This is a genomic window from Actinacidiphila acididurans, assembly GCF_016918855.1.
In the GTDB taxonomy this organism is placed as follows: domain Bacteria; phylum Actinomycetota; class Actinomycetes; order Streptomycetales; family Streptomycetaceae; genus Actinacidiphila; species Actinacidiphila acididurans.
This window is the reverse complement of the sequence record NZ_JADKYB010000016.1, coordinates 115,344-206,565: the sequence shown is the minus strand read 5'-3', so window position 1 is coordinate 206,565 and position 91,222 is coordinate 115,344. Positions and strand designations below refer to the sequence as shown.

Genomic DNA, 91,222 nt, shown 5'->3' with positions numbered 1-91,222 from the left:
CACACGCCCCCCGCACCCCCGGCGGACCGCGTCGCCCCGCCGCCGGTCCCGCGCGCCGCGACCTGCTGCTGTGGACCGGCGCGCTGACCGCCGCCGCGGCCACCGGCGGCCTGCTCGGCGCGGGCCCGGCTGCCGCCGCCCAGGCCGCCCAGGCCGGTGCGGCCGGCACCGCGACCCCGGCCGCGAGCACCTTCAGCCCGCTGCGCCCGCCCGCCGTACCGCTCGCGGTCCGCTCCCCGTACCTGTCGACCTGGGTGCCGGCCGACAACCTGGCCGGCACCTGGTCCACCTTCTGGACCGGACACGTCACCGCCCTGTGCGGGCTGGCCCGGATCGACGGCACGGCGTACGTCTTCGCCGGCGCCCCCTCGCTGCCCGGCGGCCCGGCGCTGACCACCATGCAGCAGATCTCGCTGCAACTCACCGCCACCCGATCGATCTACCGGCTCAGCGGCGGCGGGGTGACGCTCACCGTCACCTTCTTCTCGCCCGTGGACCTGGGCAACCTGCAGCGCCAGTCGGTGCCGCTCAGCTACGTCACCGTGCGGGCCGAGAGCAACGACGGCCGCTCCCACGCCGTGGACGTGCACGTGGACGTCTCCGGCGAGTGGGTGCACGGCGATTCGACCACGCCCGTCGCCTGGACCCAGCAGCAGGCCGGCACCATGAACGTGCTGAGCTGCCGCCCGGCCACTCCCGGCGTGCTCCAGGAGAACGGCGACCAGGCGTCCTGGGGCAGCCTGGTGCTCGCCGCGCCCGCCTCGACCCCGGGCCTGACCTGGCAGATCGGCCAGGACACGGTGGTGCGCGCCGCGTCCGCCGGCACCGGACGGCTGGCCGGCACCTCCGACTCCGCGCAGCCGCGGGCCATCAACGACCGCTGGCCGGTGCTCGGCTTCAACCGCGACTTCGGCACCGTGAACTCCGGCACTCCGTCGGCGGACTTCACCCTCACCCTCGGCCATGTCCGCACCCCCGCGGTCAGTTACCTCGGTACGCAGCTCCAGCCCTGGTGGGCGCACTACTGGGGCTCCTGGACCGACATGGTCGGCTGGTTCGACGCCGACCACGCCTCGGCCCTGTCCGCCGCGACCGCCCTGGACCAGAGGATCCACGACGACGCGGTGGCCGCGGTCGGCGGCGGCAGCACCGGCGAGAACTACGCGGCGCTGTGCGCGCTCGCGCTGCGCCAGGCCGTGGCCGGCACCGAACTGGTCGACCGCGGTGGCAGCCCGTGGGCGTTCCTCAAGGAGATCTCCTCCGACGGCAACATGTCCACCGTCGACGTCACCTACCCGGGCTTCCCCGCCTACCTCTACCTGTCGCCGGCCTACCTGCGGCTGCTGCTGGAACCGCTGCTGGACTACGCCGAACACGGCGGCTGGCCCAAGCAGTTCGCCGAGCACGACCTCGGTTCGTCCTACCCCAACGCGACCGGCCACAACGACGGCAACGAGGAGGACATGCCGGTCGAGGAGTCCGCCAACATGCTCATCATGGCGGCCGCCCTCGTCCAGCGCCTGCCCGCCGCCGACGCGAAGGCATTCGCCGCCGCCCACTACCCGATCCTGCGCCAGTGGGCCGAATACCTGGCGGCCAACGCCCTCGACCCCGGCTTCCAGAACCAGACCGACGACTTCACCGGCTTCATCGCGCACAGCGTCAACCTCGCGCTGAAGGGCATCGTCGGCATCGGGGCGATGGGCGCGATCGCCGCCGTGAACGGCAACAGCGCCGACGCCGGGCACTACGCGGCCCTCGCCCGCAGCTACGTCAGCCAGTGGACCACCCTGGCCGAGGACTCCTCCCACAGCCACCTCAAGCTCGCCTACGACCAGGACGGCACCTGGAGCCTGAAGTACAACGGCTTCCCCGACCGCCTGCTCGGCCTGGACCTGGTCCCCGACGGCACCCGGGAGCGCGAGGCGTCCTGGTACAGCGGGCACGCCGGCACGTACGGCATCGTCCTGGACCCGCGCAACGACTACACCAAGGGCGACTGGGAGGTGTGGACCGCGGCCTGGCTGGCCCAGCAGGGCGGCACCCGCGACATGCTGATCAACGGCGTGTACGGATTCGCCGCCGCCACGCCCCAGCGGGTTCCGTTCAGCGACTGGTACGTGGTCGCCAACGCCGCCCAGCGCGGCTTCCAGGACCGCCCTGTGGTCGGCGGGATGTTCGCGCCGCTGCTGGCGCCCGCGCCCTCGACCGTGCACTGGTTCCGGATCCAGAACCGCAACTCCGGCAAGGTGCTGGCCGTCTCCGGCATGTCGCTCCAGGACACTGCCGAGGTCACGCAGTACACCGACAACGGCACCGCCGACCATGTGTGGACGATGCTCGACAACGGCGACGGCACCGTCCGCTTCGCCAACCGCAACAGCGGCAAGGTGCTCGCCGTGCACGACCAGAGCCTGGACGACGGCGCGCACGTGCAGCAGTACCAGGACAACGGCACGCCCGACCACGTCTGGCGGGTCGTCGACAACGGCGACGGCTGGTCGAAGATCGTCAACGTCCGCTCCGGGAAGGTGCTCGCCGTGGACGGCATGTCGCAGGCCGACGGCGCCCAGGTCACCCAGTGGACCGACAACGGCACCGCCGATCACCTGTGGCGGTTCATCTGACCGCCGCGCAGGCACGGCGGTACGCCTGCCGCCGGTGAAGGCCCCGCACCCGGGGCGAGTGGGCGCGCGCCGGGTGCGGATCACGGCGCGTGGCGGCGGACCTCAACAGGGCCCCCCCCCCGCGCCGAGCTCGAGGTGTTTGACCATCGAGCTGAAGCCCAACGCGACGGTCCGCGCGCAGAACTGATCTGCCTTCAGCTCGTACTCCACGTGGAAGACCGGCTTGCCGGCCGCCACAAAGGGGGCGAGCCGCTCGCACTCGCCGTACTGCGCGCACTGTTCGTCCACCGAGAAGTCGAAGTCCGGCAGTAGCGCCGGGACCTGGTCCAGGTCGTTCTTCAGGCCCACTGCCAGGCCGCGTTCGTGGGCGAGTCCGGCGATCAGGCGGTTGTACGCGAGCTGCTGCGCGGCGGTCAGCGGGAAGCCGGTGGCGTTCGCGTAACCGTCCACGTTGTCCGGCTCCACAGCGTCGAAGCCCTTGGCCCGGCACATGTCGAACCGGGCCGCCATCAGCGGACGCAGCACATCGGTACGCCGCACGTCCAGCCACCGCTCGCCCTGCCAGCCGTTGCCCTTCCCGAGCACGGCCGCGGGGAACTTCGCCGCATCGGGCCGGAACGACTCCCACGCGCCCACGTTCACGTAGCAGATCACCTTGCGGCCGTCCTTGTGCAGGGCGCGCACCACCGCCGCACCGTTCTCGAAGCCGTCGATGTCGTAGACCGGCACGTCGACGGACGTGTCCACGGTGCCGCTGAGCTGCCACTGCCAGGGTGTGCGGGGGCGCGGGTGCCAGCGGGCGGGGGACGCGGCGGACATGCCGGCGGTGGGAGTACGGGCGGGCCGGGCGCCGCCGTCGTCGTCCGGTCCGGAGGAGTCGGGCGTCGAACAGGCGGCGAGGGCCAGTAGGAGCACGGCGGTCAGGGCGGCGCGGACCGCGGTCACAGGCGTCACACAGCACAGGGTGGCACGGCGGGCGGGCGGACGGGCGAGATGAAGGCCCGCGCTGACGGGCCTGTGCTAACCTGGGAATGTTGCAGTTGTGGTTCCCATGAGTTCTGTGTGCGCCTGACGGGATGTGACCCCTTGGGCGCATTTGTGTTCCGGCCTCCAGATGGGGTCATTCGCAGCGACACCCGTCCCGCAACCCGCGGGTCCGGAACCTGCACCTATCGGAGAATTCGAATTATGGCCAGTGGCACCGTGAAGTGGTTCAACGCGGAAAAGGGCTTCGGTTTCATCGAGCAGGACGGCGGCGGCGCCGACGTCTTCGCCCACTACTCGAACATCGCCGGCAACGGCTACCGCGAGCTCCACGAGGGCCAGAAGGTCACCTTCGATGTCGCGCAGGGCCAGAAGGGCCCGCAGGCGGAGAACATCGTGCCGGCCTGACCGGAGCACACCCCGGGCCGGGTCCGCGCCGTCCACGTGCGGGCCCGGCCCTTTCCGCTGTTCCGCCGGGCCGAGCACCCCGCGCTGTGCGGCGGCATCCGCCCTGCGCCGTAGTCACGCCCCCGGGTAGGGCCGTGATACAGCCCGCGGCCCCCGCACGGCCGTCCGTCACCGCTCCAGCCGCCGCCGGCGCTCACCGCTGCTTTCCGCTCGCCGCACTCTTCGCGCTCGCTCCGACTCGTATCGCGGGTCTCCGCCTGCCGTGCCCCTTTGCGGAGCCCTTCCGGCGCGCCACCTTCGAGGAAGGCTTTCCGTATGTCAGAGGACACGCCCCGGACCCGGTCCGCCCGATCCCGCCGAAGCGGCCGCTCCCGGCAGGGCACCGGCCGCGCTCCCGCCGCCCCGGCCCCTGCCGGCGGCCGACGCTCCAAGACGGCGGACGAGCCCGTACCTGCCCTGGCCGGCACCCCCGGACCGCCGCCGGTCGCTCACTTCGCCGAACTCGATCTGCCCGCGCCGCTGCAGGCGGAGTTGCAGCGGCAGGGGGTCACCGTGCCGTTCCCCATTCAGGCCGCGACGCTGCCGAGTTCGCTGAGCGGGCGGGACGTGCTCGGCCGGGGGCGTACGGGATCGGGCAAGACCCTCGCCTTCGGGCTGGCGGTGCTGGCCCGGACCGCGGGGCGCCGTGCCGAGCCCCGCCGGCCGCTCGCGCTGGTCCTGGTGCCCACCCGCGAACTGGCCCAGCAGGTCTCGGACGCGCTGGCGCCGTACGCCCGCGCGGTGGGGCTGCGGCTCGCCACCGTCGTCGGCGGGTTGTCGATCGGCCGCCAGGCCGCCGCGCTGCGGGACGGCGCCGAGATCGTCATCGCCACTCCGGGCCGGCTGCGCGACCTGGTCGGACGCGGCGACTGCCGATTGGACCAGGTGACCGTCAGCGTGTTGGACGAGGCCGACCAGATGGCCGACATGGGCTTCCTGCCGCAGGTCACCGCGCTGCTCGAGCAGGTGGTCCCGGGCGGTCAGCGGCTGCTGTTCTCCGCGACGCTGGACCGGAACGTGGACACGCTGGTGCGCCGCTTCCTGTCCGATCCGGTGGTCCATGCCGTGGACCCGTCGGCCGGGGCCGTGGTCACGATGGAGCACCACGTGCTCCAGGTCACCGACGAGGACAAGCACGAGACGGTGGTACGGATCGCCGCCCGCCAGGGCAGGGTGCTGCTCTTCCTGGACAGCAAGCGCCGAGCGGACCGCCTCGCCAAGAACCTGCTGGCCCAGGGGGTGCGCGCGGCGGCGCTGCACGGCGGGAAGAGCCAGCAGCAGCGCACCCGTATCCTCGCCCAGTTCAAGGACGGCGAGGTGACGGCCCTGGTCGCCACCAACGTCGCGGCCCGCGGCATCCACATCGACGGCCTGGACCTGGTGGTCAACGTCGATCCGCCCGCCGACCACAAGGACTACCTGCACCGCGGCGGGCGGACCGCCCGCGCGGGCGCCTCCGGCAGCGTCGTCACCCTCGTACTGCCCGACCAGCGGCGGGACATGGACCGGTTGACGGCCCAGGCGGGGATCGTCCCGCGTACGACGAGGGTGCACTCCTCGGACGCCGCGCTGGCCCGGATCACCGGGGCGAGGATGCCCTCCGGCACTCCGGTCACCCTGTCCCCGACCGTGCCCGCCCAGCCGGGCCCGGCGCCCGCCCGGTCCCGCCGTTCGGGCCGTTCGGGTCGTGCTTCCTCGGCCGGGGCTTCGTCCGCCGGGGCTTCGCGCGCGGGCGCACGCCGGGCCGGCGGCGCGGACGCCGGTGCGCGGGCGGGAACCACACGCTCGGCCGCGCGCCCTCGCCGACGGGCCGCGTAGTCCCGGTCGTTCGGGTCAGCTCGCGGTCGCGTGCTCGCGCAGCGGGCCGACCCGGAGGCCGCGCCGGTCGCAGGCGTCGAGGAGAAGGGGAACGGCGGCGAGCGTAGTGCGCCAGGAACCGGTGGCCGAGGTGCAGTCGGAGTCGTGCAGCAGGATGGTGCCGCCGCCGTGCAGGTCGGCGGTGACCGTGCGGTAGACGGACTTGGGCGTGGCGCGCCGGCGCCAGTCCTCTCCCCAGCAGGTCCACAGCACGGGCGTCAGGCCCAGCCGGCGGCAGGCAAGGTGCGCGCCCGCGCTCATCACGCCGTACGGGGGCCTGAACAGGCGCGGGGCCTCTCCGGTGAGTTCGGCGACCAGGTCGCGGGTACGGGCCAGGTCGTCGTACGTGTCCCGCGGACCGCGCAGCAGCAGCGGGCGGTGCTCCCAGCCGTGGACGGCGACCTCGTGCCCGGCCGCCGCCATGTCCTTGGCCAGGCCGGGGTTGCGGGTCAGCATGGACCCGAGCAGGAAGAACGTGGCGTGGACTCCGCGGGCCTCGAGCAGCCGCAGGAAGTGCGGCGTGGACAGGTGGTCGGGGCCGTCGTCGAAGGTGAGCGCGACGTGGTCGGGCCGGCCCTGCCCGGTCAGGTTCGGCATGAATCGCTTGCGCAGCGGGCCGAACGTGGAGATGGCCGGTCCGGCGTGGACCGCGAGCGCGGACACACCCGCCGCGCCGGCGGTCAGGGCGGTGCGGGACAGTCGGCCGAGGCTCATCGGGGACCTCCGTTCAGGACATGGGTAAGCGTGGACCGGCGTACGTGGGAGCCGTGGTGGGCGGCGACGAGGGGCGCGGCGGTGCTGAGCGAGGCCGTGACGGCGACGGCAGCGGCGGCTCCGGTGAGCGTGCGGCGCACCGGGCGGCGTACCGGCGCGGGCCGCGCGACCGCGCTGCCGTGCTGTCCTTGCGCGTGCTGTCCGGCCAGGGCGGCGATGGCCGCGACCGGTCCGGCCCCGCCGTACAGCGCCAGGCCCCGGGCCCGCTGACGTCGGCCGCTCGGGCCGTCGATGAGTTCGGACAGTACCGGTCCCAGCCGCTCCGGCTCACGGATCCATACGGCCAGGCCGGCTTCGTCCAGCGCGGCCGCGTTGGTTCGGCCATGGCCCGGTATGCAGCGGTAGCTGGCCACGGGCAGGCCGCCGGCGAAGGCTTCGAGGCTGGTCAGGCCGCCTGCGTTCTGCACCAGGACGTCGGTGGCGTGCATCAGGCCGGGCATGTCGTCCACCCAGCCGTAGACGTGACCGATCCCGTCCTGCCGAAGCCGGTCGGCCAGGGCCTGGTTGCGCCCGCAGACCACGACCGGTGCCGCCACCCCGCTGTCACGGATCTCGGCGGCCGCTTCCCGGACCTGTCCCACGCCCCACGAGCCGGCGACGAGCAGTGCCAGCCGGGCGTCCTCGGGCAGTCCGAACCGGGCGCGGGCGTCCCGCCGTTCCGCCGGCGCGGCGGGGACGAAGCGTGAGCCGACCACGGGTCCGGTCGTCATGACCGCGGCGGCGCCCTGGGCGCGGGCCTGGCCGGCGGGTACCGCGTGGGCCGCCAGGTGGGCGTCGACACCGGGGGCGACCCACAGCCCGTGGACGGAGAAGTCGGTCAGGTAGGTCAGCGCGGGCACCGTCAGGCGCCCGCGCTGCCGCAGGTGCCCGAGGACCTGGCTGGCCCCGGGGTAGGTGGACACGACCGCGCAGGTGCCGGGGAGCAGCGCCCGCATCGTACGGTGCTCCGCGGTGCGGAAGACCGTGCGCGCGCCGGGGCCGAGGCTCCGGGACTCCTCGGTGGTGGCGTATATGCGCTGGTAGCCGGAGGGCGCCAGGGTCAGCATCCCGCGGTACGCGCTGCACAGCAGCCTGCCCGCGCCGGCCGGCAGGAGGTCCAGGAAGTCGAGCCGGTCGACCCGGAAGCCCTGTGCCTCCAGGCCCCTTGCGAGTTCTCCGGCGGCGCCGTCGTGTCCGGCGCCCACGCTCGCCGAGATGATCGCGATGCGGCGGGTGCCCGCGGGCGCGGACGGCGGGTCGGCCGGCAGGCGCGGGTGCGGGTGCGCCTGGTCGTGCGCTCGGTTGTCACCATGGGACACGGTTGATCGAACTCCTGGTGCAAGGTCACTCGGGTCGGGCGGGCATCCGGTGAATGTGCGCCGGACGCGGGCGGACAGGCCCGAGCGTCACCGGGAGGACCAGTGAGGCGGCCGTGGCCGGCTCCGAAGCTACTACATGCTGTAGGAATTACATATCCGCGACCTGGCGTAACCTGCTCGCGCGAGGTGCGGGAAATGAATTACTACACTTCGTAGAAGCAAGGTGATGGCCGGCCTGCCGGACCCGCCCGGGTCCGCCGTGCCGGGGGCGGGGGAGGGGATCGATGGCGCCGCACGCAGTGCTGGCGGCGGGCTGGCTGGACGGGGGGTCACTGCTGTCCCGATTCGGCGCATGGGCCGTGCTCGTCGTGGTCTTCGCGGAGACCGGCGTCCCCGTCCTGGGAGCGCTCCTGCCCGGCGACACCTTGCTGCTGCCGGCCGGACTGCTGTGCGCGCCGCACGCCCTCGGCGGGGTGCGCCTGTCGCTGTCCGTGGTGCTGCTCTGCGCCGCGGCAGGGTCGGTCGCCGGCGCGCAGACCGGCTTCCTGCTGGGCCGCCGCGGAGCCCGTTCGACGGCTGGCCGTCGCCCCTGGGCGGGCCTGGAGCGGGCAGAGGCGTGGTTCGAGCGGTACGGCCCCCGCCGAGCCGTGGTGCTGGGCCGCTTCGTCCCCGTGGTCCGCACCCTGATCCACCCGGTGGCCGGCCTGCTGGGAATGCCGACGCGTTCCTTCACCCTCTGGCAGGCGGCAGCCGGCGTCCTCTGGTCGCAGTCCCTCGTCCTGGCCGGCTACGCCCTCGGCGCCACCGGCAGAAGCGGCTCCACCTACCTGGTCCCCGCAGTGGCCGTCGCCGTCGCCGCCGGCCTGGCCCCCCCTGCCTGGCAATGGCTCCGCACCCGCCGCGCGACCCGCCGGAAGCCCACCACGGACACCCCTCTCCCCCCGAGCGTGCCGCCGACTCCCGAATCCCGATGCTGCGCTCGTTGATGTCGTCGAGTGGTTCTGAGCGCTACCGGTCTCAATTCCGGATCTCGGCAACGGTTTCCTGATCCGGAGGCCCGGGCCTCGGGCATGGTCAGCGGTCGGCGGTGCCGGGTGGGACGACCCATTCGGCGGGCTGGTTGGTGAGGGAGGCGATCATGTCGAAGTCGCCGTCGTAGTGGAGGACTGTCCGGCGGTTCAGCTCTGCTGTGGCGGCGATCAGCAGGTCGGGGAGGGACAGGGCGCGATGGAAGCCGGCGTTGAGGGCATGGCGCTGGACCTCGAGCGCGCGGGCGAAGGTGTGGTGGTCGGTGTGCAGGTAGTCGAAGGCGTGCAGCCAGGTGCTGATCCGGGTGGCCTCTGAGCCGTCCCGGGCGGAGTGGATCATCTCGTACTCGGTGGGCTGGCACACGGCGAGCAGGTAGCGCTCGTGGAGTGGTTTGAGCACTTTTTTGACGCCCGGTTTCGTCCAGCGGGCGAGGGCGGACTTGTCGATGAGGTAGCGATCCTGCATCAGGCGGCTCGGCCCCCGTTGTGGCCTCCGTCGCGTTTGAGCGAGCCATCGGCGTTGCGGGGGCCCGTGCTCTCGACGATCTCGCTGAAGTCGACCTCGCCGGCGTCCATGGCGTCGAAGAACTCCTGCCGCAGGTGCCGCTTGACGGCGTCCTCCATGGCGAGGCGCACAGCCTTGGCCTTGGTCTTGGTGCCGAAGATGCGCATGGCCTCGGCAACCATGTCCTCGTCGAGGTCGATAACGGTTCTGGCCATGTGTGCAGCCCCCTCACGGTGATCCTTCCGCAAAACGATACCATGATTCAGCTCAGATCGATATCGTTTCGGAGGTGCGCGCCAATGGGACCCGTTCCCATCGAGGTGCCGACCGGCTCCGCGTGAGAACGAGAGGAGGCTCAGCGGTAGTTGCCCGTGTGGCCGAGGCTGTAGCGGCCCGGTTGGGGGAAGATCGCCAGGCCGTGGGGGTTCGCGCCGACGTGGATGCGGGCGAGCAGGCGGCCGTCGGTGGTCGAGAAGCAGTAGACCTCGTCGTCGTTTCGTCCGGACAGCCAGAACTGCTTGCCGTCCGCGCTGACTCCGCCCATGTCCGGGGAACCGCCGCCGGGGATTTTCCAGGTGGCGAGGACTGCGGCGGTCGTGGGGTCGACCACCGAGACGGATCCCGCCTGACGGTTGGAGACGTACAGCAGTTTGCCGTCCCGGCTCGGGTAGATGCCGTGCGTGCCGGCTCCCGTGGGGATGAGGGTGCCGCGGTGGAGGGTGGTGCCCTCGATGGGGATCAGACCGCCGTCATGGAAACCGGCCACGTAGAAGGTCCGCCCGTCGGGGCCGAGCCGGATGTCCTGGGGCATGGAGTCGGCGCCGAGATCGAGCGTGCCCGAAAGGTTCATCGTTTTGGTGTCGTACTTCAGCAACTGGCCGGAGAATTCGCACGTGGCGATGAAGTACCCGCCGTCCGCCGAGAAGTCGATGTGGTTGATTCCCCTGCACGGCACCTTGACCTGCCGGCGCAATGCGAAGCTGTGGGGGTCACGTACATCGATACGGTTGAGGTATTCCGCCACTACGAGAGCGGATGTGCCGTCCGGGGTGAAGTAGAGGTTGTACGGCTGGGAGACGTTCCGGACCGGCGTCCCTGGCTTGCCGGTGCGCGGGTCGATCGGCACGAGCTGATCCTCGCTGCTGGCGTCGACCCACAGGGTCTTCAGGTCCCAGCTCGGAGTGACGTGCTGCGGCATTCCGCCGACGTGGAAGTGGTCGACGATTTTGAATGTCTTCGGGTCGATCACCGTGACGGTGTCCCGGTCCTTACTGGTCGACCAGCGCGTGCCCCCCATGCCCGTCTCACCGCTGTTGGGCACGTAGACCAGTTCCCGGTCCCCGGCGACCGCCGGGCTGAGCATCCCCAGATGGGTGAATCCGTAGATGTCCGGCGGGGCCACCGCCCGCTGCCCGGTGTGCGGAGGCTGTACGACGCCGTGCGATGCCCGCCGCGAGCCGTGGCCGGAGGCGAGCAACGCGCCGGCGATCACGATGCACGACGTCAGCACGAAGCCGCACACCAAAGCGACGCCGGTTCGATTCGGGCGCATACGTAGCCTCCGCTCGCGAAATCCTTGACGACGGCAGGGTATGCAGGGGGAGCGCGGCGCGCGATTCGAGCCGGCGCCATTTCACTGATACGGGCCGGACGTTTCCGCCCCCGCTTCCGGCCTTTCCCGGACATCCGGGCCGTGCTGTCGACGAAGGACCGTCCGGGTCGGCTCTGCCCCATCGGAGTGACGGTCCGGCCTTTCCGTGACCATCGCCCCCGACATGCGGTCGCCGGGCCCCTCGCTTAGCGTCGAAGCAGTGCCGGAATCAACCGATTCCCGTGACCGGCCCGAGCCGGCTCCCTGCCGAAGATGCCGCAGACGTATCCCGGCATGCCGGACCCGGGTCGCTTTTTGGGTTTGTGAATTTGTTTTCCGCGTATCCCGTCGGCCCGATGGAGACGTGTGTATGACTGGCGACATAAGTCCTGCTCCAACGTGCTTTCCCTGGCCGGGCCGTTCGGGCGTGGCGCGCCCCCCTGCTCGCCTCGGTTCACCCCGCCACGTCCGTCTGTCGGAACTCGCGGCCGTCTGGACCGGGGCCGAGCGCAGCGGTGCGGACGTCGCCGTCGTGGACTGCACGCACGACAGCAGGCAGGTGCGTCCGGGCTGGCTGTTCTGTGCCCTGCCCGGAGCGCACTACGACGGGCACGACTTCGCGGACGCCGCCGTACGCGCGGGTGCCCGGGCCCTGCTGGTGCAGCGCTTTCTTGACCTCGACGTGCCGCAACTGCGGGTGCCGAGCGTCCGGTGGGCCATGGGCCCCGTGGCAGCGGCCGTGCACGGCCGGCCGGCCGAGCGGCTGTCCCTCGCGGGCGTGACGGGGACCAACGGCAAGACCACGACCAGCTATCTCCTGCAGGCCGCGTTCGAGGCGTACGGGTGGCGCGCGGGGCTGCTGGGCACGGTGGAGACGCGGATCGGCCGGCAGCGGTGGACCTCGCCGCTGACCACGCTCGAGGCGCCCGACCTGCAGCGGGTCTTCGCACGGATGCGCAAGGACGGGGTCCGGGCCGCCGCCATGGAGGTGTCCTCGCACGCCCTCGACCAGCACCGGGTGGGCGGCATCGTCTACGACGTCGCCGTGTTCACCAATCTGGCCGCCGAGCACTTGGACTACCACGGCACGATAGAGCAGTACTACTACAGCAAATCACGGCTGTTCACCCCGGAGCACTGCCGTCAGGCCCTGGTGTGCGTCGACGACGAGTGGGGCGTGCGGCTCGCGTCGCACACCACGGTTCCCACGGTCACGTTCGGGCGCAGCCCCCGGGCCCAGGCGCGGATCACCCGTGTGGTCAGCGATCGGCGCGGCGTACGCATAGTCCTGGACTGCGCCGACGGGGCGGTCGAACTGTCGACCAGGACCGTGGGCGCCATCAACGCCACCAACCTCGCCGCCGCGTACCTCGCCGCGCGGGCCCTGGGCGTCCCGCCCGAAGCGGCGGCCCACGGCATCGGGCACTGCCCGGCCATACCCGGCCGGTCCGAAGTCGTCGACCTGGGCCAGCCGTTCCTCGTCATCGTGGACTACGCGCACACCCCCGGCGCCCTGTCCGCCCAGATCGGCACCGCTCACGAACTGACCGGCCCGGGCGGCCGGGTGCTGGTCGTCGTCGGCTGCCGCGGCGGACGCGACCGCTACAAGCGTCCCGACGCCGGACGGGCCGCCGTCGACGCCGACATCGCCGTATTCACCAGCGACAGCCCCGGCCGGGAAGATCCTCGGGCCATCGTCTCCGCGATGCTGACCGGCGCCCTGGGACTGCCCGAGCGGACGGTCGTCGTCGAACTCGACCGGGCCGCGGCGATCCACCGGGCCATCGCGATGGCCGGCCCCGGAGACGTCGTGCTCATCGTCGGACGTGGCCACGAGACCACCCAGCACCTGGCGGGCCACGACATACCGCTGGACGACCGGAAGGAGGCTCGCGCCGCCCTCATGGCACACGGCTGGGCCGGATCCCACCCGCGGTTGCGACGGCAAAGCAGCGTGCCCAGGTGAGCCCCCTCGGCAGCGGTCGGCCCTGCCCGGCCCCGCCCCGCCCCCGTCGTCCCCGCCTGCGTGAAAGTTGAGGTCACCGGCGTGCAAGGCAACGCACCGGCATCGTCACCGCTGGAAGACTCCCCGGCACCGCGCCGCCCGATCGACGCGGGCCGGGAAAGCCGTGGTCCCGGGCGCGTCCTCGGCATCAGCGCCCTGGTGTGCTGCGCCGGCGCCACGCTCCTCATGATCACTTCGGGCGCCCTCGGCCCGTCCTCGACCGAGCCGGTCTTCGGCTCCACGGGCCTGCTCCCTCCGTGGTTCCGGCGGACCGACCCCCCGGACCTGCTGGTGTGCGCACTCGTCACCCTGGTGCTGGCGCTCGGCACCGCCACAGTGATCGCCGGACTCGCGGCCGTACGCCGTCAGTGGTCACCGCGCCCCCGGACTCTGCTGCTGTGCGGCGCGCTGGCCGTCGCGGGACTGCTGTGCGTACCGCCGGTGGGGACCACGGATCCGCTCAATTACGCCGTCTACGGCCGGATGGCCACCCTCGGCACGGACCCGTACCGGACCACCCCCTGGGAATTCGGCCAGGGCAGCGACCCGATCGGCCAACTGGCCCTGGCCGAGCCCTGGCTGCACTACCCCTCGGTGTACGGCCCGCTGGTCACGGCCACCGAGTGGGCCGCTTCGCTGGCCGGCGGCACGTCGATGCTGCGCACGGTGTGGCTGCTGTCCGTGCTCAACGGCGCCGCTTTCGTCGCCACCGGAGCACTGCTGCTCAAGCTCGCCGGGCCCGATCCGGCGCGGCGGGTGCGCTCGCAACTCCTGTGGACCCTCAACCCGGTGCTGATGTGGAACCTCGTCGCCGGACCGCACATCGACGCACTGGGCGCGCTGTGCGTGGTGGCCGCCTTCTGGGCCTTGCGCCGATCCGGCCTGACCACCGGCCTCTTGCTCGGCGCGGCGGCCGCGGTGAAGATCACCCTGGGGATTCTTGTGCTGCCGTTCGCGTGGAGCATGCGGCACGACCGGCGTCGCCTGGTCGCCGTCGCGGCGGGCGGCGTCCTCGTACTGGCGGTCGGCTACGGCCTCACCCCGCACGCGGTCCTCAACGCGGCACGCGTCAGCGGAGAGTCCGCCGTCGGCTCACCATGGCCGCTCATGCTGCGGAAATTGCTGGTGCCGGTGTTCGGCGCGGCCGGGGGGAAGGCCGTGATGGCCCTCCTGGAGATCGCGTTGGTGGCCGTGCTGGTCGTGCTGCTGCGGGCCACGCTCCCCCCGGCCGCCGACGGCGACATCGCCCAGCGGGCCGCCCGCCCCGCCCTTGTCCTGGTCGCCGCCTATCTGCTCGGCACCGCCTATGTCCGGCCGTGGTACGACGCCCTGGCCTGGGTGCTTGTGGCGCTCGTGCCCCGGTCCTGGTTCGATCCGGTGCTGCTCGCCCACACCACGCTGATGACCGTGCCGTTCATCCCCGGACTGCCCCAGCCCCTTCACCCGCACATCCTCAACGTGCTCGCGCTCCAGACCGGATACCGGATCGTGCCCGCCTTGCAGGTACTGCTGCTGTGCACCGTCCTGTACGTGTGCGCCCGCCGGATCCGCCGCGGCCGCGGCGCGGGACAGCCGCTGCGACCGCTGGCGGAGGTGAACGACGGATGATGGCCAAGGTGTTGCGCCGGCTGGCGCGGCGGGCGAACCGCCGCGGGCCGGAGCTGACGATGGGCGTGGGCACGGCGCTGTCCCGGCTGACCGGGCTGGCCCGGGTATTCGCCCTGTCGTACGCGCTCGGCGTCACCCCGCTGGCGGACGCGTACAACGTCGCGAACACCACTCCCAACATGATCTACGACCTCGTGCTGGGCGGCGTGCTGTCCGCGACGCTCATCCCGCTGTTCGTCTCACGCCTCCAGCAGGACCGGCACCCGGCGGGGACGGATCCCCGGGACGACGACGTGCGGGCCGGTCACCGGGACGACGACGCGCAGGCCGAGCACCGGGACGACGACGCGTGGGCGGCCATATCCGCGGTGCTGAGCGTGTCGGCGGTCGTCCTGGCCCTGGGCACGCTTCTCGTCGCGGCCACGGCCGGCCTCCTGGTCAGTGGCTACACCGTGGCCACCCCGCTGGCCACCGCGGGCGGCGAGCGCCCGGTCGCCGTGCTCCTGCTGCAGCTCTTCGCCCCGCAGGTGTTCCTCTACGGCGTGATCGCCATGGCCACTGCCGTACTCAATACGGTGCGCCGCTTCGCACTGGCGACGTTCGCCCCGATCGCCAGCAACCTGGTGCTCATCACCGTCCTGCTCCTGGTGGCCGGCGACCTGCGGCACATCTCGATCGACCGGGTACGCGACGAGCCGGCCATCCTTTTGATCCTCGGGCTGGGCACCACGGCCGGCGTCGCGGCCCAGGCCCTCATCCTGGCGGTCGGGCTGCGCCGCGCCAAGGTCCGGCTGCGCTGGCGGTGGGAACCGCGGCACCCCGCGATACGGCACGTGGTCCGGCTGTCCGGCTGGACCTTCGGCATGGTCGCCGCCAACCAGGCGGCGCTGTTCGCCGTGCTGCTGCTCGCCAACAGCCGGCCCGGCGGGGTCAGCGCCTACACCTACGCGTACGCGTTCTTCCAACTCCCCTTCGGGGTGGTGGCGGTGTCCATCACCACAGCCCGTCAGCCCGCCTGGTCGGCAGCCTGGGCGGCCGGAGAACTCGAGGACCTGCGCGAGCAGGTGGCGTCGGGTCTGCGCCTGGTCATCACGCTGATGGTGCCGATCGCCGTCGTTCTGGCGGCCCTGGCCCACCCGCTGGTGAGCCTCCTGCTCGGGCACGGCGCCACCGGCGCCGCAGGCGTCGCGAGCACGGCCCGGGTGCTGGCGGTGCTCGCTCTGGGCCTGCCCGGATTCTCGGCCTACCTGTACTTCATCCGCGTCTACCAGGCGCTGCAGGACCTGCGTTCGGCCTTCCTGCTCTACCTGCTGAACAACGGCCTCACCGTCGTCATGGCGCTGGCCCTGTACCGCCCGGCCGGCGTGCAGGGCATCGCCGCTGCCGTCTCCGTGAGCTACGCCCTCAGCGCTGTCGCGGCCGCCGCGATGCTGCGCCGACGGCTCGGCATGGCCCCCGACGAGCGGCTGATGATGCCCGCCCACGCACTGACCCGAACCGTCGCGACCAGCCTGCCCGCGGGCCTGCTGGCCTGGCTGACCGTACGGTGGACCGGTGCACCGACCGGCTTGGCGGCCTTGGTGCCGCTGCTCGGCGGCGCCGCCGTCGCGGCGGTCGCCCTTCCGCTGTGCTGGGGGGTCGCGGCGCGCTCTCCCGCCGGGCAGCCTCAGATGCCGCGCGGCCGGCGCAGCCGGCGTACGACGCGGCCGCCGAGGAAGGGCGCGAGGTAGGTCACCGTCGCCGCGGGCACGTAGCGGGTCAGGCCCGCCGACCGCAGTTCGCGCACCGCCCGCCGTGCCTGGTCGGGCTGCCGGGCCTGCGCGAAGGCGACGGCGAAACGCAGGTGATGCCAGGTCAGTACGCGGGCGAAGGCGGCCTTGGACAGCGGGGTGTCCCGCCGTTCCCGGTCCAGCATGACGAGCATCCGGTCGTAGAGGCGGACCAGGTTCTTGCTGTAACCGGTGGGCTCGTCCCGGTAGATCACCAGTGGGGTGTCGAGCTTGACGATGTCGCCCTGTGCGGCGCAGCGCAGCCACATGTCCCAGTCCTCGGCGCCGTCCAGCGCGGGGTCGAACCCGCCGCAGGTTCGTAGCACCTCGGTGCGGACCAGCACGGTGGACGTCTGGAAACGATTGAGCACCAGCACGTCGCCGTAGCCCATCAGCGTCTCGCCGGTCGCCGCCGTCCTCGTCGTGCTCTCCGCCGCCCGGCTCTCGTCGAAGGTGCGGACCCAGTCACCGGCGAGCAGCACCGCCGACGGGTGCCGGGCCGAAGCCGCCAACTGCCGCGTCATCTTGTCCGGCAGCCACACGTCATCGGCGTCGAGGAAGGCCACCCACGGCTGCGTCACGTTCGCGATCCCGGTGTTGCGTGCCGCGGAAGGTCCCTGGTTGTCCTGCTTGACCAGCAGCACCTCCGGGAACGACGCCGCCACGGAAGCGGTGCCGTCCTGCGACCCGTCGTCCACGACGATCACCTGGGCCGGCCGCACCCCCTGGCCGAGCGCGGATGCCACCGCCGCTCCCAGGGTCTTCTCCGCGTTGTAAGCGGCGATCACCACGCTCACGGGCGCAAGGTCGTCCGTCATCCCGCGTCTCTCCTCTTTTCCCGTCCCGTCTTTTCCCGGCGTTCGTTGTGTGCCCGATGCCCCGGCATCCGCATGCCGGCCGGATCCGTCCCCGCGTCAGGTGGTCATCACTACTGCATCAGGTCTGGCCAGGCGCGTGGCGGTTTCCTCCAGCCCGGCGCTGTGCGAGCCCTTCACCAGCACGAGATCGCCGGGTGCCAGGCAGCCGGAAAGGTATTCCAGGGCGGCGTCGCGGTCGGGCACGAGTGTGCTGCTGACGCCGTGCGCCTGCGCCTGGCCATGGACCAGCGCCGCCTCGAGCCCGCCGACCGCGACCAGAACGGCGACACCCGCCGCGGCCACGCGTCGGCCCAGCTCGGCGTGGTAGGCCGCGGATTCGGCACCGAGTTCCCGCATTTCCCCCAGCACGGCGATGGTGCGGCGCCGTCCCGCCGACATGGCGGCCAGGGCGTTCAGCGCGGCGTCCATGGAATCGGGGTTCGCGTTGAAGGCGTCGTTGACGACCGTCACCCCGTCCGGGCGCTCGACGACCTCCATCCTGCCGGGCGTCAACTGCCGTGCCGAGCCCAGCGTTTCCGCGACATCGTCGAGCGCGACTCCGAGGCTGAGCGCGACGGCAGCGGCGGCGGTGGCATTGGCCACGTGGTGCTCCCCGTACATGCCCAGCCGCACGGGCGCGCTCGATCCGTCGTGCGTCAGGGTGAACGACGGACGGCCGTCCCGGTCCAGCTCCACTCGGGTGGCGCGTACGTCGCCGGCGGCCCTGCCGAAGGTCAGCACGCGCGCGGTGGTCCTGGCCGACATCGCCATCACATACGGATCGTCGGCGTTCAGCACGGCCAGGCCGTCCGGGGGAAGCGCCTCGACCAGCTCGCCCTTCGCCGTGGCGATGGCCTCCTTGCTGCCGCCGAATTCACCCAGGTGGGCCGTGCCCACGTTGAGCACCAGGCCGACGGTCGGCGGGACGATGCCGGTCAGGTACGTGATGTGTCCCGCACGGCTGGCGCCCATCTCGAGCAGCAGGCACCGTGTGGCGGCGTCCGCCCGCAGGACGGTCAGTGGCAGACCGATCTGGTTGTTGTAGGACAGCGGGGTCGCCACGGTGGTGCCCGCTTTTGCCAGCAATTGACTGAGCAGATCCTTGGTGCCGGTCTTTCCGGCCGACCCGGTCAATGCGACGACCGTCGGGGAGTCCAGCCTCGTCATGACCGTACGCGCGAGCCGCGCCAGCGCGTCCAGCGGGTCCGGAACGACGATGGCGGGAACGTCCACCGGCCGCGCCGCGAGGACCGCGACCGCCCCGGAGGCGACGGCTGCGGCGGCGAAGCGGTGGCCGTCGGTGCGCTCTCCGGGCAGGGCGACGAACAGACAACCGGGCCCGGCGTGCCGGGAGTCGATGACGGCGGCCCGGTCCACCACCGCCCGCGGCTCGGGAACGTCGTACAGCACACCTCCGACGGCCGCCGCGATCTCGTCCAGGGTCATCGGCACCACGGCAGGTCTTCCTTTCACCGGCACCGGGCAGGGCCATGAAACCACGCATCATCCGCAATTCTGACGCAATGTGCCTCTTGGCTCCACTTCATCACATAACGGGAGGAAACGGTCGGACGAAGATCCGTCCTGCCGGTGGTCCGGCAGAACGGCGGCATGGTGCCGAAGCCACCGCGACCAGCGGCGGCGGCAGCCGGAGGCATGATGCGATCATCGTCACCCTGCGTCGCCGGGCCGGTTGTATGCTGCGCGGGGCGATCGGTTGCCGCCCCGCATGACGACCTGTCGGATCACTGTCCGGAACATGTCCCCCTTCCGAGCCACCGCTCGCCGACGTCCGTTGTGAGGCATCCGCATGTACGACGCCATTGTGGTGGGGGGACGCTGCGCCGGCGCGTCCACCGCCCTGTTACTGGCCCGCGCGGGGTACCGCGTGCTCCTGCTGGAGAAGTCGGCGTACGGCTCCGACACCCTTTCCACCCACCTGCTCCACCAGCCCGGGATCGCGGCACTCGCCCGCTGGGGGGTGCTGGAACAGGTCCGCGCCTCGGGCTGCCCGCCTCTGGAGCGGACGGTCTACGAGGTCGCCGACATCCACATCGAGGGGAACGCCCGGGGCGTGGCGGGGCAGCGGGCGAAGTTCGCCCCCCGGCGCTACGTCCTGGACGCGCTGCTGGTGGACGCGGCCGTCGCGGCCGGCGCCGAATATCGTGAGCGCACCCGGGTGACCGGTCTGCTGCGGGACGAGGCGGGGCGGGTCGTCGGCGTCGAGGGCCGAAGCGGGGACCGGACCTTCACCGAGCGCGCGAGTCTGGTGATCGGCGCGGACGGCATGCGCTCCAGCGTCGCCCAGCTGGTGGCGGCGCCGTACACCGTGCAGGACCCGCTGATGACCTGCGCGTACTACACGTACTGGCAGGACCTGCCCGCGGACGTGGAGCTGTACGAGCGGCCCGGCAGCTGGGTGGCCACCGTGCCCACCAACGACGCGGCCACCCTCGTCCTGGTCTACTTCCCGCAGTCCCGCTTCGAGGAGATCCGCACCGACGCGCTCCACGCCTACCAGGAGCAGATACGCACCACCGCGCCCGCACTGTACGAGCGGCTGCAGGACGGCAAGCAGGCGGAGCGCCTGCGCGGCAGCGGCGATCAGCAGAATTTCTTCCGGCAGGCGGCCGGCCCCGGCTGGGTGCTGGTGGGTGATGCCGGACACCACAAGGACTCCATCACGGCACGCGGTATCACCGATGCGTTCCAGCAGGTGGAAAGCCTGGTCGGCGGGGTTGGAAGCACCCTCGGCGGTGATCCCGCGCAACTCGACGCGGCCCTGGCCCGATTCGCCGAGGACCGGGACACCGCACTCGCCTCGGGCTACCAGGCCACCCTCGGCGTCGCCCGGCTGGCGCCCCCCAACGAGCAGCGCCTTTCCATGCTGCGGGTCGTGCAGTCCGATCCGGCACTTGTCGAGATCTACCTCGACGTGGTGGCCGGCATCGCGACACCCGATGCCCTCTACACCCCCGAGCTCCTCGACCGCCTCTGAGCCGCCCCACCGGCGGCAGCTTGGCGGCCGAGCGGCAGTTCGATTTGCCGCCGAGAACATGATCAGGGATCAGTACCCCGGCGGTAATATGCTCCGGGCATCGGACGCCTGACACATCACAATATTGACACTGCACACCATTGGCGCTGCACAACCTGACTGCGCGACCGGCCACGACCCGATAGAGCACGCCGGCCTGCTCGGCGATCCCGACCGTCTCCACCTGCGCGACGAGCCGACCCGATACCGGGTGGAGCGGGACCACCGCATCATCACTGCCCCCGAACCGCGATGCGGTATGAGCACGCCCTCTTCACCGAGGCCGGCGACGACATCCGCTGAACGCCTTCAGAAAGGGGACCTGTTCGATGAGGAATCCGGTGGAAGAGCGGTGGTTACGCCGCTTCCGTGATGACGACGAGTACGAGACGAACCTGGTCTGCTTCCCGCACGCCGGTGCCGTGGCGGGCTTCTACCGCACCTGGCCCGCGGGACTGCCGTCGGACATCGGCGTCATGGCCGTCCGGTACCCGGGCCGGGAGGACCGGTTCGACGATCCGTTCCCGCCCGCGCTGGAAGCCCTGGCGGACGACATCGCCGAGGCTCTCGGCGAACTGAAAGAGCAACGGCTGGTGCTGTTCGGCCACTGCATGGGGGCTTCGGTGGCCCACGAGGTGGCGCTGCGGCTGCAGGAACAGGGCCGTCCGCCGGCCGCGTTGTGCGTGTCCGCGAGGCTGCCCCCGCAGGCGATGGCCGGTCGCCGCATGGTCGCCGGCACGGACGACGAAATCATCGCGCACGTCGTGAGCCTGGAAGCCGGCCGCGCCACCGCCTTCGAGAACCCCGTCATGAGGGAGATCGCCCTCCCCGCGATCCGCGCGGACTACCGCTTGTCGGACGGCTATTCCGGTGGCGAACGGCCTGCGCTGCACTGCCCGGTCTACGGGTACGCCAGTGACGGTGATTCCGAAGTGAGCCCGGAGCAGATGCGCGACTGGGCGGACGTGACGGACGGCGACTTCCGGCTCCGAGTGCTGCCCGGCGGGCATTTCTACCTCAAGCCCGAGGGCGAGGAAGCCACGCTGCTCGCGGACCTGACCGACGTACTGGACTCGGTCACGTCAGCCAATTCATAACCCACACATAATCAATTGGAGAGGTGCAGACCATGGCAGACTCGATAAGCTCCGCACAGGCGGAAGAGCCGGTTCAGGACCAATCCGCTCTCATCCGTCTCGTTCGTTCCGCCTGGCACGATGCGCTCGGCTACGACACGTTCGACGACGACACCAGTTTTTTTGACGCCGGCGGGGATTCGTTCGTGCTCATCTCCCTCATCGAGAAGATCACAAAATCCTCCGGACTCACGATCAAGGCCGTCGATGTCCTCCGGGCCCCCACCATCCGACGGCAGGCCGCCTTACTCGGGCAGTTGAAGGGTGATGGCAGCGGAGCAGGGCAGTGATGGAGCACGACGGGCACGCGCTCGAATCGTGGTCGGACCGGCTGGCCGGGGCGCCGACGGTTCTGGAGATACCGTCGGACAATCCTCGTCCGCATCATCATGACGCACGCAGCGGCCGGCTCCCCCTTGAGTTGTCCACCGAAACCGCGATGTCGGTACGCGGGCAATCGCAGACATCGAATACGCCTTCGCGCGCCGTTCTCCTGGCCGCATTCGGCCTCACGCTGAGCAGGCTGACCGGTGCGAGCACTCTGCTCGTCGGCGTCGCCGGCCCCGGCAATCCTGTTCCGGTTCGTGTCGACGTCGACGACGATCTCGCGCCGCGGGAATTCGTCCGCGGTGTTCAGGAATCGCTGGCGTGGAGCCTGGACCGGGGAGAGGTTCCGTTCGGCGACATCGTGACCCGACTGGGTGTGGAACGGTCCGGTCGGTGTCATCCGCTCGTCCAGGCTTTCTTCGGAATGGATGACCGGCTCGACCCGGAGACGAGTGACGCCGAGCCCGTAGCGGCTCGTATCGAGGACGCCGATCCCGGTGGCAACGGGTTCGACATCGCTGTACGGCTGGACGGCTCCGGCCAATCCTTCGCGGGGCACATCGAGTACGCGACGGACCTGTGGAACACAGGTGAGGCGGAGAGGTTCGCCAAGGATTACGCGGCCGCCGTGGCACAGCTCGCGCAGGCGATGGCGGCAGGCAGCGTGGACGTGACGCTGGCGGACGTCCGGTGCATCTCCGTCGATTCGCAGAAGATCCTCGACACCGTCAACGACACAAGCCAGGACTTCCCGTCCTCGTCCGTCGACGAGCTCTTCCGTATCGCGGCGGATCGATGGCCCGATGTGCCGGCCGTGCGCGATGCGGAATCGGAGCTCACGTACGCCGAACTGGCCGTCGCCGCCGCCCAACAGGCGCATCTGCTGCGTGCCGCCGGTGTCCGCGAGGGCGACACCGTGCTGATCGGTGTTCCCCGATCGGTGGCGGAGACCGTGGCGGTGCTGGGCACCCTCTGGGCGGGCGCTGCCTACATCGGAGTCGACCTGGCCCAACCCGAGGCCCACACCGCGAGGATCATCGCAAAGGCGTCTCCCGCCGCCGCGATCGTGACCGAGGACGGGGCCGCCGGTCTCGCGCCGCACCGCATATCCACGGTCAGTTCCTGGCGCCGGGGATGGGAGGCCGGCGCAGAGAGCGCGCCCCCGGTCCGGCCCGATCCCGATCGACTGGCCTACATCGCCTTCACCTCGGGCTCGACGGGTGAGCCGAAGGGCGTGGCGATCCCGCACCGCGGGGTGATCCGGCTGGTCCACGACGGCAAATACCTGTCGCTGGGCCCGGGCGAACGCTTCCTCCGTATGGCGTCACTCGCGTTCGACGCCTCCACGCTGGAGCTCTGGGGGAGCCTGCTGACGGGCGCGACAATCGAGGTCTGCCCACCGGAATTGCTGTTGCCGAACGAAATCGGTGCTTTTCTCGCGGAGTGCCGGATCACCGTGGCCTGGCTCACGTCGGGCCTTTTCGGGCTCGTACAGGAATTCGCCCCGGAAACGCTGGGCGGCCTGCGGCATCTCATGACCGGCGGCGATGTGGTGCCCTACGAGCACATCAAGAACGCCCTCACCGAACACCCCGGTCTCGTCGTCACGAACGCCTACGGCCCGACCGAGAACACGACCTTCACAACATTCCACTCGGTGCGTGATCCCGCCGGCATCGACGGACCGCTTCCCATCGGTTCACCGGTCCCCGGAACCCGGATCCATGTCCTGGACAAGCGCGCGAGACTGCTGATGCCCGGGGCCGTCGGGGAACTGTATGCCGCCGGGGAGGGCCTGGCGGCGGGCTACCTCAATGACACGGCGGAAACCGATCGGACGTTCGGCTTTTTCTCGCCGGACGTCGACGAGCGGCTCTACCGCACCGGTGACCTGGTGCGTATCGACGGAGCCGGCCACATCCGCTTCGTGGGACGGGCGGACGACCAGGTCAAGGTCCGCGGCTTCCGCATCGAGCTGCAGGCGATCAGGGAGGCGCTGAACGCTCAGGAGGGAGTCGAGGAGTCGTACGTGACGGTCACGGACGGCACCAGCATGGACAAGCGGCTCGTCGCCGCGGTCCGGCTGACGCCGGGGACGGCGGTCACGCCCGCCGACCTGAGGGACCGCCTGGGCGACCTTCTGCCGTCGTACATGGTGCCGCCGCTCTGGGCGGTCGTGGACCGGATGCCCGTCACCGCGACCGGGAAGGTCGACCGGCGCCGGCTCGCGGCCGTCGCCGGACCGGCCGGCTCGTTCGCGCAGCGCGGCCGGGCCTGATCCCGGCGATCCCGTGGTCCGCCTCCGGGCGGGACCACGGGGCCTTTCCGTATTTGGGGGTCGCCCTGATCACCCGTGGTAGCCGTCCAGGCGGGACAGGGCGTACAGCATGACCTCGTCGGCGCCGCCGCCGATCGACCACATCGGGCTGTCCCGGAAGTACCGGGCGGTCCACATCTCCTCCATGTACCCGAGGCCGCCGTGGAATTGCAGGCAGGTCGCGGCGATCTCCCGGGCCAGCCGCCCCGCCTCGAGCTTCGCGACGGTCGCGAACCGGTTCACGTCCTCACCGCGGATGTACGCCTCCGCGGCCGTGTAGTTGTAGTGCCGCAGCATGTCCAGCCGACCGCTCAGCTCGGCCAGCGTGAAGCCTATGTACTGCTGGTCGATCAAGGGCTTGCCGAAGGCCTGGCGGGCCTTGAGGTAGTCCGCGGTCCGGGCCAGGGCCGTCTCCATGCCGCCGACCGCGGTGTAGCTGAGCGACAGGCGCTCGTTCTGGAATTGGCTCATCTGCTGGTAGAAGCCCAGGCCGATCTCGCCGATCGTGTTGCCGACCGGGACCCGCACGTCGGTGAACGTCAGCTCCGCGGTGTCGGAGGAGCGCATGCCGAGCTTGTCGAGCTTGCGGTGGACTTCGAAGCCGGGCGCGTCCGTCGGAACGACGATCTGCGAGAAGCTGCCGTAGCCGGGCTTGTCGGACGTACGGGCCAGCAGGCAGATCCAGTCGGCCTGGGCGCCATTGGTGATGTAGAGCTTCGAGCCGTTGATCACCCAGTCGTCGCCGTCGCGCACCGCGCGGGTACGCAAGGCCACCACGTCGGAGCCCACATCGGGCTCGGTCACCGCGACCGAGCAGACCGCCTCGCCCTTGATCGCCGGGACCAGGTACTTCTGCTTGAGTTCCTCGGTGCCGAAATTGTGCAGCGACGGGGTCGCCATGTCCGTCTGGACACCGATCCCCAGGGCCACGCCACCGGGGCCGACCCGGCCGAGTTCCTCGTGCAGGATCACCGTGAAGAGGTGGTCCGCGCCCTGTCCGCCGTATTTCTCGTCGTACTCCACGCCGAGCAGGCCGAGCCGGCCCAGCTTCGGAAACAGTTCGTGTGCGGGGAAGATCCCCTTCGCTTCCCATTCATCTGCGAACGGCCCGATTTCCTTCTCGGCGAAGTTCCGGACTAATTCACGAAACGCCTTGTGTTCAGCGGTGAAATTTACCATGATCACAACGATGGCTTTGTGTGACATAATTGTCAAGGGATTGACACGGCAGCCTCGGATCCTGCCGGGAAAGAATTCATGACTTCCGGTTCCCGGGAACGCTTTCGTGATATGGGGACCGGGCGGAGGGATGCCGATTCCCGTGAGTCATTGGCCCGGCTGTTTCCGGAAGCGTGGCACGCCGGTGCTGGGCCGCTGCCGTGCGACCTGGACGTCCAACCGCCCTACCGCCCAACTGGCCCCCCGGCGGCCCAAGTCGCCGCCCGCGGTGTGTGTTGCGGCACATTCCGGCATCTGACGGTGCGTCAGTTCGAGAGGTCAACGTCCCGCTTTCCACACAGGTCAGAGGGGGTGCGCCGCCAAGCGGGGAGGGAGTCGCGCGGGGTACCGGCGCACCCGCTCAGGAAGCGCCGCGCGCGCGAGGCACTTAGTATTGGTCGGCTTGGCTTGCTTTTGGTACGGATGCGGCGCCCGTGAGGGCATTTCATCACGCGCCCGGAGCTGGGTGCAGGACCCCCGAAAGGGGACGAGGGACGAGGAGCGCATGGATCTGAAGGTGCAGAGCGACCCGCTGCGGGACGCGGACCTGCTGATGAGCGAACTCGGCGCGACCGATGTGACCGACGCGACCCGCGCGACGGATACGGCCGGCGCCGCCGGTACGAGCCGCGCCACGGACACGGCCGACGCCGCCGATCCGATCGGCGCGGACGAGCGGCCCGCCGTTCCGCCCGCCCGGTTCGCCGGACGTCCGGCGGCCGGGCCCCGGACGCTGATGGACGTGCTCCACGCGACCGTTCTCGCCCACCCGCAGGAGCCGGCGCTGGACGACGGCCGCACCGCGCTGACGTACCGCGCGCTGGCCGCGGAGGTCGACGGGCTGCGGCGCAGGCTGGCCGCGGCCGGGATCGGCCCGGGCGACCGGGTGGGTGTCCGGGTGCCGTCGGGCAGCAACGACCTCTACGTGTGCATCCTGGCCGTGCTCGCGGCGGGCGCCGCGTACGTGCCGGTGGACGCCGAGGACCCGGACGAGCGGGCGGAGCTGGTCTTCGGTGAGGCGGGCGTGGCCGCCGTGCTGGGCGCCGACCGCACCCTGACCCCGGCCGGCGCAGCCCGTGGCTCCGCAGCCGGCGCCCGTGGCACCGAGCCCACCGCCCGTAGCGCCGGGCCGGATTCCCGTACCGCCGTGTCTGCCGCTCGCAGCACCGGCGCCCGCCGTCCCTCTCCCGACGACGACGCGTGGATCATCTTCACCTCGGGCTCCACCGGCCGCCCCAAGGGCGTCGCGGTCACCCACCGCAATGCCGCCGCCTTCGTCGACGCCGAGGCCGCGCTGTTCCTCCAGGAGGAACCGATCGGTCCGGGCGACCGCGTGATGGCGTCCCTGTCGGTCGCCTTCGACGCGTCCTGCGAGGAGATGTGGCTGGCCTGGCGCAACGGCGCCTGCCTGGTGCCGGTGCCGCGCTCGCAGGTGCGCGGCGGCAGCGACCTGGGCCCGTGGCTGGCCGAGCAGGAGATCACCGTGGTGTCCACGGTGCCCACGCTCGCCGCGCTGTGGCCCGCCGAGGCACTCAACGAGGTGCGGCTGCTGATCTTCGGCGGCGAGGCGTGCCCGCCCGAGCTGGTCGAGCGCCTGGTCACCGAGGGCCGCGAGGTCTGGAACACCTACGGCCCGACCGAGGCCACCGTCGTCGCCTGCGCGGCGCTGCTGACCGGCGAGGGGCCGGTACGGATCGGCCTGCCGTTGGACGGCTGGGAGCTGGCCGTGGTGGACGAGGCCGGCGAGCCCGTGCCCATGGGCGGCACCGGCCAGCTGATCATCGGCGGCGTCGGACTGGCGCGCTACCTGGACGCAGAAAAGGACGCGGAGAAGTACGCGCCCCTGGAGTCGCTCGGCTGGCGGCGCGCGTACCGCAGCGGCGACCTGGTGAAGGCCGAGCCGGAAGGGCTGCTGTTCCTCGGCCGGGCCGACGAGCAGATCAAGCTCGGCGGCCGGCGGATCGAGCTGGGCGAGGTGGACGCCGCCCTCCAGGCGCTGCCCGGCGTCGCCGGCGCCGCCGCGGCCGTACGCACGACCCGGCGCGGCAACCAGTTGCTGGTCGGCTACGTGGTGGCCGGCGACGGCTGGGACCGGGCCGCGGCCGTCGCCGAGCTGACCGCACGGCTGCCCGCCGCGCTGGTGCCGCTGCTGGCGACCGTGGAGACGCTGCCGACCAGGACCTCCGGCAAGGTGGACCGGGCCGCACTGCCCTGGCCGCTGCCCGAGTCCGCGGTACCCGCTTCCGCCGAGGAGTCCGCCGAGCCGCTGCGCGGCACCGAGGCGTGGGTGGCCGAGCAGTGGACCGAGGTCCTCGGCGTGCCGGTCCTCGAAGCCCGCGACGACTTCTTCGCGATGGGCGGCGGCAGCCTCGCCGCCGCCCAGCTCACCACGCTGCTGCGTACGCGCTTCCCGTCGGTGGCCGTCGTCGACATCTACCAGGCCTCCACCGTGCGCAAGCTGGCCCGGATGCTGGACCGCTCGGTGCGCGGCGACCGGCAGGCCAGGCAGATCGCGCCGGTCCCCGATCGCGCCAAGGCCGTGCAGCTGCTCGCGCTGCTGCCGCTGTACGCGCCGGCCGGGCTGCGCTGGACGACCGGACTGCTGGCGCTGGGCAACGTCCTGGCCAGGACCGGCCACTACCCGTGGGCGCCGACCGCCTCCTGGTGGCTGATCGCGGCCGCGGCCGCACTCCTGTTCAGCCCGCCCGGCCGGCTGGCGCTGGCCGCCGCCGGGGCCCGGCTGCTGCTGCTCGGGCTGAAGCCGGGCAGCTACCCGCGCGGCGGCAGCGTCCACCTGCGGCTGTGGGCCGCCGAGCGGCTGGCGGAGGCCACCGGGGCGACGGCGCTGTCCGGCGCGTGGCTGATCCGGTACGGCCGGGCGCTGGGCGCCCGCATCGCCCCGGACGTGGACCTGCACTCGCTGCCGCCCGTCACCGGCATGCTCAAGCTCGGCCGGGGCTGCGCGATCGAGGCCGAGGTCGACCTCAGCGGCTACTGGCTCGACGGCGACCGGCTGGAGGTCGGCCCGGTGAAGGTCGGCTCGGGCGCCGTGGTCGGCACCCGCAGCACCCTGCTGCCCGGCGCGCGGATCGGAAAGCGGGCGCAGATCGCGGCCGGCTCCAGCGTGACCGGTCAGGTCCCCACCGGTCAGCGCTGGGCGGGCGCCCCCGCGGTCAAGCTGGGCCGGGCCGAGCGGCGCTGGCCCAAGCAGCGCCCCGCCCGCCGGGCACACTGGGCCGCGGCGTACGGCGCAAGCGGGCTGGGCCTGACGCTGCTCCCGCTGGCCGCCGCCCTCGCGGCGCTGGCGGTCGCCGGCGCTCTGGTGCCCACCGACAGCGGCCTCGCGGACGCGCTCCGGGGCACGCTCATCGCCCTGGTGCCCGCCACCCTGGCGTTCGGCCTGACCTACGCGGCGCTGCTGCTGGCCGCCGTCCGGCTGCTGAGCCTGGGCCTGAGCCCCGGCTGGCACCCGCTGCACAGCCGCGTGGGCTGGCAGTCCTGGACGGTGATCCAGCTCATGGACACCGCCCGCGACCGGCTCTTCCCGCTGTACGCCGGGCTGATCACCCCGGTGTGGCTGCGCGCGCTGGGCATGAAGGTCGGCAGCGGGGCCGAGGTCTCCACGGTGCTGGCGATTCCCAGCCTCACCACCGTCGGCGACGGCGCCTTCCTCGCCGACGACGTCCTGGTCGCCCCGTACCAGCTGGGCGGCGGCTGGCTGCGGATCGGCCCGGCCGAGATCGGCGAGCGCGCGTTCCTCGGCAACTCCGGCATGACCGCACCCGGGCGCGCCGTCCCGGACCGCGGCCTGGTCGGGGTCCTGTCGGCCACGCCGAAGAAGGCCAAGGAGGGCCGCTCCTACCTCGGCATGCCGCCGGTGCGGCTGCCGCGTACCGCGGACGACGGCGACCAGAGCCTGACGTACGAGCCGCCCGCCCGCCTGATGTGGGCGCGCGGCCTCGTCGAGGTCTGCCGGCTGGTGCCGGTCGTGTTCTCGGCGGCGCTGACCGTCCTGGTCCTGGCGGCGCTGGCGCGCCTGGCGCAGAGCGGGATCCTGGCGATGGCGCTGCTGTCGGGGCCGCTGCTGCTGGCCGCGGGCGGCGTGGCCGCCGTGGTGTCGATCGCCGCGAAGTGGCTGCTCGTCGGCCGGTTCCGGGCGGTGGAACGCCCGCTGTGGAGCGGCTTCGTGTGGCGCAACGAACTGGCCGACACCTTCGTGGAGGTGCTCGCGGTGCCGTGGCTGGTCGGGGCGGTGCCCGGCACGCCGGTGATGAACCTGTGGCTGCGGGGGCTGGGCGCGCGGATCGGCCGGGGCGTGTGGTGCGAGAGCTACTGGCTGCCCGAGGCCGACCTGGTCACCCTCGAGGACGGGGTGAGCGTGAACCGCGGCTGCGTGCTGCAGACCCACCTCTTCCACGACCGGATCATGCGGATGGATACGGTGGTGCTCCGCGCCGGGTCCACGCTCGGTCCCGGTGGCATCGTGCTGCCCGGCAGCGAGGTCGGGGCCCGCAGCACGCTGGGTCCCGCGTCGCTGGTGATGCGGGCGGAGTCCATCCCCGCGGACAGCCGCTGGCTGGGCAATCCGGCCGAGGCGTGGCACGACGAGGAGCCGGAGCCGGACGAGGCGTGACGACAGGCCGGGGGCGACGCCGGGGCCGCCCCCGGCGCCCGCGCCCGGGCGTGGAGTGACGCAGGCCCGGCGCGCACCGTCCTGCGGACACAGGAGAACGAAGGACTGATGACCCCGAAGCGAGCAGCGGCGCCGCAGGCGGACCCGTACTTCCCCGCCCACGGCGACACCCGCTACCGGGTCCACCGCTACGAACTGGCGCTGGACTACCGGCCCGCTTCCAACCGGCTGCGCGGCACCGCGCGGCTCAGCGCGGTGGCCGACGGCGCGGAGCTGCGGGAGTTCACGCTCGACCTGGCCGACTTCCGGCTCCAGCGGGTCGTCGTCGACGGCCGGCCCGCGCACTACGCCCACCGCGCGGGGCGGCTGCGGGTCCGTCCCGCGAAGGCGGTCGAGGCGGGCGCGGCCTTCACCGTCGAGGTGCACTGGACCGGCAACCCGCAGCCGGTCACCAGCCAATGGGGCGGCCTGGGCTGGGAGGAGCTCACCGACGGCGCGCTGGTGGCCAGCCAGCCGGTCGGCGCGCCGTCGTGGTACCCGTGCAACGACCGGCCCGCGGACAAGGCGTCGTACCAGATCTCGGTCACCGCCCCGTCCGTGTACACGGTGGTCGTCAGCGGCAGGCTGCTGTCCAGGACCGCCGGGGCCAGCAGCACCACCTGGGTCTACGAGCAGCCGGCGCCCACCTCCTCCTATCTGGTGTCCGTCTCGATCGGCCGGTACGAGGCGGTGCAACTGGTGGGCGGCGGCTCGGTGTTCGCCCCGCGCCGCCCGGTGCGGCAGATCGGGTGGGTACCGGCGCGGCTCCGCCGCGAATTCGCCGTCGACTTCGGCCGGCAGACCCGCATGATGGACTTCTTCGAGGACGTCTTCGGGCCGTATCCGTTCGACGAGTACGCGGTGGTCGTGGCCGACGAGGAGCTGGACGTACCGGTCGAGGCGCAGGGGCTGGCCACCTTCGGCACCAACCACCTGGGCGGGCGGCGCGGGTCGGAGCGGCTGGTCGCCCACGAACTGGCCCACCAGTGGTTCGGCAACAGCCTCTCGATCGGCGACTGGCGGCACATCTGGCTCAACGAGGGCTTCGCCAAGTACGCGGAGTGGCTGTGGTCCGAGCACAGCGGCGGCCCGCGGGCCGCCGCGCACGCCGCCGACGCGTACCAGAACCTGGCCCGGCTCCCGCAGGACCTGATCCTCGGCGACCCGGGCCGCCGGCTGATGTTCGACGACCGGCTCTACCAGCGCGGCGGCCTCGCGGTCCACGCGCTGCGCAGCGCGATGGGCGAGGGCCCGTTCTTCCGCATGCTCAAGGGCTGGACGGCCGTGCACCGCCATGGCGTGGTGACCACGGCGGGGCTGGCCGCCCACGCCGCCCAGTACACCTCCCGCCCGCTGGCCCCGGTCCTCGACGCCTGGGTCCACCGGGCGGCGCTGCCACCGTTCGCCGAACAGGATGCCTGAACCGGCCGCCCGAGGTCGGTGCTGCGTTCGTACGCGTCAGGTGGCGTTGATGTCGAGCCTGCCGATCCTGTTCGGTGTGAGCAGGCCGAACCAGATGGCGCCGGGCTGGTGCGGGTTGATGTCGCAGGGGTACGAGGCCGACGAGGGGGTGGGCCACATCGTGACGTCGCCGGTGCGCGGGTCGAACCGGGCGATCTGGTTGCCGAGTCCGACGGCGGCGGGGAAGCTCACCGCGATGTAGATGTTGCCGTCGCTGCCTTCGGCCACCGGCCCGGGCGAGGGCAGCGGGTTGCCCACGCTGTGCCCGATGAGCCCGTCGAGGATGCCGGTCAGGATGCCCGCCGGGCCGGCCAGCGGATATTCCGTGATGTGGCCGGTGGCCGGGTCGATCCGGGCGATCTTCAGGCCCAGCGCCTCGCCGACCCAGATGGAGCCGTCCGACGCGCTGCGCACGCCCACCGGGAAGGACGCGGGCGTCGGCATGGTGTAGAGGGTGAAGTGCTTGGTGTCGACGTCGATCGTGCCGACCTGGTTCATCTGCGGGAGGCCGAACAGCACGGTCCGGCCGGGCCCCGGCTTGATGATGCCGAACAGCGCGTGCACCTGGCCCAGAATCTCCCCGGGCACCCGGTACTTGGTGAACTCCCCGGTGTGCGGGTCGTACCGCCCGACGGAGTTCAGGCCGCCGAGGGTGAACCACAGGGCGTGGTCCGGCCCCCAGGCGATGTCGTTGGCCAGGCCCAGCCCGGTGTGGAGGGGGATGCCCAGGACCGTGGTGGCGAACGCGTTGGCCCACGGCAGCGGGATCTCGGTCATGCTGCCGTCGCGGGTGTCGACGCGCAGCAGGCTGTTGCCGGTGACCTGCGGCATCCAGAGGTTGCCGTCCGCGTCCAGGTCCATGCCGCCCGGCATGGACAGCGGCATCGGCGTATCGAAGTTCGTGAACGTCCCTGTCGTGGTGTCGTACCGGGCGATCTGGCTGCTGAGGTACTGCTCCACCCACAGGTTGTCGTTGTGGTCGAACTCGACCTCGCACACGCCGCCGACCGGGAGCGACGAGGGAACCGGCCCGTATTCGGTGATGGGTGACTGCTGCGCCGCCGCCCCCGGTGCCGCCAGCAGCGCACCTGTGAGCGCACCCGCCGCGGCGAACGCGCCGAGCAGAGTGTGCCGGCGCCGACGTCCCCTCTTCCCCGCAGAAACCGATGTCTCCCGCACGCCGCTCTCCTTCGATCCGCACCCGTCCACTGACTGCCCGTCAGCTCTGCCCGCTCAGCCAGTGTCGCGGCGCCCGGCTTCGCCGGACAGGGAGTGCGCCGGGCGCACGGGAGCCAGGGGCGCGGCGGCCCGATTTACGCGGCGGGCAGTTTGGCCTCGACGATGTCGGCGAACTCGATGACAGGCGGTTCGGCGAACAGTTCCCCGGCCGCCTCGCGCAGCGCGCCGCCGTACGCGTCCAGGTGGGCCCGGCGGCCGGCCTCGTCGGCGAAGGCGTCGAAGATCGCGAACGTCGTCGGCCCCAGCCGCGAGGCCACCCAGACGGCCGTCGTGACCTCGTGCCGTACCTGCTCCACGGCCGACTTCAGCACGGCCTCGACGTCCGCCACCCGGTCCGGCTTCGCCTCGATGCGGATGAGCATGCCCACGGTGATCATCTGTGCGCTCCCTACTTTTAGAGCGATCGCTCAAGAAGTACGGTAGCCCACTTCCTGAACGATCGCTCTAGAATTGGGCCATGAAGACAGGGCGACCCCGGTCCTTCGACCGCGAGCAGGCACTCGAGCGTGCGGTGGACGTGTTCTGGGCGTACGGCTACGACGCGACCTCGGTGTCCGTACTCACCGCAGCCCTGGGGATCGGACCGGCCAGCATGTACGCGGCCTTCGGCGACAAGCGGGCCCTGTTCCTCGAAGCGCTCGGGCGCTACCTGCACACGTACGGCGCCTTCACCGCGTCCGCGCTGAGCGAGGAACCGCGCGCCGGTGATGCCGTCGAACGCCTGCTGTTCGAGGCCGCCGCGGCGTACACCAGGCCCGACCACCCGCCCGGCTGCCTGCTGATCACCGCGGCGACCAACTGCTCCCCGCAGTCCTCGGACATGTCGACCCGACTGCGCGAACTGCGTGCGGCAGGTCTGCGCGCCCTCCAGGACAAGATCGCCGCCGCCGTACGGTCGGGCGAACTGCCCCCCGACACCGACGCCCACGCCCTGGCGACCTTCTACTCGGCCGTCCTCCAGGGCATGTCCGCCCAGGCCCGCGACGGCGCGTCCCGTTCCGACCTGCGACACATCGCCGAAGCGGCCCTCCTTGCCTGGCCGTCGGCACCACCTCGACGCGTCGCTTCCTGACCGGTACACGGACGAACGTGGCCTCCGTAAAAACGAGTTGGCGGACCACGGCGACCGCTGCTACTTTTCCTGAGGCCGTGCGAGAGAACGAGGAGGTGGTACCCGTGAACCTGATGACATGGGTGCTCCCCTCCGGGGTCACGGTCGGGCGATAGGGACAGGTCGTCCGGGAGCGCCGTTCAAGAGCACTCCCGAAAGGCACGACCATGCGATTCACTTCCGAACGGCGCCTCGACGAGGGCGTCCTGGAACGCGAATTCACCCTCGGCGAGATCCCCGGCATCCTGTGGACGCCCGCCTCCGTATCCGCGCCGGCGCCGCTGATCCTGCTCGGGCTCCCTCTGCTCGGGCTGCGCAAGATGTACCCCCGGCTGGCGGCACGGGCTCGGCACGCGGTGGCGGACGGCTTCGCCGCGGCCACCATCGAACTCCCCGGCAGCGGGGACCGGCCCCGTTGGGGCGCCATCGAGCAGGCCCGCGCCGATATGCGCCGGGCGCTCGAGGCCGGCGAACCGGTCGGCGACGAGATCATCGACGCACTCGTCCTCCCGCTCGTCGACAAAGCGGTCCCGGAATGGCAGGCCGCCCTGGACGCCCTTCTTTCGCTGCCCGGGATCGGCGGCCCGGTCGGGTACTCGGGGGGAGTGATCTCCATCGGCGTTCGCCTTGCGGTCGTCGAGCCGCGCATCGTGGCGGCCGGTCTCTTCGCCGGGAGCTTCATCCCTCGCACCACCCTCGAGGAGGCCCGCCAGGTCACCATTCCGCTGCATGTCCTGCTGCAGTGGGACGACGAAGGGAACGACCGGCAGGCGGCGCTGGACCTGTTCGACGCCTTCGGCTCCAAGGAGAAGACGCTGCAGGCCAACATGGGCGGCCACACCGGCGTCCCGCAGTTCGCGGGGGACGCCGCGGCCCAGTTCTTCACCCGGCACCTGAAGTGAGGCCGGGCCGGCAGGCCGACGGCGGACGCTAATGCACAACCGCCCCGACCGCGACAATAACGGCCACCGGCCGTACCGCCCGGTCGGGGCGGCGCGTCTCCCACTTGGCGTCGGTGAAGGTCCCGCCGGCGGAAAACCAGGTGGCGTCGGCGTGCTGCCTGGATAGGGTCGGGGAATGCCCGAGCTGAAGCCGCTGAGCGCCGGTCATGCCCCGGCGGTCCTGGCCTTCGAGTTGGCGAACCGCGCCTACTTCGCCGCCTCGATCTCCGACCGCGGCGACGACTTCTTCGACCGGTTCACCGACCTGTACAACGCGTTGCTGGCCGAGCAGGAGGCCGGCATCTGCGCCTTCTACGTACTCGTCGCCGAGGACGGCTCGGTACTCGGCAGGTTCAATCTGGTCGACATCAAGGACCACACCGCGGAACTCGGCTACCGGGTCGCCCAGCACGCTGCCGGTCGTGGCGTGGCGACCGCGACCGTCCAGGAACTGTGCCGACTTGCCCCGGCCCGACACGGCCTTCGCACCCTGCGGGCGGCCGCCGCCCACCGGAACCTCGCGTCCCAGAAGGTGCTGACCAAAGCAGGGTTCGTCCCCGTCGGCCCGGCCGACCCGACCCACCTCGGCGGCAAGCCGGGCACCTGGTACCAGCGCGACCTGGAGCATCTCCGGCGGGTCGAGTAACGCCCAGCGAGTCGACCGCCGACGGCGCGGGAGCCGAGGCGGCCGCCCCACGGGAAAAAGGGCGCCAGCCTTGTCCACGGCACGGTGACCTGACTCATGGCCACCGAGCCCGCAGTTCCCCACCACTCATTTCGTTGGGACCTGAGGCACGACGCCGGCGGCGTCCGGCTGTTCGGGAAGAGGGGCGCGCAGTGGGAAGTGGCAGGCCGCGGCGTGGCCGGGGCCGAAGGCGCGCGGGGCGGGCTCCTCGTCGGCGCAGCGCGCCTGGGCCAGCGGGCATCGGGTGCGGAACCGGCATCCGCTGGGCGGCGCGACCGGATCGGGCGGTTCGCCGCTGGGCGCATGGCCGCGCTTGGCCCGCTCGGCGGCGGGGTCGGGGACGGGGACGGCGGCCAGCAGCCCGGCCGTGTAGGGGTGCGCGGGGCGCTCGCAGACGTCCTCCGCGCTGCCGGTCTCGACCAGTCGGCCCAGGTACATCACGCCGATCCGGTCGGCCAGGTGCCGTACCACGGCGAGATCGTGCGAGATGACGACGTAGGACAGGCCGTGCGCGGCCTGGAGGCGCTTCATCAAGTTCAGCACCTGGGCGCGGACGGAGACGTCCAACGCGGAGACCGGCTCGTCCGCGACGATCACCCGTGGGGTGAGGGCCAGCGCACGGGCCAGGCCGATCCGTTGCCGCTGGCCGCCGGAGAATTCGTGCGGGAAGAGGTCGAGGCCGCGCTCGGGCAGACCCACCTCGGCCATCAGCTCGGCCGCACGGGCCCGTTGCTCGCCCGCGGTGCCTACTGAGTGAATCTGCAACGGCTCCCGCAGGATGGCGCCGACGCGCATGCGCGGGTCGAGCGAGGAGAACGGGTCCTGGAAGACCATGTGGAGGTCGCGGCGCCGCCTTCGCAGCGCTCGCCCGCGCAGCGAACCCAGGTCGGTGCCGTCCAGGGCGACGGTGCCGGCGTCGGGGCGGTCCAGGCCGACGAGCAACCGGCCGAGCGTGCTCTTCCCGCACCCCGACTCGCCCACCAGGCCGAACGTCTCCCCCTGCGCCAGACTGAACGACACGCCGGAGACGGCGTGGACGACGCGCCGGGCCCGGCCGGGCAGCCGGGCGCCCCGCACGGGGTACTCACGCACCAGGTCGCGCGCCTCCAGCAGCGGTACCCCCGCCGCCGGTGCCGGCTCGTCCCGCTCCACTGCCGTGGTCGTCGCCGGGAGCGGGCCGCCGGCCCGCGCCGGCTGCCCGGGTCCTCGCGCGGACACCGCTCGTTTCGCCGGAAGGGTCGCGGACATCTCGTCTCCGGTGGTGGCCGTCCCTGGCCCCGGAGCCGTCGCATCCGCCGGGGCGCGGCGGGGGGCTGCGACCGGCACGGGCCCCCTGACCGGGTGCCAGCACGCGAACTTGTGCCCGTGTTCCCCCCTCAGCACGGGTTCTTCCGTCCGGCACCGTTGGGTGGCGTACGGGCAGCGCTCGGCGAAGCGGCAGCCGGCGGGTGGGTCGAGGAGATCCGGCGGCAGCCCGGGAATGGTCGGAAGTTCGCCGAGCGGGTCCTGATCCAGCCGGGGGACGGAGGCCAGCAGTCGCTGGGAATAGGGGTGGCGCATGTCGTGGAAGAAGCGGTCCGTGCCGGCGCTCTCGGCGATGCGTCCGGCGTACATGACGTACACCCGGTCGATGTTGCCGGCGGTGACGCCCATGTCGTGGGTGATGAGGATCATCGCCATACCGAGACGAGCGCGCACTGACGCGAGCAGGGCCAGGATCTGCGCCTGGACGGTGACGTCGAGAGCGGTCGTGGGCTCGTCGGCGATGAGCACCCGGGGCTCGTTGGCCAGCGCCATCGCGATGAGCGCGCGTTGCCGCTGCCCGCCGGAGAGCTGGTGCGGATAGTCGTCCAGGCGCCGTCGGGGCTGGGGCAGCCCGACCAGTCCGAGCGCCTCGACGGCTCGTTCGCGCGCCGCGGCCCGCGAACAGCGCTGGTGCAGCAGCACCGGTTCGGCGATTTGGCGGCCGATGGTCTTGGTCGGGTCCAAAGAGGTCATCGGGTCCTGGAAGACCATCGCGATGTCGTTGCCGCGCACCCGTCGCAGTTCTCGTGCGGGCAGCCCCACCAGTTCCCGGCCGTCCAGCCGGACGGAGGAGCCGGGAGCGATGCCGCCGCCGGGCGGCAGCAGGCCCATGAGGGAAAGCCCCGTCATGGACTTGCCGCAGCCCGACTCGCCGACCAGACCCAGGGTTTCCCCGGCCTCCAGCGTGAACGACACGTCCTCGACGGCCCGAACGGTGCCGCGGCCGGTGGTGATGCGGGTGGTGAGGTGGCGGACGTCGAGCAGGGGCATGCGGGTTCCTCGCGAGGTGACCGCCGGGAGCGGCGAGCGGCTGTGGGACATTCCGTGACGCGGGACATTCCGTGACGTCAGGTGCGCTTGAGCCGGACGTCGAGGGCGTCGTGGAGCGCGTCGCCGAGCAGGTTGAACGCGACCACCGTGAGGACGAGGAGCGCTGCCGGCGGATACACCAGCCACCAGTAGCCGTCGTACAGGAAGTCCAGGCCGCCGGTGAGCATCGTGCCCCAGTCGGCGTTCGGCGGCGGCAGGCCCAGGCCGAGGAAGCTGAGCGTGGACAGCATGAGAATGGAGTCGGCGACGGTGAAGGTGGCGCTGACGATGACGACTCCCGCGGCGTTGGGCACGAGGTGGCGCAGCACCACCCGTGGCCCGGTGCCGCCCATCATCCGTGCGGCCTGCACGAACTCCCTGGTGCGCAGGGTGAGGACCTCACCGCGTACCAGGCGGGCCGGCGACAGCCAGGACAGCAGCGACAGGAGCAGGATGATCCCGCCCAGGGAGGGGCTGAACATGCTGACCATGATCAGGAGCAGCACGAGCCCGGGTACGGCGAGGAAGGTGTCGACCACCCGCATCATCAGGGAATCGGTGACGCCGCCCACGTAGCCGGAGAACGCCCCGTATAGGGTGCCGACAACGGTGGTGGCCACGGCCACGGCGAAGCCGAGCTCCAGCGAGGAGCGGCCGCCGGCCATCAACCGGCCGAGCACGTCGTAGCCGTTGGCGTCGGTTCCCAGCGGATGCCCGCCACCGGGCGGGAGTTCGGCGAGGTCGAGGTGCACGGTCACCTGGTCGGTGCGGTAGAACAGCGGTCCGGCGAAGCAGAACAGGGCGACGAGGGCGATCAGGACGAGCCCGGCCCGGGCCCGGCGGTTGCGCAGCAGGGCCACCGCCGGCCCGCCGAGGCCGCGTCCGGCGGCGGGGGTGCGCGCCCCGGTGGGGCTGCCGGCTGCCGGCGGGCCCTCCGCGAGGGGTGCGGGGTCAGTCGCGGTCATAGCGGATCCGGGGGTCGAGGATGCCGTAGGCGACATCTGCCAGGAGGCTGCCGACCACGGTGGCCACGCCGACGACCAAGGTCGAGGCAAGCAGCACGGGATAGTCCTTGCTGGTGGCCGCCTGGTAGAACAGCAGCCCCATGCCGGGGTAGTTGAAGACCGACTCGGCGATGACGGCGCCGGTCACTATCGCCGGGGCGGTAAGTCCCAGGATGGTGACGACCGGCAACAGCGAGTTGCGCAGCACGTGCCGGCGCAGTACCTGGGACTCGGCCAGCCCCTTGGCACGAGCCACGAGCACGTAGTCCTGGGCGAGGGTGCTGATCGCCGAGGAGCGCACGTAGCGGCTGAACCCCGCGAGGCTGACCAGTGTCAGGGTGACCACCGGTAGCACCAGCCCGCGCGGGTCGGCGAGGATACCGCCGACCGACACGGCCTGTGGCGCCTGCGAGGGCAGTATGTGGAGTTGCACCGAGAACAGCGCCACCAGGAGCAGGCCGAAGAAGAAGTCCGGCATCGAGTAGAGGGTGAACGCCACGACGGTCAGGACGTGGTCCGCCGCGCTGTCGCGACGCACCGCCTGGTAGACGCCCATCGGCACGGCGACGGCCAGTGCCAGCAGGATCGACAGCCCCAGCAGCAGCGCGTCCCTGGGCAGCCGCTGGGCGATCAGGGCCGACACCGGCTGGTGCAGCGAGTACGAGGTGCCGAAGTCCCCCTGGAGTGCCTGCTTGACGAAGGTGACGAACTGCGCGGGCAGCGGTCTGTTCAGCCCGTTGGCGGCGTTGAACACCGCGATCCGCTCGGCCGTGGCTCTGGTGCCGAGGGTGGCCCTGGCGGCGCTGCCGGGCTCGAAGTGGATCAGTGCGAAGGTGAGGACCATCACGCCGATCACCACCACGACGGCCTGGCCGGTCCGGCGAAGCAGATACGCCGTCATGACGTGTAGTACCAGTCCTCGAAGTTGTTCCCGCCGGAGAACGGGTTGAGCGGCACCACACCCTGCAGGTTGCTCCGGTAGACCAGCACACCGGCCCGCAGCGGAAGCCAGAGCCAGGGGAGCTGGCGGGCGGCGTAGTCCTCGTACTGGGAGAAGACGGTGCGATCCGTGCTGTACTCGGTCTCCTTGATCAGCTTGTCCATCGTCGGGTCGGAGTAACCGCCGGCGTTGTTGCCGCCCCCGGTGTCGAAGAGGCTGGAGCCGTTCGGATAGAGCTGGTAGGGCACGTAGCCGTAGCTGGCCAACTGCCAGCCGCAGCCGGACTTCGGGTGCGAGGACGCGGTGCAGGTGCCCAGGGAGCCGATGAGGGTGTTGAACGGCTCGGACTTGAGGTTCAGCGTGATGCCGGCCTGGGCCTCCGACGACTTGATCGCGGCGAACTGCTGATCATTGGTGGTCCGTCCGGAGGAGTAGATCAGTTGGAACGTCAGCGCCTGGCCGGCCTTGACGCCCGAGCCGCACTGGTTCGGCCCGGTGCCGGGGTCCTCGCATACGGTGGTGCCCCGTGGCACGACCTTCCAGCCGTGGGCCTTCAGCAGGGCGGCCGCCTTCTGCGGCGCGTAGGGATAGGGGCCGCCGGACGTCTCCAGCGCGGTGGCCCAGCTCTTCTGGGCCGTGACCGGGACGGGCCCGTTACCCGGGTCGGCATAGCCGTCGTACACCTTGGAGACGATCTGCGGGCGGTCGATCAGGTACTCCAGCGCCTGCCGGACGTAGAGCTGCCGCAGCACCGGGCCGACGCCGGCGTTGTACAGGTTCGGCACGATCTGGGAGACGCCGGGGATGGGCCGGCTGGCGATCGAGTAGCCCTGGCGGGTCAGCGCCCGCGCCTGGGCGATGTCGTTGAGCGGGAGCGCGGCGACGTCCAGGCTGCTGCCGGAGCGCAGCGCGTTGATCTCGGGGGTGTCGGTGGTGAACGGGGTGATGACCAGCTTGTCGAGGGCCGGCTTGGCCCCGGAGTAGTTCGGGTTGGGAACGTAGGAGTAGTAGCCGTTGGAACGGAACTCCTTGAGCTTCCAGGGACCGTCCACCACCTGCCACAGCGGGTTGGTGGCGAACGAGCCGGTCTGTGCGCCTTCCTTCTGCAGGAACGTGTAGACGGCCCTGGCGCCCGCAGCCGTGGTGTCGTAGTCACCGACCGCGCCGGTGGCGGACTCCTTGTCCCAGGCGTGCTGCGGCAGCAGCGGAATCGTGCTGAGCACGTCGTCGGTGTAGAAGTCCGGGTTGTAGGCGCGGTCGAGGTCGAGGACCACGGTGTGCGCGTCCGGCGTGGCGACCTTGGTCACGTCTTCGGGAAAGAGCCCCTGGAGGTGGGCCTGCCAGTTCTTGTAGTTGGCCTTCAGCAGGTTGTAGACGAACGTGAAGTCGCGGCTGGTGACGGGCTTTCCGTCCGACCAGTTCCAGTTCTTGAGGTGAATGGTCAGCCGCTTGCCGCCGTTGGCGTAGTCGAGCGACGTGAACAGGCTTCGTTCCTTGTTGACCTGCGAGGCGCCGCCGTCCCCCGCGTACACCAGGAACGGCCACAGACCCTGGGTGAGGTTGACGTTCCAGCCGTTCTGGTTGGTCGCCGGCACCAGCGGGAAGACGAAGTCGGGTTGTGCGGAGATCTCGGCGACGGTGACCGTTCCACCCTTCTTCGCCGGGCCGTGAGAGGCGGCGGTGGCGCTCTGGCCGTTCTGGATCGCCGTGTGATCTCCTCCGCCGCCCGTGCAGGCCGCCGCGGTCATTGCCACTACGGCCGCCACGGCGGCACCTCTCAACCGTCCGCCCACGCGCACGCGCGCCACCGCCTTCCCGTTCGCCATGTCACGTCCCCTTGATTTGGCAGGTTCACGACAGTCCGCAAGTCACATGGGTCCACACGGTCCTCGCCGGCTCACGCCCGCCCACCGCACCGGTGCGGCGAGTGTGATCGTGACCAGCCTGCCCGGAGACTGTTGCGGGAGTGATACGGGAGTATGGAGAGTGGTCTGATCACTACGCGGGCGTACGCGCGGACCGTCGGGTCGTCCGTCATGCGAGACCCTTGTTGACCGCAGGGTCGTTGTCTGTTGCACTTTCTTTCCATGACCCCGCGACTGGATCTCACCCGGCGCCGCCACATCGACCTGGCGCGCGTCTCCAGCGCGTTCTGTTGCCGCTGACCCCGCCGGGGCGCCGCTGAGACGCCCCGAGCGTCACCGGCCCCGCGTCTGTCCGGCTCGCCCGCCTCGCCCGGTGTCCGGCTTTTCTTCCCCGGGATCGTGAGCGTCCCCGGCCTTGCGTCTCGGGCAAGGCGATACATACACCGGCGTCCACGGCCGCCCGAATGCGCCCCGCCGTGCGGCCGTTGCCCCGCAGCCGTACGCCCACATCGGTCGGCACCGGCTCCCGTTCAGCCCCCCGCAGGCTCGACAGGCCGGGCCTGCGCCCCGTCCCGCGCAACGACGCGCGCGGGCGCGGCGACGCCCGCCAGGGTGCGCCGGCCGCCCGTACCGGTCCACCTCTCCGAAACGAGGACGTATGGCCACCGTTCTGTCCGTGTCAGGAAGCCCTTCCCCGACCTCGCGCACCGCGCGCCTGCTGCGCCACCTCGATGCCCGGCTGGCGAGCCGCGGGCACACGGTGACGCCGCTGGACGCGCGTGACCTGCCGGCACAGGCACTGCTGAGCGCCGATGCCGGCCACCCCGCGATCGTCCGCGCACAGGCGCTGTTCGAGCAGGCCGACGCCGTCGTGGTCGGCACACCGGTCTACAAGGCCGCGTACTCCGGCCTGCTCAAAGCCCTGCTCGACGTCCTGCCCCAGCACGCCCTGGCCGGCAAGACGGTGCTCCCGCTCGCAACCGGCGGCAGCACGAGGCATGTCCTGGCGATCGACTACACGCTGCGGCCCGTGCTGTCCTCGATGGGCGCGGCACACATCGTCCAAGGGTGGTTCCTGCTCGACCGCGACCTGGTGGCCCAGCCGGACGGCTCGCTCCGGATCGAGGCCGGCGCCGCGGAAGGTCTGGAGCAGGTGCTCGATCAGTTCACCACGGCGGTGGAGGCCCCCCGAGTACGCGCGCCCGTCGGCTGCGCCACCCGGCGCCGGACCCGCACCGTACGGGAGGCCGCACCACAGGCCGCCAGGACCTCCCCGGCACCCCGGCCCCCGCGGTCCTGACCGCGATCCACTCCTTCACACTCCGCCAGCTCATGCAATTTATATATTGCATGAGAACTGACGGACCGACCGGCACTCCGGAGCCCCCGTGTCCGTACGCACCCGAGAAACCCTGCACGTCCCGCCGGGGCCGCAGGAGTTCCCCGACAGCCCGCTGTCCCGTGCCTTCCGCCAGCCGTTCCTGCTCGGCATCTTCCTGCCGCTGCAGACCGGTGGATGGTCGCAGTCCACGCTGCCCCGCGGCACTGACTGGACTTATCCCTACAACCTCGAACTGACGCGGCGCGCCGAGGCGTTCGGCTTCGACATCGCCTTCGGCCTGTCGCAGTGGCTGCCCAAGGGCGGCTTCGGCGGCGCGACCGGGTACCGCGAGAACTTCCTCGACCCGTTCGTCTCGGCCGTCGCGCTGTCCGCGGCCACCTCGCGCATCCTTCTGCTGGGCACGGTCCACGCCCTCTACGGCCCCTGGCACCCGCTGCACCTGGCCAAGTTCCTGGCCACGGCGGACCACATCTCCGGCGGCCGCTTCGGCGCCAACATCGTGACCGGCTACGCCGACACCGAGCCGGAGATGTTCGGCACGACCCGTCTCGACCACGACCTGCGCTACGAGGCGGTCGACGAGTTCACCGCGATCTGCGAGGACCTGTGGGCCGGGCGGGACAACCTCGGCTACGAGGGCCGGCACTGGTCCCTGCGCGGTGCCTACGTCTCCCCCCGGCCCGCCTACGGCCGGCCAATCCTGGTCTCCGCCAGCGGCTCCCCGGCCGGCTTCGCCTACGGCGGCAGGCACTCCGACATCGTCTTCGTCTCCTCGCCCGCGGGGGAGGACTTCGACCGAGCGATCAGCGCCCTGCCCGACCACGTCGCCCGCGTCAAGCAGGCCGCCCGGGACCGGGGCCGCGAGGTCAAGGTGATCATCAATCCCACGGTGGTCTCCGCCCCCACCGCGCCGGAGGCGCAGGCCCGCTATCAGGCGATCATGGACCACGCCGACCTGGAGTCGATCACCAACTTCACCGGGCGGCACCGCGCGGGCGACAGCCGGTCCTGGCTCGAGCACTCCGCCCGCGGCCGCGCCGTCGGCGGACACCTGCACATCGTGGGCGACCCGGACCAGGTCGCCCGGCGCCTGGCCGACCTGCACGCCGCCGGCCTCGACGGCGTCCAGCTCACCTTCTACGACTACCTCCCCGAACTCGACCACTTCGGCCGGGCGATCGTCCCGCTGCTGGAGCAGGCGGGGCTGCGCATACCCGCCGACCGCCTCCCGTCCCCGCAGGAGACCTCATGACCTCCACCGTCGCCTCGGCGCCCCCGGCACCGGCCGGACTCGACCGCCGCGCGTGGACCGTACTCGCGATCACCACCGTCTTCTGGATCGCCGACGGCTACGACACGTTCGTCCTGATCATCACCGGCAAACCGGCCCTCCTCGACCTCCTGCCGACGAGCGAGGCCGGCTCGGTCCCGCGTTACATGGGGTACCTGCTGGCCCTCACCCTGGCGGGCTGGGCGACCGGCGGCATCGTGGGCGGCGCCCTGGGCGACCGGCTCGGCCGGCGCCGGACCATGGTCGCCGGCGTCGCGGTGTACAGCGTGGCCACGGTCGCCTCCGCGGTCACCGGCACCTGGTGGCTGCTCGGCCTCACCCGTTTCGTCACGGGTGTCGGCATCGGAGCCGAGTGGGGCGTGGGCACCTCGCTGCTCCAGGAGGTCTGGCCGGAGCGGTGGCGCACCAAAGGCGCCGGACTGCTCCAGGCCGGCTTCTCCGTGGGCGGACTGATCGTCTCCGCCCTGTGGGTGCTGGTCGGCTCCACCTGGGGGCTGTCGTGGCGGTGGATGTACCTCTTCGGTCTGCTGCCGCTCCTCGTGGTCGCAGCTGTCTTCCGCAGCATCCCCGAGTCCCCGCGCTGGGCCGGACGGGCCCGGGCGGTCCGGTGGTCGGACTTGCGCGGCGCCGGCTCCGGCCTGCTGCGGCGGTTCCTCGCCGCTCTTGTGGTGTCGATCGGCATCACCGGCGGCTGGTGGGCGGTCTCGTCCTTCCTGCCGACCTTCGTCGGCGGGATGGTCCACGACCCGCGCCGGATCGCCTTCTACACGGGCTGGGCCGGCGCGCTCTACAACGTCGGAGAGATCCTCGGCTGCGTCGCGCTGGGGTTCCTCGCCGAGTGGTGGGGCCGCAAGCCCACGACCGTGCTGTACTTCGCCGGTTCGGCGGCCGTCGTGCCGGTGGTCTTTCTCGGAGTGCACGGAGCAGGACTGGTGACCTGGCTGCAACTGGTCGCGGGGTTCTTCACCGGCGGCCTGTACGCCTGGTACGCCGTGCACACCCCGGAACTGTTCCCCACCGCCGTGCGGGCCACCGCCATCAGTTCGGTGTTCTCCGGCGCTCGCTACCTCGCCATGGCCGGCTCGATCGTCTCGGGCTCGCTGGCCTCGGCGATCGGCGGGTTCGGGCGTACCGCCGCCGCCTTCGCCCCGCTGTACCTCATCGGCCTGGCCGCGGTGCTGTTCCTGCCGGAGACCCGCGGCCGCGGACTGCCGGACTGACCCGCCCGCCCCGAAAACCACGAAAGGACGTGCTCCCGTGAGCGTCACCGATCCCGAATTCCTCTGGTACTACGTCTCCCACGACGGCCCCTATCCCTGGGAGCCCGAGGGCCGGCGCGACATCCGCCTGCCGGACGTCAAGGCGCTGGCCACCGCGCTGGACTCCCTGCCCTACAGCGGCGCCCTGCTGTCCACCACCGGCCACAACGCATGGGTGACGGGAACCGCCGCCGCCACCGTCACCCGCGACTTCAAGCCCCTGCTCGCGCTGCGCCCGCAGGTCACCTCCGTCACCGAACTGGCCAACACGGCCATCAGCTTCGACGAGCTCTTCGACGGCCGGCTGCTGATCAACGTCATCAACTCCGAGACCCCGATCTGGCGGCAGCACGGCATCCGGCTGGAGAACGACGAGCGCTACGACCTGCACGCCGAGTACTGGGAGGTCTTCAACCGACTCGTCGCCGGCGAGACCGTCACCTACCGCGGGCGCTACGTCGACGTGGAGAACGCCGTGGGCAACCCCTGGGTCCGCTCCCGGCGTGACCACATCCCACTGTGGTTCTCCGGCTCCTCCGGCAAGGCCCTGGAGGTGGCCGCCCGCTTCGCCGACGCCTACCTGACCTTCGCCGAACCCTTGGGCCGGATCGAGGAGAAGCTGGCGGCCGTACGGGACCGCGCCGCCGACCACGGCCGCGCACCTCGCCTGGGCCTGCGCGCCTCCCTGGTCACCGGCGAGACCGACGCCGATGCCTGGCGCAAGGCCGACGCGCTCCTGCGGGCGACCAGCCGTGCCACCCTGGACCGCAAACTCGGCGTCATCGGCAAGGGCGGTAACGCCGGAGGCCGTTCGGTCACCCAGTCGCGGATCTTCGCCACCCTGCCGGCCGCCGGCCTCGACGCGCTGCGCGCCGGCCGGCTACCGGACTCCGCACGCGACCTGGCCCACGACGACGTGCTGTGGCCGGGCATCTCCCTGCTCCAGCAGGGTCCGCCCATGGCTCTGGTGGGCGGCCACCGCACGATCGCCGCGCGGCTGCGGGAGTACCGGCAGTTGGGCATCGACATCTTCATCCTCGACTCGCTGCCGCTGCTCGAAGGCGCCTACGAGGTCGCGGAGAAGATCCTGCCGCACGTGCGCGGCGCCTGACGGCCGCACCCGCCCGTGCTGCACCGACCCACGCACCCACCGATTGATGAAGTGAGGACCACCATGGCGGACAACACCGTCGTCGTCGGCACCACCCGTACCCAGGGGCGGTTCCTGGCCGAGGCCAGGGAGCGCCTCCTCGTGGTCGACTCCACCGACAGCCGCGGCGGCCGCGGGCAGGCCTGGCTGGCCGGCGAACTCCTGCTGGCCGCGCTCGGCGCCTGCGCCACCAGCAGCGTCACGCATTTCGCACGGGAAGAGGCCATCGCCCTGGACGACGTCGAAGCGAAGGTCTCCTACACCCGGCACCCCACCGATCCCACCGCGTACGAGGAGGTCGTACTGGAGGTCACCACGTGGGGCGTCACCCGGGAGGAGGCGGATCTCCTGGTACGCCTCTACACAGAGAACTGTCCGGTGTACGGCACGACTTCGCGGGGCGCGACGGTCCGGGTGGCCGTCGACGCCCGGACCGGCCGGGCCGAAGCCGATCGGTAGAATGCCGTGATGAGGCTCACTCCTCCCCACGCCCCCACCAAGAGCGAGGCGGCGTACGCAGCCCTGCTGCGGGCCATCCAGACCGGTGACCTGGCGCCCGGCCAACGGGTGATCATCACCGAGGTCGCAGAGCAACTGGGGATGAGCCTCACCCCGGTCCGTGACGCGCTGGCCCTGCTCGCCGAGCAGGGCCTGGTGGTACGCCGCCCCAACCACATGACCGTCATCAGCGAGCACACCCGGGAACGGTCCGCCGAGGTGTCGATGCTGCGGTCCGTGCTGGAACCGGAGGCGGCCATGCTGGCGGCGGTACGCGCCGACCCCGACGCGCTGGCGGCGATCGAGGCGGCGTGCACCGCGATGGACCGGGCGACAGCCGGCTCGGGGACGGCCGGTGCGGGCGACGCCAACGTCCAGTTCCACCGCGCGGTGGCGGCGGCCGGCGGCTCCGACCTGCTCGCCGACTTCATCGACCGCCTGTGGAAGCAGATCCCGCTGCAGGGGCTCACGCTCACCGGCCGGTTGGCTCAGGCCGCCGACGAACACCGGGTGATCCTGGCGGCCATCAAGGACCACGACGGCGAGCGGGCGCGGCAGCTCATGGCCGAGCACGTCGGCCGGGCAGCCGCCGCGGCCGAGGCGTTCCTGGACCAGATCCGCGTGCCGCCGCGGTCCTGACCCGGGGCGCCGGACGGAGCCGTCACGCCGGGTACGGGGTGGTGGCGCGGGCCGCGCTCAGCGCGGCGGCCCACCAGGCGAGCTGGTCCAGCATGGTCCGGGCGTATCCGGGAGCCTGCGGGTCCACCGGCCGCCCGTCCAGCCAGGTGCGATGGCAGTTAGGGAAGGCGAGGCCGTCGCGCACCGTCACCGCGTGCAGTTCGGTGAGGACGTTCTCCAGGTGGAGTACCGCGTGCCGGCCTCCCGCGGCGCCGCCGTAGCTCACGAACGCCACCGGCTTGGCCGTCCACTGGGTGAAGTGCCAGTCGACGGCGGCCTTCAGGGAGGCCGGGTAGCTGTGGTTGTACTCCGGCGTCACCAGGACGAACGCCTCGGCCCGCGTGAGCGATGCCGTCAGGGACGCCATCCCGGCGGGCCGCGGGTAGGTGTCGCCGGCGTACTTCGGCGACTCGCCGGGCAGGGACAGCGGGATCTGCGTGTCGGCGAGGTCAACGACGTCGACCTCGAACCCGCCGTGCTCCTGTGCCTGTTCCGCCACCCAGGCGGCCACGGCATCCCCGAACCGGCCCTCGCGGACGCTCCCGACGACGACGGCCAACGTGTGCTTCTCAGTCATGCGGTCCACCGTCCACCGTTGCGCGAACCGCAGCCAGACCGGGCTCGGGCTGGCCCCCGCGGGGCCACGCTGTGCGCTTCGACGGCCCGGCCGCCCGGCCTAGACTTTTTTCATGGGTACTCCGCTGGGCGACTTCGTCCGCGCCAAGCGCGACAGCATCGAGCCCGCGACGTTCGGGCTGCCCGAGCGGGGGCGGCGGCGCTCGCCGGGGCTGCGGCGCTCGGACCTGGCCGCGCGCGCCGGCATCAGCGTGGAGTACCTGACCCGTATCGAGCAGGGACGGGACCGCAACCCGTCGCCCGCCGTGGTCAACGCGATCGCCGACGGACTCAGCCTGGACGCCGCGGAACGCGATCACTTGCGCTACCTCACCAAGATCAGCGGCGGGGCGTGCATCAGCCACCGACGGCCCGAGCCGCCCGGCCGTGACGTCCGGCCCACCGTGCTGGCGACCCTCCGCCTCCTCGAACCGGCGCCGGCGTTCGTCACCAACCGGCTGGGCGACGTGCTGGCGCACACCCGCGGGTTCGAGCGGCTGGTGCGGGGGAGCGGGCTGCTGGACGCCCCGGCGCCGAACCTGACGCGGTACGTCTTCACCGATCCCCGGGCGCGGGCGTTCTTCGCGGACTGGGAGCAGGTGGCCGACGAGCTGGCCTTCGACCTGTGGTTCGCACCCACCGTCGCCGCCTCCGAGTGGCTCAGGTCCGAACTCGCCCCTCTCGCCGGACACGAGTTCACCCGGCGGCTCGACCGCCACCTGCCTCCGCCCCGTGTCCCGCTGCGCCTCGCCCCTCCCGGGACGCCGGAGCTGCGCTGGGAGCGCGAACGCCTGGAGCTGCCCCCCGCCGATGGGCAGGAACTCGTCGTCCTGCTGCCCGCCGACGAGGCGACCGCCCGAATCGCTGAGCGCCGCCACCGGCACCCCGGCGGCGCCCTGCGCGCCATCGGCTGACCATCTGCGCGGTCAGTCCCGTGGCTGCTCCTTTCGGCGCGCCATTGTGCTCGGCCGGGTGTGGAGTTACCGTGATCGCAGGTCATGAGTGTTCGCGATCACGGCCTCGGCCGTGGGAGCCGATCGGAACGCGGAGGTGACGCCGTGCAGGGCTCCAGCGAGCGACCTTTCCTCGCCGTTGCGCTGTTCTCGCGCCGTCACATCGATTTCCGCCGCGTCGCCGGCGCGCTGTGTCCGGGGCGCGGTGCGCGGGTGCCGAGGGCGACACCGTAGACCTCCCTTAGTCTCCCGCTGCCGCGCGCCGCGGGCCGACTGCGCGGACGCCGCCTCCGCCCGCTCCCGCCCGGGCTCCTCCACCGCCTCCGGCGCTTCCCTGTGCCGCCCTTCCCTGTGCCGCCCTTCCCGGACCCGTGCGTCCGGGCCGGGCTCTGTTCGGCATGCCCGCGCCGCGGCGGTGGGTCAGGCGCCTGAGAGCGGGAGGCGTTACGCCTGCGTCCGGACCCCCCGCTGTCCCCGACGGCAAGCCGTCATCAGCCAGACCGGCCCTCTCGGACCGCCCGACACCATACGGAGACGCCATGACCGCCCCCGCAGAGACCGACCGCACCGCCTTCGTCCAGGAGTGGCAGGCGTGGCACGCCCGGCACGAGACGGTGCGCGCCGACCCGCACGGCTTCCTCGCCATCACTGGCCTGCACTGGCTGACCGCGATTCCCACCCGCTTCGACGACGCTCCCGGCGCATGGTCGAGCACTGCCCAAGGCGTGGTGGTGGAACTGTCCGAGGACGAGCGGCTGGTCCTTGACGGCCAGGCCTTGCACGGACGGCACGAGTTCGGCGTGATCGAGGAGCGCGGCGGCCTCTTCCCGGTCGCCGGCGACGCGGTGATCGAGGTCGCCAAGCGCGGCGGCCACGACATCCTGCGTCCCCGGCACCCGGAGAACGAACTGCTCGCCGCGTACACCGGCACCCCGGCGTACGCCCCCGACCCGCGCTGGGCGCGCAGCGGCCGCTACGTGCCGTTCGACCAGCCCCGGCCCACCACCGTGGGCTCGGTCGTCGAGGGGCTCCAGCACGTCTACGAGGCCCCCGGAGCAGTCGAGTTCGACCTCGACGGGACCACCCACCGGCTCACCGCGTTCAACGGGAGGTCGCCCGGGAGCCTGTTCGTGCTGCTCACCGACGGGACCTCCGGCGTCACCACGTACGCCGCCAACCGGTCGGTTGCCGTCGACGCGCCTGACGCCGAGGGCCGGGTGATGGTGGACTTCAACCGGGCCACCAATCTGCCGTGCGCGTACACCGAACTGGCCACCTGCCCGCTGCCGCCCGCCGAGAACCGGCTGACCGTCGCGATCGAAGCCGGCGAGAAGAGCCCTACTGCGCCGGTGCGGTCCAGCCGGTCCGTCCCGGAGAAGGAGGGTGACCACCATGCCCGGTCCTGACAAAGGCGCCGGCCGGGGCGGCACTCTCCACCTCGCGCTGGAGGCCGACGGCGACGGCGCCCACCCGGCCGCCGGACGGATCGCGTCCGTCCCACCCGCCGACGCGGTCGGCCCGCAGGCACTGCACCGGACCGTCGCGGCCGCCGAAGCCGGCGGCTTCGCCCTGGCGACCTTCGCCGACGGACCGCTGCCGCCCGGCGGCCGGTGGCGCCCGGAAGCCGGGGTCCGCGCCGCCTACGTCTCCACGCTCACCGACCGCATCGGCCTCGCGCCGGTCCTGCACGCCACCGTCACCGAGCCGTTCCATCTGGCCACGCAGCTGGCCTCGCTGGACCACGCGAGCCGTGGGCGCGCCGCCTGGGTCGTCGGAGCGGCCAACGACGCCGAGGCCCAAGGCACGGTGGGTGCACGGCCGTTGGATGCCAAGGCGCTGCGGCGGGAAATCGCCGACGTCATCGACGTGGCCCGCGCGCTGTGGGACTCCTGGGAGGACGACGCGGTCATCAAGGACGTGGCGACCGGCCGCTTCCTGGACTGGCGGAAAGTCCACCACGTCGACTTCCGGGGCGCACGCTTCGACGTAAAGGGTCCGCTGATCACGCCCCGGCCGCCGCAGGGCCAGATCGTGGTGCTCGCTCCCGACCACCTCGGCGCCGGTGGCCGCGCGGACATCGCCCTCGTCGGGCAGCCGGACGCGGAAGGCGTCGCCGCCGCCGCGGCGGTCGCCCGTGAGGCCGGCGCGCCCCTGGTGTTCGCTGAGGTCGAAGTGCTGCTCGACACCTCCGTGCCCGCTGCCGAACGGTTCGCCGCGCTCGACGCGGTGGCGCCGTGGCAGGAGACCGGCCGTCTTCGCCACGTCGGCACGGCCGCCGGACTGAGGGATCTCCTGGGGGCGTTGGCAGGCAGTGTCGACGGCGTGCGGCTCGTTCCCGCGGAACTCGCCGTCGATCTGCCGGTGCTCACCCGGCAGGTGCTGCCCGCCCTGGCGGAGGCCGGGCTGCACGTGCCGCCGCGGCCGGGCGCGACCCTGCGCGAGACCCTGGGCCTGCCGCGCCCGGTCAGCCGGTTCGCCCGCGCGGCGGCCACTACTTCGTGAGGTGACCACCATGACCGAACCGGTACCGGGCGCCGCCGTCCCTGAGTACGACCCGAACGCCCAGGTCCACCTCGGTGTCTTCTTCACCGGCGTGGGATCCCAACTGATCTGGACGCAGCCGGACTCGCCGTCGCACACCTCGGTCGACACGTTTCTCGCGGTGGCCAGACTGCTCGAACGCGGCCTGTTCGACGCCTTCTTCCTCGGCGAGGGGCTGCGGGTGCGGGAGGGCCTGGGCCGGGTCTTCGACCTCGACGTCGCCGGACGCCCCGACGCCATCACGCAGTTGTCCGCGCTCGCCGGGGCCACCAGCAGGATCGGACTGGTCGCCACCCAGAACACCACCTACAACTACCCGGCCGACCTGGCCCGCAGGCTCGCCTCGCTGGACCTCCTGTCGCGGGGCCGGGCCGGCTGGAACATCGTCACCACCGACAACGCCTGGACCGGCGCGAACTTCCGGCACGGTGGCTGGCTGGAGCACGAGCGCCGCTACGAGCGCGCGACGGCCTTCGTGGCGGCGGCCAAGGAACTGTGGTCGGGCGCCGGAAGCCGCCCGGCCGGCGGCGTGGACTGCGTCCGGTGGGTGGAGCGGGACACGGACCTGGTCAGGCTGCGCGCTACCGCGACCGTGCCGCCCAGCCCACAGGGCCGGCCGGTGCTCTTCCAGGCCGGCGACTCCGACGGCGGCCGCGAACTGGCCGCCGCCCACGCCGATGTGGTGTTCTCCGCCAACACCGACTACGAGAAGGCCCGCGCCTACGCCGCGGACCTGCGCAGCCGGCTGGCCCGGTACGGCAGGCCGGCCGAGGCGGTGCGCATCCTGCCGGGCGCCGTGGTCGTGGTTGGCGAAACCACGCGCGAGGCCGAGGAGAAAGCGCGCTGGTTGCGGGAGGAACAGGTCTCGCCGCCCCAGGCGATCGCCTTCCTCGAGCACTACTGGGGCAGGGACCTGTCCGACTACGACCCCGACGGGCCGCTGCCGGACGTCGAGCCCAGCGACACCGAACTCGACCCGTCGCGCGGCACGATCGCGATCGAGAACCGTACCGGCAAGCTCGCGCAGATCCAGAAGTGGCGTGATCTCGCGGCCGAAAGGAACCTGTCCATTGTGGAGTTGGTCCGCGCGGTGTCCTCCCGACGGCCGCCGTTCGTCGGCACCGCCGGGCAGATCGCCGATGAGTGGACGCACTATGTCCGCACCCGGGCCGCGGACGGCTTCAACATCGTGCCGCACCTGCTGCCGTCGTCACTGACCGACATCGTGGACAAGGTCGTCCCCGAACTGCAGGAGCGGGGCGCCTACCGCACTGCCTACGAGGGCACGACTCTGCGTGAACACCTGGCACTCCCCCCGTTGTAGGGCGCCGGACGTATCACGGCCTCCGGGAGCCGACGCGGCTCCCGGAGGCCGTCGGCCTTGTCGTCGTATCCGCGGCATCGTTCTCGGCGTGACGAACCATGACACGCTGTTCCGGGGAACGGCACTTCTCCTCGCCGTCACCGTCACAGCCGTCCGGCATACCGGGAGGGCAGGCGATTTGACGCGACGTTGACGGCACGGCGGCGAGCGTTGACGCGCGGCGAATACGCGGTCCGGACGTGCGGGACCCGTACAGGCCGGGCCGGATTCGCGTGGCGTGCTCAGTTTGACGTCGTCCACCGGACGGGTGGCGTAGGCGGGCCGCGAATGAGACCGGAACGAGTGGAGCCCGGCGTCGGTGCCGGGGGGTGCGGGTGACGGCGGTGGCCTCGCCGACCTCCGTGGTGCGGTCGCTGAGCGACGGCCGCCGATATGCGGCGAACGGCGCACCGGCGGTCGCGCCGGGGCTTGCAGCAGGGCGACCGTCCTGGTCGGCGGCGGTTGTCCGACGGCGGAAGTCGAGGACGTGCTCGGCAGAGGTCACCATGCGCCACCCTCGACAACAACCAGGCGGCAGAGGCCCCGGCATCAGTGAAACCGGGAAACGATGATCCGAACCCGGCACAGGCCCTGGGGCCGGCGGTGACGGGATCTACCGCGCTGCGCGGAGGCCGTCGAGGATGAGGGTCAGCATGTGGGGGGACCGGTCGTCGGGGCCGGGGGTGGCGCGCCAGAGGGCGCCGGTGAGTTGGAGGAAGTCAGCGGGGTCGGCATCGTCGCGGATGGTGCCGGCCTGCTTGCCGGCGTCGAGGATCTGGTTGATCGCGGCGACGACCGGGCCGTAGGTCCGCTCGGTGATCGTCTGGTGCGCGCCGGCGCTGAGGGCGTCGCCGAGGCCGTGCTTTCTGCGCATCGCTGCGACGAGCAGGGTCGTCCAGTGACGAAGCGCTTCGACCGGCGGCAGCTCCGCGAGCAGGCCGGGCACGGCGCCGATGATGCGGTCGACTTCGTCCTGGTAGACCGCGAGGACCAGGGCCTCGCGGGTCGGGAAGTTCCGGTACAGGGTGCCGGCGCCGACGCCTGCGCGTTGGGCGACCTGGTTCATCGACGTGCTGCCGTCCTCGGCGAACGCCTCGCGGGCGGCCGCGAGGATGCGTGCCCGGTTCTCACGGGCGTCCGAACGGACCACTGAAGCCCCACTTTGCTATCCGGAGAATTCTCCACTACGGTATCTGGAGACCTCTCCAGATAAGCCTAGAGGAGCATCATGCGATACATCAAACTCGGCGCGACCGGCCTGGACGTGTCTCCGATAGCGATCGGTGCGATGACGTACGGCGAGCCCGAGCGCGGGCACCCCGTCTGGTCGAAGGGCGAGGAGGAGGCACGCCCGCTCATCAAGCACGCGCTGGAGGCGGGGATCAACTTCTTCGACACCGCGAACATGTACTCGAACGGGTCCAGCGAGGAGATCCTCGGCCGGGCGCTCAAGGACTTCGCCGACCGCGACGACGTGGTGATCGCCACCAAGCTGCGCCACCCGATGCGCCCGGGGCCCAACGGGCGAGGACTGTCGCGCAAGGCGATCATGACCGAGGTCGACCACTCGCTGCGCCGGCTCGGGACGGACTACATCGACCTGTACCAGGTGCACCGCAACGACCACGCCACTCCGCTGGAGGAGACCCTCGAAGCCCTGAGCGACCTCGTGAAGGCCGGCAAGGTGCGCTACCTCGGTGCCTCGTCGATGCACGCGTGGGAGTTCGCGAAGGCGCTGCACCTCCAGACACGACACGGCTGGGCGCGGTTCGTGACCATGCAGGACCACTACAACCTGCTCGCCCGCGAGGAAGAGCGCGAGATGATCCCGCTGTGCCTGGACGAGGGCGTCGGCACCGTCGTGTGGTCACCGCTGGCCCGCGGCCGCCTCGCCCGCGGCTGGGACGACGCGAGGTCGACACGCCGTTCCGCCACCGACGGCGCCTTCGCCGACATGCTCTACTCGCCCGCCGAAGAGGCGTCCAACCGCGCGATCGTCGACGCGGTCGGACAGGTCGCGGACGCCCACGGCGTCAGCCGCCCGCAGGTCGCGCTCGCCTGGCTGCGACGCCAGCCGGTCGTCACCGCGCCGCTGGTCGGAGCCGGCTCGACCCGGCAGATCGACGAGGCCGTCGCCTCCCTGGACGTCGAGCTCACCGACGACGACGTACGCGCCCTGGAGGCGCCGTACACACCCAGGTACGACTGGCAGGGCATCTCCGACGAGGCGGAGCTGGACGCCATCCGGAGGCGCATCCCCGGAATGGCGCTGTCGTAATCCGCGTCGTCCGCCCGGGCCCGAGCTGAGGAAAAACACATGGCACAGGTATTGGTCACCGGAGGATCAGGCTTCATCGGGAGCTGGTGCGTGCTCGAACTGCTGCGAACCGGGCACGAGGTGCGCACCACCGTTCGCGACCCGGCACGCGCGTCCACGCTTCGCGCGCGACTGCACGCCGCAACCGACTTCGACGACGCGCGGCTGACCGTCGTCCGCGCCGACCTGCAGAGCGACGACGGATGGGAAGAGGCGGTCGCCGGATGCGACTACGTGCTCCACGTGGCCTCGCCGACGCTGCGGAACGGACCGGACAGCGAAGAGGCAATGGTCGGCACCGCGCGGGACGGCGTGCTGAGAGTGCTGCGGGCAGCCCGCGCCGCCCGCGTCCGCAGAGTAGTGCTGACCAGCGCGTTCGGTGCCATCGGCTACGGTCACCCGCCGCGTTCGACGCCGTTCACGGAGGAGGACTGGACGAACGTCGACGCCGACATCGCGCCGTACCAGCGGTCGAAGACGCTCGCGGAGCGCGCGGCCTGGCGGTTCGTCCAGGACGAGGGTGACGGACCCGAGCTCACCGCCGTGCACCCCGTCGGCGTCCTCGGGCCCGTCCTGGGGCCTGACGAACCCCCCTCATTGCAGATCATCCGCAGGATGCTCGACGGCGAGGTTCCCGCGTGCCCGCCGTTCGGATTCAGTTGGGTCGATGTCCGTGACGTCGCGGACCTGCATGTGCGCGCCATGACCCACCCGGCCGCGGCCGGGGAACGCTGGCTCGCTTCCGCCGGCCCCAGCCTGCGCATGGTCGAGGTCGCCCGCATCCTGCGGCAACGGCTCGGCGACCGCGCGGCGAAAGCGCCGACGCGCGAGATGCCCTTGGCCCTCGCTCGCGTCCTCAGCCGGTTCAACCCGCAACTGCGCCTGCTGCGTCCGCAACTCGGCCTGCACTTGGACGCCACCAGCGCGAAGGCGGAGCGCATCCTCGGCTGGGTGCCCCGTCCTGTCGAGGACACCATCGCGGAGACCGCCGAGAGCCTCATCGCTCACGGCGTGACGTCAGGAAAGTGAAACGAGGTGCGGTCGCCGTCCGGGGCGGCCGCACCTCGTGCGCGGTGATCTGCTGGTGTGATGGGTGGCGGGAGAGCGCTCTCCCGCCACTTGGTGCCCTCGGCGCGGCCGGCTCAGGTCAGGGGGCCGGGGGCGGGAATCGGATTCGGTTGCGGCGTCGGCGGCAACGGATCGGGGGCCGGGCCCGGGGGAACGGGCTCGGGGCCGGGCGGGGTGGGCACCGGGTCGGGCGCGGGGCCCGGCACCGGACGCGGCTCGGGCTCCGGCACCGGATCGGGTCCCGGCGCGGGTTCGCCCGGCCGCCCCGGCGGGGTCGGCCCGGGGAACGGCTCGGGATGCGGCTCGGTCATCGGTACTCCCGGTACATCGAATGCGGGAACGCGGACTCGCCCCCGCGGCACCCTTGCGTGTACCCGGCGCCGCGGCGCGCATGCCGTTACCCTGCGCCCCGCACCGCCGCACCTCCCAGTCGTGCCGGGCCCATGCGCGCGCCGTCTCGTGCGCCGGTGCCGTACGCCCGCGGTGCACGCCCCCGCGCGCGCTCCCGTGCGGGTGAACCGCGATCCCGGCCGCAACCGCCTCCGCGCGCCACGAGGTCACTGCGGGCAATCCGATCGCGGCAGACCGAGGGAAGGAGAGCCGGCGGTGACCGACGACTGGGAGGACCTGGGGCGGCCGGGCCTGGTCCACATACTCATCACAGCCCGGGACGAGACCAGCGCGTACCGGGTCTTCGACGCACTGGTGGAGCGCTTTCCCGGGGTGAATCCGCCCGCTCCCGGCCCCGCCCGCCCCGGGCTGGTGGTGTTCACGGTCCTCGCCCCGACCCAGGACCCGCTGCCCGGACCGGCCGCCGGATGACCGCCGGCCGGTCCGGCCCGGCCCGCGGCGGCGGATACGCTGCCACCCGGCGCACGCGCGCCCTCGCACTCCGTCACCGCGGCTCGGCCGGGAAGCGCTCTGCCACGCCGCGAAAAACCCCCGCCATTCGGGGGATAATGGGCCTGATGCCGACAAATCTCGCCGACGTTGTCCTCATGGTTCACCCGGCGGGCGTCGCGGCCGGCGACCACCGGTGCGACCCCGGAGCAGGTGCATGAGCGCGCACAACGGGCCCACGTCGCCCGCGCGGCCGACCCGGTCGACCCCCGCGCGGTACGACCCGCGCGTCGGCCCGCCGCCCGCCGGCCACCCGACCGCCCCGGAGCTCGGCCCCTCGGAGCGGCTGGCCCTCAACGGCGTGGGCAGCTTCGACTGGGACCTGGACCGGGGCGTGTTCGAACTCGACGCCACCGGCCTGGAGGTCTTCGACCTGCGCCCGGAGGAGTTCGACCGGCGGCCCGAGTCCCTGGTACTGCGGGTCACCCCCGAGGAGGGCGCCCGGCTGGACGTGGCCCTGCGCAAGGCACTCCAGTCCGGCAAGCGCAGCTACGGCGGGTACTTCCAGGTCACCCGCCGCGACGGCGTCAAGCAGTGGACCCACACCCAGGGCACCATCCTGCGCGACGAGTTGGGCAACCCCTACCGCGTGGTCGGCGTCGTGCGCGACGCCACCGACGAACTCGCCCACAACCCCGCCGCCGGCGGGCCCGGGCAGAACGGCTCCCTCCAGGCCGCCGGCGCCGGCGAACCGGCCCGGCCCAGCCCGTCCGCCCTGGTCCGCCGCACCATCGAGGCACTGTCCCACGCGGTCACCGTCGAGGACGTGACGGCAGTGCTCACCGGGGCCGGCGGCCTGGAGCGGTTCGGCGCCGACGGCATGGTGCTGGCCCTGATAGAGGGCAGCAACCTGCGGGCCGTGGCGTTCGGCGGCCGGCCCATGGTGGGCTTTCGCGGCCTGGGCACCCGCCGGCTGGACGAGTCGCTGCCGCTGGCCGAGGCCGTGCTCACCCAGCAGCCGCGGTTCGTGACATCCTTCGCCCGCCTGGGAGAGCGTTTTCCCCTGCTGCGGCCCTACCTGGAGGAACTCGACCTGGACGCCGCCGCGTTCCTGCCGCTGGTCGCCCAGGCCCGGGCCATCGGCGGCCTCGGGCTCTTCTACCGCAAGCGCACCCACTTCTCCCGCGAGGATCGGGAGCTGGCCGGGGCACTGGCCGGCATCCTGGCCCAGTCCCTGCAACGGGCCATCCTCTTCGACCAGGAGCGCGAGTTCGCCACCGGGCTGCAGGCGTCGATGCTGCCCCGGCACATCCCGCGCTTCGAGGGCGCCGAGATCGCCGTCCGCTACCACGCGGCCCGCAGCGGCCGGGAGGTCGGCGGCGACTGGTACGACGTGGTGGCCCTGCCGCAGAACCGGGTCGGCCTGGTCGTCGGCGACGTGCAGGGCCACGACACCCACGCCGCCGCCGTGATGGGCCAGCTCCGGATCGCGCTGCGCGCCTACGCCGCCGAGGGCCACCCGCCCTCCACGGTGCTCGCCCGCGCCTCCCGGTTCCTGGCCGAACTCGACACCGAGCGCTTCGCGACCTGCGGCTACGTCCAGCTCGACCTGGGCACCGGCACCATCCGGGCGGCCCGGGCCGGCCACCTGGGCCCGCTGATCCGGCACACCGACGGCCGTACCGGCTGGCCGGGGGTCCGCGGCGGCCTGCCGCTGGGCCTGGCCACCTTGCTGGACCTGCAGGAGTTCCCCGAGACCCGGCTCGACCTGGTGCCCGGCGAGACTCTGGTGTTCTGCACCGACGGCCTGGTCGAGGAGCGCGGCCTGGACATCACCATCGGCATGGAAGCGCTCGCCGAGGCCGTCCACGACGGCCCGCAGCGGGCCGAGGACCTGGCCGACCACCTGGCCGACAGCCTCTGGCGGCGCTGGGGCTCCGACGACGACGTGGCCCTGCTGATCCTGCGCCGCGCGCCCGACGACGGCACCCCGCGGGCCCCCCGGATGCACACCTACGTCCACCAGGCCGACCCCGAGGGCCTGGCCGAGGCCCGCGACGCCCTGCGCGAGGCGCTGGTCGCCTGGCGGCTGCCGAATCTCGCCGACGATCTGGAACTGGCCGCCGGCGAACTGCTCGGCAACGTCCTGCTGCACACCGAGGGCGGCGCGGTGGTCACCCTCGAGGTGCTGCCCGAACCGGTGCGCCGGGTCCGGCTGTCGGTGCAGGACCGCTCCAGCGTGTGGCCGCGCCGCCGGTCGCCCGGCGAGGCGGCCACCTCCGGCCGCGGGCTGCTGATGATCGACGCGCTCGCCGCGCGGTGGGGCGTCGAACCGCGCGGCGACGGCAAGGCCGTCTGGTGCGAGTTCGACGCCCCGGAGACCTGACGCCCGGCCGGCAGACCGGAAGCGGCGTCAGGTCGTCGACGTCACGTGGGCCCGCGTCAGCTCACGTTGAGCGCCGTGTCGTCCACCACGAACGAGGTCTGCAGCTTGCTGCCCTCGGTTCCGGTGAACTTCACGGTCACGTTCTGGCCGGCGTAGGCGCTCAGGTCGAAGGACTTCTGCGCGTAGCCGGAGGCGGCGTTGACGTTGGAGTACGTCCCCAGGGTGCGCAGCACGGTGCCGGAGGAGTTCAGCACCTGCACGGTGAGGTTGTCGTACGCCGTGGAACCGGTCTCGGCGGTGTCGATGTGCAGCCAGAAGGAGAAGGTGGCCGCGCACCCGGCCGGGACGCTCACCGACTGCGAGAGGGTGTCGGTGGTCGCGGTGCCGTAGCCGTCCAGCCACGCCTTGTACGAGCCGCTGTGGGCCGCCTCGCCGGTGGAGTTGGTGATCACGCCGGAGGACGCGGACCAGGCGGTGTTGCCGGACTCGAAGCCGGGGTTGGCCAGCAGCTGGGCCGGGGTGCAGGTGCCGCCGCCGGGCGGGGTGGTGGGCGGGGTGGTGGTCGGCGGGGGAGTGGTGGTGGTGCCGTTGCCGGCCAGCCAGGCGGTCGCGTTCAGCGCCAGGGCCGCGTCCGTGCCGCCCGGGTCGTTCCAGCCGTCGTAGAGCGTGTTCCCGGACTGGCCGGTGCCGTCGTCCACCGGAGAGCTGTCGCCCCAGATCGCCACCCGGCCGCTGCCGAAGGTGCTGGTGGCGAAGAACGCGCCGGTGTTGCCGGAGTAACCCGTGCGGTACAGCAGGCCCTTGACCGCCGGGTTGTCCGCCGGCTTGAGGGTGAAGGTGGTGCCGTCGGCCATGATGCTGCCGGTCACGGTGCCGAACGGGCCGTGCAGCACCGGGTTGGAACTGTCGCTGATGGCCTTCGGGTTGTCGCTGCTGATGTCCAGCAGGTCCACGGAGAAGCCGAACGGGTCCGTGTTGTCGACGCCGTTGTTGGTCAGCAGGTCGTTGATCGCGCACGGCGAGTCGCAGCCGTCGTTGTTGCGGTCGCTGCCGTTGTGGTCCGAGATCAGGAACAGGCCGCCGCCGTTCTGCACGAACTTCATGATGGCGGTCTTCTCGGCGGCGCTGAACTTCACGTTCGGCTCGTCGATCACGAAGGTGTCGAAGTTGCTGAGGTCCTGTGCGGAGCTGCCGCCGTAGGTGATGGTGTTCCCGGACGGCAGGGTCTTCAGCGAGTAGCCGCCGGCCTTCTGCAGGGCCACGCCCCACGAGGACAGCGCGCCGGTCCAGTCCGTCTCCTTGCTGGGCGACGGGTTCTGGCCGAGCGGGTCCGGCTGGCTGGTGCTGATGATCCAGTCGGCGTTGCCGGCCGTCTCGGCCTTGGTGTTGTCGAACAGCACGCGGTGCGTCGTCGCGGCGGCCGGCGCCGCGGGGGCGGCCGGCGAGGCCTGCGCGCTGCCGGCCGCGATGCCGGCGGCGCCCAGCGCCAGCGCGCCGAAGACCGCGGTGGCGCCGACGAGGGCGCGGCCACGGACGGTACGGAGACCAAGCATCCGTCAACCTCCAGGTGGGGGGCGGTGGGTGGGGGAGCGAGAGGCAGTTCTGCGCGCGTAGATCCTGTCATGTATGTGCCATGACATGTATGTGCCAGACGTTACCGAAGAGTGAACGCTTGCGGACAGCCCGCGTCCAGAAGGTCTTGAGCCGGGCGGGTGCCGCCGTGCCCCGCCGCCGCGCCGTACCCCCGGACCTGGTCCGGCTCCGGGGCAGGATGAACGGCGCCCGCATGGACCGCCCCGGCAGGGGTACGCGCACAGCGCCGCCGGCTGCCCGGCCGTCCGGTCGTCCCGTCGCCCGGGGCCAGGAGGAGGAAGTCGCCATGCCCATCGCCACCGTGAACCCCGCGACCGGGGAGACCGTCCGGACCTTCGAGCCGCTGGACGACCGGAGCATCGAGGAATGCCTCGCGCGCGCGGAGAGCGCTTTCCGCAGCTACCGCGCCACCGACTTCGACTCCCGCGCCGCGCTGCTCGCCTCGGCCGCCGACCTGCTGGAGGCCGAGCAGGACCAGGTCGCCCGCATCATGACCACCGAGATGGGCAAGACCCTGTCCGCCGCCCGCGCCGAGGCCGCCAAGTGCGTCAAGGCCATGCGCTGGTACGCCGCCAACGCCGAGCACCTGCTCGCCGACGAGCACCCCGCAGCCGCCGACGTCGAGGACAGCGGCGCCCGGCACGCGTACGTCCGCTACCGCCCGCTCGGCGTGGTGCTGGCCGTCATGCCGTGGAACTTCCCGCTGTGGCAGGTGATCCGGTTCGCCGCGCCCGCCCTGATGGCCGGCAACACCGCCCTGCTCAAGCACGCCTCCAACGTCCCGCAGACCGCCCTCTACCTCGGCGATCTCTTCCGCCGGGCCGGCTTCCCGGCCGGCTGCTTCCAGACCCTGCTGGTCGGCTCCGGCGCCATCGAGAAGATCCTGCGCGACCCCCGGGTCGCCGCCGCCACCCTCACCGGCAGCGAGGGCGCCGGCCGCGCGGTCGCCGCGGTGGCCGGCGACGAGGTCAAGAAGACCGTGCTGGAACTCGGCGGCAGCGACCCCTTCGTGGTGATGCCCTCGGCCGCCGCCGAACTCGACCACGCCGTCGCCACCGCAGTCACCGCCCGCGTGCAGAACAACGGCCAGTCCTGCATCGCCGCCAAGCGCTTCATCGTCCACGAGGACGTCTACGACGACTTCGCCGCCCGCTTCAGCCGCGCCATGGCCGCGCTCGCGGTCGGCGATCCCGCCGACGCCGACACCGACGTGGGGCCGCTGTCCACCGAGCAGGGCCGCGCCGACCTGGAAGAACTCGTCGAGGACGCGCTCTCCCAGGGCGCCGTGGCGTTGTGCGGGGGCCGCCGCCCCGACGGGCTGCCGGGCGGCTGGTACTACGAGCCCACCGTCCTGGCCGGCGTCACCGACCGCATGCGCATCCACCGCGAGGAGGCGTTCGGCCCGGTCGCCACCCTCTACCGGGTGCCCGACCTCGACGCGGCGATCGCCCTGGCCAACGACACACCCTTCGGCCTGAGTTCCAACGTGTGGACCCGCGACGAGGACGAGCAGCGGCGCTTCGCGGGCGACCTGGCCGCCGGCGGGGTCTACTTCAACGGTATGACGGCCTCGCACCCCGCGATGCCGTTCGGCGGCGTCAAGCGCTCCGGCTACGGCCGCGAACTGTCCGGCCACGGCATCCGCGAGTTCTGCAACGTCACCACCGTCTGGTACGGCCGCTGACCGTCGCGCCGGACGCGGCGGCCGTACCCGGGCACTCCGGCCGCCCGCGCTCAGCCCGCCGGCCGGCCGTCGGCAGGCGCGGGCGCGAGCGCCGCGTTCCCGGTGAGCTGGGCCAGCAGCCCCGCGGTGTCGAAGACGTTCCAGTCCCGGACGACCTTGCCGTCCACGACCTCCCACACCACGATCCCGGTGGCCGTGATGGACCGTCCGGTCGCCGGCACCCCCCGGAAGGTCCCGGTGTGCCGCGCGGACGTGGTGTAGTGCGTCACCACGTGCGGCCCGTCGGTCAGCACCAGGTCCAGCGTCACCCGGACCCCGGAGAACGCCCGGTGCACCGCCGCCACGCTGTGCCGCGGCCCGTCCGGCCCGACCGTACGGCCGTTGAGCACGAAGTCCGGCGCGAAGACCTCCTCGGCGATAGCGGTGTCGCCGCCGGCCCACGCCCGCCCGAACCAGCGCTCGGCCAGCGCGCGGTGCCCGGCCGCCCGGTACGCGGCGCTACGGTCGGCCGCCGATTCCGCCGTCTGCTCCGACGCCTGTTCCCCCGCCTGTTTTGGGGCGCGTTCCCCGGTACGGTCCTGCGTCCGCTCCGAGGCGACGCGCGTGGTGTGTTCGGTCCTTTCCGCCATCAGGGCCCGCCCTACTTCACGCCGGTGACGACGACGAAGGTGCCGAACATCAGGAAGCGGCCCTCCTGGTCCCGGCGCTCGATCTCCGCGCCCCACGCCCTGGCCTGCCCGGCCGGCACCACGCCCTGCGCCTCGGCGGCCGTCGCCGCCCTGCTCATCAGGGTCAGCGCGTCGGCCGCGGCCAGCGAGGTGAGCACCACCGGCTGGAGCGTGATCGCCACGTCGCGCGCCCCCGCCCGTACGAAGAAGTCCCGCAGCCGGCGCGCCACCCACGGGTTCGGCACGTGGTCGCTCCACCAGGTCATGATCCGCCGGGTCAGCTCCCGGTCGTCCAGGTCCGGCGCCCACATCCCGTGGTCCGGGTCGGTGACCAGCACCTGCCCGCCCGGCTTGACCACCCGCAGCATCTCCGCGACGGCCGCCGCCGGGTCCGGCACGTGCTGGATCACCCGTTCGGAGCGCACCACGTCGAAGGTCGCGTCGTCGAACGGCAGCGCGTCCGCCTGCCCGAGCACGAACTCCACCGGCGCGGCGTCCGGGCCGGCCGGCCGCCCCCGCGCGATGAGCTGCTCGCTGGAGTCCAGGCCCACCACCCGGCCGGCCGGCCCCACCCGGGCGGCCAGTGCCCGTACGTCGTCGCCGGTGCCGCAGCCGACGTCCAGCACGTGAGCGCCCGGTTCGGCCCGGAGCAGGGAGTCGAGCTGCTGCTTGGCGGCGGCGAGCTCGGCGGCCGCCTGGTCGAGGAAGTTTTTGGCGGCGTCGGCGTCGCGCCAGATGTCGGCAGGCTTGAGCTGGGCGATTGCGTTCATCTCTCGGCTCCAGAGGTGTGATTGCGTCGACTCGTCCGACCCTTCGACGGTACGGAGCGCCGGCAAAGGGAGATAAAGGCGGGAGAAAGCACCACCGCCGGCCCCGCGACACGTGTCCCCGGCCGCCCGGCGCGCGTTGACACCGGGGGACGGCGGCCCCCTATGATTTGATAGTTCGCTACGTAAGGACTCATCGAGGGCGGCGGGACGGACCCGGGCGCCCGGCCGCCAGGGGTGCCCGCCGTCCGGGGGGAAGAGACACGATGCGCGCACAGGTCCCGCCCGCGGGCGACGAGCCGGGCCCGCCCGTCTCGATCCTGGTGGCGGGCGGCAGCTTCCTCAGCCGCGGCGCGCTGGTGTCGGCCCTGGACCGGGAACCCGGATTCACCGTGGCGGGCGACGCGGCACAGCCCGCCGACCTGCCGCTGCTGGTCGCCGAACACCGCCCCGAGGTCGCCGTCGTCCTCGGCGACCCCGACCCGCTGCCGCTGATCCGCGCGCTGGCGGGCGCCGCCCCCGCGCCCCGGGTGCTGGTGGTCTCGCCGTTCGCCCAGCGCATGCCCGGCGACCGGTCGCCGCGGCCGGCCGAGGCCGGCGCCGTCACGGGCCTGACCGTCAACCTCACCGACCGGTCCACCCTGGTGCCGGCCATCCGCCTGCTGCGGTCGGGCTACCAGGTGTGCCCGGTGCCGCCCGCCGCCGTCGGCGGCCTGCCCGGCACGATACGGCCCCCGCACGCCTGGGACCGCTTCGACAAGCTCACCGGCCGGGAGATCGAGGTGGTCCACCTGATGCTGCGCGGCTGGAGCAATGCGGAGATCGCCGAGGCACTGACCCTCAGCGGAGCCACCGTCAAGAGCCATGTGCACAGCCTGATGAGCAAGCTGGAGCTGCGCAGCCGCATCGACGTGATCACCACCGCGTACACCACGGGCTTCGTGCACCCGCACTGAACCGGCGGCCGCACCGACCCGGCGGCCAGGCCCGCACCGGAACCGCCCACCGGCCGCTCCCGGCCCGGAGACCGTCCCCGTACCGACCCGACAGAGAGCCGAGTGCCCACGCCATGTCCGCTGACACCCGCCCGCCGATCAGCGCGTCACTGCGCATCCGCAACAAGATCATGGAGACCTTCCAGCGGCTCGGCCTGCCGGTCGGGCCGATCCACCTGCTGAAGGTGCGCGGCCGGAAGTCCGGCAAGGAGTACAGCAACCCCGTCGCGCCGGTCGAGATCGCCGGCACCCAGTACGTGCTCCAGGCGTTTCCCGAGTCCGACTGGGTGAAGAACGTCCGGGCGGCCGGCGAGGGCGTCATGGTCCGCGGCCGCAAGCACTGGCACGTACGGCTGGAGGAGGTCCCGCTGTCGGAGCGCGGCCCCATCGTGCGCGAACTCCCCAAGCAGGTCCCCATGGGCGTCGGCATCTACGTCAAGAACGGCGTGGTCGAGGACGCCTCCCCGGAGGCCTTCGAGCGCGCGGCGCCCCGTATCCCGGTCTTCCGCGTCGTCCCCGACTGACCGACTGACCGACTGACCGGCCGGCCCACCGACCGACGGCCGTCCCGGGCGGACCGGACAGGTGCCGGCCGCCCGGGACGGACCCTCTCACGCCAGCGACATCCCGGTGATCGCGGCGGCGAAGGCGGCCAGCGCGATCCAGGTGCGGTGCCGGTTGGACCGCGCCCACCGGTCCCGGGACCGGGCCCAGCCCTGCGGCAGCCGGTCCGGCTCCCAGGTGTCGATGGAGCGGTTGAGCCGGACGTTGGACAGTTCCGAGACCAGCGCCACCCCGATCAGCCCGGCCTCGGCCACCGCGAAGGCGGCCCGGGCCGCGGCGCCGGGCGCGTACACCGTCAGCACCACGCCCGCGCCCAGCGCGACCTTGTTGACGGTGGGCATCAGCGGGTCGAACCGCGGGTCGAGCAGCCGGTGGACCTGGACGTAGCGCTCACCGGGCAGCGCGCCCAGCATCGGCACCACCGCGATCTCGACCGCGACCAGCACCCCCGCCAGGGCCCCGGTCAGCAACAGCAGCAGCCCCCCGAGGACATCGATCAGCATCGGACACCGCTCTCCCCGGAACTCCGCGCGCGGAGCTCAGTAGTCGAAGTTCATCATCAGCCGGTAGGTGCCCTTCTTGGCGAAGGTGCCGAAGAACGCCCACATGAAGGCGTCCCGCGCTTGGCAGGCGAGTGAGCCGCGCAGCTTGCCCAGCTCACCGATCCGGTACGCGCCGCGCACCATCGCGTCCACCCGCCGCCGGCGCACCTGTTCGTACGCCGCGATCGCGGCCGGAACCCCGGACCCGGCCCCCGCCTCGCCGGCCGGCGGCCCGGAAAGCAGCCCGGAGAGCACGACCCCGTCCTCGATGGCCTGCCCCGCGCCCTGGCTGAGGTTGAGCGTCATCGGATGGGCCGCGTCGCCGACCAGGACCACCCGGCCGTGTCCCCACGCCGGATCGCGGGCCGGCGGCCGGTCGCAGATGTCGATCGGCAGGATCGCCTCGTCCCGGGTCGCGGCCAGTACCCGCCGCACCGGCTCCGGCCAGTCGCGGTACGTCTCGCACAGCACCGCGCGCTTGTCCTTGCGGTACATGTCGAAGGCGGCACTGGCCCGGTCGGAGGTGATCGCGTCCCAGTACACCTCGCTCTCGCTCAGCCGGCAGTAGAGGAAGCGCAGGCCGCCGCGCCCCCACAGGTTGAAGAAGGTGCCGCTGGGCACCACGTCCTCGCCCGGCAGGTCGGCGATCGCCTGCCAGGCGGTGTAGCCCGCGTACCGGGGGGCCATGTCGTGGCCGTGCCGCAGGCTGCTGCGCACCGACGACCTGATCCCGTCGGCGCCGACCAGCACGTCGGCCCGCTCCCGCGACCCGTCCGCGAAGTGCACCGTCACCCCGTCCGCGTCCTGCTCGAACCCGGTGAACCGGGCGCCGAGCACCACCGCGTCGCCGGCCTCCTGGAGCAGCAGCTGGTTCAGGCTGGAGCGGCGCAGCGCCACCGCGGGCGCGCCGATCCGGCGGGACTCCGGGGCGATCGCCCACCGGGCCAGCCGCCGCCCGCGGTCCGAGCGGAACTCGTGGAAGTCGATCCGGGCGCTGACCTTGTCCACCGCGTCGTCCAGGCCGAGCCGGCGCAGCGCCACGAAGACGTTGTGCCAGAGCATGAACCCGCCGCCGGTCAGCAGCCGGCCGGGCTCGGTCCGGCGCTCGTACACCGTGACGTCGACCCCGGCCTGGCGCAGGCCGATCGCCGTGGTCAGCCCGCCGATCCCGGCGCCGATCACCACCGCTTTGCGCACCGGCACCGCGGCCTCCTACCGGCCGGGGACGGCGGTGCCGCCCCCGGCTCCGGACGCCGTGGAGTCCAGCGCGGCCCGCACCTCGTAGATGCTGCGCCGGAAGGTGTCGGCCCAGTACGGGTACATCGCCGCGGACTGGCGCATGTGCTCGGGGTCGTCCGCCCAGGCCCGGAAGAGCCGCTCGGACTCCCACTCGGCGATCAGCGAGTAGCGGGTGGCGTCCTCGCTGTCCCGCAGCAGCACGTCCCGCAGGTGGCCGGGGGTGCCTTGGACCTTGCTGGTGACGTCGAGGTACGCCCGCTCGAAGGCGTCGGCGTCCTCGGGCTTGATGGTGGCGGTCATCACGACGCGGATGCTCATGACGGGGCCGGGCCTTCCTGGGTCGGTACGGGAGTCGGTGCGGAAGTCGGTACGGGCACGGGTACGGGCTTCGGCGCGGGCACGGGTTCGGGTGTCGTCACAGGCTTCGGTACGGGGGAGGGGCCCGGGACCGGCGCTTGAGCCGGCGCCGGGGCCGGTACGGAAGCCGGCCCCGCGGCCGGCGCGGCGGGCGGAACCTGGGCCACCACCTCGTACAGGCTCTTGGCGGCCGACTCGCGCAGTTCCTCCAGCACGGCGGACAACGCCTCCCGGTCCCCGCTGTCCTGATAGCGCGTCAGGTCCTCCCGGCTCGCCCAGTCCGCGGTGATCGTGTAGCACAGCGGGGCGTTCGGGTCGCGCAGCATGGTCTGCGGTCCGGCCCCCGGATAGCGGCCGGCCACGACGGCCGCGGCCCGCCACGCCTGTTCGAAGTCGGCGGCGCGGCCCTCGCGGACCCGCATGTCGAGCACGGTACGGATCACAGCGGCCCCCAGCCGTCCTGGTCGTGTCCGGTGAACGCGCGCCAGGCCGGGTGCGGCCGGCGCTCCGGCCGGCGCTGGACCGGGCCCTGCGCCAGGGCCCGGTCCAGCGCCACGGTCAGCACCGTCAGCAGGGCCGCGGTGTCGCGGGCGTCGGGGGAGCCGTGCAGCACTTTCACCGTCATGCGTCCCATGAGTAGAACTCCTTCGCCATGGCGTCGGCCGGACCGCGCCAGGTGGCGGGGTCGTAGGCGGCGATGTGCGGCCGCAGCCGCTCGTTGACCTCGCGGAACAGCGGGTGGCCGCGCATCGCCTCGATGCGCTCGCCGAGCCCGCCCTCGGAACCGATGAGCTGGAAGTACAGGTCGTGGAAGCGGAACAGGCTGCGGTGCCTGACGCCGATCAGGTGGGGCAGCTCGGTGGCGTCCGACTCGGACCAGATCGTCGAGACCCGGTCGGAGTCCTCGGCGGCCATCCGGGCCACGATCAGGGTGTAGTGCACGGTCGCTCCTCGAAGTGCGGTGCGGCGACGGGGACTTCGGTCAGCGGGGCGCCCGGACCCGGGCGCGCTCCTGCACCCGCTCGCGGATCAGGGCCAGTTGCTGCGCCGAGTTGACGCCGATGTTCGCCGTCATCCAGTCCGTGTCCACCGGCGCCTGCGGCTTCATGGCGAACTCCTGCCGCCACAGCAGCTCGACGCCGCCGCCCGCCAGGTCCTGGTAGGTCCACTCGATGTTCATGAACGCGAACGGCCCGGTCTCCACCCGCCGGGCCCGTACGACACCGGTGGCGCGGTCGGCGGTCCGCTCGGAGACCCAGGACCACACCTTGCCGTTCTCGTCGGGGTGCATGGTCAGCCGGAAGGTCACCGTGTTCCCCTCGGTGCGCAGGATGTCGGCGGTGGCGTACTCGCTGAACAGGCCGGGCCAGGCCGCCACGTCGTTGGTCTGCTCCCACACCTCGGGGAAGGGCGCGTCGATCCGGATCGACTGCTCGGTGCGGCCCGCCGGCATCCGCCCGGCCGCGATCAGCCGCAGGTACACCGAACGCAGCAGCTCGGCCGGGGTGCTGCCGGGCGCGGCGTCGCCGTCGGGCTCCAGGCCGTACCGCAGTTCCACCGCGGACAGGATGCCCAGCACGCCCAGCGAGTCGACGGCCAGCGCCTCGAAGGGGGTGGCCAGGTCCAGCAGCGCGCCCTCGCCGATCCCGGCGCCGGCGGCGCTGTCGATCAGGGCGGTGTACTCGTCGAGGGTCAGGACGGTCGTCGTGGTCATGGTCGTATGCCTTTCTGATACGTCGCTGGTTCGTCGCGCGGTCTGCGGGTCGTGAGGGGTGCGGGTCGGTGCATGGGCCGGCCGTACGTACGGGTCAGGGGCGGTCGCCGGGCAGGGCGCGTACCACCACCGCCGCGTTGAAGCCCTCGTAGCCGCGGGCCAGGACGAGGGCGGTGCGGACCGGGGCCGGGCGGGTCTCGCGGACGACGTCGAGGTCGCAGCCCGGGGCGAGGACGGACAGGGCGGGGGTGCCGGGCAGCACGCTGTCACGGATGGCCAGCAGGGCCATGGCCACGTCCAGCGGCGCGCCGCCCGACTGGAGGCGGCCCACCAGGCACTTGGGCACGGTCACCGGCACGCCGTAGGGGCCGAAGACCGCGCTGATCGCCTCGGCCTCGGCCAGGTCGGCGGCGGGCAGGCCCAGGCCGTCGGCGAAGACCACGTCGATCGCGTCCGGGCTCACCCCGGCGTCGGCCATGGCCAGCCTGATCGCCCGGCGCAGGCCCGGCTCCCGGCGCGAGCCCGGCGGCGGGTCGAACGTGGCCGCGTATCCCGCGAGTTCGCCGTATCCGTGGCCGGCGCCGCGGGCCCGCCAGACGTCCTCGCGCTCCACCACGAAGATCGCCCCGCCCTCGCCGGGCACGTAGCCGGCCGCCTCCGCGTCGAACGGCCGGTACGCGCTCGCCGGGTCCGTGCCGCGGGACAGCTGCCCGGCCGAGACGTGGCAGGCCAGCGCGTACGGGCCGAGCGGCGCGTCGGTGCCGCCGCTGATCACCACCGACGCGTCGTCCACCAGCGCCCGGCGGGCCTGCCCGAGCGCGTCCAGCCCGCCGGCCTGCTCGCCGACCAGCACCCCGCAGGCGCCCTTCATCCCGTGCCGGATCGAGATCTGGCCGGTGGTGGCCGCGTAGAACCACGCGATCGACTGGTACGGGCCGACGAACCGGGGGCCCTTGCTCCACAGCTTCTGGATCTCGCGCTGCCCGAACTCGTTGCCGCCCGAGGAGGTGGCCGTGATCACCGACATGTCGTACGGGTCCAGCTCCGCCGGGTCCAACTCGGCGTCGGCCAGCGCGCGTTCGGCGGCGACCAGGCCGAGCTGGGTCCATCGGTCGGTCTGCACCGCGAGCCGGCTCTCGATCTGCTCCGGTCCGGCGACGTCCCGTACCTGGCCGGCCAGCCGTACCGGATAGCCGGAGTCGTCGAACCGGTCCAGCGGGCGGATCCCGCTCACGCCGGCCAGCGTCGCCGCCCAGAACCGCTCGGTGGTCGAGCCGTTGGGCGCGGTGACCGCCAGGCCGCTGAACACCGTACGGGACCGGCCGCCCGCCCCCGCCACCCCGGCGCCGGCCCGCGCCGCCGCCTTCGCCCCCGCCGCCATCGCCGTCACTCCCCGGCCAGCAGTCCGGGCCGGGCCAGCAGCATCGCCGACTGGAAGCCGCCGAACCCGCTGCCGACGCTCAGCACCACGTCGTTGACGTTCTTCCGGGCGGTGACCGGCACGTAGTCCAGGTCCAGCGCAGGGTCCGGGTGGTGGAGGTTGGCGGTGGGCGGCACCACGTCGTGCTCGACCGCCAGCGCGCAGGCGGCCACCTCCAGCGCGCCGATCGCCCCCAGCGAGTGCCCGATCATCGACTTGATCGAGCTGACCGGCACCCCGTACGCGGCCTGCCCCAGCGACTCCTTGATCGCGGCCGTCTCGTGCCGGTCGTTCTGCATGGTGCCCGAGCCGTGCGCGTTGACGTAACTGATCATGTCCGGGGTGATGCCGGCCCGCCGCATGGCGATCCGGATCGCCTCGGCCATGTCCAGCCCGTCGGGCTTCAGGCCGGTCATGTGGAAGGCGTTGCTGCGCTGGGCGAAGCCGACGATGTCGGCGTAGGCGTGCGCGCCCCGGCGGGCCGCGTGCCGCCTGCTCTCCAGCACCAGCACCGCCGCGCCCTCGCCGAGCACGAAGCCGTCCCGGTCCCGGTCGAAGGGGCGCGAGGCGCCGGCGGCGTTGTCGTTGTTGCGCGAGGTGGCGCCGATCGCGTCGAAACAGGCCACCGTGATCGGCGAGATGGGCGCGTCGGTCGCCCCGGCGATCACCACGTCCGCGGAGCCCTCGGAGATGAGCTGCACCCCGTGCGCCACCGCGTCCAGACCCGAGGTGCAGCCGGTGGACACCACGGTCGCCGGGCCCTCCGCCCCAGCCGTCCAGGCCAGTTCCACCGCCAGCGTGCTGGGCACCAGCGCCCGGTACAGGTGGCGCGAGGCCAGGCCCGGATCGACCTCCCAGGACGCGCCGGTGTCGCTGACCACCACGTACTCGTCCTCCAGCCGCATGGTGCAGCCCACCGCGCTGCCCACGCTGACCCCCACCCGCTCCGGCGGCACCAGGTCCGCCGCCAGGTCGGGGGTGAGCCCGGCGTCGGCCAGCGCCTCGCGGCCGGCCACGACCGCGAACTGCGCGCTGCGGTCCATCCGTTCGGTCTCCGCCTCGGTCAGGCCCGCGGCCCGCGGGTCGAAGTCGACCTCGGCCGCGATCCGGGACCGGAAGCCGGCCGGGTCGAACAGGGTGATGCCGCGGGTCGCCGTCCGGCCCGCGCTGAGCGTGTCCCAGTACGCGGCGCGGCCGACGCCGCCCGGGGCGACCACACCCACCCCGGTCACCACCGCCCCCCACCGGCTCATCGGCGCTCCCCGGCGGCGGCCACCGCGGACGGGGCGAGGTCGGGGTGCGGCAACGGCTCGGTGTCCACATGGCCCAGATCCGGCCGGGGCGCCAACGGGCCCAGGTGGTAGACGAGTTCGGCCGCCTCGGAGCCGTTGTTCTCCAGCCGGTGCCGCACGTCCACCGGGATCAGCAGCCCCTCCCGGGGGCCGAGTTCCAGCGGTTCGCCGTCCAGCCGGACCGTGATCCGCCCGGACAGCAGCAGTACGAACTCCTCCGAGTACGGGTGGTAGTGCTCGTTGACGAACTCGCCCGGCTCCAGCCGGGCCAGGCCCATGAAGCCGCTGGTCGCCCCGGCGTTGGCCGGCCCCAGCACGGTGCGCAGCGCCCCGCCGCGGTGCCGCAGCACGGAGACGTCCGCGGCGGCGACCTTGTGGATCTGCGGCCGGGCGCGGCCGGGAGTGTTGTCGTTCATGACGCGGTGAACTCCTCGTGGTCGTGGTCGTGGTCGTGTCGGTGGCGGGGGTACGACTGGTGGTGCGGGCGCCGGGTCACAACGGCGAGTTGCCGTGCTTGCGCTGCGGCAGCGCCGCCCGCTTGGAGCGGAGCATCTCCAGCCCGGCGTGGACCGCGGCCCTGGTGTCGCGCGGGTCGATCACGTCGTCCACCAGGCCGCGTTCGGCCCCGTAGTAGGGGTGGGTGAGGGAGCGCCGGTACTCCTCGACCAGCTCCCGGCGGGTGGCCTCGGGGTCGGCCGCCTGCTGGATGCGGCGCCGGTGGATCACCCCGGCCGCGGCCTCGGCGCCCATCACGGCCACCTCGTTGCCGGGCCAGGCGAAGGACAGGTCGGCGCCGATGGAGCGGGAGTCCATCACGATGTACGCGCCGCCGTACGCCTTGCGCAGCAGCACCTGGATCCGCGGCACGGTCGCCTCGCAGTACGCGTACAGCAGCTTGGCGCCGTTGCGGATGATGCCGCCGCGCTCCTGGTCGACACCGGGCAGGAAGCCCGGCACGTCCACCAGGGTCAGCAGCGGGATGTTGAAGCTGTCGCAGAACCGGATGAACCTGGCCGCCTTCTGCGAGGCGTCGATGTCCAGCACCCCGGCCAGCGTCATCGGCTGGTTGGCGACCACGCCCACCGCGTGGCCGCCGATCCGGGCCAGCCCCACCACCACGTTGGCCGCCCACAGCGCCTGGAGCTCCAGGAACTCCCCGTGGTCGACGATCTCCGTGACCACCCGCCGCACGTCGTAGGGCAGGTGCGGGGCGGCCGGCACGATGTCCAGCAGCGCGTCGCAGGACCGGTCCACCGGGTCGTCGCACGTGCCCTGCGGCGGGAACTCCCGGTTGTTGGCGGGCAGATACGACAGCAGGTGGCGCAGTGTGTCGAAGGCGTCGTCCTCGTCGTCGTGCACGAAGGTCGCCTGGCCCGAGCGGGCGTGGACGTCGGCGCCGCCCAGCCCCTCGATGTCCACGTCCTCGCCGGTGACGGCCTTGATCACGTCCGGCCCGGTGATGTACATGCTGGCCGACTTGCGGACGAACAGCACGAAGTCGGTGAGCGCGGGGGAGTAGGCGGCGCCGCCCGCGCACGGCCCGAGCATCACGCTGATCTGCGGGATCACCCCGGAGGAGCGGACATTGCGGCGGAAGATCCCGCCGTAGCCGGCGAGCGCCGTCACCCCTTCCTGGATGCGCGCCCCGGCCCCGTCGTTGAGCCCGATCAGCGGAACGCCCGCGCTGTCGGCGAGGTCCATCACCTTGTGGATCTTCGCCGCGTGGGCCTCGCCCAGCGACCCGCCGAAGATGCCGAAGTCGTGGGCGTACACGAAGACCCGGCGGCCCTCGATCAGCCCCCAGCCGGTGATCACGCCGTCGGTGTACGGGCGGTCGGCCGCCATCCCGAAGTCCGTGGCCCGGTGCCGGCGCAGCATCTCCAGCTCGGTGAAGGTCCCCGGGTCCAGCAGCCGCGCCACCCGTTCCCGCGCGGTCAGCTTGCCCAGCTTGTGCTGCCGGGCGGCCGCCCGCTTGTCCAGGTCCGCCACCGCCTGCTGCCGGACGACCGCAAGTTCCGCCGTACGGTCACGCAGTCCCCGGTCCGCCACGTCGTTCACGCTCCCCCTCACGTCCTGCTTCCGAGTGGTTCCGTACCGAAGTCTGGGCGGCCCCGGAAAAGCGCCGATCAGGCCGGAGAAAAAGCCCGGATAAATGCCGCGGGAGACCGGACCGGGGTCCCGCGTTACCGATTCTTATGCGCCGCTGCAATGGCGGCTTTATCGGCGGACGCGATCCTGGGGGCAACCGAATCCGAGGAGTGGGACATGACGGTGACCCGAGGTCAGGTCGTTGCCCTGGACGGGGTGAAGCCCATCAGATGGGCCGGCGAGACCGGCCGGTGGCTGCTGCGCGGCGAACAGACCGGCGGCCTGTACTCCTTTTTCGAGGTGACCACGCCGCCCGGCGGCGGACCGCCGCTCCATATTCACCACGACATCGACGAATCCTTCTACGTCATCGACGGGGAATACGAAATCGAGCTGGACGGGGAGAAACACAAAGCGCCGCCGGGCACCCTCGTCTACGGCCCGCGCGGCCTCGGCCACGCCTTCGTCAACACCTGGCACCGGCCCAGCCGCATGCTGTGCGTCGCCACGCCCGGCGGGGTGGAGGACTGGTTCGAGGAACTGGGCCAGCTCCTGGACGGGCAGGGCCCGCCGCAGTGGGAGGCCATGCAGGCGCTGGCCGCCAAGCACCGCATCACCGGATTCCGGCCGCAGGGCGGCCCCCCTGGAGCAGGTCCCGGCGCAGGTCCCGGAGCGCGTCCCGGCGGTCGCCCGGCGGGGGCGTGACGGTGGCGCGCGGCGGGCCGTACCCCTACCGCAGCGCCCTGGTCACCGGCGCCTCCAGCGGCATCGGCGCCGAGTTCGCCGAGCACCTGGCCCGGCTCGGCACCGACCTGACCCTGGTGGCCCGCCGGGAGACCCGGCTCAAGCACCTGGCCGACCGGCTCACCGAGCGGTACGGCGTCGGGGTGGACGTGCTCGCCCTCGACCTGGCCGATGACCTGGACCTGCGCCGAGCCGCCGAACGCCTCGGCGACCGGCTGCGCCCGGTGGACCTGCTGGTCAACTGCGCCGGCTACGCCTCGGCCCGGCGCTTCGACGACCTGCCGCTGGACCGCGAGATGCACCAGATCGGCGTCAACGTACTGGCGCCGGTGGTGCTCAGCCACACGGCACTGCGGGCGATGCGCGAGCGGGGACACGGCGGCATCGTCCAGGTCTCCTCCATCGTCGCCGCGCTGCCGATGCCCAAGTCCGCGGTCTACGGCGCCACCAAGGCCTTCCTCGGCTCCTTCGGGGAGAGCCTGCACATGGAGGCCCGCGGCAGCGGGGTGCACGTGACGACCGTACGGACCGGGCTGGTGCGCACCGAATTCCACCGGGCGGCCGGACTGGACACCGCGGGCCTGCCCAAGCTGGCCTGGCTGGAGCCGCACCAGGTGGTGGCGCCCGCGCTGCGGGCGGTGGCGCGCGGCCGGCCGTTCGTCACCCCGGGGGCGATGAACCGCGCGCAGCCCTTCCTGCTGGGGCTGCTGCCCCGGCCCCTGCTGCAGGCCCTGGTCCGGCGCATCTACCGGGTGTGACCCGCGCGCCGGCACCGGATCCGGCCTCGGCTTCCTCCCCCCGGTGATCCCCGCCGCCTGCGCCGCTTCCTTCCTTCCCCCGCGGGGCGGCGGGGATCATCAACCGCACCTCGTGGGCGAAGATGATCAGGCAGAGCCGGTTGCGCAGGCCCAGCTTCCGCATCAGGCGCTGCACATGGGACCGTACGGTGTTGCTGCTGACCCACAGCAGCGCCGCGATCTCCGCGTTGGTCCGGCCGGCGCCGACGAGTTCGAGCACTTCCAGCTCCCGCGGGGACAGCCGGTCAAGTGTCTCCCGCGGGTGCCGGCCGCCCTCCCGGCCGAAGAGCCGGCGGCCCGCCGGCAACGGCTGTCCGTCCAGCACCTGTTCGGGCACCACCGTGCAGTGGCGGGCGACCAGCGCGGCACAGTCGGCCAGCTCCCGGTCGGGGGCCGAGCTGAACACGATGCCGCCGGCGCCGAGCCACAGGACGCTCAGCAGGCCCTCGAACGGCTCGTCCACCACCAGCAGTACGGGCTGCCGCACGCCGGCGGCCCGCGCGGCGATCCGGCGGGCGTCCTTGATGCCGGGCCGGTCCGCGGTCACCAGCAGCAGGTCGGCCGCCCGCCGCCGCCCGCCGTCCGCGGGCAGCACCGCGAACTCCCCGATGGCGCCCACCCGTTCCTCCAGCGCCCGGCGCGCGGCCTCGTGCGGGCCCATGACCTGTACGGACAGCACTGTCTCCCCCATGTGTCGTCGTCCCCGCCGTGTCCCCGCCGTGGTCCGCGGCGGTGCGCGCGCTCCTGCGATGTCCCGCACGTGCCCCGCGTGTGCTGTACGTGTCCGGCACGTGGTCGATCCCGGGGCGGGCCTGCCCTGCGGCCCGGCCGCCCCGGGTCCTTGTGACCGGCCCGCTCAGTCCGGCCTGCGGCCGACGACCGCGGTGGCGTGCGCGGGGAGGGCGAAGACCTCTTCCACCCGCAGGCCGGCCTCCTCCATCCAGGAGCGGCACTCGGCGGGGGTGTACTCGTTGCCCGCGGGGGACTGGACCATCATGATCATGCTGAGCACGAGGTTGTCCATGACGCGGCGCTCGTCGTCGAGCATCGGGTCGTAGACCACGACCGCGCCGCCGGGCGGGATCCGGCGGGCGGCCTGGGCGATCAGGGAGCGCCGGGTCGCCACCGGCAGGTCGTGCAGCACATTGCCGAAGACCAGCACGTCCGCCTCGGGCAGCGGGTCGGTGTTGAAGTCGCCGCCGTGGAAGGCGAGCCGGCCGGCCGTGCCGCGCTCGCGGGCCAGCTCTTCCAGGAACGGCCCCATCACCGGCCGGTCGAAGACGCCCCCGCTCAGGTGCGGGTGGGCCAGCAGCACGGTGGCGGCCAGATTGCCGCGGGCCCCGCCGACGTCCACGAACGACGTGTGGCGCGACCAGTCGTAGCGCCGCGCCAGCTCCGGGCCGATCGCCCCGTTGAGGCTGTCCATCGCGGACAGGAAGAGCCGCAGCCGGTGCGGGTCGCGGAAGACCTCGTCGAAGGGGACGGTGCCGGCGTCGTGGCCGTGCGGCCGGCCCGTGCGCAGCATGGCGGTCATGCCGTCCCAGCCCGTCCCCATGAACCGGGTGGTCATGGCGAGGAAGCCGCCGACGAAGCCGGGCCGGTCCGGCACCAGGTGCTGCTCGGCGACCGGGCTGTTGCGGTACGTCTGCCCGTCCCGCGCCAGCAGGCCCAGCGCGGTCAGCGCGTCCAGGAAGTCCCGCACGCCGCGCTCGTGCAGCCCCAGCCGGGCGGTGAGCTCCTCGGCGGTGCCCGGTTCCTTGCCCAGCTCCTCGAACAGGCCCAGCTCGACAGCGCTCATCAGCACATGGCCGCGGACGAACGACCAGCCGATCAGCAGCAGGTCGTAGGCGTCGGCGATGGCTGCGGGCGGGCGGGCCGCGGTCGCCGTGCGGTGGTCAGCGGTGGTCATCTCGTAGGTTCTCCATCGTTCTCCGTGGTTCTCCCTCGGGGTGGACCGGGGTCGGGCAGTTGCGGGTCACGCGGTCCACATGCGGACGTTCGCCAGGGCGGCCGGATCGGAGTCGAGGACCACCTGGTGGACCAGGCGCAGGTCCTCGCCGGGCTCGATGCCGAGCTCGTCGATGAGGCATTCCCGGGTGCTGCGGTAGACCTGGAGTGCGTCCCCGCTGCGGCCGGACAGGAAGAGCCCGATCATCAGCAGGGCGTGCAGGCGCTCGTTGAACGGATAGCGGGCGACCAGCTCGCGCAGCCGGGCGATCGCCTCGCCCCGGCTGCCGGCCAGCCGCACCTCCAGGGATATGCGGCCCTCCTCGACCGCCATCCACGACTCCTCCAGCCGCGACGTCACGCTCCGTATCAAGGTGCCCTCGCGCAGGTCGACCAGTGGCGTGCTGCGCCACAGGCCCGCGGCCGCCCGGTAGTGGAAAAGCGCCGTCTCGAAGTCCTGCCGCTCGTGGGCGGCGCGGGCGGTCTCCCGGTGCCGGTCGAATTCGATGACGTCCAGCATTCCGTCCTCGATGGCCAGGCAATAGCCGGGCGGTTCGCCGGCCAGGGTCGGGCCGCCCGGGGTGCCGCCGCTCTGCAGCATCTTGCGCAGTTGTGAAATGTAGACGCGCAATGCCTGGAGAGCGGTCCGCGGCGGACCCTCGGGCCACAGCTCGTCGATGAGTGATTCGACGGGCAGGACGGTGTGATGGTGCAGCAGGAGGGCGGCCAGCAGCACGCGCTGCTTATGCGCCTGCGGGGTCAGAATGCGCCCTCCGTCGTGCACTTGGAGCTGTCCCAGCAATTTGAACCGCACCGGCTACGACCCCCCTCGTCGCGGGTCGCAGGCCGCCGGTGCGCGCGGCGTGCAGATATCTGCCATCACGTCGAACAATTCTCCGGGGCGGCCGGCCTCGCGGACCGCGGCGCCGCCGGTGGAACACCCGGCGGCCGAACGCGATTCCTGCTGGCCTGGTTCTCCGGGTCCGGTCCCGACTTTTTCAGTGGTTTTTCTTTCCACCACTTCCCCCTAGCCGCAGGCCAAGAGGCATCAAGCACGCATCACACAGAGAAAGTCATACTTATGACCTCACCTTGCGCCGCACAATGCCATGGAACTCAAAACTACCAGGATGGCGGCTTGCGTAATATCAATCCCCGGGATGAATTCCCCGGCGACGCGGCCCGGCGGGGTCGCCGTCCGGCTATGGGCCCGGCACGCCGCCCTCCGCGACCCGTGCGACAGGTCCACCGGTGACGGAACGTCACGGACGCCGGGCCGCGGGAACCGTCTAGTGCGCCGCGCCCGCCTGCAGGCCGCGCCGCAGCGGCAGCAGGAAGACCAGCACGAACACCAGCGCCAGCACCGCGACCTCGTAGAAGAGGCCGGTGCGCATGGAGTCGGAGAAGTGCTGCTGCCTGGTCGAGTTGAGGGTGTCGCCGACCGCCTTGACCGCCGCGGGGCTGCCGGTCTGCTTGGCCTGCGTCATCAGCGCCTGGCAACTGGGCTGGAGCTTGGCCGGGTCGTTCGCCGACGCCTGGTCGGAGAAGCAGGTCACCATGGAGAGCTCCAGGGTCTGCGCTGCCGCCGCCGGCACCGACGCCCGGGCCAGTTCCTGCCGGAATTCCGGTACGGAGTGCCGGGCGGCCGCCGTCGCGTTCCCGCTCAGCAGGCCGAAGAAGATGGCGCCCAGCACGGCGACCCCCACCGCGTTGCCCGCCTGCCCCACGGTGGTCTGCACCCCGGCGGCCGACCCCGCGCTCGGGCCGCCGGCCTCGGCCAGCACCACGTCGTTCACGGTGGTGACGATCATGCCCAGGCCCAGGCCGATCAGCAGCCCCGCGGGCGCCAGCGTCCACAGCGACAGGTCGTGCGGGTGGGCGTGCAGCGTGAACATCAGCGTCGCCATGCCGCCGGCCATCACCGCCGCGCCGATCTGGAGCACCCGCTTGCCGAGCCGGGGCAGCAGCGGGATGGCGATGCCCGACGCCATGCCGGTGCCGAGCGCGATCGGCAGGAAGGCCGCGCCGGTGCGCAGCGGCGACCACGCGTACCCGGCCTGGAGTGTCACGGCCAGCACCAGGAAGAAGGCGGAGACCCCGGCGAAGCAGACGAACTCCACCAGCAGGCCGGTGCCGAAGGCCCCGCCGCGGAACAGGCTCAGGTCCACCACCGGCGAGCCGCCGCGCCGCTCCAGCCCGCGCTGGTGCAGCCAGAACAGGAACAGCACCGGCACCGACAGGCCCAGCAGGGTCCAGATCCACCAGGCCCAGTGCGCGTCCCGGCCCTGCACCAACGGGAAGATCACCAGCGCCACCGCCGCGGTGCCCAGCGCCGTGCCCCACAGGTCCAGCCGCGGCCGCTGCTCCGACTTCCACTCGGTCACCAGCATGCTCGCGCCGATCGCGGCCACCAGCCCGATCGGGATGTTGATCAGGAACACCGAGCGCCAGTCGGTGCCGAACAGGTTGTAGTGGATCAGCACGCCGCCGATCAGCGGCCCGGCGATGCCGGCCAGGCCGGTGGTGCCGCCCAGCGCGCCGAAGGCGGCCGCCCGGTGTTTGCCGGTGAAGGTGACGTGGATGATCGACAGCACCTGCGGGAACATCAGCGCGGCGGCCAGCCCCTGGAGCAGCCGGAACAGCACGATCTGGGTGCCGTTGGCGGCCACCGCGCACAGCACCGAGGCGCCGGAGAACAGCAGCACGCCCCAGACGAACATCCGGCGGCAGCCGAAGATGTCCCCCAGCCGGCCGCCGGCCACCAGCCCGGCGGCGAAGGTGAGCTGATAGCCGGCCAGGATCCACTGCACCTGCGCGTAGCTGGCCTGCAGGGAACTCTGGATCTCGGGGGACGCCACCGTCACCACGGTGACGTCCAGCAGTTCCATGAAGGCGGCGAGCAGGATCACCGCGAGGCCGAGCCAGGCCCGCCGGGTCGGGGCCTGGGCGTCGGCCACGGGCGCGGCCGGTTCTACCGCGCCGCCGAGGCCGGTGTCGCTCATGCTGGCGTCACTCATACGAGGCTCCAATGTTTCACATGTACTTCGCACCCTAACGAACTATTTCTATCCCCACGAGCCGTCCACGCCTGGCAGGATCGCGCCACGGGATACCCTTTTGAGTGACGAGCGCCGAGCGGAGGTCATGGGTCAGTGGTGCGCAGGCAGGAGCAGAGCCCGGTCGGGCGACCGGCGTCGCGGGAGGCCGGACCGACCTGGCTGCACCAGAGCATCGCGCCCAAGCTGCGGCTGGCCGCCAAGGAGAGCCGCACCTTCTTCGAGGCCGAACTCGGCAGGTCCGGGGCGACCTTCGCGACCTGGACGATGCTGGCCACCCTCAAGCTGGAGGGCCCGATGATCCAGCGGGCCCTGGCGCGGTACCTGAACATCGAGGGCCCGACCCTGTCGCGGCACCTGGAGACCATGGAGCGGCGCGGCCTGGTGGTGCGCACCCGTGACGGCGCCGACCGCAGGGCCGCCACGGTGGCGCTGACCCCGGCCGGCGAGGAGATGTACGCCGAGATCGAGGCGGTCGCGCTCAAGAGCCAGCAGCGGATGCTGGCGGGCCTGAGCGACGAGGAGGTCGAGCAGCTCGGCGGGCTGCTCGACCGGATCCTCAGAAACGTTACTTCCGGCTGACCGCCGGATCCGGCGGCGACCACGCCCACCCGGCTCGCGGGCCCGAGCCGAACCGGCGCCGCAGCCGCCGTTCCAGCGGGTGCTCCACGAAGCGGTAGCAGAAGGCCGACACGCCCAGGGTGATCGCCAGCGCGGCCACCGCGTACCCCAGGTGGCCCAGGCCCGGCCGGACCGGATCGGTGAAGAAGTCCGCCACCTGCCGGCCGGGGCTGGCCGCGAGCGCCATCGGCAGCAGCACCGTGAACTGGAACAGGTAGAAGGCGTACGACCACTGGCCCAGCCGCACCAGCGGCCGGCTGCGCAGGAACGACCGGCCGCCGGCCAGGTCCCGCCGGGCCAGCGCCGCGATCAGCAGCGCGAAGAACGGCGTCAGCGCCACGTCCGAGGCGTCGAACAGCACCGCGCCGCGGAAGGCGCAGCCGCGCAGCAGCCACAGCGCCGTCACCGGCACCAGCAGGGCCGCGACCGCCACCCGTACCGACGGCAGCCGCAGGCCGCGCCGGACCGCGACCGCCGTCGCCATTCCGATCAGGAACTGCGGCAGGCGGGCGAGCGGGGAGTAGACGCAGAACACCGCCGGACCGTAACCGTCCAGGCTGGTCACGTGCCGCACCGGCGGATACGCCAGCCACAGCCCGATCCGCACGCCCCACAGCGCGGCCACCGCCGTGCCCGCGAGCACCGCCAGCCGGGCCGCGGAGGCGCCGGCCAGCCGCCGCATCAGGCCGGGGAACAGGCCGTAGAAGAACGCCTCGCAGGACAGTGACCAGGTCACCGGGCTCGCCCCGAGCAGGATCCAGCCCGGCACCCAGGCCTGCACCAGCAGCACCGCGGAGGCCGAGATCAGCAGCAGATGCGGCACCGCCGGACCGCCCTTGGAGGTCGCCGCGAAGACGGTGGGCAGTGCCACCGCCACTGCCAGCAGCGGCCACACGCGGGCGAAGCGGCGCCCGTAGAAGGCGCCCGCGCCGTGGTCCGGCGACCAGTTCCAGGCCAGCACGAACCCGGACAGCACGAAGAACAGCGACACCCCGGACTCGCCGAGCGAGAACAGCCCGCGGGTGTGCGGCAGCGGAAGGAGGATGTCGACGTGGGAGAGGAAGACCCCGAAGGTGGCGAACCAGCGCAGCCCGGTCAGCGACTCCAGCCGCGCGGCCCCGCCCCGTTCCGCCGCGCTCCGCCGCTGTCCGGATCCGGCGTCCCGGACCGGTGATTGCCTCATACGCACCTGCCTCACGCGAGAACGTCCGAGGGCGGCCCACGACGTGGGCCACTGTGAGCAGGCCCATCCCAGCCCAGGGCGGTGAAGCAGCCGTCAAGCGGCCGAAAAACACCGGCCCGGAGGGTGGCTGACGAGGCGTCAGGAAGCGGGTTCGTCCTTCAGTGCCACCCCGCCGGCGCCGAGCTCGGCCGCGCGGCGGACCAGGCCGGCCAGGGTGGCGGCCGCCGCCTCGTGCGACAGGCCCAGTGGCGGGCGGATGTTGGAGACGCAGTTGCGGTCGGCGTCGGTGGTACGGCCCGGGCGCGGCGCGTAGGTGAGGTACGCGCCCAGGGAATCGGCCGCGGACATGCCGGGCCGCTCGCCGATCAGTACGACGGCCGTGGTCGCGCCCATCACGTCCGCGATCTCGTCGCCGAGCGCCACCCGGGCCTGTTCGGCGAGTACGACGGGGGCGATCGTCATGTCGTCCAGCAGCGCGGTGGTGGCCAGGACCACGGCGGCCGCGTGGGCGTGCACCGCGCGGCTGGACAGCCCGTCGGCGACCACGAACACCACGTCCCACCCGCCGCGCGGCAGCGCCGCACCCGCCGCGTCGTCCAACCGCCGTCCCAGGTCCGGGCGTTGCAGGTAGGTGAGCCGGTCGGGCGCGGCGCTGCGCACCCGTACGGTCGGCATCGCGGGCAGCGCGGCGGCCACCGCCTCCGGGTCGAAGGGCGCGTGCACCGCGTCCCGCGCGGCCGCGTGCGCCGCCTGGAGTGCCAGCCGGTGCCGGGTCGGCAGCGCCGCCCCGGCCCGCCCGAGCCCGATCCGCGCCTGCGTCCGCTGCCTGAGCGCGGCCCACCAGGCGCCGTCCGCACCGGCGTCGGCAGCGGCCGGCTCCGTGACGCCGTCCGTCCCTGTCCCCGTCCCTGCCGCCGTCACCGGTCCGCCGTCCCGGGCGCCTTCGCGTTCCGCCGGACTCGTCATGAGATCTCCGGCGGCAGGGGCGGCGCCGCGATGGCGGCCAGCGGGTGGGCGGCGGGGGAGACCTCGCGCAGGGCGCCGCCCTCGTCCAGCAGGCCCACCGCGCGCAGCCAGCTCTCGAACTCCGGGGCCGGGCGCAGGCCCAGGACTTCGCGCAGGTAGAGGGCGTCGTGGTAGGAGGCCGACTGGTAGTTGAGCATGATGTCGTCGCCGCCCGGCGTGCAGATCAGGAAGGACGCGCCGGCCACGCCCAGCACGGTGAGCATCGTGGCGATGTCGTCGTCGTCCGCGTCGGCGTGGTTGGTGTAGCAGACGTCCAGGCCCATCGGCAGGCCGAGCAGCTTGCCGCAGAAGTGGTCCTCCAGGGCCGCGCGCAGGATCTGCCGGCCGTCGTAGAGGTATTCCGGGCCGATGAAGCCGACCACCGTGTTGACCAGCAGGGGACGGTAGCGGCGGGCCACGGCGTACGCGCGCGCCTCCAGCGTCTGCTGGTCCACGCCGTGGTGCGCGCCGGCGGACAACGCGCTGCCCTGCCCGGTCTCGAAGTACATCGCGTTGCCGCCCACGGTGCCGCGTCCCAGCTCCCGTACCGCGGCGTGCGCCTCGTCCAGCAGGGCCAGCGTCACCCCGAACGAGGCGTTGGCGGCCTGGGTACCGGCGATCGACTGGAAGACCAGGTCCACCGGGGCGCCGCGCTCCATCAGGCGCAGCGTGGTGGTCACATGGCACAGCACGCACGACTGGGTGGGGATCGCGTGCCGCGCGATCACCGTGTCCAGCAGTTCCAGCAGGTCACGGACCGCGCGCGGGCTGTCGCCGGCCGGGTTGACCCCGATCACCGCGTCGCCGCTGCCCAGCAGCAGCCCGTCCAGGACGGCGGCGGCCACGCCCGCCGGGTCGTCGGTGGGGTGGTTGGGCTGGAGCCGGGTGGCCAGCCGCCCGGGCAGCCCGATCGTGGAGCGGAAAGCGGTGACCACCCGCACCTTGCGGGCCGCGGCGACCAGGTCGGAGTTGCTCATCAGCTTGGAGACCGCGGCGGCCATCTCCGGGGTGACGCCGGGGGCGAGCGCGGCCAGCGCACCCGCGTCCGCGCCGGGGGACAGCAGCCACTCGCGGAACTCCCCGACGGTGAGCCCCGCGACCGGCGCGAAGGCCGCCCGGTCGTGGCCGTCGACGATCAGCCGGGTGACGTCGTCCAGTTCGTACGGGACCACCGGCTCGGCCAGGAACCGCTCCAGCGGCACCTCGGCCAGTGCGAGGCGGGCCGCCACCCGCTCCTGCGCGCTGTCCGCGGCGATCCCGGCCAGCCGGTCGCCGGACCGCTCGGGACTCGCCGCCGCCAGCAGCCGGGCCAGGTCCGTGAACGCGTACCGCCGCCCGCCCAGGACGGCGCTGTAGCCGCTCACCGGGCCCTGCCGCGGCGCCGCGCGCCCGGCCGGCCGCAACCGCCGTGCCCCGCGCCGCCGTTCATCCATGCACCCCGCTTCCGTCTCCGGCCGCCTCCGGGACCCGGGACCGGCCGGAACCCTCGCCCCGGACCGTAGGCCACCGGCGCGCCACCGGTCCATGCCCCGGAAGTTAACACAAGCACACACGTGTCCTGGTCAGTTGACGCAGAGTTAACAGCGCGGCACGCAAAGGAGTCGCCCAGGAGGACAGCATTCACCGGTACGCGATCCCCGTACGCACCCGGTGCTCCCCGGCGCATCCCGCGCCACGGAGGACGCGCACGACACACGGACGCACGACGCACGACTCACGGACACAGGCGCAGACGGACGCAGACGGACGCAGACGCGGACGGACACGGAAGGGGCCTTGCGATGGCAGTGCAGGAAGGCGTCGCCCCGGCGGAGGCGGACCCGCCCCGGCAGCGGCAGGGGCTCGCGGAGGGCGCGCTCGGGCTGCCCGGCGTGATCTTCTGCATCGTCACGGGCGCCGCGCCCATGACGGCGATGCTGTTCAACGTGCCCGTGGCCGTGCAGGGCGCGGGGTATGCCGCCCCGGCCGCCTTCCTGCTGGCCACCGCGGCACTGACCGTCTTCTCCGTCGGCTACATCGCGATGAGCCGCCGGGTGACCTCCGCGGGCGGCTTCTACACCTTCGTCAGCCGGGGCCTGGGCCGTATTCCGGGCGTCGGCTCCGGGGTGCTCATCGCACTGTGCTACCTGCTGTTCTCCGCCTCGGTCCTCGGTGTGATGGGCTACTTCGCGGCCACCGGCGTGGAGTCGTGGACCGGTCTGCGGATCCCGGCGTGGGCGTACATGGCCGCCGGGCTCGCCGTGATGACCGCGCTGGCCTGGTTCCACATCGAGCTGACCACGCGGATCCTGGGCGTGTCCCTGGTGCTGGAGGTGCTGGCGCTGCTGGTGCTGGCCGGCGGGGTGCTGGCGCACGGCGGCGCGCACGGGCTGCCGGCCCGGCCGCTGAACCCGGGCGAGGTCTTCGGCAACGCCGGCGCGACCCGCACCTTCGGCACCGCCGCCGCGGGGGTGGCGCTTTTCGCCGCCTTCTGGTCCTGGGTCGGCTTCGAGATGGCCCCCAACTACGCCGAGGAGTCCCGCGATCCGGACCGCATCGCCAAGGCCGCAACCTACGGCTCGGTGATCGGGCTCGGCGTGCTCTACACGCTCGTCTCGTACGCCTTCGTCGCCGGGTGGGGGCTGGACGGGGCCGCGCAAGCGGTCAAGGACCAGTTCGCCGGCCGCTACGACTCGGCGTTCTACCCGCTCGCCGACACCTTCGCCGGGCACTGGCTGGTGGTGATGATGCAGGCGCTGGCGATCACGAGCTGCTTCGCCTGCGCGATGGCGTTCTACAACACCGGCTCCCGCTACCTGTTCTCGCTCGCCCGCGAGGGCGTGGCGCCCGCCGCGCTGGCCCGCACCTCCCGGCACCGCAGCCCGGCCGCCGCCTCGATGACCGTCACCGTCCTGGTCGGCGGAATCGTGCTCGGCTTCACCCTGCACGACAGCGGCACCGAGGCGGCGCTGCTGCAACTGGGCACCTGGGCCCCGCTGATGGGGGTGCTGGGCATCCTCGGCGTGCAGGCGCTGACCTCCTTCGCGGTCGTCCGCTACTTCCTGACCACCGCCCGGGACGGCTTCCACTGGTTCACCACCCTGGTGGCGCCCCTGGTGGGGGCCGCCGCGATGATCGGCGCGTGCCTGCTGCTGATCGCCAACCGGGCGGTGCTGGCCGGCGACGGCCGGGTCCCGTTCATCAGGTACCTGCCCGAGGCGGTGCCGGCGATGTTCGCACTCGGCGTGGCCGTCGCCCTGTGGCTGCGCGCCCGGCGGCCCGAACGGTACGCGCTGCTGGGCCGGTTCGACCCCGCGCTGCCCGAATGAGCCGGCCGGGCGGCCGGTGGGCCGGGGCCGCGGCGAGGACTCAGGCCCCCGGCGCGGCCGGGGTGCCGGAGGTGAGCAGCGACATGATGGTGGCGCTGGCCAGGTCGCCGGCGACGTCGGGCGGGGTGTGCGCGGTGGCCACCTGCTCGGCGGCCAGGTGCATCAGCGTGTACACGGTGGAGACCAGCCAGTCCAGCGGCATGTCGGTGCGGAACACCCCGGCGCTCTGCCCGCGGGAGAGCAGCTTCTCGACCCGGCCGAGGACGAGGTCGGCGTAGGCGCGCAGCGTGGCCGGCGGGAGGTCGGCCGAGGCCGCCATGTACAGATTGCGGTGCCGTTCCAGGACCTGCCAGGAGGTGCGGATGAGTTCGGGCAGCACCTCGGCCGGCGGCGCGTCGTCCAGCGGCAGCCCGCTGAGCACCTCGTCGGTCTGCCGGAAGGCCCGCTGGAGCGCCGCGCCCAACAGCGCCTCCCGGGTCGGGAAGTGCGCGTAGAGCGTGACCCGGCTGACGCCGGCGAGGCGGGCGATGGCGGACATGTTGAGCGTGCCGTCGGACGGCGCGCACTGGACGGTGGCGTCCAGGATCGCGGCGATGTTGCGTTCGGCGTCCGCGCGCCGCCGCCGCCCGGCGTCGGCGGTGGTGCGGTCCGGCGGGCGAGCGTCCATGCCACGAGGATATCTCCGCACCCGGCGCCGGTCAGTGCAGCGGCACGGGCCCGCCGGTGCGTTCGGCCACCCGCCGGGGCAGCAGCCGGGCGGTGGCGAAAGCCAGGACGGCGACCCCGGCCGCGAGGGCGGCGAAGGCGTGCCGGAAGCCGTCGGGCGAGGGCACCGGCCCGGCGGCGATGCCGGTCGCCGCGATCGAGGAGACCAGGGCGATGCCGAGCGAGCCGCCCACCTCGTGGCCGGTGGAGAACAGGCCCGAGGCGACACCCGCGTGCGCCTCGTCCATCCCGGACAGCCCGCTGGTGGTCGCGGTGACGAAGGCGGCGCCGATCCCGGCCGCGGCCACCAGGAACCCCGGCATCAGCGTGGTCCACACGCCGCCGTGGACGCCCCGCCAGGCCATCAGGCCGAGCCCCGCGGCCGCCGCCAGCAGTGCCGCGAGCCCGGTCGGGCGCGGACCGCGCCGACTGACCTGCCGGGAGGCCAGGTGCGCGCCGACCGCCGTGGCGAAGGCCACCGGCAGGAACACCAGCCCGGCGTGCAGCGGGCTCCAGCCCAGGTCGTGCTGGAGGTGGAACGAGGCCAGGAAGTACGTGCCCAGCAGCGCGGCGGTCGCGCCGGCCATGACGACGACGGCGCCGGGCAGCGGCGGGCGCCGGAACAGGTGCGGCGGCACCAGCGGGTCGCGCACGGTCCGCTCGGCCACCACGAAGCCGGCCGCCAGCAGCACACCGGCCCCGATCGCGGCGAGCGCCCCGGCCGAACCCCAGCCCTGGTCGCCGGCCCGGACCAGGCCGTGGATGAGCAGCGCGACACTGCCGGTGCCGGTCAGCGCGCCCAGCAGGTCGAGCCGGGTGCCGCGGGTGCGCGGGCGGCTCGGGACCACCGCCGGCGCGGCGGCGAACAGGACGGCGCCCACCGGCACATTGACGTAGAAGGCCCAGTGCCAGCCGGGTCCCGAGGTCAGCGCGCCGCCGACCACGACGCCCACCGCCGCGCCGGCCGCGCCGATCGCGGACCACACGCCGAGCGCGCGGCCCAGCGCCTTCCCGGTGAACTCGGTGGTCAGCAAGGACAGCGCGGCCGGCGAGAGCAGCGCGGCGCCCACGCCCTGGCCGACCCGGCTGCCGAGCAGCGCGGCGGCGTCGGTGGACAGCCCGGCGGTGAGCGAGGCGAGGGTGAAGACCGCCAGCCCCGCCTGGAACGCGCGCCGGCGGCTCAGTCCGTCCGCCACCCGGCCGCCCAGGACCAGCAGCCCGCCGAAGGTGACCGTGTAGGCGGTGATCACCCACGGCAGCGCGTCACCGCCCAGGCGCAGCGAGCTGCCGATCGAGGGCAGCGCCACGTTCACCACGGAGACGTCCAGCACCGCCATGAACTGGGCCAGGCACAGCACGACCAGCAGCGTCCCGGACCCCGCCGGCCCGTCCGCCAGGTCCGTTGCCGGCGGCTCCGGGATGTCCGGCCGCTGCCCGTCCGGCCGGTCCTCCGGCTCCGGCGCGTGCGGCCGCTGCGTCTCCGGCACCGGTTCGTACTGCCCGGGTGCGCGCGGGGGCCCGTACTCCCCGGGTTGGCGCTGTCGCGGTACGCGCGGGACGTCCGGTGTGTCCGGTCCGCTCCCCGCGCCTTGCGTACGGTTCATGATCCCTCCCGAATCGGCTCGGCGGGATGCCCCCGCCTGTCCGACGGCGCTGCCGGGTCCGACGGATTCCCGACCTCAGATTCCTAACAGCGCTGTTAATGTTAACCGTAGGTCGATGCAGCGGCGGACGCAACGGCTCCACGGGCCCAGGGCTTTACGGGCCCATCGGCCCATCGGCCCGGACCCGCGCCGGCCGCTCCCGGACACGACGACGTCCGCCTCCCCGGGGGCGGGTGACCCCGCGGGGAGGCGGACGGAAGGGATCAGACGGACGCCGGACGGATCAGGTCACGGTCCACACGAACGTGGCCGTATCGCTGCCGCCGTGCCCGTCGGACGCGGTCACGCTCACCGTGCTGGTGCCGGTCGCCGTCGGCGTGCCCGTGACGACCCCGGACGCGCTGATGCCCAGCCCGGCCGGCAGGCCGGTCGCGGTGAAGGTGACCGGCGCGGACGACGCGGCGGTGACCGCGAGCGACACCGCCTTGCGCGCCGGGCTGCTCATCCCGTGCGGGTTGTGCACGCTGACCGAGCTCCCGGCCGACGTGACCGCCTTGGCGGTCATCGCGGTCGCCACGTTCAGCGTCCCGGTCAACGGCAGGTTCCGCGAGGAGTCGCCCACCATGATCTGGTAGGCGCCCGCCGACGTGGTCCACGTGTTGCCCGAGGTGTTCCAGTACGCCAGGTCGTGCGCGCTGAGCGTGAAGGTCACCTTCTGGCTCGCCCCGGGTTGCAGGTCCACCCGCTGGAAGCCCTTGAGCTGCTTGGCGGGCTCGCCCGTCGAGGCCGGGTCGCCCACGTAGAGCTGGGCGACCTCCGCCCCCTCGCGGCTGCCGGTGTTGGTCACCGTCGCCGAGACCGTGGTGTTGCCGCTCCCGTCCGGCGTGCCCACCTGGAGCCCGGAGAACGAGAAGGACGTGTACGACAGGCCGTAGCCGAACGGGAACAGCGGAGTGATGTTCTGCGCGTCGTACCAGCGGTAGCCGACCTTCAGGCCCTCGCTGTACTGCACGTCGGTGCCGTTGCCCGGCCACTGCGCGGTGGTGTGCGCCGGCACGTCGTTCAGGCTGGCCGGGAAGGTGACCGGCAGCTTGCCCGACGGGTTGACGTCACCGAACAGCAGCGCCGCCAGCGAGTTGCCGACCTCCTGGCCGGCGTACCACTCCTCCAGCACCGCCTTGGCCTGGCCCAGCCACGGCATGGTCACCGCGGAACCGGTGTTGAGCACCACGATCGTGTTCGGGTTGGCCGCGGCCACCTGCTGGATGAGCTGGACCTGCGAGGTGGGCAGGTCGATGCTCGTCAGGTCGGTGCCCTCCTGCTCGCCGTAGCCGACGCAGACCACCGCCACGTCCGAGGAACGCGCCAGCGTCACCGCGGAGTTGATGTCC

General features: G+C 72.5%; 80 protein-coding genes (1 of these 80 running past the window's edge). 39 read left to right on the top strand and 41 right to left on the bottom strand.

Annotated features, from left to right (window positions below):
• Positions 1-2,627 (top strand): glutaminase domain-containing protein (locus tag ITX44_RS42330; protein WP_265934310.1); only part of this gene is annotated, 2,627 nt, incomplete at its 5' end.
• 102 nt (positions 2,628-2,729) lie between these two features.
• Here ITX44_RS42330 and ITX44_RS27585 read toward each other — a convergent pair.
• Positions 2,730-3,581 (bottom strand): endo alpha-1,4 polygalactosaminidase, encoded by an 852-nt coding sequence (locus ITX44_RS27585; RefSeq protein WP_307795508.1) that lies wholly within the window; start codon positions 3,579-3,581, stop codon positions 2,730-2,732.
• A gap of 234 nt (positions 3,582-3,815) precedes the next feature.
• Between ITX44_RS27585 and ITX44_RS27580 the strand changes: the two genes are divergently transcribed.
• Positions 3,816-4,019 carry a cold-shock protein gene (locus ITX44_RS27580; protein WP_205360113.1) on the top strand — a complete coding sequence of 68 codons (204 nt, stop codon included), beginning with the start codon at positions 3,816-3,818 and terminating at the stop codon, positions 4,017-4,019.
• 315 nt (positions 4,020-4,334) lie between these two features.
• Positions 4,335-5,876, top strand: coding sequence for a DEAD/DEAH box helicase (locus ITX44_RS27575; RefSeq protein WP_236061754.1), 1,542 nt, complete (start codon positions 4,335-4,337; stop codon positions 5,874-5,876).
• A gap of 15 nt (positions 5,877-5,891) precedes the next feature.
• On the opposite strand, the gene ITX44_RS27570 is transcribed toward ITX44_RS27575, so the two are convergent.
• Together ITX44_RS27570 and ITX44_RS27565 are read right to left on the bottom strand one after the other, a co-directional pair.
• Positions 5,892-6,629: a polysaccharide deacetylase family protein gene (locus tag ITX44_RS27570; RefSeq protein ID WP_205360112.1), complete on the bottom strand. Its 738-nt coding sequence runs from the start codon at positions 6,627-6,629 to the stop codon at positions 5,892-5,894.
• Positions 6,626-7,987, bottom strand: coding sequence for an MGDG synthase family glycosyltransferase (locus tag ITX44_RS27565; protein WP_205360111.1), 1,362 nt, complete (start codon positions 7,985-7,987; stop codon positions 6,626-6,628). Before ITX44_RS27565 ends, ITX44_RS27570 begins: the two co-directional genes overlap by 4 nt.
• A gap of 284 nt (positions 7,988-8,271) precedes the next feature.
• On the opposite strand from ITX44_RS27565, the gene ITX44_RS27560 reads away from it, so the two are divergent.
• Positions 8,272-8,973, top strand: coding sequence for a DedA family protein (locus tag ITX44_RS27560; RefSeq protein ID WP_205360110.1), 702 nt, complete (start codon positions 8,272-8,274; stop codon positions 8,971-8,973).
• Between the two features lie 88 nt (positions 8,974-9,061).
• Here ITX44_RS27560 and ITX44_RS27555 read toward each other — a convergent pair whose 3' ends face one another.
• The 3 genes from ITX44_RS27555 to ITX44_RS27545 form a co-directional block, all read right to left on the bottom strand.
• Positions 9,062-9,481 carry a PIN domain nuclease gene (locus ITX44_RS27555; protein WP_205360109.1) on the bottom strand — a complete coding sequence of 140 codons (420 nt, stop codon included), beginning with the start codon at positions 9,479-9,481 and terminating at the stop codon, positions 9,062-9,064.
• Entirely contained in the window at positions 9,481-9,735 is a 255-nt protein-coding gene (locus ITX44_RS27550) for a type II toxin-antitoxin system VapB family antitoxin (protein WP_205360108.1), read from the bottom strand. The genes ITX44_RS27555 and ITX44_RS27550 overlap by 1 nt, the downstream gene beginning before the upstream one ends.
• Positions 9,736-9,875: 140 nt before the next feature.
• Positions 9,876-11,072 carry a YncE family protein gene (locus ITX44_RS27545; RefSeq protein ID WP_205360107.1) on the bottom strand — a complete coding sequence of 399 codons (1,197 nt, stop codon included), beginning with the start codon at positions 11,070-11,072 and terminating at the stop codon, positions 9,876-9,878.
• A gap of 466 nt (positions 11,073-11,538) precedes the next feature.
• On the opposite strand from ITX44_RS27545, the gene ITX44_RS27540 reads away from it, so the two are divergent.
• From ITX44_RS27540 to murJ, 3 genes are all read left to right on the top strand, one after another.
• A complete protein-coding gene (locus ITX44_RS27540) occupies positions 11,539-13,077 on the top strand; it encodes a UDP-N-acetylmuramoyl-L-alanyl-D-glutamate--2,6-diaminopimelate ligase (RefSeq protein WP_205360106.1) in 1,539 nt (512 codons plus the stop codon).
• Positions 13,078-13,158: 81 nt separating this feature from the next.
• A complete protein-coding gene (locus ITX44_RS42785) occupies positions 13,159-14,724 on the top strand; it encodes a glycosyltransferase family 87 protein (protein ID WP_205360105.1) in 1,566 nt (521 codons plus the stop codon).
• Complete coding sequence (murJ, locus tag ITX44_RS27530; protein WP_205360104.1) at positions 14,721-16,454, top strand: murein biosynthesis integral membrane protein MurJ; 1,734 nt, start codon at positions 14,721-14,723, stop codon at positions 16,452-16,454. Before ITX44_RS42785 ends, murJ begins: the two co-directional genes overlap by 4 nt.
• On the opposite strand, the gene ITX44_RS27525 is transcribed toward murJ, so the two are convergent.
• Positions 16,391-17,311, bottom strand: coding sequence for a glycosyltransferase family 2 protein (locus tag ITX44_RS27525; protein WP_205360103.1), 921 nt, complete (start codon positions 17,309-17,311; stop codon positions 16,391-16,393). The two genes, murJ and ITX44_RS27525, sit on opposite strands and share 64 nt — an antisense overlap.
• 96 nt (positions 17,312-17,407) lie before the next feature.
• Positions 17,408-18,805, bottom strand: a complete 1,398-nt coding sequence (locus ITX44_RS27520) for a UDP-N-acetylmuramoyl-tripeptide--D-alanyl-D-alanine ligase (RefSeq protein ID WP_205360102.1) — start codon at positions 18,803-18,805, stop codon at positions 17,408-17,410.
• Positions 18,806-19,160: 355 nt separating this feature from the next.
• Here ITX44_RS27520 and ITX44_RS27515 point away from each other — a divergent pair, with 355 nt between their 5' ends.
• From ITX44_RS27515 to ITX44_RS27500, 4 genes are all read left to right on the top strand, one after another.
• The gene (locus ITX44_RS27515) at positions 19,161-20,348 is read left to right on the top strand and encodes an FAD-dependent oxidoreductase (RefSeq protein WP_205360101.1); all 1,188 of its coding nucleotides are present in this window, start codon (positions 19,161-19,163) and stop codon (positions 20,346-20,348) included.
• Between the two features lie 368 nt (positions 20,349-20,716).
• Positions 20,717-21,484 (top strand): thioesterase II family protein, encoded by a 768-nt coding sequence (locus tag ITX44_RS27510; RefSeq protein WP_205360100.1) that lies wholly within the window; start codon positions 20,717-20,719, stop codon positions 21,482-21,484.
• Positions 21,485-21,516: 32 nt separating this feature from the next.
• A complete protein-coding gene (locus ITX44_RS27505; protein ID WP_205360099.1) occupies positions 21,517-21,813 on the top strand; it encodes a phosphopantetheine-binding protein in 297 nt (98 codons plus the stop codon).
• The gene (locus ITX44_RS27500) at positions 21,813-24,128 is read left to right on the top strand and encodes an amino acid adenylation domain-containing protein (RefSeq protein ID WP_236061808.1); all 2,316 of its coding nucleotides are present in this window, start codon (positions 21,813-21,815) and stop codon (positions 24,126-24,128) included. The genes ITX44_RS27505 and ITX44_RS27500 overlap by 1 nt, the downstream gene beginning before the upstream one ends.
• 69 nt (positions 24,129-24,197) lie before the next feature.
• Here the strand turns inward: ITX44_RS27500 and ITX44_RS27495 are convergent, their stop codons facing one another.
• Positions 24,198-25,346, bottom strand: a complete 1,149-nt coding sequence (locus ITX44_RS27495) for an acyl-CoA dehydrogenase family protein (protein ID WP_205360097.1) — start codon at positions 25,344-25,346, stop codon at positions 24,198-24,200.
• A 775-nt stretch (positions 25,347-26,121) separates the two neighbouring features.
• On the opposite strand from ITX44_RS27495, the gene ITX44_RS27490 reads away from it, so the two are divergent.
• Together ITX44_RS27490 and ITX44_RS27485 are read left to right on the top strand one after the other, a co-directional pair.
• Complete coding sequence (locus tag ITX44_RS27490; protein WP_372441009.1) at positions 26,122-30,018, top strand: Pls/PosA family non-ribosomal peptide synthetase; 3,897 nt, start codon at positions 26,122-26,124, stop codon at positions 30,016-30,018.
• Between the two features lie 108 nt (positions 30,019-30,126).
• A complete protein-coding gene (locus ITX44_RS27485; protein ID WP_205360096.1) occupies positions 30,127-31,479 on the top strand; it encodes a M1 family metallopeptidase in 1,353 nt (450 codons plus the stop codon).
• A gap of 36 nt (positions 31,480-31,515) precedes the next feature.
• Here the strand turns inward: ITX44_RS27485 and ITX44_RS27480 are convergent, their stop codons facing one another.
• Both ITX44_RS27480 and ITX44_RS27475 read right to left on the bottom strand, forming a co-directional pair.
• Positions 31,516-32,697 (bottom strand): Vgb family protein, encoded by a 1,182-nt coding sequence (locus ITX44_RS27480; protein ID WP_205360095.1) that lies wholly within the window; start codon positions 32,695-32,697, stop codon positions 31,516-31,518.
• A gap of 134 nt (positions 32,698-32,831) precedes the next feature.
• The gene (locus tag ITX44_RS27475; RefSeq protein WP_205360094.1) at positions 32,832-33,134 is read right to left on the bottom strand and encodes a putative quinol monooxygenase; all 303 of its coding nucleotides are present in this window, start codon (positions 33,132-33,134) and stop codon (positions 32,832-32,834) included.
• A gap of 80 nt (positions 33,135-33,214) precedes the next feature.
• Here ITX44_RS27475 and ITX44_RS27470 point away from each other — a divergent pair, with 80 nt between their 5' ends.
• The 3 genes from ITX44_RS27470 to ITX44_RS27460 all read left to right on the top strand — a co-directional run bounded on the left by ITX44_RS27470 (position 33,215) and on the right by ITX44_RS27460 (position 35,455).
• The gene (locus ITX44_RS27470; RefSeq protein ID WP_205360093.1) at positions 33,215-33,829 is read left to right on the top strand and encodes a TetR/AcrR family transcriptional regulator; all 615 of its coding nucleotides are present in this window, start codon (positions 33,215-33,217) and stop codon (positions 33,827-33,829) included.
• Between the two features lie 206 nt (positions 33,830-34,035).
• Entirely contained in the window at positions 34,036-34,770 is a 735-nt protein-coding gene (locus ITX44_RS27465) for an alpha/beta hydrolase (protein WP_205360092.1), read from the top strand.
• Between the two features lie 175 nt (positions 34,771-34,945).
• On the top strand, positions 34,946-35,455 hold the full coding sequence (locus ITX44_RS27460) for a GNAT family N-acetyltransferase (protein ID WP_205360091.1): 510 nt from the start codon (positions 34,946-34,948) through the stop codon (positions 35,453-35,455).
• A gap of 126 nt (positions 35,456-35,581) precedes the next feature.
• On the opposite strand, the gene ITX44_RS27455 is transcribed toward ITX44_RS27460, so the two are convergent.
• The 4 genes from ITX44_RS27455 to ITX44_RS27440 form a co-directional block, all read right to left on the bottom strand.
• Complete coding sequence (locus tag ITX44_RS27455) at positions 35,582-37,789, bottom strand: dipeptide ABC transporter ATP-binding protein (RefSeq protein WP_205360090.1); 2,208 nt, start codon at positions 37,787-37,789, stop codon at positions 35,582-35,584.
• Positions 37,790-37,866: 77 nt separating this feature from the next.
• Positions 37,867-38,793, bottom strand: a complete 927-nt coding sequence (locus tag ITX44_RS27450) for an ABC transporter permease (protein ID WP_236061749.1) — start codon at positions 38,791-38,793, stop codon at positions 37,867-37,869.
• Positions 38,780-39,733, bottom strand: coding sequence for an ABC transporter permease (locus ITX44_RS27445; protein ID WP_205360088.1), 954 nt, complete (start codon positions 39,731-39,733; stop codon positions 38,780-38,782). Before ITX44_RS27445 ends, ITX44_RS27450 begins: the two co-directional genes overlap by 14 nt.
• A complete protein-coding gene (locus ITX44_RS27440; RefSeq protein ID WP_205360087.1) occupies positions 39,730-41,538 on the bottom strand; it encodes a peptide ABC transporter substrate-binding protein in 1,809 nt (602 codons plus the stop codon). The genes ITX44_RS27445 and ITX44_RS27440 overlap by 4 nt, the downstream gene beginning before the upstream one ends.
• 321 nt (positions 41,539-41,859) lie before the next feature.
• Here ITX44_RS27440 and ITX44_RS43115 point away from each other — a divergent pair, with 321 nt between their 5' ends.
• The 7 genes from ITX44_RS43115 (at position 41,860) to ITX44_RS27410 (ending at position 47,816) form a co-directional block, all read left to right on the top strand.
• Entirely contained in the window at positions 41,860-41,937 is a 78-nt protein-coding gene (locus tag ITX44_RS43115; protein WP_372441008.1) for a putative leader peptide, read from the top strand.
• 358 nt (positions 41,938-42,295) lie between these two features.
• Positions 42,296-42,937, top strand: coding sequence for an NADPH-dependent FMN reductase (gene ssuE / locus ITX44_RS27435; protein ID WP_205360086.1), 642 nt, complete (start codon positions 42,296-42,298; stop codon positions 42,935-42,937).
• Between the two features lie 88 nt (positions 42,938-43,025).
• The gene (locus tag ITX44_RS27430) at positions 43,026-44,231 is read left to right on the top strand and encodes an LLM class flavin-dependent oxidoreductase (RefSeq protein WP_205360085.1); all 1,206 of its coding nucleotides are present in this window, start codon (positions 43,026-43,028) and stop codon (positions 44,229-44,231) included.
• Positions 44,228-45,490, top strand: coding sequence for an MFS transporter (locus ITX44_RS27425; RefSeq protein WP_205360084.1), 1,263 nt, complete (start codon positions 44,228-44,230; stop codon positions 45,488-45,490). The genes ITX44_RS27430 and ITX44_RS27425 overlap by 4 nt, the downstream gene beginning before the upstream one ends.
• A gap of 37 nt (positions 45,491-45,527) precedes the next feature.
• Positions 45,528-46,640 carry an LLM class flavin-dependent oxidoreductase gene (locus ITX44_RS27420; protein ID WP_205360083.1) on the top strand — a complete coding sequence of 371 codons (1,113 nt, stop codon included), beginning with the start codon at positions 45,528-45,530 and terminating at the stop codon, positions 46,638-46,640.
• Positions 46,641-46,703: 63 nt separating this feature from the next.
• Positions 46,704-47,138 (top strand): OsmC family protein, encoded by a 435-nt coding sequence (locus ITX44_RS27415; RefSeq protein ID WP_205360082.1) that lies wholly within the window; start codon positions 46,704-46,706, stop codon positions 47,136-47,138.
• Between the two features lie 9 nt (positions 47,139-47,147).
• Positions 47,148-47,816: a GntR family transcriptional regulator gene (locus ITX44_RS27410; protein WP_205360081.1), complete on the top strand. Its 669-nt coding sequence runs from the start codon at positions 47,148-47,150 to the stop codon at positions 47,814-47,816.
• Between the two features lie 22 nt (positions 47,817-47,838).
• Here the strand turns inward: ITX44_RS27410 and ITX44_RS27405 are convergent, their stop codons facing one another.
• Positions 47,839-48,432 (bottom strand): NADPH-dependent FMN reductase, encoded by a 594-nt coding sequence (locus tag ITX44_RS27405; RefSeq protein ID WP_205360080.1) that lies wholly within the window; start codon positions 48,430-48,432, stop codon positions 47,839-47,841.
• A 112-nt stretch (positions 48,433-48,544) separates the two neighbouring features.
• Here ITX44_RS27405 and ITX44_RS27400 point away from each other — a divergent pair, with 112 nt between their 5' ends.
• The 5 genes from ITX44_RS27400 (at position 48,545) to ITX44_RS27385 (ending at position 53,288) form a co-directional block, all read left to right on the top strand.
• A complete protein-coding gene (locus ITX44_RS27400; protein WP_205360079.1) occupies positions 48,545-49,384 on the top strand; it encodes a helix-turn-helix domain-containing protein in 840 nt (279 codons plus the stop codon).
• An 84-nt stretch (positions 49,385-49,468) separates the two neighbouring features.
• Positions 49,469-49,657, top strand: coding sequence for a putative leader peptide (locus ITX44_RS43110; RefSeq protein WP_372441005.1), 189 nt, complete (start codon positions 49,469-49,471; stop codon positions 49,655-49,657).
• A gap of 305 nt (positions 49,658-49,962) precedes the next feature.
• On the top strand, positions 49,963-50,829 hold the full coding sequence (locus ITX44_RS27395) for a DUF1684 domain-containing protein (RefSeq protein ID WP_205360078.1): 867 nt from the start codon (positions 49,963-49,965) through the stop codon (positions 50,827-50,829).
• Complete coding sequence (locus ITX44_RS27390; RefSeq protein WP_205360077.1) at positions 50,816-51,925, top strand: LLM class flavin-dependent oxidoreductase; 1,110 nt, start codon at positions 50,816-50,818, stop codon at positions 51,923-51,925. The genes ITX44_RS27395 and ITX44_RS27390 overlap by 14 nt, the downstream gene beginning before the upstream one ends.
• Before the next feature lie 10 nt (positions 51,926-51,935).
• On the top strand, positions 51,936-53,288 hold the full coding sequence (locus tag ITX44_RS27385; RefSeq protein ID WP_205360076.1) for an NtaA/DmoA family FMN-dependent monooxygenase: 1,353 nt from the start codon (positions 51,936-51,938) through the stop codon (positions 53,286-53,288).
• A 652-nt stretch (positions 53,289-53,940) separates the two neighbouring features.
• Here ITX44_RS27385 and ITX44_RS27380 read toward each other — a convergent pair.
• Positions 53,941-54,477 (bottom strand): TetR/AcrR family transcriptional regulator, encoded by a 537-nt coding sequence (locus tag ITX44_RS27380; RefSeq protein WP_205360075.1) that lies wholly within the window; start codon positions 54,475-54,477, stop codon positions 53,941-53,943.
• 78 nt (positions 54,478-54,555) lie between these two features.
• Here ITX44_RS27380 and ITX44_RS27375 point away from each other — a divergent pair, with 78 nt between their 5' ends.
• The 4 genes from ITX44_RS27375 to ITX44_RS27360 all read left to right on the top strand — a co-directional run bounded on the left by ITX44_RS27375 (position 54,556) and on the right by ITX44_RS27360 (position 59,938).
• Positions 54,556-55,605 carry an aldo/keto reductase gene (locus tag ITX44_RS27375; RefSeq protein ID WP_205360074.1) on the top strand — a complete coding sequence of 350 codons (1,050 nt, stop codon included), beginning with the start codon at positions 54,556-54,558 and terminating at the stop codon, positions 55,603-55,605.
• 39 nt (positions 55,606-55,644) lie between these two features.
• Positions 55,645-56,673, top strand: coding sequence for an NAD-dependent epimerase/dehydratase family protein (locus ITX44_RS27370; protein WP_205360073.1), 1,029 nt, complete (start codon positions 55,645-55,647; stop codon positions 56,671-56,673).
• Between the two features lie 645 nt (positions 56,674-57,318).
• A complete protein-coding gene (locus ITX44_RS27365) occupies positions 57,319-57,534 on the top strand; it encodes a hypothetical protein (protein ID WP_205360072.1) in 216 nt (71 codons plus the stop codon).
• 235 nt (positions 57,535-57,769) lie between these two features.
• Complete coding sequence (locus tag ITX44_RS27360; protein WP_205360071.1) at positions 57,770-59,938, top strand: SpoIIE family protein phosphatase; 2,169 nt, start codon at positions 57,770-57,772, stop codon at positions 59,936-59,938.
• Between the two features lie 56 nt (positions 59,939-59,994).
• On the opposite strand, the gene ITX44_RS27355 is transcribed toward ITX44_RS27360, so the two are convergent.
• Complete coding sequence (locus ITX44_RS27355) at positions 59,995-61,491, bottom strand: M6 family metallopeptidase (RefSeq protein ID WP_205360070.1); 1,497 nt, start codon at positions 61,489-61,491, stop codon at positions 59,995-59,997.
• Between the two features lie 326 nt (positions 61,492-61,817).
• Here ITX44_RS27355 and ITX44_RS27350 point away from each other — a divergent pair, with 326 nt between their 5' ends.
• On the top strand, positions 61,818-63,215 hold the full coding sequence (locus tag ITX44_RS27350) for an NADP-dependent succinic semialdehyde dehydrogenase (protein ID WP_205360069.1): 1,398 nt from the start codon (positions 61,818-61,820) through the stop codon (positions 63,213-63,215).
• A gap of 50 nt (positions 63,216-63,265) precedes the next feature.
• Here the strand turns inward: ITX44_RS27350 and ITX44_RS27345 are convergent, their stop codons facing one another.
• Positions 63,266-63,844 (bottom strand): ester cyclase, encoded by a 579-nt coding sequence (locus ITX44_RS27345; RefSeq protein ID WP_205360068.1) that lies wholly within the window; start codon positions 63,842-63,844, stop codon positions 63,266-63,268.
• An 11-nt stretch (positions 63,845-63,855) separates the two neighbouring features.
• Entirely contained in the window at positions 63,856-64,653 is a 798-nt protein-coding gene (locus ITX44_RS27340; RefSeq protein WP_205360067.1) for a methyltransferase domain-containing protein, read from the bottom strand.
• 263 nt (positions 64,654-64,916) lie between these two features.
• On the opposite strand from ITX44_RS27340, the gene ITX44_RS27335 reads away from it, so the two are divergent.
• Positions 64,917-65,606: a response regulator transcription factor gene (locus ITX44_RS27335; protein ID WP_205360066.1), complete on the top strand. Its 690-nt coding sequence runs from the start codon at positions 64,917-64,919 to the stop codon at positions 65,604-65,606.
• Between the two features lie 113 nt (positions 65,607-65,719).
• Positions 65,720-66,169 carry a PNPOx family protein gene (locus ITX44_RS27330; protein WP_205360065.1) on the top strand — a complete coding sequence of 150 codons (450 nt, stop codon included), beginning with the start codon at positions 65,720-65,722 and terminating at the stop codon, positions 66,167-66,169.
• A gap of 87 nt (positions 66,170-66,256) precedes the next feature.
• On the opposite strand, the gene ITX44_RS27325 is transcribed toward ITX44_RS27330, so the two are convergent.
• From ITX44_RS27325 to ITX44_RS27275, 11 genes are all read right to left on the bottom strand, one after another.
• On the bottom strand, positions 66,257-66,712 hold the full coding sequence (locus tag ITX44_RS27325; RefSeq protein WP_205360064.1) for an anthrone oxygenase family protein: 456 nt from the start codon (positions 66,710-66,712) through the stop codon (positions 66,257-66,259).
• Positions 66,713-66,748: 36 nt separating this feature from the next.
• Positions 66,749-67,954 carry an FAD-dependent oxidoreductase gene (locus tag ITX44_RS27320; RefSeq protein ID WP_205360063.1) on the bottom strand — a complete coding sequence of 402 codons (1,206 nt, stop codon included), beginning with the start codon at positions 67,952-67,954 and terminating at the stop codon, positions 66,749-66,751.
• A 9-nt stretch (positions 67,955-67,963) separates the two neighbouring features.
• Positions 67,964-68,308, bottom strand: coding sequence for an antibiotic biosynthesis monooxygenase family protein (locus ITX44_RS27315; RefSeq protein ID WP_205360062.1), 345 nt, complete (start codon positions 68,306-68,308; stop codon positions 67,964-67,966).
• Positions 68,305-68,769, bottom strand: coding sequence for an antibiotic biosynthesis monooxygenase family protein (locus tag ITX44_RS42325; protein WP_265934314.1), 465 nt, complete (start codon positions 68,767-68,769; stop codon positions 68,305-68,307). Before ITX44_RS42325 ends, ITX44_RS27315 begins: the two co-directional genes overlap by 4 nt.
• A gap of 17 nt (positions 68,770-68,786) precedes the next feature.
• Positions 68,787-68,981, bottom strand: coding sequence for an acyl-CoA carboxylase epsilon subunit (locus ITX44_RS27305; protein ID WP_205360060.1), 195 nt, complete (start codon positions 68,979-68,981; stop codon positions 68,787-68,789).
• On the bottom strand, positions 68,969-69,289 hold the full coding sequence (locus ITX44_RS27300) for a TcmI family type II polyketide cyclase (RefSeq protein ID WP_205360059.1): 321 nt from the start codon (positions 69,287-69,289) through the stop codon (positions 68,969-68,971). The genes ITX44_RS27305 and ITX44_RS27300 overlap by 13 nt, the downstream gene beginning before the upstream one ends.
• 40 nt (positions 69,290-69,329) lie before the next feature.
• Positions 69,330-69,800 carry an SRPBCC family protein gene (locus tag ITX44_RS27295; RefSeq protein ID WP_205360128.1) on the bottom strand — a complete coding sequence of 157 codons (471 nt, stop codon included), beginning with the start codon at positions 69,798-69,800 and terminating at the stop codon, positions 69,330-69,332.
• Between the two features lie 355 nt (positions 69,801-70,155).
• Complete coding sequence (locus ITX44_RS27290) at positions 70,156-71,442, bottom strand: ketosynthase chain-length factor (RefSeq protein ID WP_205360058.1); 1,287 nt, start codon at positions 71,440-71,442, stop codon at positions 70,156-70,158.
• A gap of 5 nt (positions 71,443-71,447) precedes the next feature.
• On the bottom strand, positions 71,448-72,734 hold the full coding sequence (locus ITX44_RS27285; protein ID WP_205360057.1) for a beta-ketoacyl-[acyl-carrier-protein] synthase family protein: 1,287 nt from the start codon (positions 72,732-72,734) through the stop codon (positions 71,448-71,450).
• The gene (locus tag ITX44_RS27280; protein ID WP_205360056.1) at positions 72,731-73,189 is read right to left on the bottom strand and encodes a cupin domain-containing protein; all 459 of its coding nucleotides are present in this window, start codon (positions 73,187-73,189) and stop codon (positions 72,731-72,733) included. Before ITX44_RS27280 ends, ITX44_RS27285 begins: the two co-directional genes overlap by 4 nt.
• Before the next feature lie 76 nt (positions 73,190-73,265).
• A complete protein-coding gene (locus tag ITX44_RS27275) occupies positions 73,266-74,831 on the bottom strand; it encodes an acyl-CoA carboxylase subunit beta (protein WP_372441004.1) in 1,566 nt (521 codons plus the stop codon).
• A 207-nt stretch (positions 74,832-75,038) separates the two neighbouring features.
• Between ITX44_RS27275 and ITX44_RS27270 the strand changes: the two genes are divergently transcribed.
• Positions 75,039-75,566: a cupin domain-containing protein gene (locus ITX44_RS27270; protein ID WP_205360055.1), complete on the top strand. Its 528-nt coding sequence runs from the start codon at positions 75,039-75,041 to the stop codon at positions 75,564-75,566.
• Positions 75,563-76,363, top strand: a complete 801-nt coding sequence (locus ITX44_RS27265; RefSeq protein ID WP_205360054.1) for an SDR family NAD(P)-dependent oxidoreductase — start codon at positions 75,563-75,565, stop codon at positions 76,361-76,363. The genes ITX44_RS27270 and ITX44_RS27265 overlap by 4 nt, the downstream gene beginning before the upstream one ends.
• Here the strand turns inward: ITX44_RS27265 and ITX44_RS27260 are convergent.
• The 4 genes from ITX44_RS27260 to ITX44_RS27245 all read right to left on the bottom strand — a co-directional run bounded on the left by ITX44_RS27260 (position 76,266) and on the right by ITX44_RS27245 (position 81,366).
• Complete coding sequence (locus ITX44_RS27260; RefSeq protein ID WP_205360053.1) at positions 76,266-77,093, bottom strand: response regulator transcription factor; 828 nt, start codon at positions 77,091-77,093, stop codon at positions 76,266-76,268. The genes ITX44_RS27265 and ITX44_RS27260 overlap by 98 nt on opposite strands.
• A 165-nt stretch (positions 77,094-77,258) precedes the next feature.
• A complete protein-coding gene (locus ITX44_RS27255) occupies positions 77,259-78,311 on the bottom strand; it encodes a methyltransferase (protein ID WP_205360052.1) in 1,053 nt (350 codons plus the stop codon).
• 66 nt (positions 78,312-78,377) lie between these two features.
• Entirely contained in the window at positions 78,378-79,163 is a 786-nt protein-coding gene (locus ITX44_RS27250) for an AfsR/SARP family transcriptional regulator (protein ID WP_205360051.1), read from the bottom strand.
• Between the two features lie 475 nt (positions 79,164-79,638).
• Positions 79,639-81,366: an MFS transporter gene (locus ITX44_RS27245; protein ID WP_205360050.1), complete on the bottom strand. Its 1,728-nt coding sequence runs from the start codon at positions 81,364-81,366 to the stop codon at positions 79,639-79,641.
• Between the two features lie 135 nt (positions 81,367-81,501).
• On the opposite strand from ITX44_RS27245, the gene ITX44_RS41540 reads away from it, so the two are divergent.
• Entirely contained in the window at positions 81,502-81,987 is a 486-nt protein-coding gene (locus ITX44_RS41540; protein ID WP_205360049.1) for a MarR family winged helix-turn-helix transcriptional regulator, read from the top strand.
• Here the strand turns inward: ITX44_RS41540 and ITX44_RS27235 are convergent.
• The 3 genes from ITX44_RS27235 to ITX44_RS27225 all read right to left on the bottom strand — a co-directional run bounded on the left by ITX44_RS27235 (position 81,974) and on the right by ITX44_RS27225 (position 85,578).
• Positions 81,974-83,209: an acyltransferase family protein gene (locus ITX44_RS27235; RefSeq protein ID WP_205360048.1), complete on the bottom strand. Its 1,236-nt coding sequence runs from the start codon at positions 83,207-83,209 to the stop codon at positions 81,974-81,976. The genes ITX44_RS41540 and ITX44_RS27235 overlap by 14 nt on opposite strands.
• Positions 83,210-83,347: 138 nt before the next feature.
• Positions 83,348-84,175, bottom strand: coding sequence for an ethanolamine ammonia-lyase subunit EutC (gene eutC, locus ITX44_RS27230; protein WP_205360047.1), 828 nt, complete (start codon positions 84,173-84,175; stop codon positions 83,348-83,350).
• Positions 84,172-85,578, bottom strand: coding sequence for an ethanolamine ammonia-lyase subunit EutB (locus ITX44_RS27225; RefSeq protein WP_307795509.1), 1,407 nt, complete (start codon positions 85,576-85,578; stop codon positions 84,172-84,174). The genes eutC and ITX44_RS27225 overlap by 4 nt, the downstream gene beginning before the upstream one ends.
• A gap of 417 nt (positions 85,579-85,995) precedes the next feature.
• Between ITX44_RS27225 and ITX44_RS27220 the strand changes: the two genes are divergently transcribed.
• Positions 85,996-87,522 carry an APC family permease gene (locus ITX44_RS27220; protein WP_205360045.1) on the top strand — a complete coding sequence of 509 codons (1,527 nt, stop codon included), beginning with the start codon at positions 85,996-85,998 and terminating at the stop codon, positions 87,520-87,522.
• Between the two features lie 40 nt (positions 87,523-87,562).
• Here the strand turns inward: ITX44_RS27220 and ITX44_RS27215 are convergent, their stop codons facing one another.
• The 3 genes from ITX44_RS27215 to ITX44_RS27205 form a co-directional block, all read right to left on the bottom strand.
• Positions 87,563-88,189, bottom strand: coding sequence for a TetR/AcrR family transcriptional regulator (locus ITX44_RS27215; protein ID WP_205360044.1), 627 nt, complete (start codon positions 88,187-88,189; stop codon positions 87,563-87,565).
• A gap of 31 nt (positions 88,190-88,220) precedes the next feature.
• Positions 88,221-89,831 (bottom strand): MFS transporter, encoded by a 1,611-nt coding sequence (locus tag ITX44_RS27210; protein WP_205360043.1) that lies wholly within the window; start codon positions 89,829-89,831, stop codon positions 88,221-88,223.
• Between the two features lie 283 nt (positions 89,832-90,114).
• Positions 90,115-91,222, bottom strand: the end of a protein-coding gene (locus ITX44_RS27205; protein WP_205360042.1) for a glycoside hydrolase family 3 C-terminal domain-containing protein. Its footprint extends 2,132 nt past the window's final position; the window shows 1,108 of its 3,240 coding nt (coding positions 2,133-3,240); its start codon lies beyond the right edge, outside the window — the gene reads right to left on this strand; it ends in the stop codon at positions 90,115-90,117.

Bases quoted from the DNA above. Each gene is read 5' to 3' on its own strand.
- ITX44_RS27580 (WP_205360113.1), top strand. From the start codon at position 3,816: ATGGCCAGTGGCACCGTGAAGTGGTTCAACGCGGAAAAGGGCTTCGGT.
- ITX44_RS27575 (WP_236061754.1), top strand. From the start codon at position 4,335: ATGTCAGAGGACACGCCCCGGACCCGGTCCGCCCGATCCCGCCGAAGC.
- ITX44_RS27570 (WP_205360112.1), bottom strand. From the start codon at position 6,629: ATGAGCCTCGGCCGACTGTCCCGCACCGCCCTGACCGCCGGCGCGGCG.
- ITX44_RS27560 (WP_205360110.1), top strand. From the start codon at position 8,272: ATGGCGCCGCACGCAGTGCTGGCGGCGGGCTGGCTGGACGGGGGGTCA.
- ITX44_RS27555 (WP_205360109.1), bottom strand. From the start codon at position 9,481: ATGCAGGATCGCTACCTCATCGACAAGTCCGCCCTCGCCCGCTGGACG.
- ITX44_RS27550 (WP_205360108.1), bottom strand. From the start codon at position 9,735: ATGGCCAGAACCGTTATCGACCTCGACGAGGACATGGTTGCCGAGGCC.
- ITX44_RS27545 (WP_205360107.1), bottom strand. From the start codon at position 11,072: ATGCGCCCGAATCGAACCGGCGTCGCTTTGGTGTGCGGCTTCGTGCTG.
- murJ (WP_205360104.1), top strand. From the start codon at position 14,721: ATGATGGCCAAGGTGTTGCGCCGGCTGGCGCGGCGGGCGAACCGCCGC.
- ITX44_RS27525 (WP_205360103.1), bottom strand. From the start codon at position 17,311: ATGACGGACGACCTTGCGCCCGTGAGCGTGGTGATCGCCGCTTACAAC.
- ITX44_RS27515 (WP_205360101.1), top strand. From the start codon at position 19,161: ATGTACGACGCCATTGTGGTGGGGGGACGCTGCGCCGGCGCGTCCACC.
- ITX44_RS27510 (WP_205360100.1), top strand. From the start codon at position 20,717: ATGAGGAATCCGGTGGAAGAGCGGTGGTTACGCCGCTTCCGTGATGAC.
- ITX44_RS27505 (WP_205360099.1), top strand. From the start codon at position 21,517: ATGGCAGACTCGATAAGCTCCGCACAGGCGGAAGAGCCGGTTCAGGAC.
- ITX44_RS27500 (WP_236061808.1), top strand. From the start codon at position 21,813: ATGGAGCACGACGGGCACGCGCTCGAATCGTGGTCGGACCGGCTGGCC.
- ITX44_RS27495 (WP_205360097.1), bottom strand. From the start codon at position 25,346: ATGGTAAATTTCACCGCTGAACACAAGGCGTTTCGTGAATTAGTCCGG.
- ITX44_RS27490 (WP_372441009.1), top strand. From the start codon at position 26,122: ATGGACGTGCTCCACGCGACCGTTCTCGCCCACCCGCAGGAGCCGGCG.
- ITX44_RS27485 (WP_205360096.1), top strand. From the start codon at position 30,127: ATGACCCCGAAGCGAGCAGCGGCGCCGCAGGCGGACCCGTACTTCCCC.
- ITX44_RS27475 (WP_205360094.1), bottom strand. From the start codon at position 33,134: ATGATCACCGTGGGCATGCTCATCCGCATCGAGGCGAAGCCGGACCGG.
- ITX44_RS27470 (WP_205360093.1), top strand. From the start codon at position 33,215: ATGAAGACAGGGCGACCCCGGTCCTTCGACCGCGAGCAGGCACTCGAG.
- ITX44_RS27465 (WP_205360092.1), top strand. From the start codon at position 34,036: ATGCGATTCACTTCCGAACGGCGCCTCGACGAGGGCGTCCTGGAACGC.
- ITX44_RS27460 (WP_205360091.1), top strand. From the start codon at position 34,946: ATGCCCGAGCTGAAGCCGCTGAGCGCCGGTCATGCCCCGGCGGTCCTG.
- ITX44_RS27455 (WP_205360090.1), bottom strand. From the start codon at position 37,789: ATGCCCCTGCTCGACGTCCGCCACCTCACCACCCGCATCACCACCGGC.
- ITX44_RS27450 (WP_236061749.1), bottom strand. From the start codon at position 38,793: ATGACCGCGACTGACCCCGCACCCCTCGCGGAGGGCCCGCCGGCAGCC.
- ITX44_RS27445 (WP_205360088.1), bottom strand. From the start codon at position 39,733: ATGACGGCGTATCTGCTTCGCCGGACCGGCCAGGCCGTCGTGGTGGTG.
- ITX44_RS43115 (WP_372441008.1), top strand. From the start codon at position 41,860: ATGACCCCGCGACTGGATCTCACCCGGCGCCGCCACATCGACCTGGCG.
- ssuE (WP_205360086.1), top strand. From the start codon at position 42,296: ATGGCCACCGTTCTGTCCGTGTCAGGAAGCCCTTCCCCGACCTCGCGC.
- ITX44_RS27425 (WP_205360084.1), top strand. From the start codon at position 44,228: ATGACCTCCACCGTCGCCTCGGCGCCCCCGGCACCGGCCGGACTCGAC.
- ITX44_RS27415 (WP_205360082.1), top strand. From the start codon at position 46,704: ATGGCGGACAACACCGTCGTCGTCGGCACCACCCGTACCCAGGGGCGG.
- ITX44_RS27410 (WP_205360081.1), top strand. From the start codon at position 47,148: ATGAGGCTCACTCCTCCCCACGCCCCCACCAAGAGCGAGGCGGCGTAC.
- ITX44_RS27405 (WP_205360080.1), bottom strand. From the start codon at position 48,432: ATGACTGAGAAGCACACGTTGGCCGTCGTCGTCGGGAGCGTCCGCGAG.
- ITX44_RS27400 (WP_205360079.1), top strand. From the start codon at position 48,545: ATGGGTACTCCGCTGGGCGACTTCGTCCGCGCCAAGCGCGACAGCATC.
- ITX44_RS43110 (WP_372441005.1), top strand. From the start codon at position 49,469: ATGAGTGTTCGCGATCACGGCCTCGGCCGTGGGAGCCGATCGGAACGC.
- ITX44_RS27395 (WP_205360078.1), top strand. From the start codon at position 49,963: ATGACCGCCCCCGCAGAGACCGACCGCACCGCCTTCGTCCAGGAGTGG.
- ITX44_RS27390 (WP_205360077.1), top strand. From the start codon at position 50,816: ATGCCCGGTCCTGACAAAGGCGCCGGCCGGGGCGGCACTCTCCACCTC.
- ITX44_RS27385 (WP_205360076.1), top strand. From the start codon at position 51,936: ATGACCGAACCGGTACCGGGCGCCGCCGTCCCTGAGTACGACCCGAAC.
- ITX44_RS27375 (WP_205360074.1), top strand. From the start codon at position 54,556: ATGCGATACATCAAACTCGGCGCGACCGGCCTGGACGTGTCTCCGATA.
- ITX44_RS27370 (WP_205360073.1), top strand. From the start codon at position 55,645: ATGGCACAGGTATTGGTCACCGGAGGATCAGGCTTCATCGGGAGCTGG.
- ITX44_RS27360 (WP_205360071.1), top strand. From the start codon at position 57,770: ATGAGCGCGCACAACGGGCCCACGTCGCCCGCGCGGCCGACCCGGTCG.
- ITX44_RS27355 (WP_205360070.1), bottom strand. From the start codon at position 61,491: ATGCTTGGTCTCCGTACCGTCCGTGGCCGCGCCCTCGTCGGCGCCACC.
- ITX44_RS27350 (WP_205360069.1), top strand. From the start codon at position 61,818: ATGCCCATCGCCACCGTGAACCCCGCGACCGGGGAGACCGTCCGGACC.
- ITX44_RS27345 (WP_205360068.1), bottom strand. From the start codon at position 63,844: ATGGCGGAAAGGACCGAACACACCACGCGCGTCGCCTCGGAGCGGACG.
- ITX44_RS27340 (WP_205360067.1), bottom strand. From the start codon at position 64,653: ATGAACGCAATCGCCCAGCTCAAGCCTGCCGACATCTGGCGCGACGCC.
- ITX44_RS27335 (WP_205360066.1), top strand. From the start codon at position 64,917: ATGCGCGCACAGGTCCCGCCCGCGGGCGACGAGCCGGGCCCGCCCGTC.
- ITX44_RS27330 (WP_205360065.1), top strand. From the start codon at position 65,720: ATGTCCGCTGACACCCGCCCGCCGATCAGCGCGTCACTGCGCATCCGC.
- ITX44_RS27325 (WP_205360064.1), bottom strand. From the start codon at position 66,712: ATGCTGATCGATGTCCTCGGGGGGCTGCTGCTGTTGCTGACCGGGGCC.
- ITX44_RS27315 (WP_205360062.1), bottom strand. From the start codon at position 68,308: ATGAGCATCCGCGTCGTGATGACCGCCACCATCAAGCCCGAGGACGCC.
- ITX44_RS42325 (WP_265934314.1), bottom strand. From the start codon at position 68,769: ATGCGGGTCCGCGAGGGCCGCGCCGCCGACTTCGAACAGGCGTGGCGG.
- ITX44_RS27305 (WP_205360060.1), bottom strand. From the start codon at position 68,981: ATGGGACGCATGACGGTGAAAGTGCTGCACGGCTCCCCCGACGCCCGC.
- ITX44_RS27295 (WP_205360128.1), bottom strand. From the start codon at position 69,800: ATGCCGGCGGGCCGCACCGAGCAGTCGATCCGGATCGACGCGCCCTTC.
- ITX44_RS27290 (WP_205360058.1), bottom strand. From the start codon at position 71,442: ATGGCGGCGGGGGCGAAGGCGGCGGCGCGGGCCGGCGCCGGGGTGGCG.
- ITX44_RS27285 (WP_205360057.1), bottom strand. From the start codon at position 72,734: ATGAGCCGGTGGGGGGCGGTGGTGACCGGGGTGGGTGTGGTCGCCCCG.
- ITX44_RS27280 (WP_205360056.1), bottom strand. From the start codon at position 73,189: ATGAACGACAACACTCCCGGCCGCGCCCGGCCGCAGATCCACAAGGTC.
- ITX44_RS27270 (WP_205360055.1), top strand. From the start codon at position 75,039: ATGACGGTGACCCGAGGTCAGGTCGTTGCCCTGGACGGGGTGAAGCCC.
- ITX44_RS27260 (WP_205360053.1), bottom strand. From the start codon at position 77,093: ATGGGGGAGACAGTGCTGTCCGTACAGGTCATGGGCCCGCACGAGGCC.
- ITX44_RS27255 (WP_205360052.1), bottom strand. From the start codon at position 78,311: ATGACCACCGCTGACCACCGCACGGCGACCGCGGCCCGCCCGCCCGCA.
- ITX44_RS27245 (WP_205360050.1), bottom strand. From the start codon at position 81,366: ATGAGTGACGCCAGCATGAGCGACACCGGCCTCGGCGGCGCGGTAGAA.
- ITX44_RS27235 (WP_205360048.1), bottom strand. From the start codon at position 83,209: ATGAGGCAATCACCGGTCCGGGACGCCGGATCCGGACAGCGGCGGAGC.
- eutC (WP_205360047.1), bottom strand. From the start codon at position 84,175: ATGACGAGTCCGGCGGAACGCGAAGGCGCCCGGGACGGCGGACCGGTG.
- ITX44_RS27220 (WP_205360045.1), top strand. From the start codon at position 85,996: ATGGCAGTGCAGGAAGGCGTCGCCCCGGCGGAGGCGGACCCGCCCCGG.
- ITX44_RS27215 (WP_205360044.1), bottom strand. From the start codon at position 88,189: ATGGACGCTCGCCCGCCGGACCGCACCACCGCCGACGCCGGGCGGCGG.
- ITX44_RS27210 (WP_205360043.1), bottom strand. From the start codon at position 89,831: ATGAACCGTACGCAAGGCGCGGGGAGCGGACCGGACACACCGGACGTC.